This is a genomic window from Mycobacterium sp. (assembly GCF_008709575.1).
In the GTDB taxonomy this organism is placed as follows: domain Bacteria; phylum Actinomycetota; class Actinomycetes; order Mycobacteriales; family Mycobacteriaceae; genus Mycobacterium.
The window spans coordinates 1-84634 of record NZ_VYIK01000004.1; the positions used below are offsets into that span (position 1 = coordinate 1).

At 67.5% G+C, this 84634-nt stretch carries 66 protein-coding genes and 2 pseudogenes; 37 read left to right on the forward strand and 31 right to left on the reverse strand.

Annotated elements, in window-relative coordinates:
* The first annotated feature begins 340 nt into the window (after positions 1–340).
* Positions 341–1222, forward strand: a complete 882-nt coding sequence (locus tag F6Q13_RS01550; protein WP_293051255.1) for a hypothetical protein — start codon at positions 341–343, stop codon at positions 1220–1222.
* Between the two features lie 14 nt (positions 1223–1236).
* On the opposite strand, the gene F6Q13_RS01555 is transcribed toward F6Q13_RS01550, so the two are convergent.
* From F6Q13_RS01555 to F6Q13_RS01580, 6 genes are all read right to left on the reverse strand, one after another.
* Complete coding sequence (locus tag F6Q13_RS01555) at positions 1237–1707, reverse strand: universal stress protein (protein ID WP_293051258.1); 471 nt, start codon at positions 1705–1707, stop codon at positions 1237–1239.
* A gap of 6 nt (positions 1708–1713) precedes the next feature.
* Positions 1714–2973 carry an SLC13 family permease gene (locus tag F6Q13_RS01560; protein ID WP_293051261.1) on the reverse strand — a complete coding sequence of 420 codons (1260 nt, stop codon included), beginning with the start codon at positions 2971–2973 and terminating at the stop codon, positions 1714–1716.
* A 13-nt stretch (positions 2974–2986) separates the two neighbouring features.
* The gene (locus F6Q13_RS01565) at positions 2987–4201 is read right to left on the reverse strand and encodes an MFS transporter (protein ID WP_293051264.1); all 1215 of its coding nucleotides are present in this window, start codon (positions 4199–4201) and stop codon (positions 2987–2989) included.
* 301 nt (positions 4202–4502) lie between these two features.
* Positions 4503–5780: an MFS transporter gene (locus F6Q13_RS01570; protein ID WP_293051266.1), complete on the reverse strand. Its 1278-nt coding sequence runs from the start codon at positions 5778–5780 to the stop codon at positions 4503–4505.
* Positions 5781–5915: 135 nt separating this feature from the next.
* Positions 5916–6197 carry a hypothetical protein gene (locus F6Q13_RS01575; protein ID WP_293051269.1) on the reverse strand — a complete coding sequence of 94 codons (282 nt, stop codon included), beginning with the start codon at positions 6195–6197 and terminating at the stop codon, positions 5916–5918.
* Positions 6198–6265: 68 nt separating this feature from the next.
* On the reverse strand, positions 6266–6688 hold the full coding sequence (locus F6Q13_RS01580; protein ID WP_293051272.1) for a hypothetical protein: 423 nt from the start codon (positions 6686–6688) through the stop codon (positions 6266–6268).
* A 416-nt stretch (positions 6689–7104) separates the two neighbouring features.
* Here F6Q13_RS01580 and F6Q13_RS01585 point away from each other — a divergent pair, with 416 nt between their 5' ends.
* The 3 genes from F6Q13_RS01585 (at position 7105) to F6Q13_RS01595 (ending at position 11020) form a co-directional block, all read left to right on the forward strand.
* The gene (locus F6Q13_RS01585) at positions 7105–7833 is read left to right on the forward strand and encodes a response regulator transcription factor (RefSeq protein ID WP_293051275.1); all 729 of its coding nucleotides are present in this window, start codon (positions 7105–7107) and stop codon (positions 7831–7833) included.
* A gap of 65 nt (positions 7834–7898) precedes the next feature.
* Positions 7899–9419 carry a HAMP domain-containing sensor histidine kinase gene (locus tag F6Q13_RS01590; RefSeq protein ID WP_293051431.1) on the forward strand — a complete coding sequence of 507 codons (1521 nt, stop codon included), beginning with the start codon at positions 7899–7901 and terminating at the stop codon, positions 9417–9419.
* Positions 9420–9583: 164 nt separating this feature from the next.
* Positions 9584–11020 carry an FAD-binding oxidoreductase gene (locus F6Q13_RS01595; protein WP_293051434.1) on the forward strand — a complete coding sequence of 479 codons (1437 nt, stop codon included), beginning with the start codon at positions 9584–9586 and terminating at the stop codon, positions 11018–11020.
* An 88-nt stretch (positions 11021–11108) separates the two neighbouring features.
* On the opposite strand, the gene F6Q13_RS01600 is transcribed toward F6Q13_RS01595, so the two are convergent.
* The gene (locus F6Q13_RS01600) at positions 11109–12320 is read right to left on the reverse strand and encodes a thiolase family protein (protein WP_293051278.1); all 1212 of its coding nucleotides are present in this window, start codon (positions 12318–12320) and stop codon (positions 11109–11111) included.
* A gap of 40 nt (positions 12321–12360) precedes the next feature.
* The gene (locus F6Q13_RS01605) at positions 12361–12759 is read right to left on the reverse strand and encodes an OB-fold domain-containing protein (protein ID WP_293051281.1); all 399 of its coding nucleotides are present in this window, start codon (positions 12757–12759) and stop codon (positions 12361–12363) included.
* Positions 12760–12919: 160 nt separating this feature from the next.
* On the opposite strand from F6Q13_RS01605, the gene F6Q13_RS01610 reads away from it, so the two are divergent.
* The 11 genes from F6Q13_RS01610 (at position 12920) to F6Q13_RS01660 (ending at position 25732) form a co-directional block, all read left to right on the forward strand.
* Positions 12920–13222, forward strand: coding sequence for a PE family protein (locus tag F6Q13_RS01610; protein ID WP_293051284.1), 303 nt, complete (start codon positions 12920–12922; stop codon positions 13220–13222).
* Between the two features lie 10 nt (positions 13223–13232).
* Complete coding sequence (locus F6Q13_RS01615) at positions 13233–14435, forward strand: PPE domain-containing protein (protein ID WP_293051287.1); 1203 nt, start codon at positions 13233–13235, stop codon at positions 14433–14435.
* 175 nt (positions 14436–14610) lie between these two features.
* Positions 14611–14934: a hypothetical protein gene (locus tag F6Q13_RS01620; protein WP_293051290.1), complete on the forward strand. Its 324-nt coding sequence runs from the start codon at positions 14611–14613 to the stop codon at positions 14932–14934.
* Between the two features lie 68 nt (positions 14935–15002).
* A complete protein-coding gene (locus tag F6Q13_RS01625) occupies positions 15003–15287 on the forward strand; it encodes a hypothetical protein (protein ID WP_293051293.1) in 285 nt (94 codons plus the stop codon).
* Positions 15288–15368: 81 nt separating this feature from the next.
* Positions 15369–16205, forward strand: coding sequence for an ESX secretion-associated protein EspG (locus F6Q13_RS01630; protein ID WP_293051297.1), 837 nt, complete (start codon positions 15369–15371; stop codon positions 16203–16205).
* Between the two features lie 35 nt (positions 16206–16240).
* Positions 16241–17266, forward strand: a complete 1026-nt coding sequence (locus tag F6Q13_RS01635) for a MinD/ParA family protein (protein ID WP_293051299.1) — start codon at positions 16241–16243, stop codon at positions 17264–17266.
* Positions 17266–18747 carry a type VII secretion integral membrane protein EccD gene (gene eccD, locus F6Q13_RS01640; RefSeq protein ID WP_293051302.1) on the forward strand — a complete coding sequence of 494 codons (1482 nt, stop codon included), beginning with the start codon at positions 17266–17268 and terminating at the stop codon, positions 18745–18747. Before F6Q13_RS01635 ends, eccD begins: the two co-directional genes overlap by 1 nt.
* Positions 18744–20387 (forward strand): type VII secretion-associated serine protease mycosin, encoded by a 1644-nt coding sequence (gene mycP / locus F6Q13_RS01645; RefSeq protein WP_293051305.1) that lies wholly within the window; start codon positions 18744–18746, stop codon positions 20385–20387. The genes eccD and mycP overlap by 4 nt, the downstream gene beginning before the upstream one ends.
* Entirely contained in the window at positions 20384–21916 is a 1533-nt protein-coding gene (eccE, locus tag F6Q13_RS01650) for a type VII secretion protein EccE (RefSeq protein ID WP_293051307.1), read from the forward strand. The genes mycP and eccE overlap by 4 nt, the downstream gene beginning before the upstream one ends.
* A gap of 36 nt (positions 21917–21952) precedes the next feature.
* Positions 21953–23833: a type VII secretion AAA-ATPase EccA gene (gene eccA, locus F6Q13_RS01655; RefSeq protein WP_293051310.1), complete on the forward strand. Its 1881-nt coding sequence runs from the start codon at positions 21953–21955 to the stop codon at positions 23831–23833.
* A 165-nt stretch (positions 23834–23998) separates the two neighbouring features.
* On the forward strand, positions 23999–25732 hold the full coding sequence (locus tag F6Q13_RS01660) for an IS1634 family transposase (protein WP_293051313.1): 1734 nt from the start codon (positions 23999–24001) through the stop codon (positions 25730–25732).
* Positions 25733–25802: 70 nt separating this feature from the next.
* Here F6Q13_RS01660 and F6Q13_RS01665 read toward each other — a convergent pair whose 3' ends face one another.
* Positions 25803–26906 (reverse strand): MinD/ParA family protein, encoded by a 1104-nt coding sequence (locus F6Q13_RS01665; RefSeq protein ID WP_293051316.1) that lies wholly within the window; start codon positions 26904–26906, stop codon positions 25803–25805.
* A gap of 386 nt (positions 26907–27292) precedes the next feature.
* Here F6Q13_RS01665 and gltB point away from each other — a divergent pair, with 386 nt between their 5' ends.
* Positions 27293–31897: a glutamate synthase large subunit gene (gltB, locus tag F6Q13_RS01670; protein ID WP_293051319.1), complete on the forward strand. Its 4605-nt coding sequence runs from the start codon at positions 27293–27295 to the stop codon at positions 31895–31897.
* On the forward strand, positions 31890–33350 hold the full coding sequence (locus tag F6Q13_RS01675; protein WP_293051322.1) for a glutamate synthase subunit beta: 1461 nt from the start codon (positions 31890–31892) through the stop codon (positions 33348–33350). The genes gltB and F6Q13_RS01675 overlap by 8 nt, the downstream gene beginning before the upstream one ends.
* Before the next feature lie 382 nt (positions 33351–33732).
* Here the strand turns inward: F6Q13_RS01675 and F6Q13_RS01680 are convergent, their stop codons facing one another.
* Both F6Q13_RS01680 and F6Q13_RS01685 read right to left on the reverse strand, forming a co-directional pair.
* Positions 33733–34608: an LLM class F420-dependent oxidoreductase gene (locus tag F6Q13_RS01680; protein WP_293051325.1), complete on the reverse strand. Its 876-nt coding sequence runs from the start codon at positions 34606–34608 to the stop codon at positions 33733–33735.
* A gap of 10 nt (positions 34609–34618) precedes the next feature.
* Positions 34619–35263, reverse strand: coding sequence for a TetR/AcrR family transcriptional regulator (locus F6Q13_RS01685; protein WP_293051328.1), 645 nt, complete (start codon positions 35261–35263; stop codon positions 34619–34621).
* Positions 35264–35339: 76 nt separating this feature from the next.
* On the opposite strand from F6Q13_RS01685, the gene F6Q13_RS01690 reads away from it, so the two are divergent.
* A complete protein-coding gene (locus F6Q13_RS01690) occupies positions 35340–36809 on the forward strand; it encodes an NAD(P)/FAD-dependent oxidoreductase (RefSeq protein WP_293051331.1) in 1470 nt (489 codons plus the stop codon).
* A gap of 10 nt (positions 36810–36819) precedes the next feature.
* On the opposite strand, the gene rraA is transcribed toward F6Q13_RS01690, so the two are convergent.
* The 9 genes from rraA to F6Q13_RS01735 all read right to left on the reverse strand — a co-directional run bounded on the left by rraA (position 36820) and on the right by F6Q13_RS01735 (position 42621).
* The gene (rraA, locus tag F6Q13_RS01695) at positions 36820–37293 is read right to left on the reverse strand and encodes a ribonuclease E activity regulator RraA (RefSeq protein WP_293051334.1); all 474 of its coding nucleotides are present in this window, start codon (positions 37291–37293) and stop codon (positions 36820–36822) included.
* 13 nt (positions 37294–37306) lie between these two features.
* Positions 37307–37789, reverse strand: coding sequence for a nucleoid-structuring protein H-NS (locus tag F6Q13_RS01700; RefSeq protein WP_293051337.1), 483 nt, complete (start codon positions 37787–37789; stop codon positions 37307–37309).
* 129 nt (positions 37790–37918) lie between these two features.
* Entirely contained in the window at positions 37919–38395 is a 477-nt protein-coding gene (locus tag F6Q13_RS01705; RefSeq protein ID WP_293051437.1) for a copper resistance CopC family protein, read from the reverse strand.
* 94 nt (positions 38396–38489) lie between these two features.
* Positions 38490–39146: a DUF6474 family protein gene (locus F6Q13_RS01710; protein ID WP_293051340.1), complete on the reverse strand. Its 657-nt coding sequence runs from the start codon at positions 39144–39146 to the stop codon at positions 38490–38492.
* A 94-nt stretch (positions 39147–39240) separates the two neighbouring features.
* Positions 39241–39639: a transcriptional regulator gene (locus F6Q13_RS01715; protein ID WP_293051343.1), complete on the reverse strand. Its 399-nt coding sequence runs from the start codon at positions 39637–39639 to the stop codon at positions 39241–39243.
* Between the two features lie 365 nt (positions 39640–40004).
* Positions 40005–40700, reverse strand: coding sequence for a TMEM165/GDT1 family protein (locus F6Q13_RS01720; RefSeq protein WP_293051346.1), 696 nt, complete (start codon positions 40698–40700; stop codon positions 40005–40007).
* Between the two features lie 278 nt (positions 40701–40978).
* A complete protein-coding gene (locus F6Q13_RS01725; RefSeq protein ID WP_293051349.1) occupies positions 40979–41512 on the reverse strand; it encodes a peptidase in 534 nt (177 codons plus the stop codon).
* Positions 41513–41678: 166 nt separating this feature from the next.
* On the reverse strand, positions 41679–42302 hold the full coding sequence (locus F6Q13_RS01730) for a superoxide dismutase (protein WP_293051352.1): 624 nt from the start codon (positions 42300–42302) through the stop codon (positions 41679–41681).
* A gap of 160 nt (positions 42303–42462) precedes the next feature.
* The gene (locus F6Q13_RS01735) at positions 42463–42621 is read right to left on the reverse strand and encodes a hypothetical protein (RefSeq protein ID WP_293051355.1); all 159 of its coding nucleotides are present in this window, start codon (positions 42619–42621) and stop codon (positions 42463–42465) included.
* Positions 42622–43278: 657 nt separating this feature from the next.
* On the opposite strand from F6Q13_RS01735, the gene F6Q13_RS01740 reads away from it, so the two are divergent.
* Together F6Q13_RS01740 and F6Q13_RS01745 are read left to right on the forward strand one after the other, a co-directional pair.
* Positions 43279–44211, forward strand: coding sequence for a DUF4328 domain-containing protein (locus F6Q13_RS01740; protein WP_293051358.1), 933 nt, complete (start codon positions 43279–43281; stop codon positions 44209–44211).
* Between the two features lie 5 nt (positions 44212–44216).
* On the forward strand, positions 44217–45047 hold the full coding sequence (locus tag F6Q13_RS01745) for a glycerophosphodiester phosphodiesterase (RefSeq protein WP_293051361.1): 831 nt from the start codon (positions 44217–44219) through the stop codon (positions 45045–45047).
* Between the two features lie 56 nt (positions 45048–45103).
* Here the strand turns inward: F6Q13_RS01745 and F6Q13_RS01750 are convergent, their stop codons facing one another.
* Entirely contained in the window at positions 45104–45868 is a 765-nt protein-coding gene (locus F6Q13_RS01750; protein WP_293051364.1) for a type II CAAX endopeptidase family protein, read from the reverse strand.
* Positions 45869–46074: 206 nt separating this feature from the next.
* Between F6Q13_RS01750 and pheA the strand changes: the two genes are divergently transcribed.
* Together pheA and F6Q13_RS01760 are read left to right on the forward strand one after the other, a co-directional pair.
* Positions 46075–47016: a prephenate dehydratase gene (pheA, locus tag F6Q13_RS01755; protein WP_293051367.1), complete on the forward strand. Its 942-nt coding sequence runs from the start codon at positions 46075–46077 to the stop codon at positions 47014–47016.
* A pseudogene (locus F6Q13_RS01760) lies at positions 47013–47666 on the forward strand (histidine phosphatase family protein); the annotation flags it as partial. The gene pheA and the pseudogene F6Q13_RS01760, both read left to right, overlap by 4 nt.
* Positions 47667–47683: 17 nt before the next feature.
* On the opposite strand, the gene F6Q13_RS01765 reads toward F6Q13_RS01760, so the two are convergent.
* The 3 genes and pseudogenes from F6Q13_RS01765 to F6Q13_RS01775 all read right to left on the reverse strand — a co-directional run bounded on the left by F6Q13_RS01765 (position 47684) and on the right by F6Q13_RS01775 (position 49647).
* Positions 47684–47875, reverse strand: coding sequence for a hypothetical protein (locus tag F6Q13_RS01765; protein WP_293051370.1), 192 nt, complete (start codon positions 47873–47875; stop codon positions 47684–47686).
* A pseudogene (locus F6Q13_RS01770) lies at positions 47872–48298 on the reverse strand (metallopeptidase family protein). The gene F6Q13_RS01765 and the pseudogene F6Q13_RS01770 overlap by 4 nt, the downstream one beginning before the upstream one ends.
* Before the next feature lie 5 nt (positions 48299–48303).
* Entirely contained in the window at positions 48304–49647 is a 1344-nt protein-coding gene (locus tag F6Q13_RS01775) for a septum formation family protein (RefSeq protein ID WP_293051373.1), read from the reverse strand.
* A 115-nt stretch (positions 49648–49762) separates the two neighbouring features.
* On the opposite strand from F6Q13_RS01775, the gene serS reads away from it, so the two are divergent.
* Positions 49763–51022 carry a serine--tRNA ligase gene (serS, locus tag F6Q13_RS01780; RefSeq protein ID WP_293051376.1) on the forward strand — a complete coding sequence of 420 codons (1260 nt, stop codon included), beginning with the start codon at positions 49763–49765 and terminating at the stop codon, positions 51020–51022.
* A gap of 9 nt (positions 51023–51031) precedes the next feature.
* Here serS and F6Q13_RS01785 read toward each other — a convergent pair whose 3' ends face one another.
* Together F6Q13_RS01785 and F6Q13_RS01790 are read right to left on the reverse strand one after the other, a co-directional pair.
* The gene (locus F6Q13_RS01785) at positions 51032–51364 is read right to left on the reverse strand and encodes a hypothetical protein (RefSeq protein WP_293051379.1); all 333 of its coding nucleotides are present in this window, start codon (positions 51362–51364) and stop codon (positions 51032–51034) included.
* A complete protein-coding gene (locus F6Q13_RS01790; RefSeq protein WP_293051382.1) occupies positions 51361–52911 on the reverse strand; it encodes an MBL fold metallo-hydrolase in 1551 nt (516 codons plus the stop codon). The genes F6Q13_RS01785 and F6Q13_RS01790 overlap by 4 nt, the downstream gene beginning before the upstream one ends.
* A 161-nt stretch (positions 52912–53072) precedes the next feature.
* Between F6Q13_RS01790 and F6Q13_RS01795 the strand changes: the two genes are divergently transcribed.
* The 3 genes from F6Q13_RS01795 to F6Q13_RS01805 all read left to right on the forward strand — a co-directional run bounded on the left by F6Q13_RS01795 (position 53073) and on the right by F6Q13_RS01805 (position 55496).
* The gene (locus tag F6Q13_RS01795) at positions 53073–53861 is read left to right on the forward strand and encodes a 1-acyl-sn-glycerol-3-phosphate acyltransferase (protein ID WP_293051385.1); all 789 of its coding nucleotides are present in this window, start codon (positions 53073–53075) and stop codon (positions 53859–53861) included.
* Positions 53858–54601 carry a 1-acyl-sn-glycerol-3-phosphate acyltransferase gene (locus tag F6Q13_RS01800; RefSeq protein ID WP_293051440.1) on the forward strand — a complete coding sequence of 248 codons (744 nt, stop codon included), beginning with the start codon at positions 53858–53860 and terminating at the stop codon, positions 54599–54601. The genes F6Q13_RS01795 and F6Q13_RS01800 overlap by 4 nt, the downstream gene beginning before the upstream one ends.
* 76 nt (positions 54602–54677) lie before the next feature.
* Positions 54678–55496 (forward strand): HAD family hydrolase, encoded by an 819-nt coding sequence (locus F6Q13_RS01805; protein ID WP_293051388.1) that lies wholly within the window; start codon positions 54678–54680, stop codon positions 55494–55496.
* On the opposite strand, the gene F6Q13_RS01810 is transcribed toward F6Q13_RS01805, so the two are convergent.
* Both F6Q13_RS01810 and F6Q13_RS01815 read right to left on the reverse strand, forming a co-directional pair.
* Positions 55493–57097, reverse strand: coding sequence for an N-acetylmuramoyl-L-alanine amidase (locus F6Q13_RS01810; RefSeq protein WP_293051392.1), 1605 nt, complete (start codon positions 57095–57097; stop codon positions 55493–55495). The genes F6Q13_RS01805 and F6Q13_RS01810 overlap by 4 nt on opposite strands.
* Before the next feature lie 187 nt (positions 57098–57284).
* Positions 57285–58160 (reverse strand): hypothetical protein, encoded by an 876-nt coding sequence (locus F6Q13_RS01815; RefSeq protein ID WP_293051396.1) that lies wholly within the window; start codon positions 58158–58160, stop codon positions 57285–57287.
* Between the two features lie 241 nt (positions 58161–58401).
* Between F6Q13_RS01815 and glf the strand changes: the two genes are divergently transcribed.
* From glf to F6Q13_RS01870, 11 genes are all read left to right on the forward strand, one after another.
* Positions 58402–59598 carry a UDP-galactopyranose mutase gene (gene glf, locus F6Q13_RS01820; RefSeq protein WP_293051399.1) on the forward strand — a complete coding sequence of 399 codons (1197 nt, stop codon included), beginning with the start codon at positions 58402–58404 and terminating at the stop codon, positions 59596–59598.
* Positions 59591–61492: a glycosyltransferase gene (locus F6Q13_RS01825; RefSeq protein ID WP_293051402.1), complete on the forward strand. Its 1902-nt coding sequence runs from the start codon at positions 59591–59593 to the stop codon at positions 61490–61492. The genes glf and F6Q13_RS01825 overlap by 8 nt, the downstream gene beginning before the upstream one ends.
* A gap of 4 nt (positions 61493–61496) precedes the next feature.
* The gene (locus F6Q13_RS01830) at positions 61497–62033 is read left to right on the forward strand and encodes a phosphatase PAP2 family protein (RefSeq protein ID WP_293051405.1); all 537 of its coding nucleotides are present in this window, start codon (positions 61497–61499) and stop codon (positions 62031–62033) included.
* Complete coding sequence (locus F6Q13_RS01835) at positions 62030–62944, forward strand: decaprenyl-phosphate phosphoribosyltransferase (RefSeq protein ID WP_293051408.1); 915 nt, start codon at positions 62030–62032, stop codon at positions 62942–62944. Before F6Q13_RS01830 ends, F6Q13_RS01835 begins: the two co-directional genes overlap by 4 nt.
* Before the next feature lie 4 nt (positions 62945–62948).
* Complete coding sequence (zomB, locus tag F6Q13_RS01840) at positions 62949–64907, forward strand: flagellar motor control protein ZomB (protein ID WP_293051411.1); 1959 nt, start codon at positions 62949–62951, stop codon at positions 64905–64907.
* Positions 64908–65263: 356 nt separating this feature from the next.
* Complete coding sequence (locus F6Q13_RS01845) at positions 65264–66292, forward strand: alpha/beta hydrolase family protein (protein ID WP_293051414.1); 1029 nt, start codon at positions 65264–65266, stop codon at positions 66290–66292.
* Positions 66293–66438: 146 nt separating this feature from the next.
* Positions 66439–67332 carry an alpha/beta hydrolase family protein gene (locus F6Q13_RS01850; protein WP_293051417.1) on the forward strand — a complete coding sequence of 298 codons (894 nt, stop codon included), beginning with the start codon at positions 66439–66441 and terminating at the stop codon, positions 67330–67332.
* 144 nt (positions 67333–67476) lie between these two features.
* Positions 67477–68481, forward strand: coding sequence for a cutinase family protein (locus tag F6Q13_RS01855; RefSeq protein ID WP_293051420.1), 1005 nt, complete (start codon positions 67477–67479; stop codon positions 68479–68481).
* Between the two features lie 273 nt (positions 68482–68754).
* Positions 68755–70650, forward strand: coding sequence for a long-chain-fatty-acid--AMP ligase FadD32 (fadD32, locus tag F6Q13_RS01860; RefSeq protein WP_293051423.1), 1896 nt, complete (start codon positions 68755–68757; stop codon positions 70648–70650).
* A 56-nt stretch (positions 70651–70706) separates the two neighbouring features.
* On the forward strand, positions 70707–75983 hold the full coding sequence (pks13, locus tag F6Q13_RS01865; RefSeq protein ID WP_293051443.1) for a polyketide synthase Pks13: 5277 nt from the start codon (positions 70707–70709) through the stop codon (positions 75981–75983).
* Between the two features lie 8 nt (positions 75984–75991).
* A complete protein-coding gene (locus F6Q13_RS01870) occupies positions 75992–77557 on the forward strand; it encodes an acyl-CoA carboxylase subunit beta (protein ID WP_293051446.1) in 1566 nt (521 codons plus the stop codon).
* Here F6Q13_RS01870 and F6Q13_RS01875 read toward each other — a convergent pair.
* The 3 genes from F6Q13_RS01875 to F6Q13_RS01885 all read right to left on the reverse strand — a co-directional run.
* A complete protein-coding gene (locus F6Q13_RS01875; protein ID WP_293051425.1) occupies positions 77554–78750 on the reverse strand; it encodes a PecA family PE domain-processing aspartic protease in 1197 nt (398 codons plus the stop codon). The two genes, F6Q13_RS01870 and F6Q13_RS01875, sit on opposite strands and share 4 nt — an antisense overlap.
* 91 nt (positions 78751–78841) lie before the next feature.
* Positions 78842–82066 (reverse strand): arabinosyltransferase domain-containing protein, encoded by a 3225-nt coding sequence (locus F6Q13_RS01880; protein ID WP_293051427.1) that lies wholly within the window; start codon positions 82064–82066, stop codon positions 78842–78844.
* Positions 82063–84634, reverse strand: a 2572-nt coding sequence (locus F6Q13_RS01885) for an arabinosyltransferase (protein ID WP_293051429.1), incomplete at its 5' end; no start/stop codon positions are given. The genes F6Q13_RS01885 and F6Q13_RS01880, both read right to left, overlap by 4 nt.

Consider the following 84634-nt stretch of genomic DNA (forward strand, 5'->3'; position numbering starts at 1 on the left):
CGGCCGCTACCGGTAGCGAGTCTGCCCGATGACTGACCCGCTAGTTCTCATTAGGCACGTCGAGGTGCCGAACCCCGAACGGCTCAAGGGGTATAGTCGTAGCATTGGCCGATCCGTCGGGATCCCGAGTGCCCCTGGCCGTGAGGAGGTGAGAGCGAGATGAGTCCTGATGACAGTTGTTATCCGAGGGCAGCGACCATTTCGTTTCGACCCGGCCCGGGCACCGTGTCCGGTTTCTGAATCAGCTTTACTAGCTTCATTTTTCACCGGTATGCCCTGGGCGTCCGTGTACGTGCTCTGAAGTCGCCGACTTCGTTCTGCATGACTTAAGGAGAAGCCGATGTCGTTTACTGAGCAGAATGCGGCTGCAGTCGGTGCCGCGCAGGGATCGTCGGTTGTCCGGGACGTGATAGTGGGCGCCGCTGTCGCGGTGGTTTCGGTGGCTCTGACCCTCGCGGTCGTGTCGGCAAGCCACCATAACGAGACGGCAGCAACAGTTTCCGCACCACCACCACGCCCTGCCAGCACTTCAAGCACCCACACCGACGAGTGTCCGGGATCCGACAGTGCATTAATGCGCGCACCAGGGCCACCCGATGATCCCTACCAGGTCGTCGGACCCAATTGGCCCCAGGGAGACAGCTGCCAACTCCTCGAGGAGATGCTGGCTGTTGACAACGCCGAGGCCGGCTTCCCGACCTGGCAACTGCCGGCCGCATTGAAGAACGCGCGCTGGGCTGCCGATGAATTGGTCCGGCACGCGGGCGGGCTTCTGGGGGTCACGATCCCCGACGACATGGGTGTCTCGACCGAGACGGTAGAACGGGCCCTCATAGAGGCCTCGCGGGCAATTCGAGATGCCAAGGAACGCATCACCGGGATAGTCGCGACAGTCAACGCGACCATGCATCCAGGTGATGCCAACTCCTCGACTGCGAGCCTGCTGCTCGGCGGGCACCGCGAGCGCATCGCGGCAGAGCGAAAGCAATTGGACGCCAAACTGCGCAAGATCGGCAGCGCGGTGCGAGACCATCTCATTCCCGGCGGTGAGCCCGCGCAGCAGACCTACTTGGTGTGGAACGAGCAGGGCGTCACGAACGTCGTCGATCGTCAGGGCTACGCGCTTGATTCGGACACCAACGCCCGCATGTCCGACGTCCCCTTCGTGACCCTGCCCCCCGTCGAACCCGTAAAGCAGCCCTCACCTCAGGGACGAACCTGAACCGTCGGGCCTGGCTACCGAGGAGCGGCCCCGCTCTGGACAGATCCCGGCCAGGCTACCAGGACAGGGCATAGAGCATGGTCGATGAGGTATCTGGTGGTCGGACCGATGCTTTCGGGGCCGGGCCGGTCGAGTTCGCCGTCGCGCGCCAGGACCAGGAGTTCGGCGTTCTCGGCGGCGGCGAGGACCTCGGTCTCGGCTTGTCCGGTGCACGCACGGGTGATGCAGGGGCGCTCCAGCCGGGCAGCAGCGGCGGCGAGCAGTTCGTGCGCGGCAGCGTTGGCGAGAGCTGCGACCCGGGTGCCTGGGTCGCGGTGGGGATGGCCGCGGCCGAGTAGCCCGGCGTAGGCGCTGTGAGCGAGCCCGGCGGCATCGGGGTCGGTGACGTGAACCAGGACGATCTCCGCGCCGGCCGGAGTATAGGTACGGGTGGCATCGACACAGGCGGGCCAGGTGGTTTCGACGATCCAGGCGATCACCGTCATGGCGCATCAGCCTCCGAGCAGGTGCAGCGATGCCCATAATGCCACCAGCGCCGTAACGATCGCCGCCGGCGTGGTCAGGGCGCCGAGCGTGGTGAATTCGGTCAGGCTGGTGGCGTGGTCGTGTTGGCGCAGGATGCGTCGCCACAGCATCGTGGCGAGCGAGCCGGTGTAGGTGAGGTTCGGGCCGATGTTGACCCCGATGAGCACCGCGAGCACTGTCGCGGGACCGCCGGCCGCAGTCAGGGGAAGCAACACCAGCACCGCGGGCAAGTTGTTGATCAGGTTCGCGGCCAGTGCGGCCACTGCGGCGATGCCGAGCAACCCGGTCAGTCCGGTGGCGTTGGGCAACCAGCCGCCGAGTGCGCTTCCGAGGCCGTTGTCGATCACCGCGCGTACCGCGACCGCCAAAGCGAGCACGAACACCAAAAACGCCGGGTCGGCGGCGCTGACGATGGTGGTGAGGGATAGCCGCCGACGCCGGGCACCGGCTGCGGTCAGGACCAGCGCTCCTAAGGCCGCCGCCCACGCCGGGTTGACACCGACTGCCGAGGTGACGGCAAACCCGGTCAAGGTGGCGGCCAGGGTAGCGACGGCAAACCACGGCGGAGCGCTGGGCGGGTGAGGCTCCGGCGGAGTCGTCGTCGTGGCGGCGAGATCGCTGCGGAAGAAGGACCGAAACACCGCAAATTCGGTGACGATGGCCACCAGCCAGGGCAGCGCCATCAAACCCGCGAACCGCAGGAAACTTAAACCGCTGGCGTGAAAGGCCAACAGGTTGGTCAGGTTCGACACCGGCAACAGCAGCGATCCGGTGTTGGACAGATGGGTGCAGGCGTAGATGTGAGGACGGGCGCGGGCTGCCAGGCGCGCGGTGGTGGCGAACACAACCGGTGTGAGCAGCACGACGGTGGCGTCGAGACTGAACACCGCGGTGACCAGCGAGGCCACCACGAACACCGAAGCGAGCAGTCGATTCGGCCGACCCCGCGCCAGGTGCGCCATCGCCCTTCCGCACCAGGTGAAAAGGCCCTCATGAGCGCACAGCTGAGCCAGCATCAGGACCGCAGCCAAAAATCCGACGACCGGCGCCAGCTCGATCAGCTCACGGCGCGCGTCAGTCAACGAGATCGCCCCGACCCCAACCAAAATCGAGGCAACAGGCACGGCAACGACGGCCTCAGGCCACCCGAAAGGGCGAATCGCCGCCCACGCCAACACCGCCACCAATCCGGCAACGGACCACGTCTCGGCCTCGACTGCGTCCACGACAGCGCCGCTGCTACTCGATGGGTGAGGGCGCCAGGCCCGTTTCCCGGTCCGTGCCGGTCACACCGTGGCCGCAGGCCTTGTCGGCGGGTTGCAGCATCGAGCGATGTGTAACCCAGATGATCAGCGCTGCCGCCGACAGTGCACCGAGCACCGCGAACGCTGTCCGGTAGCCGAATTCTTGGGCGAGGTATCCCCCCAACACCGGGCTTATCGCGGCCCCGATGCCCTGGGCGGTCAACACTGCCCCCTGACCGACGTTGATGTGGCCGGTGCCGTCGAGCATCCGGGCCACCAGGCCGGGGACGGCCACCGAGAGGATGCCGGCCCCGATGCCGTCGAGAATCTGCACGGGCACGATTCCCCAGGTGGTGACGACCCCGGCGGCGACGAGCCCGCGGATGGGCAGTGCGGTGAAAGCGACGGCGATAGCCAGCCAGTAGCCGCGGGTTTCGGCGATGCGCATGGCGCTCAGCGCGGCACCGATCATCACGGCTTGGGCAATGACCACGGTGCCGGCCACGGTGACAAACGGGTTGGCGTGGGTGGCGACTACGGCCAGACCGTACAACGGCAGCATCGCGGCGTTGCCGAGGTGAAACAGGGTGACAGCGCCGGCTAGCGCCAGCAGTGGCGGTGAGGCAACCAGCAGCCGCAGTCCTTTGCCGCGACCCTGGTGGTCGGTGGCGCCGCGGGCCGCTTCGTGGTCGATGCGGCGGGCCGGGATCATGAGCACCGAAATAACGGTGATCACCGCGAATACGGCGGCCAGCCAGAACACTGCCGCGAATCCGAAGCGCCAGCCCAGCAGGCCGGACAGGGCGGACCCGGCCATGTTGCCGGCATGGTTGTAGGCCTGGTTGCGGCCGTTTTGTGCGGTGAACCCGGCTTGGCGGACCACACCCAGGGTGATGCCGATCACCGCGGGGCCGAGCGCCGCGCCGGCGACGGCGCTGGCCGCCTGTGCGGCGGCGACGACCCAGAATTGTCGTGACAGCAGGATCAGACCGGAAGCGGCGACGGCCAGCGCGCCGGCCACGACGACGGTGGCCCGCTTACGGGTGGTCGCATCGATCCACGCACCCGCCGGAGTGGTCGCTATCAGTGCGGCGATGGCACCGAGGGCGGTGACGGTGCCGATCGCCCCGGTGGCCCAGCCGCGGCCGGCGAGCAGCACCCCCAAAAACGGGCCGAAGCCGGCGTGCACGTCGGCCATGAAAAAATTCACCGCGAGCAGTGCGGCGCGATCACGGGCCCGCGGCGTTGGACACTCTCGGGTAAGCACGTGGCTGCTCTTTTCTCGCCTGCTCTGGTGGTCGACGCGGCGGTGCACTCATCGCGGTCAATTCGAAAAGTTTTTGATTGCAGCGACTTTCAGTGCCACGATGAGATCTTCCGGATTTCGTGCGCAAGTGGGCGCTGGGGTTCGCTCACGGTCGTCGCTCGCTTCCACGCAGGACTATCGTTGACGCTCTTGCGATAGTGAACGATATATCTACTAGTATCGTGATGCAAGCGGTGAGGGGACGTTATCGGTGCAGCGTGTCCGGGTGCTGACGACGATCGAGGTCAGCGGCGGCTGGTGGCTTGGTGATCCCACCCGTTTCCGGCATGGCGATCAGGTAGAGAACAAAGCCCGCGCCCGCGATCGCACCCAGTGACATGAACGCCGCGTGATAACCAAAGGCGACCACGATCGCGCCCGCGACCACGTTCGACAGTGAGGCGCCAAGACCCCATGCGGTGATGATGGCGCCGAGGCTGACGTTGTAGCGGCCGGTTCCGTGCGTGAGGTCGGAGACGACCAGCGGAAACAAGGCCCCGAAAATGCCGGCTCCCACGCCGTCGAGGAGTTGCACGCCGACCAGCCAAAAGGTGTTGTCCGACACGGGGTACAGAAACCCCCGGCAGGTCAGGATCGCGAAGGCTGTCAGGAAGATGGGTTTGCGTCCCCAGATGTCGGCCCTGGCGCCGGTGACATAGGCTACCGGCACCATCACGGTCTGCCCGGCGACGATGCATATCGCCATCAGCGTGGTCCCGGCCTGTTTGTTCAACAACCCCAACTCCTGGCCAACCAAGGGCAACATGGCGGCGTTGGCGAAGTGAAACACCACGATCGCCGCCGCGAAGACCATCAACCTTCGATCCTGCAGGAGCACCGCGAAACGAGACGGCTGCCGGTGCTGGCCTGCGGATGCCCGATGCAGGCCGCGCGCCACGTCGTGGTCGATCGCGCTGGGCGGGATTCGCAGCGTGGCGATGATGCTGAGCGCGGACACCCCGGCTAAGAGCCAAAACACCACCACCGGTCCGAGGAAGTAGGCCAAAGCGCCGGCCACCGCGGCCGACGACGCGTTGCCGGCATGGTTGAACGACTCGTTGCGCCCGATACGTCGAGCGAAACACCGGAGGCCGACAACGCCCAGTGTGATCGCCGCCAGTGTGGGAGTGAAAATAGCACAGGCGATCCCGACAACCGCCTGCAGCAATGAAGTCGTATAGATGTCGGGAAACAGCGGCATTGCCGCGGCCGCGAGAGTGATCGCTGCCGCGCCGGTGATCACGAGTGCTCGTTTCGCCGTGGTTCTATCGACCAGTGCACCGATCGGGGTTTGCGCGAGCACGCCCACAGCGGTGAACACCATCAACACGAACCCGATTGAGGCCTGATCCCAATGATGTTTCAGCAGAAGGTAAATCGACAGGTATGGTCCTAATCCTTCGCGAACGCCGCCCAACGAAAAGTTCAGCAGATCCAGTGCGTGCGCCGTGCGGCGTGGAAGACCCTCAGTGGGCTGTGACATGGGAAATCACGCCATCACCGGGTACCAGACCCTGTGGTGACCGCATAGGAACTGGTCGGCTCGTGTGCTGATCCCGATCAAGGCTGCGTTGACCGTCCTTTCCCGGTGAAGTTACAGCGTCGGCGCCTCGCGGCCCTAAGGCCCGAACGGCCCGCCAGGGCCCGCGAAAAACCCAGGTCCGGTGATCAGGCCGACGAGCAAGGCCGGTGCACCGACGAGCATGCCCAGCAGCACAATGAGCCCCACGATTGCCGCGGTGGTCAGCAGCCAGGGACTCGCCCCGGTGGAGCCAGGCACACCAGCGGGACCGCTGACTCCGCCACCGCGACCGGCACCAGGCCGGTGCCCGGTTGTGCTATGCACGCCGGCCCAATACCCCAGCGCGGCAACCGCGATCAACAGCAACAAAGTCACCATGATCAGTCCTCCCATCGGCAATCGGGACGGTCTCGGCGATAGCTCCTGAATGACTGGGATGCAACACCTCAGGGTGGTGGGGGTGGGCCCCAGCCCGGTGGTGGTGGTGGTGGTGGGGGTGGGCCCCAGCCCGGTGGTGGTGGGGGTGGGCCCCAGCCCGGCGGTGGCGCGAGGACTTGCCCGGGCGCCGGCGGCGGAGCCTGCGGATCAGCGTGCGCGACTGCGACCCCGACCAGCGTCAACCCGACACCGGTTGCGATCGCCGCGCGGGCCAGTATCTGCATGACCAACATGAGGAATACGTCCTTTGCACGACGGGTTAGGGTCCGTGGGTCGGGCTCGGCGGCGCGGCGGGCCGGGGCCAACCGGGGGCGGGTGTCACCGGTTGCGGCGCGAGCGCTGGTCCACTCGGAGGCGGCCCCCACGCCCACGGCGGCGGCGGAGGATGGCACCGCGGCGGTGGTGGCGGCGGTGGTGGCGGCTGAACCCATCCCGGCGGTGGCGCGTTGGACCACACGCCCGGTAGAGCCGGCGCGATACCCCAGCCGCCCGGCGGCGGAGGGGCGAATAAACGGACCAGGCCGCCGGCAGCGATGACGCCGATCAGCAGCCCGATGGCGCCGGCGCCCACGGTGGCGGCGACCGGATGGCGAGCAACGACCGACGGTGCCCGGGCGCCCATGCTCGTTATCGGCTCGACAACCGGGCGTCGAGGTTCACCGCTGGGCGGATCGGAAGCGCTCCGAACCGATAGGTCGTCGGCCATGATTCCTTCGCGATAGGAGACCTGGGCTATGGCTGCAACGCTAGGAACGGACTGTGAAATCAACCTGAAGACCGGGCACAGCGGGGCGCTATCTTCAGGTTGGTTTCAGAAACCTGACCGGTCGGCGCCGACAATGAAACCATGACCGATCGGCCGCAGAATCCGCCCCGGGGCCCGCGCGAGCGGGCAAGGCAGCCCAGCGCTGCGCGGGTTCTCGTGGTCGAGGATTCCCAGACGATCCGTGAGATGGTCAGCGAAGCGTTGGCCAACGCCGGGTATGTCACCGCGACACGTCCTAGCGGGGCCGGCCTGGAAGATGTCCTCGAGGGATTTCGGCCCGACCTGGTGGTGCTCGATGTCATGATGCCCGGACGTGACGGCTTCATGTTGATCGACGTGGTTCGCGACTGGGGCGAGGCCGGGATAGTCTTGCTCACCGCCCGAGACGGGCTGCCCGACCGGTTACGCGGGCTCGACAGCGGCGCAGACGACTACGTGGTCAAACCGTTCGAATTGGCTGAGCTGGTCTCCCGCGTCGGGGCGGTGTTGCGCCGCCGCGGTCGGCTCCCGGCGATTCTGCAGTATGGCGATGTGACCTTGGATCTGGACGCCGGAGTCGCCAGCCGGGCCGGATGCCGACTGGACCTGACTGCCACCGAATTGAGGTTGCTCAGCTTTCTGGCCGAGCAGCGCGGCCGAATCGTCAGCACCAGCCAGATTCTGGTCACCGTGTGGGGATACGACGCATACGACGCCAATTTGGTGCATGTCTATGTCAGCGCGTTGCGCCGCAAACTGGAAGCGCACGGCCCGCGCATCCTGCACACGGTGCGCGGTATCGGCTACCGCCTGCAACCCCTCCGGTCGTGACCACCGACCGCGGCGTCGCGCGTCCGACAACTCCTGCACCGTCGCTGCGCCGGCGGGTGACCCTGATGGCGCTGGCCGCGTTGGCCGTGTTGTTGCTGCTGCTCGGCGTCAGCATCGACACGCTGCTGGGCGTGCAAACCCGCCGCAACGTGCACGACCGACTCATGGCGACCGCATCTCGCGCTGACGCACTCGCCGCCGTCAACACTCCACCCGATCAACTCGTCGCTCAGTTGGGTGGCGGCGGCATCCGGGCTCTGCTCGTCGCCCCGGACGGCAGCACCTTCGGTGATCGCGCCATCCGCGCGGACGCGGTAACCGGGCCAACCGTTCCCCCACCCCCACCGCCGCCAGTCCCGCCGCCTGCCCCGCCGCCGTGGAACCAAGCATCCCCGGGTTGGTGGCCGCCTGCGCCGGGCTGGGGGCCGCCGCCGCCCCCGCCGGGCTGGGGGCCGCCGCCGCCGGGCTGGGGGCCGCCACCTCCTCCACCGCCTCCGAAGAGGCCGCCGCCAGACGCCACCGCGTCGGTGATCGTGCACCCGTTGCGAACCGGCGGGCGGGTGATCCTGGTGGCGGACACCACGGCGACCGCGGCGCTGATCCGGCGGCTACGGGAAACCATGATTGCCGCCGGGCTGATCACCCTCGCCGCGGCAGGTGTGTTGTTGAGCCTGGTCACCCGCGCAGCGCTGCATCCCCTCGATCGGCTGACCGCGCTGGCCCGAACCATCACCGGCGGTGACCGCGGTCAACGCCTGCACCCCGACCGCACTGACACCGAACTCGGCCGCGCTGCCGCGGCTTTCGATGGCATGCTCGATGCTCTGGAAACCTCCGAGCGACGTGCCCAGCACTCCGCCGAGACCGCCCGCCGCGCCGAGGCCACCACCCGGCAATTCCTCGCCGACGTCGCCCACGAATTACGCACACCGATCGCCGGTATCCGGGCTGCCGCCGAACAACTGCACACCGCCGCCGCCCAACACGGCGATGACCCGCGGGCGGCCGGCCAATACCGCCGCGCAGAGTTGTTATTGGCCGAGTCGCGCCGCGCCAGCCGACTCGTCGCCGACATGCTCGACCTGACGCGCATCGACGCCGGCGTGACACTCGACGTTGCCGAGACAGACCTGGCCGCGCTTGCCGACGCCGAATGCGAGCGTGCGGCAATGCTGTCCCCGGACCTGACGGTGATCCGCACCGGCGAACCCGCTATGACTGTCCGCGCCGACCCCAACCGGATCGCCCAAATCCTGTCCAATCTGGTCGACAACGCCCGTCGGCACACTCCCCCAGCCGGGAGAATCGTCATCGACGTGGGCCGTACCGACCACGATCAGTCTGCCGATCGCGCCACCGTGACTGTAACCGACTCAGGCCCCGGCATCCCGGAAACCGAGCGGGAACGCATCTTTGACCGCCTGGTGCGCCTCGATGCCGCCCGCGACGCGGATCATGGCGGGGCCGGGCTCGGGCTGTCCATCGCGCGGGCGCTGGCTCGAGCCCACGACGGCGACCTGGTCTGCCTTCCGCACCGCGACGGCGCCTGCTTCCAGCTCACTCTGCCGTTGTCGACGAAGGCCTGAGCCCGGATATTCAGATCGGGACAATTTCGCGCAACAGGTTCTGCCGGATCCGGTAAAGGTTGGGACACATTTTCGGCTGTCTCGCGACACGTCAAGCGCAACAGCGGGTTATGTGCCCGCGTGGTTAACAATGCGGGACATGACTGAATTGCGGAAGCTCGATGGTGGCGCATGAGATCTCACGCCAGACGTTTTTGCGTGCCGCCGGAGCATTAGCCGCCGGAGCGGTTTTCGGATCAGGTCGGGCCGGCGCCGATCCGGGCAGCTCCGGTTGGGAAGGCCTTTCCGGTGCGATCGGCGGGCAAGTGCTACGGCCCGACGACGGTCCCCAATTTGCCAGCGCGAAACAGGTTTTCAACACCAACTACAACGGATCGACGCCGGCGGCGGTCGTCACACCGACGTCGCTGGCGGACGTGCAAAAGGCGATGGCCTTCGCGGCTGCTCACAACCTGAAGGTAGCGCCGCGCGGCGGCGGGCATTCCTATGTAGGGGCGTCCACGGCAGACGGCACCATGGTGCTTGATCTGCGGCAGCTGCCGGGAGGAATCAGTTACCACGCCCCCACCGGTCAGGTGACGGTGGCGCCCGCGACCGGGTTGTATGCGATCCACGATGCGCTGGCCGCGGCCGGGCGGGGTGTGCCGACAGGTACCTGCCCCTCGGTGGGCGTGGCGGGGCATGCGTTGGGAGGTGGGCTGGGCGCCGATTCACGGCACGCCGGTCTGCTCTGTGATCAATTGACGTCGGCGTCGGTGGTGCTGCCCGGTGGCCAGGCGGTCACCGCCTCGGCCACCAGCAACCCCGACCTGTTCTGGGGATTGCGGGGTGGTGGCGGCGGCAACTTCGGGGTGACCACCGCGCTGACTTTTGCGACGTTTCCGGTCGGGGACGTCGACGTCGTCAATCTGAATTTTCCGCCGCAGTCGTTCGCTGCGGTCTTGCTCGGTTGGCAAAATTGGCTGCGCACCGCCGACCGCAGCAGCTGGGCACTCGCGGACGCCACCGTTGACGCGATGGGTACCCATTGCCGGATTCTGGCGACGTGCCCGGTCGGGTCGGGCGGCAACGCCCAGCGCGCCATCGTGTCGGCCGTGGGGATGGCGCCCACCGGGACCGAGAACTACACGTTCAACCGGATGGAACTGGTGAAGTATCTGGCCGTCGGTAATCTGAACCCGGCACCTTTGGGATACGTCGGCGGGTCCGATGTCCTCCCTGTTATCAACGACGGCGCCGCTAACGGGATTGCGGCGGCGGTCGATGCCTTCCCGCGCGGGGCGGGCCGCATGTTGGCGATCATGCACGCACTCGACGGCGCCCTCGCCAGTGTGGCACCGGGGGCGACGGCCTTTCCGTGGCGCCGGCAGTCCGCGCTGGTGCAGTGGTACGTCGAGACATCGGGCGACCCGTCGGCAGCGACCGGCTGGCTCACCGCGGCACACCAAGCGGTGCGGCCGTACTCGGTCGGCGGCTATGTGAACTATGTCGAGGCAGCTCAGCCGCCGGCGCGCTACTTCGGCCCGAATCTACCGCGGCTCAGTGCCACTCGGCAGAAGTACGATCCCGGCCGGGTCATGTTCTCCGGGCTGAATTTCTAGCTTGCCGCCGCGTCGGAACGCTCCACTGAGCGATGTCCTTCGCTCGCCCCGGTGTGTCGCGCACAGGCGGTGGCAATGCCGGTGGAAGCTAGGCCGCCGACTTCTCCAGGATGTGCACGCCGCAGGCGGAGCCCAGGCCGATCACGTGGGCCAGCCCCACCTTGGCGTTGTCGATCTGGCGGTCGCCGGCTTCGCCGCGCAGATGATGGCAGATCTCCCAGATGTTGGCGATGCCGGTGGCCGCAATCGGGTGGCCCTTGGACTGCAGCCCGCCCGATACGTTGACCGGGGTGGAGCCGTCGCGCCAGGTTGCGCCGGAGTTGAAGAAATCGGCGGCACCGCCCTCCTCGCACAGCATCAGGTTGTCGTAGTGCACCAGTTCGGCGGTGGCGAAGCAATCGTGCAGCTCAACCAGATCGAGGTCGCCCGGGCCGACGCCGGCTTGCTCGTAGGCAGTTGCGGCGGCGTTACGGGTCAACGTGTTGACGTTGGGCAGCACCTGACAGCCCTCTTCGTAGGGGTCGGTGGTCAACACCGACGCCGACACCTTCACCGCACGACGGCGCTGCCCAGCCGACAGCGACTTCAGTGTCTGGCCGTTGCACACGATCGCCGCGGCTGCGCCGTCGCAGTTGGCCGAACACATCGGCCGAGTGTTGGGATAGGCGATCATGACGTCGCTCATGATCTGCTCCAACGTGAAGCGCTTCTGGTAGGCGGCCAGCGGGTTCAGCGTCGAGTGGGCGTGGTTTTTCTCGCTGATCCGGGCGAACAGCTCGAAGCTGGTGCCGCCGTATTTGTGGCCGTACTCGGTGCCGATCTGGGCGAACACGCCGGGCATGGTTTCGGTGCCGATGCGCCCGTCAATCGGGGCGACCGCGCCGTAGCGGCCCGCCGGGGTCCACACGTCGGCGTCGGGCTTCTTCTGGCCACCGCCGCCGAGCAGCCCGGCGCCGGACAACTTCTCCACGCCGACGGCCATGCCGTAGTCGACCTCGCCGGCTTTTACGGCCATGATCGCGGTGCGCAAAGCGGTCGCCCCGGTCGCGCAGGCGTTGGCCACGTTGTAGACCGGGATACCGGTCTGGCCGATCTGTTTCTGCAGCTGCTGACCAAGGCCCGCATTGGCGTTCATCAGGTTGCCGGCCGCCAACACCCCGATATCGGCCATCGTCAGACCGGCGTCGGCGAGCGCCCCCGTCGCCGCCTCGGCCGCCAGGTCGACGGTGTCACGGTCGGGGTGCTTACCGAACTTGGTCATCGTGATACCCAGGATCCAAATCTCGTCGCTGGCACTCATCGTCTCTGCTCCTTGTGCGTGCGGAAAGGTTGGCGGTGGGTCATTCGGCGGGCTCGAAGCCGAAACCGATCGCTTCGGTACCCGCGGAGTCGGTGCCGATCGGGTAGGTGGCCAGCCGCACCTTCATCCCGTCGTGCACGTGCTCGGGGTCGGGCTCGACATTGATGAGGTTGGCGCGGACCTGGGTGCCATCGCAGTCGACCACGCCGGCAACGAACGGGGTGGGGATTCCCGGTGCGGCGACGGTGACGATCGTAAACGCCCGCACCGTGCCCTCGGTAGCGATCGGAACGGTCCTGAACTCGGTGGCGAAGCACCGCGCGCACCCGTTGCGACGGCCGAAGAACCGGGCTCCGCAGTGGGTGCATTCCTGTGCGACCAGGTGCGGTTCGCCGTCGTCGAGCACCAGATAGTCGACCAGGGGGATCTGTCCGGCCATGAAAACCTCCATCGTCTGGGTATCGACATTAGCGAGCGCGGCCCGGCGGCGACAGAGCCCGCCCGCGCCGTGGCGCAGAGTGTCGACGGGCAGCCCGGCGGCACCGTAGACTCAGGGAACTTCGCAGGGCGATGCTGCGGACCAGACCTGGGGAGGCGACGTGTCGATACTCGATGTCAGTCCGGCGGCCGTCAACGTTTCGGCGTTGACGGAAGCGGTGATCAGTGGGGAAATGGCGGCGACCACGGCGGCGGGGGCGGCCGCCCTCACCGGGGTGGTACCGATGGCGGCATCTGCCGACGACGAGGCGTTCGCGACGGCGATGGCCGCGGCTGGCGCCGCCTACCTGGGCGTGGCCGCCGAACACGTCGGGCAGCGGTTCGGATACGCCGGCGGACAAAATCTGGCGGCGGTCAGTTACGTGCTCAACGAGCTGCTCAGCGCCGCCAAATTCACCTTCTGACCACCCGGGCATGGTTCTCGACCCACGGTGGATCGCCGCGCCGCCGGAGATCGTTGCGCTGATCTTCGAGGGCGGCCCGGGCCCGGGGTCGGTCGTCGCCTATGCCGGCGTGATGGCCACCGAGGCGGCCGGCCACCAGATGTCGGCGTCGGCATCGGCCGCCAACATCGCGGCCACCAGTGCGCAGTGGATGGGGCTCGCCGGTGCCGCCAACGCCGCCAAGGGGGCTGCTCTGAACCTCGGTGGATTGGAGCCGCTGGCGGCCCACTGCGCAAAACACGTGCTGCTTGCGCAAGCCGCCGCCGACGCCTATACGATGGCGGCGCCGTCGGTCATCCCCTCGGTGGCCTGCGAGGCGAACCGGGCTTTGTGGGGGCTCTTGAACGCCACCAACTGGTTCGGCCAGAACACCCCGGGCATCATTGCGCAAGACCTCCAGTACTTCGGCGAGTACTGGCCCCAGAACTCCAGCGTCGGCGTGCTGTACGCCTCCACCCTGGGCTCGATAGCCGCCGCGGCGAGCGTGCCGCCGCCGCCCACAGTCGTCGGCGCGTCGCCGGTGGCTCCGGCGGCCGCCGCCGGGAGCGTCGCACAATCGGCGGCGAACGCCGGCGCGACCGACGCCGTCCAGGCACCGGCAGCGGGGGTCCAGGCGGCGTCGTCGGCGCCGGCCGACGTGACCGGCCAGCTTGGTTCCCTGCTGCAGCAGGGGCCGCAGCTGGTCTCGGGCCTGAGCGAGCCGCTCAAGGGCGCCGCCAATGTCCCAGCGCAGGGGCTTTCGAGTGTGGCCGGCCCGGCGCAAACCCTGATGGGCATGTTCCTGCAGTCGCAGGCGCCGGCGGCAGCCGGGATGGAGTCTGTTGCCGCACCGCTGGGCACCGGCGGCGCGGCCACCGGCGCCCTCAACGCCGCCGCCACCGGTGCCGGCGCCCCGGGCCTCGGCTACAGCGGCGCGGGGCTGACCAGCTTCACCCAGCCGACCAGCACCTTTGCCGCGGAGCCGGGTGGCCGGCCGGCCGGTCGCGCCGGGGTACTCAACGCGGCGGAGCTGCGCGGTCCGACGACCCGAACAGTCGGCGGGGCGCCCATGCCGGTCGCGCCGGCGGGGATGCTGGCCAAAGCGAACGCCGATCCCGGCAAGGAGGACGACGTCCCGCACGCGCGCATCGTTGTCGACACCGGTGAGCGCGATCCTGAGCCGACGGACTCCTAACAGCGACCCCCAAAACGGCGACGATCAGGGCAGCCTGAGGCAGCCGAGGCCATTGGGACAGCTGGTAATCCTGCCGCTGAATACTCTCAGCAAAGGCGAAGTGACAGCCACCGGATAACGCCTACACTCTCGGTCATGCCCCGCCACGGGGGAGGCGCAATGTAAGGAGAAGTACATGGCCGAGCCGTCAGCAGCGTTTCCACGTATCCCGCAGGAATTGGCGCTCCAGGTGAAGGCGCAAATCGAGTCGCTCATGGAGCACGCAACGGTCGCTGCCAACCAAGGTCTGGCGGCGGTCGAGGAGGTCGTCATGTCGGGAGCCCACAGCGGCGCGGCCGCCGTTGTGTCACAACAAAAAGCCGTCGAAATCAACACAGACCTCATGAAGGTCATCAACGGTTGCACCAACCTGGCGCACAAGCTGGGTGTTTCGGTGGCGCAGTTTGCGCAGCACGACGCCGACGCAACGAGCCAACTTCAGTCGATCAGCCCGCTCTGATCACGCGCGGGCTCGCGCAGTACCCACCATCAGCTCGACAAGACTTGACGAGATAGGAAATCACAGTCATGGATCCATCGATCATCACCTACATGCCCGGCGCGATCGAGAGCGCGACCGGCACTCTCGGCTCGGCCTCGGCGGCGCTGGCCCAGTGCCAGGCCGACCTGGTGAACATCAATGCGCTTCTGGCCAGTCATATGGGCGGCAAGTACCACGCGTCATACCAAGAAGCGATGCTGCGGATCGAGCAGCCGTTGCAACATCTGGCCGAGACCGTCGGTGTGCACGGCAATGTCTTGAACTCGATCACCCACGACGCGCTGGCGTTAGACGCTTCGCTTGCCACCTAACAACCTGTCCGGCCACGCTGGGGCGCACAAAGCCAGTGTGCCCCAGCGGCTTTCAGGCGAAATGCGGTAGAAGAGCGCGCTGTGCTAACCACCAGCGTCGACGGCCTGTGGGTGCTTCAGGTGCTCACCGGCATCGAAGTGCTCGCCCCGGAGTTGGGCTTGCGATCGGTGTTGCCCAGCGTCGAGACTCCGCACATGGCGCTGGCCCACCCGGTCGCGGCCGAGTTGCGCTCGGCCGGCGTTCTCGACGAGTCGGACACGGTGAACACCACGATCGTCGAGTGGCTGACCGTGCTCGCGCGCCGAGACGTCGGGTTGGTGATCCACGTGCTCACCCCCGATCACGGGCACACACCTACCCGGGCGCTGCTGGCGCGATTCGCCCAGTGGTGGGTCGTCATGGAACGCTCGGAAGACCTGGTCCGCATCAGCGGCGCCGGAACGTCGAGCGCGGAGGGTGCGGCCAATGCCGTGATCGGCGCCCAGATCGAGCGATTGTGCGGTTCCAACACCCCCGCCCCGCTGCGGCCGGTCACGGTGGACGCCGATGCGCTCGCGGCTGTGGGCGCAAGTCAGGAGGCGCTGCACAGTTTCCTGGCAAGTCAGCGACTCGACCCCGATCAACGGCAGGTGCTGGCAATGGCCGCGGATTCCGCCCGTTCGGCCCGGGCGTCCATCGTGGCGACCCAGTCCGGAGTCGCTACCGCCGGGCCCACCCGGACGCACGTCGAGCAGACCGCGGTAACGATCATCGACACCCCCGGTGGGCGGTTGGTGGCCGAGCACGTGTCCACCGCAGGCAAGCGATGGCTGATCCTCGCGCCCGGCACCACAACCAATATCGCCTCGGCGATCAACCAGATGATGCGGCGCCTGCCGGCGGAAAAAGAATGGTATTCATACCGAAAGGTGGTGTGAGTTGAGGTCCTCTCACAAGTGTTAGCAGCGGCATTGTGACAAATCCGTGGCAGGCGGAACCGAATTCGGCGGAACTGGGTAGGCCACCCCGGGGGGAACCGGCCGTTTCGCGGCAGCAACAAGAGTCCGTATCGGAAACACTGCGCATTTCCGACCTGGTAGCGCCCCGCAAAATCCCGCCGGGTTCGGGCTGGCGGAAGTTCGTCTACAGTCTGTCGTTGCGCACCATAAACCTGGGCGAGTCGCCGGCCGAACGGCACTACCGCGAATTGCAGGGCCGAATTCGTCGCCACATCCGCAAGCAGTACGTCATCGGGGTGGTCTCCGGCAAGGGCGGGGTCGGTAAGACCACCATGACCGCTTGCATCGGCGCGGTGTTTCGGGAGTGCCGACCCGACAACGTGGTGGCCATCGACGCGGCCCCCGGTTTCGGAACGCTGGCCGGGCGAATCGACGAGACCCCGCCCGGCGACTATTCCGCAGTCCTCAACGACACCGACGTCCAGGGCTACGCCGACATCAGGGAGCACCTGGGCCAAAACACTTTAGGATTAGACGTTTTAGCCGGCAACCGGGCGTCGGATCAGCCGAGGCCGCTGGTGCCGTCGATGTTCACCGGAGTGCTGTCGCGGCTGCGACGAACGCACACCGTCATTGTGGTGGACACCTCCGACGACCTGGAACACCCGGTGATGAAGCCGGTTTTGGATGCCTGCGACACGTTGGTTTTCGTATCCGGCCTGACGGCGGACACGTCGCTGCCGGTGACCCGCGCGATCGATCTGCTCCGATCGATGGGCTACCACGAACTGGTGTCGCGCAGCATGGTGATTCTCAACGACAGCCGCAACCAATACGACTCGGAGGCGCGGTCTTATCTCACCGAGCGCTTCGCGCAGTCGGGCGCCACGGTGGGTTTCATGCCCTATGACCGCCACCTGGCCCAGGGCGGGATTATCGACACCCAGCATGAACTCAGCAAGAAAACGCGGCTGCGCCTATTCGAAATCGCCGCGGTATTGGCCGACAAGTACATTCCGGAAGCAGACAGGCCACGGTGATGGCGAAGGTCTCTTTCCCGGCGCGCTGCGCGGTCGCGGTAGTCTGCGGGGAACACCTCGTCTCCCAGGTCTATCCGGCGTCGGTGCCGGTCGAGATGTTCATCGACAACGTCATCGAGCTGCTGGGCGACGAACTCAGGCGCCGGGGACTGAGCGGTCTCGAACCGGGTGTCGGCTATGAGTTGCACAAAGCCAACGGTGTTCGGCTCGACGTCACCAAAACTCTCGACGAGCTCGCTGTCGAAGACGGCGCCACGCTGGTTCTGGTTCCTGCGGTGGAGGGCGATTCCTTCGAGCCGCAGTACGAGTCGCTGTCAACCGGACTGGCCCGAATCGGCAAAAAGCTGTTCGCACCTGTCACCGCCGAGACGGCAGCTCACACCGCGCTCGCCATCGCGGCGACGGCCTCGGCCGTGGTGCTGGGACTGGCTGTGCGCAACCGCATCGCCACCGATGCGCTGATGCCCAGCGTCGTCACCGGCGCAACCGGTGTGCTGGCCGCGGGCGCGGCCGGGGTGGTGTGGCGATGGTGGCCGCACCGGGCGGACATGCTGGCCGCATTCGCCTGGCTCGCCATGCCGCTGCTGGCGGTCAGCATCGCGGCGGCTGCGCCGGGGCGCCTGGGTTCACCGCATCTGTTCATCGGCGCGCTCGCGGTGGTGACGTTAACCTACGGGATCGCGGTGGTGACCCGACGACACCTCAACGCGGCGGCAACGGTCGTGACACTGTGCGGACTCGGGGGAGCGATTGCCGCCGCGCGGATGTGGCGGCCGATTCCCGCGCAATGGCTTGGCATGTGCACTCTGGTCGCCCTGCTGGTGCTGCTGACGACGGCGCCGACGATCGCGCTGTGGGTGGCGCGGATCCGCCCGCCCTATTTCGGGTCGGTTACCGGACGGGACCTGTTCCGCCGCAGCAGTGGGCTCCCGGTCGACGCGGTGGCGCCGGTGGAGACCGAGGACGAGGAAGAGGCCAACCGCGACACCACACCTCGAGGCCGGCAGATCGCTGCCGCGGCACGACGTGCCAATCATGTGCTGACCGGAATCTGCGTCGGCGCCGCACTGATATTTCCCGCAGCGGTCTGGGCCACGCTGATGCCGGGTCACGATCGCAGCGGGTCCGCGGCCGTGCTGGTCGGGCTGTTCGTGGTGATCTTCATCAGTCGCGGGCGCGCATTCGCCGACAAGAAACAAGCGATCGCCCTGGTGGGGGGAGCCGCCGCGGCGACCTGCGCCGGCGTGGTCAAATACGCGCTGTCGCAGCCGCCGGCGTCAAGCGACGCGGTGCTGTGGAGTGCTGTCGTGCTGGGAGGTTTCAGCCTGGCCGGTTTGACCGCGGCGCTGTTGGTGCCCAGCACCAGGTTCACCCCCCTGGTGAGGATGAGCGTCGAGTGGCTGGAACTTGTCGCGATCATCGCCGCATTGCCCTTGGCCGCCTGGATCGGTGGGCTGTTCACCTGGGTGCGGATGCGATGAGAGCGATTACACGGAGGCTGGCGGCGGTGGCACTGGCTGGTCTGCTCGTCGGGTTTTCTACGGACCTCCCGGCAGCTCAGTCGCTCCCGCCACCCACCGTCGACCCCTCCCGGGTCCCGCCCAACGGCAAGCCCGGGCCCGATCAGCCGATGCGCCAAAGCGCCGTTTGTGCCCGACCGATCACCGTGGCCGACCCCAACGTGGCCGTCACCGCGCCGGGATTCACCATGCTCAACGTCGCCAAGGCGTGGCAGTACTCGACAGGCAACGGGGTAGCGGTGGCCGTGATCGACACCGGAGTCAATCCCAACCCGCGGTTGCCGGTGGTCGCCGGCGGTGACTACATCATGGGCGGGGACGGGTTGATGGACTGCGACGCCCACGGCACCGTCGTGGCGTCGGTGATCGCCGCGGCTCCGCAGGGCGCCCCGATGCCTGCCCCGATGCCGGCCGCACCGGCCGGTGCGCCGCCGGCCGGGCCGCCGCCGGTGTACTCGGCGCCGCCGCCGCCCGCCGGTCAACCGCCGCCACCCGCACCACCACCGCCGCCCTCGCCGGTGACCATCACCGAGACCAGGCCGCTGCCGCCGCCACCTCCGCCCCCGCCGGCCGACGAGCCCGCTAACGCACCCGGAGATCCCGGTCCGGAGCAGGCGGAGGATCCCGCAGTGCCGCCCCCGCCGCCGGGCGCGCCCGACGGCGTGGCCGGGGTGGCGCCGCACGCCGTGGTGATCTCGATCCGGCAGTCCTCACGCGCCTACGAACCGGTCACCCCCACGCCCGGTGACGCACAAGCCCGTCGGAAAGCGGGTACCGTCGCGACGCTGGGCAGCGCCATCGTGCATGCGGCGGACATGGGGGCCAAGGTGATCAACGTCAGCGTCACGTCGTGTATGTCGGCCGCAGATCCGCTCGATCAGGGCGCCCTCGGCGCCGCAGTGTGGTATGCCGCCACCGTCAAGGACGCGGTGATCGTCGCCGCGGCCGGCAACGAAGGCGAGGACGAGTGCGCGCAGAATCCGGTCTTCGACCCGTTGGATCCCTCCGATCCGCGGGACTGGCATCAAGTCAAGACCATCTCGTCACCGTCCTGGTTCTCCGATTACGTGCTCTCGGTGGGTGCCGTCGACAACACCGGCGCGCCGATCAGCAAAAGCCTTGCCGGGCCGTGGGTCGCCGCCGCCGCGCCCGGGGTCGCGATCATGGGCTTGTCCTCGCAGACCGGCGGACCCGTCAACGCCTACCCGCCGGCGCGGCCGGGCCAGAAGAACATGCCGTTTTGGGGTACCAGCTTTTCGGCGGCCTACGTCAGCGGGGTGGCCGCATTGGTGCGCGCCAAGTATCCCGATCTTTCCGCTCATCAGGTCGTCAACCGGATCTTGCAGACCGCTCACAATCCGCCCCGCGGGGTCGACAACCAAGTCGGCTACGGCGTCGTGGACCCGGTCGCCGCGTTGACCTTCAATGTGCCTGCTGGACAACGACTTCCACCGGGAGCACAGAGCCGGGTCGTCGTTCCGGCGCCGCCGCCTGCGCCACCGGATCGCCGGGCCCGCACCATGGCGTTGGTTTTCGCCGGTGTCGTTGTGGGGGCCGTCGCGGTGGCGGGGCTAATCTCACGGGCCCGGCGGGCGCGATGACAGCCATCACACAGCTGACGACTGTCGTCGGTGTTCTGGCCGCCGGACTGATCGGGTGGACCGTCGCCGGATACCCCGGCGCGGCGGCGGGCCTGGTGATCGGGCTCATGGTCGGGGTCATTCCGTGGTGGCGTCAGCCCGCGTGGTCGTGGCTGTTGCTGTGGCTGCGGCGCCGACGGCCCATCGTTCTCCATGATCCGATCACGGTGGCCAACGACCGCTCCGGCGGCGGCATCCGGTATCAGGACGGGGTGGCAGTGGCCGCCGTGCAGTTGTTGGGAAAGGCGCACACGCCGACGTTGTTCACCGGTTCCACGTCGACCTCCACCGACAACACCGTCGACATCGCCGACCTGTTGCCGCTGCTGCATCAGAGCCTGGGCCTGACCATCGAGTCGCTGAGCGTGGTCTGCACAGGCGCCCGGCGACGCGGCACCGGAGACTACCCACGGGTGTACGACACGCTCATCGGCACACCACCGTATGCGGGGCGGCGCGAAACCTGGCTGGTTGTACGGGTTGCGGCCCTCGACAACGCCGAGGCCCTGCAATGGCGTAGATCCGTCGGCACCGCGACGCTGGCGGCGGCCCAGCGGATCAGTGCCGCGCTGCGCCAGCGGGGTATCCGGGCCAAAGTGGCGACGGCCACCGACATCGCCGAGGTGGAGCGCCGACTCGGGCGCTCTGCGCTGGGCAGCCACCACCGGCGATGGCGCTCGGCGCGCAGCGACGCGGGCTGGCTGACGACCTACTGGTACCGGCCGGAGGACATCACCGCGGAGAAACTGGCCCACGCATGGTCGCTGCGCGCCGACGGGATCACCCAGAACATCACGTTGTTGCCCGACAACACGATCACGGCCACGGTGACCGTACGCAGTGCGCAGCCGCCCACGGCGCCGCCCAGCGTGATGTGGCGAACCTTGCCGGGCGAGCAGGCGCAGGCAATCGCAGCCGGCCTGTGCCTGCCCCGGCCGCCGCTGCGAGGTCTGCGCCGCGGCACCCTGACCGGCCCACTGGTTCTCCCGATCGGGCCCTCCGGCGTGTTGCTGGGCAAGGTGGACGCCGGGAACCGGCTGATGGTGCCCCTCGATGACCCTGGAGAATTCAGCCGCGTGCACATCGCGGCGCAGGACTGGTTGACCAAGCGGATTATCGTCAGGATGGCCGCGGCCGGCGAGCGAATCACGGTGCACACTCGAGATACCCAGCGGTGGAGCAGTGTTCGCATGCCGGACATCGCGGTGAGCACCGGTGTTAGGCCCATCTCGGGCACCACCGTGAGCGTGGTCGACGGCTCGGTGACACCGGCGCCGCGACCGAACACCCTGATCGTGCTCGGTGAGCCCGGCGCGCCGCATCCGGGGTCCGCCGACGTGGTGATCACCCAGACCGGACCGGCCACGGTGGAGGTCCGCGCCGCCGGCCGGATGCACACCGTGGAGGTCGAGTTGTTCCGTGCTGAGAACCGTTACGTTTCCGCGGAGCCGACCACGACCAAAATCTTTGCGCTGGAACCCACGAACTAGACATGAACTAGACATGGACTAGACCTGGACTAGACGATGACCGGCAGCACCGCGACAGTCGCCGCCCGCAAGCGATTCGATCAGGGTATGGCATTGGTCGACACCGACGCTGCGGCGGCGCAGGCGCGGTTTCGGGAGGCCACCGAGATCGATCCGTCGATGGCCGACGCGTGGCTCGGCCGGGTCGCGACCGGAGACGCGGCGCTGTCCAGCCTGCAGGAGCTCTACGCCTACGGCGCGCGGCTGCACCGTGAGACTAACCGGCTCGGCGTGCACCTTTCCGCGCCGATCAAAGCCGGACCGTATCTGTCCATCTCGGTCACGGAGGCTTCGCATGCCGGGCTGGCGCTGGCGAGCGCTCTCATCGACGATGGGCAGTACGAGAAAGCCGAAGGGCTGCTGAACGATTCAGCCTTGCTGGACACCTGGGAGAATCACCAGTGGCAGCAATATGTGCGGACGTACTTGATGTTCGCCACCCAACGCTGGCCCGACGTCATCTCGATCGCGGCGACTATCCTGCCGCCGCAAGCCATCATCATGTCGGCCGTCACCGCGGCGACCAACGCGCTGGCCGCGCACGCGGCGGCTCACCTCGGACAGGCCCGGGTGGCGTTGGACTGGGCGGACCGGGTCGAGCTGCGTGCCGGGCGCGGGCTCGTCAGTGAGTCGCGTCGTCATGAGTTGGCCGACACCGCGGTCACCGCGATCGATCCCAACGATTTTCCCCTGATCGCGGCCGACCTGGCGTATGTGCGGGGGATGGCGCACCGCCAGCTCGGCGAGGAGGACAAGGCACAGATCTGGCTGTCGCGGGCCACGATCAACGGCGCGCTCATCGAGCCGGCGAAGCAGGCGCTGGCCGAACCTGCGCTGCAACTGGTGATCACCGACGAGGAAACCATCAACACCCGCACCGACAAGTGGGACGTGTCCACCGAGGTTTCCGAAGAGCGTCGCCGAGAAGAGGAAAACGAGGAACGCCGGGCGCAACTGCTCGCCGACGGGCGTGCGCTGCTCGAACGGCAAGTCGGGTTGGCCGAGGTCAAACGCGCTGTTGCGGAGCTCGAGGATCAGATCGAGGTTCGTGCCCTGCGGCTCGCCGCGGGACTGCCGATCAGCAACCACACCAACCACATGCTGCTCGTCGGGCCGCCGGGCACCGGTAAGACCACCACCGCCGAGGCGCTGGGAAAGATCTATGCCGGCCTGGGCATTGTGCGTCACCCCGAGATCATCGAAGTCAAGCGCGCCGATTTTTGCGGCGAGCACATCGGCGCCTCGGGACCGAAGACCAACGAGCTGATCAACCGCTCGCTGGGCCGCATCCTGTTCATGGACGAGTTCTACTCGCTGGTGGAGCGCCATCACGACGGCCGCCCGGACATGATCGGCATGGAAGCGGTCAACCAGTTGTTGGTCGCTCTGGAGGTGCACCGGTTCGACTTCTGCTTCATCGGCGCGGGCTACGAGCAGGAAGTCGACGAATTCCTCACGGTGAATCCGGGTTTGGCGGGGCGGTTCAACCGCAAGCTGCGATTCGAGTCCTACACCGCTGAGGAGCTGGTGGAAATCGCGGTCCGGTACGGCGAGCCCCGGGCCACCGTTCTCGAACCTGCCGCCAGAGAAGCTCTGCGGAGGGCGTGCCAGAGGTTGCGGGACTACACGGCGCCCGACGGCAGGCACGGTGTCGACGTCATGCAGAACGGGCGGTTTGCCCGTAACGTCGTCGAGCGCGCCGAACGGCTGCGGGACTCGAGGGTCGCCGCTGCGCATCGCAGCAAAAAGGGCTCGGTGACCGTCGAGGACCTGCAGACCCTGCTGACCCAGGACATCACCGCCGCGGTACTCGACGCCTGCGCGGAAAAGCATGTGCCGATGAGCGAACCCGGCCAGACCGCGGAGCGAAATCCTTAGCCCGTAGTTCCCCCCGCTAGACGGGTCTGGTTCTTGTTTTCCGTTGGTGAGCAGACGCTTTGCATCCGCAGCCGAATCTGAGTGTAGACATGTATCCTCAATCTGATGCGGCGTGTCATATAGTGGTAAATTACATTGGCTGGTTATATGTGATATAAAGTAGACATGTATGTGGCGCGGGTGCCGAATCGCGGGTCACCGCCGGCGATTCTGCTGCGGGAGTCCTACCGCCAGGACGGCAAGGTGAAAAACCGCACCCTGGCCAACCTGTCGCGCTGGCCAGCGCCCAAGGTCGAAGCGTTGACGCGGGTGCTCAAAGGCTTGCCGACGGTGGGCGATCTATCCGAGGCGTTCGAGATCACCCGCAGCCTGCCGCATGGGCATGTGGCCGCGGTGCTGGGCACCGCCCGCGGCCTGGGCGTCGAAGAACTCATCGACCCCACACCGTCACGTCGGCGCAATCTGGTGATGGCGATGCTGGTGGCCCAGGTCATCGCCCCGGCATCCAAGCTGGCCACCGCCCGCGGACTGCGCGCCCAGACCGCGACCAGCTCGCTCGGTGAGGTGCTGGGGGTCGACGGGGCCGACGAGGACGACCTGTATGCGGCGATGGACTGGGCGCTGGCCCGCAAAGATAGCATCGAAGACCAGCTGGCCGCACGGCATCTAGCTGATGGCACCGTGGTGCTCTACGACGTGTCCTCGGCGGCCTTTGAGGGCCGCACCTGCCCACTGGGCAAGATCGGGCACGCCCGCGACGGGGTCAAAGGACGCCTGCAGATCGTCTACGGACTACTATGCACCTCCACCGGGATACCGGTGGCCATCGAAGTGTTCGACGGCGACACCGCCGACCCGAAAACCCCGTCCGCCCAGATCGAAAAGCTCAAAGACCGGTTCGGGCTGGCCCGGGTGGCTCTGGTAGGTGATCGCGGCATGATCACCAGCGCGCGCATCACCGCCGAACTTCACCCCGCCGGGCTGGACTGGATCACCGCGCTGCGCGCCCCCCAGATCAAGGCCCTCGTCGACGCCGACGCCTTGCAGCTGAGCTTGTTCGACACCCAAGACCTCGCCGAGATCGTCTCCCCGGACTACCCCGGTGAACGCCTGATCGCCTGCCACAACCCCGACCTGGCCCAACGGCGCACCCGCAAGCGTCAAGAGTTGTTGGCGGCCACCGAAAAACAACTGGCCGCCATCGCGGCAGCCACCACCCGAACACGGCGCCCGTTGCGCGGCAAAGACAAGATCGCCCTGCGGGTCGGCAAGGTGATCAACCGCTACAAGATGGCCAAACACTTCCACCTGACCATCACCGACACCACGTTCAGCTTCACCCGCAACGAAGAGGCCATCGCCGCCGAAGCCGCCCTCGATGGCATCTACGTGCTGCGCACCAACCTGCCCACCACCGCGTTGGACCGCGACGACGTCGTGTTGCGCTACAAGGGACTCGAAGACGTCGAACGGTTCTTCCGCACCCTCAAGAGCGAGCTTGACGTGCGGCCCATCCACCACCGCCTGGCTGACCGGGTCCGCGCCCACATGTTCCTACGGATGCTGTCCTACTACATCAGCTGGCACATGAAGCAAGCCCTGGCCCCGCTGCTGTTTCGTGACCACGACAAAGCTGCCGGCGCCGCTAAACGCGTCAATCCCGTTGTCGCCGCTCAACGCTCCGATGCCGCCCTAGCCAAAGCCGCCCGCAAACGCACCGACGACGACACCCCGGTACACAGCTTCACCAGCCTGCTCGCCGACCTGGCCACCCTCTGCGCCAACCGCATCCAACCCACCGCCGACATGGCAGCATTCACCATGTTCACCACCCCCACCGCACTGCAGCACCGTGCCTTCGAACTACTCGGCACCACTCACCGCCTCGGCTACATGTAGTCAGTAGACAACACAAAACCGCAGGCCACAGCGGATTCATCACCAGACCAGGGGGAACTACGGCTTAGCCTTAGCGCACCCGACGATCTCGTGTGATTTCCGGACGCGAGGCGAAAAGGTCGGCGATCGTCGCAGCGATCTCGAGGAATTTGCGTCGGGTCGCCGGCGCCATCTCATGCCGGATGTCGATGACTCCACCGGGTCGAAGGTGGGGATCGAAGGGCACTTCGACCACCCGCTGTCCGCGGTCGAGGAACTGGCGTGCCAGCGCCGCGCGGGTGCGCTTGTCGGCGTGCCCGTCGGAATCGTTGAGTACCACGACGCTGCGGCGCAACAGGTCCGCACGGCCGTGCGCAGACAGCCACTCCAAGGTCTGCGCCGCCGCCGCGGCCCCGTCGGCCCACGGTGAGGACACCACGATCAGCGCGTCCAGATCGCTCAGCGCCTCTTGGGTGACCGGTGCGTCCATCGTCGAACCGCAGTCGATGATCGAGATGGTGAAGTGGCGGTCCAATCGCAGCGCGGCCTCCCGGTAGATCGCCGGGTCAAGCACGCGCCGCGGACCGACAGCCGGGTTGGCGGCCAGCACGTACAGCCCGGCCGAGTTGCTGCCCACCCGGGTCGTGAGGTCGGCGAACGACTCAAGATTCTTGTCGCCCGCGAGTTCCCAGTACGAGCCGCTGGTCCGCGGGTCGATCCTGCTGCTGAGCCGGCCGAAGGCGGTATCGGCGTCGACCGCCACTACCCGGTCCTGGCGGCGCAACTCGGCGAAGATCGAGCCGACACTGGCGGCGACCGTGGTTTTCCCGACTCCGCCCTTGCCCAGGACCCCAACTTTGTAGCTGCCGTGCAGGATCGACCTGACGACGGCCTCGTACTGGGCCTCCTGGCGTTCGTGGGCCGACGGGCCCAGGTTGATCAGGCCGAAGGTGGCCAAGCGAACGGTGCGACGCCAACCGCGGGTGGCCTGCGGGCGTCGTCGCCGACCCGCCGGCGGCGGCTCGATGTCGCGGTATGCCCAGGGCGACGGGCGCGACCGGACAGCAGACCCGGGCGGCGGCATCGGCGCGGCAGGCCGGAAGTGCCCGGTCGGCTGGTGCGGTGGGCGTCTCGGCGGGACACTGGGCGGCTCAGGCCACGCACGGTGCCGCGGGAAGTCGTCGCGCTCGTTCATGGGCTCCTCAGAGGGGTATCGGCATGAGACTAGTATCGGTCAGCCGGCGACCTCGTCGGCAACGGTCCACGCCGGCCACCTGCTCGATCACCGGGCCGGCGACGGGCCCGACGGAGTCGCGGCACGGGTGCGGGGGCCCGGTGGACCGGCTAGTATCGGCTTGGTTGGCATGTCGGGCGTGTTTTGTCATATCGTTTTACCGCTTGTCGAGACCGGGTAAAACAGGGCCACCGTTCAGCGTTGCACGGACGCATCGCTGACGGGATCACCGCCGTGTGGCGAACCAATATCGACAAGACCTGCGGGGCCTCGCCCACACATCCGGGGCGCCGCGCCGATGTAACCGTAGCGTACGCCGCGCTGAAGTTCTGGAAGGTCAGGTGGTGATGGCGCCCAACCGTGTCGGGCTGTACAACCCCGCATTCGAGCACGACTCGTGCGGGGTGGCCATGGTCGTCGATATGCACGGCCGCCGCAGCCGCGACATCGTGGACAAGGCGATCACCGCGCTGCTCAACCTCGAGCACCGCGGCGCCCAGGGAGCCGAACCGCACAGCGGTGACGGCGCGGGCATCCTGATTCAGGTTCCCGACGATTTCCTGCGCTCGGTCGTCGACTTCGAACTGCCGCCGGCCGGCAGCTACGCCACCGGCATCGCGTTTTTGCCGCAATCGTCGAAGGAAGCGGCCGCGGCGTGCGCGGCGGTGGAGAAGATCGCCGAGTCTGAGGGCCTGCGGGTGCTCGGTTGGCGCGACGTGCCGACAGACGACTCGTCGCTGGGCGCGCTGGCCCGCGACGCCATGCCGACCTTCCGCCAACTTTTCGTCGCCGGCGCCTCGGGAATGACTCTGGAACGTCGCACCTATGTGGTCCGCAAGCGCGCCGAGCACGAGCTGGGCAACAAAGGTCCCGGCCAAGACGGTCCTGGACGCGAAACTGTCTACTTCCCAAGCTTTTCCGGCCAGACCTTCGTCTACAAGGGCATGCTGACCACGCCGCAGCTCAAGGCGTTTTATCTGGACCTGCAAGACGACCGGCTGACCAGTGCGCTGGGGATTGTGCATTCGCGGTTTTCGACCAACACCTTCCCGTCCTGGCCGTTGGCGCACCCGTATCGGCGGATCGCCCACAACGGCGAGATCAACACTGTCACCGGCAACGAGAATTGGATGCGCGCCCGGGAGGCGCTGATCCGCACCGACGTCTTCGGGTCGCCCGGCATCCCGGAAAACCCCGAGAAACTGTTCCCGATCTGCACTCCCGGCGGGTCGGACACCGCCCGCTTCGACGAGGTGCTCGAACTGTTGCACCTGGGCGGGCGCAGCCTGGCGCACGCGGTATTGATGATGATCCCCGAGGCCTGGGAGCGCCACGAGGCGATGGACCCGGCCCGACGGGCGTTTTATCAGTACCACTCGACGCTGATGGAGCCGTGGGACGGTCCGGCGTCGATGACGTTCACTGACGGCACGGTGGTGGGAGCCGTGCTGGACCGCAACGGCCTGCGTCCGTCGCGGATCTGGGTCACCGACGACGGTCTGGTAGTGATGGCGTCGGAGGCCGGTGTGCTCGGCAGTGACCCGGCTTTTCATCCTTCCAAGGTGGTGCGCAGGCTGCGCCTGCAGCCGGGCCGGATGTTTCTGGTCGACACCGCCCAGGGGCGTATCGTCTCCGACGAGGAAATCAAGGCCGAACTGGCCGCCGCGCACCCCTACCGCCAGTGGCTCGATGACGGGCTCATCCCACTGGACGACTTGCCGCAGGGCGACTACACGCGGATGCCGCACCACCGGGTCGTGTTGCGGCAGTTGGTTTTCGGCTATACCTATGAGGAGCTCAACCTGCTGGTGGCTCCGATGGCACGCACCGGCGCCGAACCGATCGGGTCGATGGGCACCGACACCCCGATCGCGGTGTTGTCGGGGCGTCCGCGGATGCTGTTCGACTACTTCCAGCAGATGTTCGCCCAGGTGACCAATCCGCCGCTGGACGCCATCCGTGAAGAGGTGGTGACCAGCCTGCAACATACCGTCGGGCCGGAGGGCGACCTGCTGAACCCGGATGCGAATTCGTGCCGCCAAATCGTGCTGCCACAGCCGATTCTGCGCAATCACGAATTGGCGAAACTGATCAACCTGAATCCCGATGTCGAGGTCAGCGGTCGTTGGCATGGTTTGCGGGCCAAAGTTATCCGTTGTCTGTATCCGGTTGCCGAGGGTGGCGCCGGTTTGAAGGCGGCGCTCGACGAGGTGCGGCGACAAACCTCGGCAGCCATCGCCGAGGGCGCGCGGATCATCATCCTGTCCGACCGTGAGTCCGACGAGCGGGCGGCACCGATCCCGTCTTTGCTGGCGGTCTCGGCGGTGCACCATCACCTGGTGCGCGAACGTACTCGCACCCAGGTCGGGCTGGTGGTGGAAAGCGGCGATGCCCGCGAGGTCCACCACATGGCCATGCTGCTCGGTTTCGGGGCGGCGGCAATCAACCCGTACATGGTCTTCGAGTCGATCTCGGACATGCTCGACAGAGGCCTGCTGGAGGGACTCGACCGCGAGACAGCGATCGGCAACTACATCAAGGCCGCCGGCAAAGGTGTGCTGAAAGTCATGTCCAAAATGGGTATCTCGACGCTGGCGTCGTACACCGGCGCGCAGCTTTTCCAGGCCGTCGGTGTGAGCCAGGACCTGCTCGACGAATACTTCACCGGCCTGAGCTGCCCCATCGGGGGCATCACTCTCGATGACATCGCGGCCGACGTCGCGGCCCGTCACACGTTGGCGTTCCTGGACCGGCCGGGCGAGCGCGCCCACCGCGAATTGGAGGTGGGCGGGGAATACCAGTGGCGACGTGAGGGCGAGTACCACCTGTTCAACCCCGACACCGTGTTCAAGTTGCAACACTCCACCCGCACCGGGCAATACCAGATTTTCAAGGAGTACACCCGCTTGGTCGATGACCAGAGTGAGCGGATGGCGTCGCTGCGCGGTCTGTTGAAATTCCGGGAGGGTGTGCGTCCTCCGGTGCCGCTCGACGAGGTGGAGCCGGCCAGCGAGATCGTCAAACGCTTTGCGACCGGTGCGATGAGCTACGGATCCATCTCCGCCGAAGCGCACGAAACGCTGGCCATCGCGATGAACCGGCTCGGCGGCCGATCGAACTGCGGTGAGGGCGGCGAGCACATGAGCCGCTACGAGCGCGATCCCAGCGGCGACTGGCGCCGCAGCGCGATCAAGCAGGTCGCCTCGGCCCGGTTCGGTGTCACCTCGCACTATTTGACCAACTGCACCGACATCCAGATCAAGATGGCCCAGGGTGCCAAACCCGGTGAGGGCGGCCAACTTCCCGGCAGCAAGGTCTATCCCTGGATCGCCGAGGTCCGCCATTCCACGCCCGGTGTCGGGTTGATCTCGCCGCCACCGCATCACGACATCTATTCCATCGAGGATCTCGCGCAGCTGATCCATGACCTGAAGAACGCCAACCCGGCCGCCCGGATCCACGTCAAGCTGGTGTCGGAAAACGGTGTCGGCACGGTCGCGGCCGGCGTGTCCAAGGCCCACGCCGACGTGGTGCTGATTTCCGGGCACGACGGCGGCACCGGCGCCACTCCGCTGACCTCGATGAAACACGCTGGAGCGCCCTGGGAGCTGGGTCTGGCCGAAACTCAGCAGACATTGCTGCTCAACGGATTGCGGGACCGGATCGTGGTCCAGGTCGACGGTCAGCTCAAGACCGGCCGTGATGTGATGATCGCTGCGCTGCTGGGCGCGGAGGAATTCGGCTTTGCCACCGCCCCGCTGGTGGTATCGGGCTGCGTGATGATGCGGGTCTGTCATCTGGACACCTGCCCGGTGGGAGTGGCCACCCAGAACCCGGTACTGCGCCAGCGGTTCAGCGGGAAACCTGAATTCGTCGAGAATTTCTTCTTATTCATCGCCGAAGAGGTCCGCGAATACATGGCGCAGTTGGGTTTTCGCACCCTCAACGAGGCGATCGGCCAGGTGAACGCGCTGGACACCACGTTGGCGCGAGCTCACTTCAAGGCTCACAAGCTCGACCTCACCCCAGTGTTGTACGAGCCGGAATCTGCCTTCATGAACCAGGACCTCTACTGCAGCTCCAGCCAGGACCACGGCCTGGACAAGGCGCTCGACCAGCAGTTGATCGTGATGAGCCGAGAGGCGCTGGACTCCGGGACACCGGTGCGATTCTCCACCACGATCAGCAACGTCAACCGCACGGTCGGGACCATGCTCGGCCACGAAGTGACCAAAGCCTACGGCAGCGAAGGATTACCGGACGGAACAATCGACATCACTTTCGAGGGGTCGGCCGGTAACAGCTTCGGTGCCTTCGTCCCGAAAGGCATTACGCTGCGGGTTTACGGCGACGCCAACGACTACGTCGGCAAAGGGTTGTCGGGAGGTCGGATCGTGGTGCGACCCTCCGACAGCGTTCCCGAGGACTATGCAGCCGAAGAGAACATCATCGGTGGCAACGTGATCCTGTTCGGAGCCACCAGCGGTGAGGCGTTCTTACGGGGTGTTGTCGGCGAGCGTTTTGCCGTGCGCAACTCCGGCGCCCACGCGGTGGTCGAGGGCGTCGGTGATCACGGCTGTGAGTACATGACCGGTGGCAAGGTGGTCATTCTGGGTCCGACCGGGCGCAACTTCGCGGCCGGCATGTCCGGCGGCGTCGCCTACGTCTACGACCCCGGCGACGTTTTCGACACTCAGGTCAACACCGAGATGGTGGAACTCGAACCGCTCGACGACGGGGACCGGGAATCGCTGTACGGCCTGATCCAGGCCCATGTCGACGCGACCGATTCCGCGGTCGGCCGGCGGATTCTGGCGGACTGGGCAAGCGAACAGCGGTGCTTCGTCAAGGTCATGCCGCGTGACTTCAAGCGGGTCTTGAAAGCGATCGCCGAGGCCGAGGACAGCGGCGCCGACGTCGACGAGGCGATAATGGCGGCCGCACATGGCTGATCCCAAGGGCTTTCTGAAATACCCCCGTCGCGAGCTACCCAAACGCCGCCCGGTGGCCGAGCGGGTGCACGACTGGAACGAGGTCTACGAGGACTTTCCGCACGAGACGCTTCAGCAGCAGGCAACGCGTTGCATGGACTGTGGGATCCCGTTCTGCCACAACGGGTGCCCGCTCGGCAACTTGATCCCGGAATGGAATGACCTGGTCCGCACCGGTCGCTGGCGTGACGCGATCGAACGGCTGCATGCCACCAACAATTTCCCGGACTTCACCGGCCGACTGTGCCCGGCACCGTGCGAATCGTCGTGTGTGCTGGGGATCAACCAGGATCCGGTGACGATCAAGCAGATCGAGCTCGACATCATCGACAACGCCTTCGACGAAGGCTGGGTGGTTCCGTTGCCGCCGCAACGGCTGACCGGCAAGACGGTCGCGGTGGTGGGTTCCGGCCCGGCCGGGCTGGCCGCAGCCCAGCAACTGACCCGGGCCGGGCACGCCGTGACCGTCTTCGAGCGCGCCGACCGGATCGGCGGGCTGCTGCGCTACGGCATCCCCGAGTTCAAGATGGAAAAGCGCCATCTGGATCGTCGGCTGGACCAGATGAGAGCCGAGGGCACCGTGTTCCGGCCCAACGTCGATGTCGGGGTGGACATCACTGCCGAGCAGTTGCGTGCGGAGTTCGACGCGGTGGTGTTGGCCGGCGGTGCCACCGCCTGGCGTGACCTGGCGATTCCGGGCCGCGAACTCGACGGCATCCACCAGGCCATGGAGTTTCTGCCGTGGGCCAACCGGATGCAAGAGGGTGATCTGGGGCCCGACGGCGAGCCGCCGATCACCGCCAGGGGCAAGAAAGTCGTCATCATCGGCGGCGGTGACACCGGCGCCGACTGCCTGGGCACCGTGCACCGCCAGGGTGCGGTCAGCGTGCACCAGTTCGAGATCATGCCGCGGCCGCCCGCCGAGCGGGCCGCATCGACACCGTGGCCGACCTATCCGCTCATGTACCGGGTGTCCTCGGCGCATGAGGAGGGCGGTGAACGGTTGTTCTCGGTCAACACCGAGGAGTTCATCGGCCGTGACGGGCACGTCACCGCACTGAAGGTCCACCAAGTGGAGATGCGGGACGGAAAGTTCGTCAAGATCGAGGGGACCGATTTCCAGCTCGAGGCCGATCTGGTGTTGTTGGCCATGGGTTTTGTCGGACCGGAAAAGTCGGCCCTGCTGAGCGACCTCGGCGTGCAGTTCACCGACCGGGGTAACGTCGCTCGCGGCAACGATTTTCAGACGTCAGTGCCGGGCGTGTTCGTGGCCGGGGATATGGGGCGAGGCCAATCGTTGATCGTCTGGGCGATCGCCGAGGGCCGGGCGGCTGCGGCCGGTGTGGATCGGTACCTCACCGGGATGAGTGTGCTGCCGGCGCCGATTGCCCCCACCACCGTGCCGCAACGTTAGTCACTTTGGACTCAGCAGCAACATTTGATAGACTTTCGGTGAGTCGCGAGGAGTTTGCCAGACCCTGAGTATGTAATAATGCGATAGGGGCGTCCGCGGTGGCGTGGTGCCCGGTTTCGTGGACCGACATGGACTGACCTTGACCGACCGCAGGAGTGAACACCGTGCATATCAACCCGGTTCTCCGGTCACGAGTGGGCCGAATTGCCTGGTCATGGATTCGGCACCCGATGAGAAGCCGCGAGTTCCCTGCTAAGCACGAACGCTTGGCGACCGCCGAAGACCTGCTGCGCTACGGCGTGTAACGAGCGGCGGGCGAGCAGCGCCGACAGCCCGAGGTCTTTGCTCACCGGGCCTGGTCCGGTATCGGGCGCACCCAAGCTCACCCGGCTCGGGGCGTGGTGCTGAGCAAACCCGAGTCCCGGATCGCCTCGGCCAGCGGCTCCAGCACGGCGGGGTCGTGCGGCGGGGCGATATAGACGATACCCAGATCGAGGCCCTCGGCACCCAGCGCCGCGGCGTCGTCGATGACCTGCCGGTAATTGCGGTCGTCACCCAGACGCAGATGGGCCGACAACGTGATCTCGGTGGGATCTCGTCCGACGTCGGCGCAGTGCGCGGCCAGCACGTCGCGCTTGCGGGCGAATTCCGCCGGCGGACCGCCGACGAAGTTCCAGTGCTGGGCGTAGCGGGCCGTGATGCGCAGGGTGCGTTTCTCACCGCTGCCGCCGATGCAGATCGGCGGGTGCGGACGCTGCGGCCCCTTCGGCTCGTTACGCGCGGCTTTGAGCCGGTAGTAGCGGCCTTGGAAATCGAAGCCGCCGGTGGTCTGGTGGCTGAGCAGGCCGATCAGCACTTGGCACGCCTCCTCGAAGCGGTCGAGGCGTTCTCTGATACTGCCCAGCTCGATACCGTAGGCGCCGGACTCCTCCTCGTTCCACCCGGCGCCGATGCCCAGTTCGAGTCGGCCGCCCGAGATGATGTCCAGCGCGGCGGCCATGTTGGCCAGCACCGCGGGATGGCGGTAGTGGATGCCGGTCACCAGCGTGCCCAGCCGGAGGCGACTGGTGGCTTGCGCCAGCGCGGTCAGCGTCGTCCAGCCCTCCAGGCAGGGACCGGTGCTGTCGGAGAAGATCGGGTAGAAGTGGTCGAAAGTCCACCCGGATTCGAACACGTCGATGCCGTCGGCGGCTTTCCACACCGCCAGCATGTCGGGCCAGGTGGTGTTTTGGGGCGAGGTCTTGAACGCGAAGCGCATCGGCGTGAGCCTACCCGGCCGGCGGTTCGCTGTAGATGCTGGTCACCCAGATGTGCACCAGGGTGTCGAGCAGCTGCTCGCGGGAGACCGACGGGCGGTCGTCGGCGAACGAGGCCAGGATCGCTTTCTCGTTGAGCAGGTTCAGCGCCGCCGACAGGTCGTGCGCGGCTTGGGTCACCGGTGCCGCGCCGCGGGCGCGTTCGGCGTCGATCACCGAGGCGGTGTGAGCGACCCATTTCTGCATGAACCGCGACCACAGGTCGCGGAGGTCTTTGTTGGTTCGCGCGGCCTCGGCGGCCAGTGACACGGCGCGATGCGAACCGAACGTCTCGATGAAGACGTTGATACCGCAGCGCCACAGCGCTTTCACGTCGGCGGGCGGGTGAGCGACCATGTCTTCCAGCGCGGAGTCCGCCTCGACGATCACCCGCTCGAACAGGGTGAGCAGCACCGCGTCTTTGGACGGGAAATAGAAGTAGAACGCCGGGCGGGACAGGCCGGCACCCTTGGCGAGGTCGTCGACCGAGATGTCGGCGAGCGGCCGTTGCTCCAACAGGTGCTCGGCGGTCGCGAGGATCGCCAGTTCGCGGTCGTCGCCGGACGGGCGCGTGGAACGCCGACTCCGGGAGCCACGGGCAGAGCTGGCGGTGGTCACGGCCGCAAGTTTACACAGCGTCGATATAGTCAACGTAGCGTTGACATAGTCGACACAGTGTTGATAACCTGGCCCCATGACTGAGCATCTCGACGTCGTCGTGGTGGGGGCCGGGATCTCCGGGATCAGCGCGGCCTGGCACCTGCAGGACCGTTGCCCGGCCAAGAGCTACGCGATCCTCGAGCGCCGCGACGACCTCGGCGGCACCTGGGACTTATTCCGCTACCCGGGCATCCGGTCCGACTCAGACATGTTCACCCTGGGCTTCCGGTTCAAGCCGTGGCGATCGGCCAAGTCGATCGCCGACGGCCCGTCGATCAAGGCCTACATCAAGGAGGCCGCGCGCGAGAACGGCATCGACCGCCACATCCGGCTGCGGCACCGGGTCGTGGCCGCCGATTGGTCCGACGCCGACAACCGCTGGACGCTCACCGTGGAATGCGACGGTCAAACCAGCGAGATCACCTGCGCATTCTTGTTCGCCTGCAGCGGCTACTACAACTACGACGAGGGTTATGCGCCGACGTTCAACGGTGCCGAGGACTTCGAGGGCAGGATCGTCCATCCGCAACATTGGCCGCAGGATCTGGACTACGCCGGCAAGAAGATCGTCGTGATCGGGTCGGGCGCGACCGCGGTAACCCTGATTCCGGCGCTGGCGAACTCCGGCGCCGGACACGTGACGATGCTGCAGCGTTCGCCCACCTACATCGGTGCACTGCCCGAGGTCGACCCGCTCGCCGAGCGGGCGAACCGGCTGCTTCCGGCCAAGGTCGCACACGGGGTGAACCGGTGGAAGGCGATCCTGTTCAGCACCGCTCAGTATCAGCTTTCCCGGCGCTTCCCCAACTACATGCGTAAGACCCTGATGACGATGGCCCGGCGCCGGCTGCCCGCGGGGTACGACGTCGAAAAGCACTTCGGTCCGCGGTACAAGGTGTGGGACCAGCGGCTGTGTCTGGCGCCCAATGGGGACCTGTTCCGCGCCATCCGGCACGGCAACGCCGATGTCGTCACCGACACCATCGACCGGATCACCAGGACGGGGATCAAGCTGAGCTCGGGCGACGAGCTGCAAGCCGACATCATCATCACCGCCACGGGGTTGAACCTGCAACTGTTCGGTGGTGCCGCGATCCGGCGTAACGGCGTGCCGGTCGCGCTTCACGAGACCATGGCCTACAAGGGAATGATGCTGACCGGCATGCCGAATATGGCGTTCACGATCGGCTACACCAACGCTTCGTGGACACTCAAGGCCGACCTCGTCTCGGAGTTCGTCTGCCGGGTGCTCAACTACATGGATGCCAACGGGTTCGACACCGTGGTGCCTCAGCATCCGGGTGACTCGGTCCAGCAGCGGCCGCTGATGGACTTCACCCCGGGATATGTGCTGCGCGCACTGGACTACCTTCCCAAAGCAGGCTCGGTCACCCCGTGGCGGCTCAAACAGAACTACCTGCTGGACCTGCGGCTGATTCGGCGTGGTCGGGTCGACGACGAGGCCTTGCGGTTCACCAGACACCGGGTGCCCGCCGCGGTGTAGCAGTGCCCGCCTACACCACCACCAGGCCGTCGTCGTCGCTGAAGACGACCCGGCCGGGAGCAAACCTCACTCCGCCCAGGTTGACGACGACGTCCCGCTCGCCGGCGCCGGTCTTGCCGCTTTTGCGGGGGTTGGCGCCAAGCGCCTTGATGCCGATGTCGATGCCGCGCAGCACCGCCACATCCCGCACGGCACCGTTGACCACCAGTCCGACCCAGCCGTTGGATCGGGCCAGCTCTGCGATGCGGTCACCGACCAGCGCGGTGTGCAACGAGCCGTCGCCGTCGATGATCAGGACACCACCATCGCTGGGCTCGGACAGCACCGATTTCAGCAAAGCGTTGTCCTGGTAGCAGCGCACGGTGCTGATCCTCCCGGCGAACTGTGTCCGGGCGCCGAACTGACGGAACTGGATGTCACAGCTGTCGACGTCGGGTCCGATCTCATCGACCAGGTCGGCGGTGGGTCGGAAGGCCACGCTCATGGTCGGCGCGGGCTCAGTGGCCGCGCCGACGAAGTCGGCGCATCAGCAGCAACGCCAGCACGCTGACCGAGACTGCCACCGCCACCGGCAGCGACACCGCAAAGCGACCGTCGGAGGGTGTCGAGCCGCTGACCACCGGGTTGTCGGCTGCGGCCACGGTGGACTTCGCCTGCGCCGCCACCTTAGCGGCCCCCTGCTGATCGTCGGTCGCCGCCGCCCGCGGCGACGGTTCGGCTTTTTTGGCGGGCGCTTTTTTGGCGGGCGTTTTTTTGGCCGGTGCTTTCTTAGCGGACGCCTGCGTGGCGGAGGTTTTCTTGGCGGCTTTGGGGGGCGTTTTTTTGGCTGTCTTTTTAGCGGCTTCCCCGGCGGCTTTACCCGGTGGCTGCGTCTGGACGGCGGGCGGGGCCGGCGGTGACGACGGCGTCGCTGCGGCCCCGGCAGGATCTTTCGCTGCAGTGTCGGAGGCGTCGTCCGGTTGGTCCTGCGGGTCTGCCATGAGGCTGCTCCTTTGCCGTTACTCGTTGCCCGTACCAGGGCCTACACCAGGCCTACACCAGGCTCAGGACCGGCGGTCGAATTCCATCATGCCAGCGACGTCCAGTCACCTGTCTTCCCCGGGCGCGGGTCAGGACCGGCGCCGCGCCCACACCGCCGCGGCCCCGACCAGCAGCACCGCTGCGCCCGCGAACAGCCAGATCGGAATGCGGTCGCCGGCCGTTGTCGGGGCGTGCGTGGAAGGCCCGGGTGTGCCGGCGCCGGGTACGGTGAGCCGGAACGACCAGGTACCCGAGACCACGTGACCGTCTGCCGAGGTCACCCGGTAATGCACGGTGTAGCTACCGACCGGTCCCAGCGGTCGCATCCCCACGCTGATCACCGCGCCCTGCACTTGCGGTTCGCCCGCCGACCACACGTTGCCGTCGGGTCCGACGACCGTCATGGCCGCGAACGTGGTTTGCAGCTGCTCGTTGAACGTCGCGCTGACCCGGGTCGGACCGACCGAGAGCTGGGCGTCGGCGGGCGGGTCGGTGGACAGCAGGACGGCGTGCGCGTGCGCGAGCGCAGCGGTCACGACGCCGGTCACGACGCCGGTCACCACCATCGTCAGCAGCAGCAGCCCCAGCGCGGTGGTGCGTGCCGAGCGGGTCATGGCCGCCGGCCTGCCGGGGCGAGGGTGGTGTGCCCGCTCGACACGATCAGGCCACCCCGAGCCGCGCCATCACATCGGCGTCGACCTCGTCCAGCTGCTTGGCGATGGCGGCGTGCGCCGTCCTGCGTCGCGCGGCGGGCATAGTCTCCGCGACGGTGACGGCTGCCGATAAATCGGTGAGCCGATCGGCAATAGCAGCCACGAATTGCCTGGTCTCAGGATCCTTGCCGGTTTTCTCCTGCACCGTCTGCAGCGAGCGTTGTGCGGCCGCGATCCGCGCCGACAGTCGGGCACCGTGGCCGGAGAACCGGCCGAGCTGAGCCAGTGGAACACCGAGGCGGTCAGCGCGGCGTTGGTCGATCAACCCCCGGACCGCCATCGCGGCACGGTAGATCAACGGCACCGCGACGGGCGCAAGCAGCCGCGAGACGGCGAGGGTCCGCCGAACCCGAGTCGGTGACAACAGTGTGCCCTCTTGCGCCGCCTTGAGCTGGGCCTCGGCCACCTTCACCGCAGCACGGTCGCTTTCACGCTGACTTTTCAGCCGGGCTTTGAGGGCCCGAGCCTCGGCGCGCTGCGCAGATTTGAACCGGCGAGCCTCGTTCTTGGCGGCCAACCTGGCCTCGAGTTTGGCGCGGGCCTTGATCGCGCGAGCCTCGGCACGCCGCGTCGTGCGACTCTTCCGCTGATGGAACAGCCCCATTCCCCGGTCGCCTCCCCGGTATCTCGTATGCGGGCTCGTTGCGCAACCTTAACCGGTGCAGAAATGTGCCGCGCCGCCAGGCCGCTGCCGGGGATCAGGTGTCGAGGTGCTCTTTGCGGCGCAGCTCCTCGACCCGCTGCACGATGTCCTGTTGCGCCTCCGGTGACAAACCGTTGGCCCGTATCGCAATGCGGCGGACTCCCTCGTCGCGCATGATCGCCAGCCAGGACAACTCCTTGTCGAGCTTCTCGTAGTACTCGTCGTCGGTGAAGTAGGCCGGTTTGATCCGGAAGAAGTTCGCTAGTGCGGCCATGGTCGCGGTAGACGGATTCGTGCGGTTGCCGGAGCGCAGTTGGGACAGATACGGAGCCGACATCGTGATCCCTTCTGCCTTGAGCGCCGCAATGACTTCGGCGGACGTATGGGGTCCGCGCCCTGGCGGATACACCGTTTCGAACAACCGATTCAGCCGGGCGGCGAACGTCGTGCTCATCTCGCTATGACCTCCACCGGGGGACGAATGAACAAAGTCGCATATTTGCTGATTATCGTAGCGAGTGTAATCGCCACAACCAAGTGCAAACCTTCGGGGAATCCTCGCCGACGTCTGCGGCGATCACCGGTGAGACCGCCGCAACGTCAGCGCGGCGTTCTGCAGCGTATATGCTTGAGGCGCCAGGCGAATCGTACGGCTTAGTGTTGTGCCAGTTCCGTGCCCGCATCGACCTATCCCCCGCAGCGCCTCGACATGGCTCAGCTGCGTTGTGCCCGGCAATCTGCAGACTACGACGAGCAAGCGACGACCAGCTTTGCTGTCGGGGCCGCATGCCGACGGTGACCACCTGCACGTCCCCGCCGTCAGGAGGCTCCCCGCGATGATTCCAGGATGGCAGGTTGGGGGGTCGGCCGCCGGGTCCACCCTGCTGCGGCGACAGCGGCCGTGGTGAGTGTGGTCGCCGCGATCGCCCCGATGGCCATCGGGCGCCAGCCCAGTGCGCCGTCGAACAACATCCAGAGACCGCACAGTAGGAACAGCAGGCTGGCCACCACGTGCAGCAGCCGTTGCGGTAGCCGCCGGTGCAGCAAGAGGCCCGCCGCGATCGCCAGCCCGTCGCCGACGACCATCGCGGTCGTGGTGCCGATCCACACCCCGGCCCAATTGTTGTCGCTCGCCAGGGCGATAGTGGCCAGCGTCGTTTTGTCGCCCAGCTCGGCGAGCAGAAACGACGACACGACGGCGAGCAACGCGAACCGTGGTTCTCGAACCGGACGGACGTCCTCGCCGGTGTTGCTGCGCTCACGCCAGGTCAACACCGCGAATGCCAGGAAGGCGACCGCAGCCGCGAACGCCATGGGGCGGGCGGGCAGCGTCAGGCCCAGAAAATGTCCGACCGCCACTGACGCGCCGTGCGCGATGCCGGCAGCTATACCCACCCCCGTCAACACCACCCACCAGCGGTAGCGCAGCGCATAGGTCATGGCGATGAACTGCGATCGGTCGCCGAGCTCGGCGAGGAAAACCACGCTGAAACTCACGAGTGTGGCGGCAAGCATGCTGGTGACCTTTCGACGCTTCGCCGACCGGGGTTCGCGCGCGGGTCCGCCCGATCCCGGAGGACATCGGGTCGAAGGTCTCGCCCGCCGTCGGCTTCGGACGGCTCGCCAGCCGGGCTATTCGCCAGCATGTCGACTAGACGATTGAGGACTACTCCCCTTCGGTAACGCTTTTCAGGGTAGCGGCCCGCTCGGCACGACACCAGCCTGGCGAGTGAATTCGGGTAGCCGTATTTTTCGATTCGGGTAAGGGGATTACCGCAAGCCCGGTCGACCTGTTATGCGGCAAGCAGCATCGCCAGAATTGCCGTGTCGGGATGGCTGATCGGGTCGACGCCGACCCGGCTCACCATCGAGGTCACGGTGCCGTCGGCCTCGGCTTCCACCCACGCAGCCCGGTGCTCCAGGCCCAGATACGGCAAACCCGGTAGCAGCACACATCCTGAGGCCGCCCCGCTGCATTCCGGCAAGGACGGTGTCGTCTCCGACGGCGGATGCAGCATCATCAGCGCCGGTGGCTGATGCTCGGCGAAATGTCCTGGCTGAACCGCGCGTTCGCCGACAACCGGCCCCTCGGCGAGCACCAGGCCGACGGTGCCCGGCGCGGGAGATTCCGGGAGTTCCTCGCGCGCACCGAATACCGTTGTGGTGGAGAGCAAGCCGGGCAGTGACGCGACCCGCACCGCAACCATCAACAGCTGGGCCCACTCCTTGGTGGAATCGGGCCAACGGCCCGAGATCACAAATCCCTTCAGGACGCCATGCGAATGAAACGGGGCGACCTCGACGGCCCGGCCCGACCCAGTCTCCATTTCAGCCTCCGGTTCGCCGAAACCCGGCAACATGCTGACGGGTGAATTGAGCACAGCATGCGCCTGGATGCGGACCGCCGCAAGCGGACACGGCAACCAAGGGCGATGGACCGGCAAACACCCGGGATGCCACGCAATCGGCGTGACGCCCCGGTCGCTCTGGGAATCAGCCGGCGATCAGACCGGTGGTCTTGGAGGTGGCCGCCGCGTAACGCGCTTGCACGTCGGCCCAGTTGACGACGTTCCAAAACGCCGTGGCGAAGTCGCCCTTGACGTTTTTGTACTGCAGGTAAAAGGCATGTTCCCACATGTCGAGCACCAGCAGCGGAATAGCGCCGAGTGGAAAGTTGGTCTGATGGTCGTACACCTGAAAGATTCGTAGCTTGTTGGCCATGGTGTCAAAGGCCAGCGCCGCCCAACCCGATCCCTGCACCGTGGTGGCAGCGGCTTGGAACTGACCGCGGAACTTGTCGAACGACCCGAACGTGTCGTCGATGGCGGCGGCGAGCTCCCCGGTCGGTTTGTCGCCGCCGTCCGGCGAGAGGTTCTTCCACCACAGGCTGTGGTTGACGTGGGCGGCCAGATTGAACGCCAGGTTCTTCTCGTAGAGCAGGACGGTTGCGAAATCTTCCTTGGCCCGTAGCTCCTCGAGTTTGGCGAGCGCATCGTTGGCGCCCTTGACGTAGCCGGCGTGGTGCTTGGCGTGGTGCAACTCGTTGATCTGACCCGAGATGTATGGCTCCAGCGCACCGTAGTCATAGTCCAAATCGGGCAACGTGTATTCAGCCACGAGGTTCCTTCCTTTGCTCGTCTGCGTCTGCTGCTCCACTCGCAGTGTGGCCGTGCGGCGTCCTGCGCGGCGGTCAACCTCAGCGTAGACAACCTTGCTCCAAGACGGCGCGCGCCGCAACAACGAGTGCTCGGCTCCCGGATACCCTTCTGCCGCGGCTTTAGAACAACACGATGACGGCGAGAACCGCCAACAGCACCACGGCGATCAACGCCGCGCGCACCGCGGCGAGCAGGTAGGAGTTGTCAAACACAGGCGAGCCCGCAAACCACTGCGCCGACGATGCCGTCGAGCGCGGTCCGATCGGTTGCGCCGCCATCAGTTGACCACGACCCACACGTCTGAACCCTTCCCCCAGTGAGATGAATCACAGCGACCTTCGGTGGTCGCGATCATAGCGCCTCGCGGCCCCTTCGGGAAATCGGCCGGGGCAGAGCCCACTGACGTGCGATTTGGTCCGGTCGGTCGGTCCGCACCTGTCGGCCCGCGGATAGTTAGAGCGACGTGAGATTTTGCCCGGGCGCCCGCTGGGTTGTCGATAGACGCCACCTGAGTCCGCGGCGTTGTCCACAGTTGTCCACAGCTGTTGTGTCAAAAGCGCTATGACACAAAGCGACGGGGCACTTTGTACTCTCGAGTAGCCTGGGGATAAACCTGTGGAAATTGTGGATAGCCGAACGTAGCTGGATCTGCATACTCCGGCAGCCCACCACGGCTCCCGAGCACCAGGTCTGATTAGTAAGTCCGACTACTAAGCTCTTGTAAGCTGTTGGCCGTGATCCAAGTGTGCTCCCAATGCGGCACACGCTGGAACGTGCGCGACCGACAGCGCACGTGGTGTCCACGCTGTCGCGGCAGCCTGTTGGCGCCGTCGACCGCGATTCCGCCCGCCGACGGGAGTCGGGGTCAGACTGCGCAGCCGGGCGTCGGTCATCGCGCTGTTCCCCGACTACCGCCGGGATACCGCTGGATTGCTGTGCGGCCGGGCGCCCCGCCGCCCACCCGGTCGCGGCGACCGCCACTGGGACCCACTCCGCGCTATGCGACCATTCCGCGCTGGGGTCTGGTCGACAAGATAGCCCCGGCCGGGGGAGCGCTCGCTGCGCAGCCGCGGACCGGGCCGTCCGCCGCGACGGTACGCACGACGTTGTTCGTCAACACGGTGGTGCTCGGCATCGCCGCGCTGGTCTACGTGGTGCGATATGTATTGCTGATCATCAACCGCAATGCGTTGCTGAACCCGCTGGTGGCGGATGCGGCGGTGTGGCTGGGGGTGCTGGCCGGCGTAGCGGCGGTCCTGGCGGCGATCGTCAGCAGCGTGGTGCTGACATCCTGGTTGGTGACGCGCCGCGCCGCCGCCTTCACCCATCATGGACGCCGTGAGCCGCGACCGGCGTGGGCGCTGTGGGCGGGCTGCCTGCTTCCTCCGTCCGTCGCTGTGGTGGCAGCCGCGACATTTGCCATCGGAGTCCTGCTCGTCGATGGCAGGCCCAGCTGGACGCGGATGGCGATCGCTATGACCGGTTGCTGGCTGCCGCTGGGTGCGCTGGTGTGGGTGCTGGTGTACGTCGTCGAGTTGGCGAAGATCGAGGGTCAGTACCTGCAGCTGCGCGAGCTCATCTGGGGGTGGTGGACGGTGTGGCTGTGCAGCATCGCGATCTCGGTGTTCGCTACCGCCACGAGCTTTGCCAGGGAAGCCCAGGGGATCGGCAACAACACGGTGGCGCTGATCGTTGCCTACCTGTTGGCGTTGCTGGCAGTGCGGTTCACCTGGCGGCTCTTCGAGGCATTCGAGCGCAAACCGGTCGCGCGACCCGCGCACCGCTGGATCGTGATTGCCGGCGACGGAAGCCCTGCCCCCGCATCGGCTCCGGTGAGTGGATCAACCGGCGAGGAACCGGCAGCATAGTGGCTATGACGCGGCCCGACGCGGTGCCGGCCCGGCATCCCTTCGTGGTCGCGCATCGCGGCGCATCGGCCGATCGGCCCGAACATACGCTGGCCGCCTACGAACTGGCGCTCAACGAGGGGGCCGACGCCGTCGAATGCGACGTGCGGCTCACCCGCGACGGTCATCTGATCTGCGTGCACGACCGGCGGCTGGACCGCACCTCGACCGGTGCCGGCCTGGTCAGCACGATGACCCTGGCGCAATTGCGCGAATTGGAGTACGGCGCCTGGCACGGCAGCTGGCGCCCCGACGGCACCCACGGCGATAGTGGTCTGTTAACCCTGGACGCCCTGGTCGGCCTGGTGCTGGGCTGGGACCGTCCGGTGAAGATCTTCATCGAGACCAAGCACCCGGTGCGCTATGGCGCATTGGTGGAAACCAAGTTGCTGGCGCTGCTGCACCGCTTCGGCATCGCAACCCCGGCCTCGGCGGATCGGTCCCGCGCGGTGGTGATGTCGTTCTCGGCGGCCGCACTGTGGCGGATACGGCGGTCGGCGCCGATGCTGCCCACCGTATTGCTCGGCAGAGCGTATCGGTATCTGGTCAGCACAGCGGCCAGCACGGTCGGGGCTACCGCGGTGGGGCCCTCGATCGCGACGCTGCGCGAACATCCAGAGTTGGTGGACCGTGCCGCGGCCCAGGGCCGGGCGCTGTACTGCTGGACCGTCGACCACTACGACGACGTCGCGTTCTGCCGGGACGTCGGCGTGGCGTGGCTGGCCACCAACCACCCCGGCCGGGTCAAGGCCTGGCTGGGGGACGGCCAGGCGGGCCCGGTAGGGCGTACTCCGTGACGCGCCTATGCCGGCCCGGCCGCGGCAGCACGGCGGCCGACAGTGGTGGTCATCGATCATCCGGTCAGCCACCCGAGGTGGCCGGCCAGCAGGGCATAGCCGACGAACGCGACAGTGTCGATCAACCCGTGCGCGATTACCAACGGCCACAGCCGCCCGGTGCGCTGCCAGCGATGGCCGAACACCAGTCCCATCACGGCATTGCCCAGTCCGGCGCCGAAGCCCTGGTAGAGGTGGTAGAAGCCGCGCAGCAAGCTCGACCACACCAGTGCTGTGCCGTCGTGCATTCCCAGCTGACGCAGCCGGATGAGCAGATAGCCCACGACGATGATCTCTTCGGCCCAGCCGTTGGCGAACGCGATCGTCACCAGCATCGGGATCCGCCACCAAGTGTCACCGAGTCCGGACGGAATCACCGCGGCGTTGAGCCCCAGCGTCCGCGCGCCGACGTAGAGCGCCAGCCCGGGCAGCCCGATGAGGGCGGCCAGGGCGGCGCCGCCCAGCAGGTCCGCACCCCAGCGGGGCCGGCCCAAGCCGATCCGGGCGGGAGGCAGCCCGGTGCGCCACAGCAGGTACACGCCGAGTCCTCCCCAGGCGATCAGCTGCACGACCAGCGCCATGTTCAGTCCCAGATCGATCAGGTCGAAGTAGGACCGCTGCGGGTTGAGCGGGATCCGTTGCATGCCCAGGTTGCGCAGCACCGCGTCGGCGAGTTGCAGGACCGAGGTGGCGGCGCTGACGCCGAACGTGACGCCTAGCACGATGACGAGCTCGATGCGCAGGTCGCGTCGCTGCACCAACGTCTCGTCGTCGACACTCACCTCGACACGGTAACCGGGCCGATGCCCGGCCACCGACCCAGTCCGACCGGCGTGCGCGCAGGTCCGTACCCGGCGCGCTCACCAGGCGAACAGAATCGTCAAACACGTTGAGCGACTTGGCGAGCCAACAGGTTCGCAGGGTGCGCCATCGACTCCCGCTGCCGCGATTCTTCCTGGCGCCACCTGTGGCCCGATAGGGTTGCCAGGTGGCACGCATCACGTTTCTCGGCCCGGAAGGGACCTTCACCGAAGCGGCGCTGCTCCAGATGGTCGAGGCCGGCATGGTCCCCCGAGACAACCCGGCGACCGCGCAGCTGCAGCCGGCCGAGAGCACCTCGGCTGCGCTCGACGCCGTCCGGCAGGGCGCAGCCGACTACGCCTGCGTGCCGATCGAGAACTCGATCGACGGCTCGGTGGTGCCGACGTTGGACAGCTTGGCGATGGGCCCGCCGCTGCAGGTGTTCGCGGAGCTGACGCTGGACGTGGCCTTCAACATCGTGGTCAAACCCGGCCGATCGACCGCAGACCTGCGCACCCTGGCAGCTTTCCCGGTCGCGGCGGCCCAGGTGCGTCGGTGGCTGGCCACCCATCTGCCCGGCGTGGAGTTGCGCCCGGCGAACTCCAACGCCGATGCCGCACAGCAAGTCGCCGACGGGCACGTCGACGCAGCGGTCAGCACGCCGCTCGCCGGACGGCACCGCGGGTTGGCCGCGCTGGCCGAGGACATCGTCGACGAACCCAACGCCCGCACCCGGTTTGTCCTGATCGGATCGCCGGGACCGCCGCCGCCCCGCACCGGGGCCGACCGCACATCGGTGGTGTTGCGGATCGCCAACACACCGGGTGCGCTGGTGTCGGTATTGACCGAATTCGGGGTGCGCGATATCGACCTCACCCGGATCGAATCCCGCCCCACCCGAACCGAGTTGGGCAGTTACGTGTTCTTCGTGGACTGCGTGGGCCACATCGACGACGACGCGGTTGCCGAGGCACTCAAGGCGCTGCACCGGCGTTGTGCAGATGTGCGTTATCTGGGTTCCTGGCCGACCGGAAAGGCCGCCGGCGCGACGCCGCCGCGGCTTGACGAGGCAACACAGTGGTTGGCGCGGCTGCGGAGCTCCGGCTCTGGAAACGAGCCGGGGCGATGAGTGGCCGGTTGGTTTTGGTGCGGCACGGCCAGTCCTATGGCAACGTCGAGAGCCGGTTGGACACTCGTCCGCCCGGGACCGAGCTCACCCCGTTGGGCCGGAATCAGGCACGGGCCTTCGCCCGGAACGGGTTTCGACGGCCCGGGCTGCTGCTGCACTCGGTGGCTGTACGGGCGGCGCAGACCGCCGCGGAGATCAGCGCCGAGGTGGGGTTGTCCGCCCGGGAGGTCGACGGCATTCACGAGGTGCAGGTCGGGGAGCTGGAAAACCGCAACGACGACGAGGCCGTCGCCGAATTCAACGCGGTTTACCAGCGCTGGCACCAGGGCGAGCGTGACCTGGCCCTGCCCGGCGGGGAGACGGCCAACGAGGTGCTGGCCCGGTACGTTCCGGTGCTGACCGAATTGCGGATGCGCTACCTTGACAACCACGAATGGAGCCGCGACATCGTCGTCGTCAGTCACGGGGCGGCGATCCGGCTCGCGGCGGCCGTGTTAGCCGGAATCGACGGCGACTTCGTGGTGAACCACCACTTGGGCAACGCCGAAGCGATCGTGCTGGCCCCGATCACCGATGGGCGCTGGAGTTGCGTTCAGTGGGGCGCACTGACGCCGCCGTTCGATCCCGAGGTGGCTGCGACGGCGGCGAGCGAGCGGGAATCCGGCAGTCAGACCGCCACCGCAGACGCGTCGAAGCACCCGCAGTCGATGGCGGCACAGTCGATCACGCAGGCGTGCGGCAGCCACTCGGGGGCCGGGCAGCCGCACTCGGTGCATTCCGAATGACGCAGCGGGTGGCGAATGAGGGTGCCGTGGCAATGCTCCAGGCCAGCCCGGCAGTCACGGCAACCTGTGTTCATGGGCCGTTCTTAACACGACCCGCCGACAAATCCGTGCTGCCGCGCCGACGACGGCCGTCCCCGGCCGCCGGGCTACGCCCAGCCCAATTCGTGCAGCCGGTCGTCGTCGATGCCGAAATGGTGGCCGATCTCGTGGATCACCGTGATCGCGACCTCGTCGACGACCTCCTGCTCGGAGTCGCACATGTCCAGCAGCGCCTCGCGATAGATCGTGATGGTGTCCGGCAGCGCTCCGGCGTAGTGGGTGTCGCGTTCGGTCAGCGCCACGCCCTCGTACAGTCCGAGCAGCTCGTCGTCGTCCGGGTGCCGGTCGGCGACCAGCACCACGACGTTGTCCATGACGGCGGCCAGCTCCGTCGGGATCAGGTCGAGCGCGTCGGAGACCAGCTCGTCGAACCGCCGCGGATCCATCTGCACCGCCATCGCGCTCAGGTCTCCGACCCGGGCTCGGCGGGCGGTGGCGCCGGTCCGAAAAGCGGTGGGGCCAGCGGCTCCTCCGGCGGCGGTGCTTCCGCGGGCTGCGGAGCCTGCGGTGGAGCCCCGGCCGGCGGTGCCGGCGGCACCGGGGGGACTGCCGGCTGTCCCGGCAAGTGCTCGTTGCCCAGCCGTCGACCGCCCGGTCCCGAGGTCCCCGAGGTTCCCGAGGTCCCCGAGGGCGCTGGTGTCGACGGCGAGGCGGGTGCGACCGGGCTGCTCGGCGGGATCGGGATCGGCGGCAGGTTGAGCCGCTCCGGCGGGATGTCCGGTGGCGGGACCGGCGGCTGGCCGTTGATCAGCAACGGACCCTTGGCGCTGTTGACCAGGGTTGCCCAGCCGCCGTTGCCCAGGGTGGCGCCGATGCTGCAGGCGACCTCGCGGCTGCCGGCCGACCAACTCGGCAACGACAGGGCACTGTACCCCAGGGTCAATGTGGTACTGCGCAGCTGGACCGGCGCGAGGTACGCGTCGGTCAACCGGGTGCAGGCGTCCTTGATGAACGTGTCCTGCTCGGCTTCGGGGGGCCAGCCGCCCGGAAACTTCGGCGCCAGGTTGACCGTGCCGGTGATCTCCATGGCATGCGGTGCGGCGCAGCTGACCGGGATGTCGGTGGGCTGATTGGTCGACGGGTCGATACCCAGGCAGGTGCCGTCCGGCCACACCCGCGACTGGTTGAGGTCGGCGACCCGGCCGGTGAAGGCCTGCGGTTCGTTGTTCAGGCCGGGCAGTTCCAGTCCGCACAACATCCGGCGCTCGCCGGCCTGCCGCCACGCAGTGTCACCGGACCACAACATGCTGGGCGTGAACTTGCTGCTGGGGTCGAACCGGTCGCCCAGGTAGCGGCGCACCGCCGACTCGCACTGCTCCCGGCTGATCTGCTCGATGCGGGCCGCGGACGGCGGGGCGGCGTCGGGGCCGTATTCGGACCCCGGGAAGGTGCTCATGTCGACCGGCGCGGCGACCTCGAACCGGTGTTCGTCCTTGCAGTCGACGATGGTCGCCGACTCCGGCAAACCCCGAGGCCACATCAGGCAATCCCCGCGGACGGCCCGGTTGAACGCGTTGTTGCCCTTGACACCGGTACTGGGCACCGGCGCGGTGTAGGCGGCCAGCCCGCCGGGTCGCTCGCCGCGAATCGGCAGGGCGGTGATCAGCCCGGCGACCAGCAGACCGCCCAATGCCGTCAGCAGCAGCGCGCGACGGGTCCCCGCGGCATGCCCCGCACGCAGCCGGCCGAACCGCGCCGGTCGCGGCTGTTCGGCCCGCGGATCGTGCTGCTCAGATGCCTCGGCCATCGGCTCTATTGTGACAGGGCCCGGGACCCATGTGAGAGATGATCCGTATGTCAACCGTCTGTTGGCGGGTGCCCGCGTCGGCGAAAACAGGGTTGGCAAAAGTAGGGTTTTTGCCGTGATCGACCTGAAACTGCTGCGCGAAGACCCCGACCGCGTGCGCCAGTCCCAGATCAGTCGCGGGGAAGACCCCGCGCTGGTGGACGCGCTGCTGGCGGCCGACGCCCGGCGGCGGGCGGCGATCTCGGCCGCTGATTCACTGCGTGCCCAGCAGAAAACGGCCAGCAAGCAGGTCGGCACGGCATCGACCGCCGAGCGGCCGGTGCTGCTGCAGCGCGCCAGGGAATTGGCCGAGGAGGTCAAGGCGGCCGAGGTCGAGCAGGCCGAGGCCGAGGCGGCGTTCACCGCAGCGCACCTGGCGATTTCCAACGTCGTTCTCGAGCACGTGCCCGCCGGCGGGGTCGACGACTACACGGTTCTTGATGTCGTCGGTGAGCCGGCTGACGTGCAAAACCCGAAAGACCACCTCGAACTCGGCGAGTCACTCGGGCTCATCGACACCGAACGCGGCGCTAAGGTGTCGGGGTCGCGGTTTTACTTCCTGACGGGGCGCGGCGCGCTGCTGCAGCTGGGGCTGTTGCAGTTGGCCCTGCGGCTGGCTGTCGAGCATGGATTTATCCCGATGATCCCGCCCGTGCTGGTGCGCCCGGAGGTGATGGCCGGTACCGGATTCCTGGGCGCCCACTCCGACGAGGTGTATCGGGTGGAAGCCGACGATCTCTACCTCGTCGGGACCTCCGAGGTGCCGCTGGCCGGCTACCACGCCGACGAGATCCTGGATCTTTCCCGCGGGCCGCTGCGCTACGCGGGGTGGTCGACGTGTTTCCGCCGCGAGGCGGGCAGTTACGGCAAAGACACCCGGGGCATCATCCGGGTGCACCAGTTCGACAAGGTCGAGGGTTTCGTCTATTGCGCGCCCGCGGATGCCGAGGCCGAGCACGACCGGCTGTTGGGCTGGCAGCGGCAGATGTTGGCCCGCATCGAGGTGCCGTATCGGGTGATCGACGTCGCCGCCGGCGATTTAGGATCGTCGGCCGCGCGCAAGTTCGACTGTGAGGCGTGGGTTCCCAGCCAGGGGGCCTACCGTGAGCTGACGTCGACGTCGAACTGCACTACCTTCCAGGCACGCCGGCTCGCGATCCGCTACCGGGATCCCAGCGGGAAGCCGCAGGTCGCTGCGACCCTGAACGGCACCCTGGCCACCACCCGCTGGCTGGTCGCCATCTTGGAGAACCACCAGCGACCCGACGGCAGCGTGCGAATCCCCGAGGCATTGGTCCCGTTCGTCGGCACCGAGGTGTTGGCCCCCGAGACGTAGGTGGCAGCGTTATCGGCGCTGACCCAACAGCTCGTCCAGCAGTGCGCTGAACTCCTGCGGGCGCTCCGGGGTGAACGCCGGACTGGGACGGGTGCCGGGGACGTCCAACGTGATCAACGTCGACTTGACCGGCCGGCGCAGGTCCAGCGGCAACCAGCGGCGCAAGTCGGAGCTGCCCCACAGCCGGAACCGGTGCAGGAACAGTCCCAGTGGCTCGGCGCGGTAGCCCCGGATGGTGCCGAGCGGGATGACCTTGGCGGTGCCCGAAGGAAAGTGGTAGCGGCGCAGCGTGAGTGCCTCGCGATCCAGCTGAATCGAGCCGTCGTCGTAGCAGTCGGTCATGGTCGTGAGCACCGCAGTTCGTGTCCGCGCGCGGTCAGGCAGCGGCCGTTCTGCAGGTTCCACTGCCAGCCGTGCAGGTTACAGGTCAACGTGGTGCCTTCTACCACACCGAACTTGGACAGGTCTGCTTTAAGGTGCGGGCAACGGCGTTGAATCTCCCAGCCGGCCAAGGTGATCGAGGCGCTATCGTCGTGAGTTTCGGCGAACCAGCCGTCGGCGTAAGCGATCCGCTCGTCGCTCAGGCATTTGAAGAAGGTGTACAGATACTCGTTGTAGCCGCCGACCCGCCACGCCCGAAACCGGGTGGACAGGAAGATGGTGTTGACCCAGTCCGGTTCGCGGTCACGCAGCACAGTGCGGACCAACTCGGCCGGAATCGCGAAACCGTACCGAAACTTCTCGTCGGCGACTGGGTGGCGTACCAGACGTTTGGGAAAATCCAGCACTACTGTCTCGTCGCCGATGACCAGCTCGACGGGATAGCCGACGCCGTCGCAGATCTCGTTGCCGGCCAGCATGATCGGTTCGAAGGCTGCGCGCAGCGGCTCGAGCAGCGAGTCCCCGGCCACCGGCGCCCAGCTGGCCTTCTCGGCGGCCAGCACCGGCGCCATGCGGTTCGCGTAGTCGGCGATGTAGGCGGCCTTGCCGGTGGTGAAGATCGACTCGACTTCATCGGTGGGCAGTGGGTGACGCAGCGAGTTCAATTGTGGCCCAGTGAATTCCGCAATTGAGCCGGGGATCATCAACAGGCCCCGCTCGTGCCCGTGGCTGCGCATCTGCTCCAGGAAAACCATCTGGTCGGGGAAGATGTTGGCCGGATCGGCGTGGTCGTCGTTGAGGTGACGCAGCTCGGGATCGAGGAAGCAGGGCGGCCCCGCCGACGGAATCACCCAGGCGGCGCCGACCTGGGCGATGTATTGGCGGGCCCGGTCCATCTGACGCTGCCGCTTTTGGATGCCGAACGCCTCTTTGACCCGCGCCGGCATGTCGTAGACCATCGGGTACCAGATGGCCCCGGAGTACTGCAGCATGTGCACGTCGATGGCACCGAACGCCGAGTGCAGCACCTCGAGGTCCACCGGCCGCGCGTCGTTCATGTTGAACGCGGTCGTCTCGCCGTCGCAGACCGCCAGCGCCGAGTCGCCGATCGGCCCGTCGGCGGGTGCGCGCAGCGCGACGATCATGATCTCGAGTTCACCCTCGGGCCCGCTGATCCGGTGCTTGACCGAGTCGGCGGTTTCGAAAAACCGGTGAAAGCCCAAGTTGCTGAGCTCATTGCGCAGGTCGGGCACCGGGTAGTCCGGTAGCAGCACCACGGCGTCCTTGTTGACGTGCTCGGCGAGCAGCTTGCGGTCGAAGTGGTCCCGATGCAGGTGGGAGACGTACAGGTAGTCGCAGTCCCCCAGCCGGTCCCAGTCCAGCGCGCTGTTGTCCGGGAAGGGAAACCACGACCCGAAATAGGCTGGGTTGACCCACGGGTCGCACAGTATGCTTCCCGCTCGGGTCTCAATGCGAAAGCCGGCATGACCGACGCTGGTGACCTGCACTAATGCCCCTGACGCCTCGTGCAACGCTGATGTGTCGCCGCCTCGAGCTTAATGGCCCGTCGTCGCCCGCCGGGTTTTGAGCACCCCGACGGCCGGGCGTGATCGCGCCGGACTCGGCTGCGCCGAGGTGGCGATCCCCGGGAGGATTAGTCTGAACGGTTGTGGAACCGGTATACGGGACGGTGATCAGGCTCGCCCGCCTGGCTTGGCGGGTCCAGGGTCTGCGGTTCACCGTCACCGGAGTCGAACACCTGCCGGAGACCGGTGGTGCCGTCGTCGCCATCAACCACACCAGCTACTTCGATTTCACCTTCGCCGGGTTGCCCGCCTACCTGCAGGGGCGTGGCCGCAAGGTGCGCTTCATGGCCAAGCAGGAAGTGTTCGACCACAAAATCTCCGGGCCGATCATGCGGGGTTGTCGGCACATCCCGGTCGACCGGGAGAGCGGGGCCGCCTCCTTCGAGGCCGCCGTGGCGGCGCTCGAGGCCGGGGAACTGGTCGGTGTCTACCCGGAGGCGACGATCAGTCGTAGCTTCGAGATCAAAGAACTCAAGTCCGGCGCTGCCCGGATGGCGATCGCGGCCGATGTGCCGATTGTGCCGCACATAGTGTGGGGTGCCCAACGGATCTGGACCAAAGACCATCCCAAGAAGTTGGTCCGCCCCAAGGTGCCGATCGCGGTGGCGGTCGGTGAGCCGATCCGGCCGACACTGCCGGCGCCGGCCCTGACCACGCTGTTGCATTCCCGCATGCAGCATCTGCTGGAGCACGTGCAGGACTCCTATGGTCCGCATCCGGCCGGTGCGTTCTGGGTGCCGCGCCGGCTGGGGGGCGGGGCTCCCTCGCCGGCCGAGGCCGCTCGGTTGGACGCCGAGGAAGCCAGCCGGCGGGCCGCCGCCCGGGCTGCGCGCCACGGCCGCGATTCGGGGGCCGCGTCGGAGCAGCCCTGATGGAACCGGTATTCCGCGCCCTGGAAATCGCGGCAAAAGCAGTAGTCAAGCTCGTCGGAAGTCCGATAACCTACCAGGGCCTCGAGAACATTCCGCGCACCGGTGGCGCGGTGATCACGATCAACCACACCAGCTACGTCGACTGGCTGCCGGCCGCACTCGCCGTCCATTACCGCGGCCGACGGGTGCGGTACCTGATCAAGGCCGAGATGCAGCGGGTGAAAGTGGTCAACTTTTTGATCAAACACACCAAGACCATCCCGGTGGATCGCAGCGACGGGAGGTCTGCGTACGCGGTTGCCGTCCAGCGGCTCCGCGAGGGCGAGCTGGTCGCGCTGATGCCCGAGGCCACCATCAGCCGCAGCTTCGAGCTCAAGGAATTCAAGACCGGGGCCGTCCGCATGGCGCTGGAAGTGCAGGTACCGATCGTGCCGATGATCGTGTGGGGCGCCCAGCGTATCTGGACCAAGGACCATCCCCGCCACCTGGGCCGCAACAAGATCCCGATCATCGTGGCGGTCGGACCGCCGTTGCATCCGCGTGCGGACCCGGAGCAACTCGAAACTGAGCTTCGCGACCGGATGACGGAGTTGCTGTACCGCGTTCAGCAGGAGTATCCGCATCCGGCCGGGGCATACTGGGTGCCGCGGCGGCTCGGCGGCAGTGCTCCGACGCCGGGTGAGGCCAACCTGCTCGAGCAGGCCGAACGGGCCCAACGCAGCCGCAGACATGCGCAGTAGGACGTAAGGCGGCGGGACGACGGGAGATGCGGATTGGCGCAACATTCTTCTATCGCCGGCGATCGGTGAGCCGGCGGTGACGCTTCCTGCGCTCATCGCTTGCGACGTGGACGGCACCCTGCTCGATCACCGGGAAACCATCACCCCGCGCACCCGCGGCGTGGTGCGCGCCGCAGTGCAGGCCGGCGCACAGTTCATCCTGGCGACCGGGCGTCCACCGCGCTGGGTGCAGCCGGTCGTCGACGCGCTCGGGTTCGCGCCGATGGCCGTGTGCGCCAACGGTGCCGTCATCTACGATCCGGCCGGCGACCGGGTGGTGTCGGCCCGCACCCTGCCGGTCGAGGTCCTGGGCGAACTCGCCGACGTCGTTACCCGGGTGATTCCCGGGGCCGGGCTGGCCGTCGAACGGGTGGGCAACCGCGCGCACGACACCGCCACTCCCCAGTTCGTCAGTTCGCCGGGCTACGAACACGCCTGGCTCAATCCGGACAACACCGACGTCTCCATCGACGACCTGCTCAGCAGCCCGGCGATCAAACTGCTGATCCGCAAGGTGGGCGCGCACAGCGGTGACATGGCCGCCGCCTTGGCCAGACACGTCAGTCCCGCCGCGGGCGAGATCACCTATTCCACCGACAACGGCCTGATCGAAATCGTGCCGTCGGGGGTGACCAAGGCCACCGGTATCGAGGAGCTGGCCCGTCCGCTCGGGATCGCCGATGTCGACACGATCGCCTTCGGGGACATGCCCAATGACGTGCCGATGCTGCGGTGGGCCGGACACGGTGTGGCGATGGGCAATGCGCACCCGGCGGCGATGGCCGCAGCCAACGAGGTCACCGCGCCCAACACCGACGACGGTGTGGCGCGGGTGCTGGAGCGCTGGTGGTTCTAGGTGGCCGGGCCCACCGGTGAAAACCGTTCCAGCTGAACCGGTGGGTCACTCGGCGACGGTGGTGGCAACTCTTGTGCGACACCGTCGAGAACCCGGATGACATGCCCGGTGAGCCGGTCGACGTTCAATGTGCCGTGCTGGAAGTTCTGTGTCACCCACTGCGGCTCCTGAATCTCGCCGCTGGTCGGCAGTCCCAGGACGCCGCGCTCGTAGCCCAGCGCGGCCCACGCCTCGTAGATCGCGCCGGTAACCGGCGCGGCACCGGTCTCCGGAGACCAGTACATGGCGCCCTTCTGGAAAGTGGCATAGCGTGCCGAGCCGGCTGCCGTCGACTCCGGTGACGTCGGGGTCCCCAGCACGCTGTTCATCCCGCCCATCTCCTGCCATCGGGCATAGATCGCGCCGCCCTGCAGTGCCGCGACGAGGTCCTCGGGCGCGGGCGGGTCGTTGAATCGTGCGGCGGTATCGCGAATTTCGTCTAGCAGGGGGTAGGCGGTGCTGCCCGGACAGTCGGTGGCGCCGACGTCGCGGTGGCTGAAGATCGACGGCAGGCTCGCGGGAGCGCCGGCCGGGAAACGGGTGTTAGGACCGCCGGCCGAGGCCAGCAGAACAGTGCCCCGGGGGTTGACGTGGTCGAGGCCGAGTCGCCAGCCCAGCAGCCGTCCGACGGTGCGCAGCTGGATCGGTGTGGGTGGTTCGTCGTCGAAGTTGCCGATCATCGCCACCCCCCAGGTGGCGCGGTTGAATCCACCGGTGTGTGATCCTTCGACGGCTTTGTCGATCCCGCCGGCGCGACCCTCGAACACCTGCCCGTACCTGTCGACCAGGGCGTTGTAGGCGATGTCGCACCAGCCCAGCGTTCTGGTGTGGTAGGCGTAGATGGATCGCACGATGGCCGCCGAGTCTTCCGGCCGGTAATCGTTGCCCTCGGCGGTGTGATGCACCACCGCCGCACGTATCCCGTCGTCGTAGCGCGCGGGGCCGCACCGGATCGACTCGTCGGCGCCCCACTGCGAACGGCTGATGACGTTGGGGGGCTGGCCGGGGGCCAGGACCGCGGTCGGTGGTGTCCACTGCGTGTCGGCCGGTGCCCGCGGTGGCGCGATCAAGATTGCCGAGACGTTTTGTGCTAGCGGTTGTTCGGCAGACGCCGGCCGGTAGCCCAGGCCGGCAGCGGGCGGTGCCGTCGATGCGGGCGGAGTCACCGCAGCGCCCGCCGGCCGGGAGACCGCGATCTGCACGGTCGTCGTCATGCCGACGAACACCGGTTCGGTGCCGCGCGGACCGTGCGCCGACCCGCCGCCGTCCTCCAGCGGCTCGGCGTCATACCAGGGTCCCCACGAGCCATCGGGCCGTTTGGCGCGGATGCGCGCCGAGGTGCCGGTCAGGTCTTCGCTCGTCACCGCGACCATGGAAAACGGGACCGGTTGGCTGACTTCACGGATCGTCACGCCGCCACCGACACCGGCCAGTGGTTGTCGGATGAGCGCGATGTCGCCGGGCTGCGGGGGCTGAGTTCGCGGCGCCGCCGCCCACGGCAGAATGACGACGGTCGCCGCGACGGCGGTGAATACCATCGTCGGCGGGCGGCGAAGCGGCACGAGGCGATGTTACTAATGGGCCTTGTGTTATAGCTGATGCGACACGATACTTTTGTGAATTGACCTGGCAGCGGCGACGGCACCGCAGAGTCGGTGGCTTCTGCGGTGCCGTCGGGTGGCAGGTTCCGGTGCCCTGATGTGGGCCCTGATGTGGGCCCTGATATGTGCGTTTGTATGCCTGACCGGATCAGGGGGTTGGTGCGGGCGCAGCCGGGGCGGCCGCCGCACTGTGGGCAGCGCCCTGAATGGCCTGCGTGATCGAAGGCACCACCAGACCCTTGATCAGATCGATGGCCTGACTGGCGCCGAGCTGGTTGGCGGCGCTCATCACGTCGCTGATGATGCCGCCGCTACCGCCCGACCCGCTACCGCTCGCCGCCGGACTCCCGCCGAGCGTCGGATCGCCCAGGATCGGGTAGGTGCCGTCCGTGCCAGGGTCTAATCCGATCGGTGTGCTGATCGGCGTTTCGCCGGGACTGGTCAGGCCCGGTGTGGAGGCACCCGGGCTGGTCAGGCCCGGGACCGCAGCGGCCGGGTTGCTCAGCGCAGGATTGGTCAGCCCGGGATCGGTCAGCGACGGTGTGGTGGCGCCGGGTGTGGTCAGCCCGGGAGTCAGACTCGGGGAGGTCAGGCCCGGTGTGGTCTGGCCGGGCGTGGTCAGGCCCGGTGTGATTTGACCGGGCGTGGTCAGGCCCGGTGTGGTCTGGCCCGGGGACGTGAGCCCCGGTGACGTGAGCCCCGGAGTCAAACTCGGGGAGGTCAGGCCCGGGCTGGTCAAGCCGGGGCTGGTCAGACCCGGGGAGTACCCGGTGGAATTGCCCGACAGGCTGGGCACCGGCGGCAGGTTGATCCCGAACTGCGACAAGCCCTGGGACAGCGCATTCATCAGTTCGCCCGGCAGGTCGGCCATCACCGCCGCCTGGGTGAACTCGCGGTGCTCGGGTGCGGGCGCGGTGTCGGCAGCCAACTGGCAGCACGCGAGGTAACCAAACGGACTCGCGACCGCCAAGGCGGCGACTGCGCTGACGGCTGTCGAAAGCCTGCGTCGACGTTGGTTCGGCACTGAAGTCTCCTCAATCTGGACTACGTGGTCATGTCGGTTGAGCGACATGGCGCCCGACGGCTAGGGAATCAGGCCCACGTGAACGATGGTACTGGCGTGACTAATGTGACTTGTGTGGCGATATCGAATTGTGAGGCAATCGCGACATTGCCCCCTCGTGCGGCGGCGAACCGGGTCGGGCGCCTGTTGCGGGCGTTGCCGCGCGGGCCGCGGGCATGCGGTCGGATACCCTAGGCAACCGATGACCGCTCGCTTCGACCTTTTTGTCGTCGGCTCCGGATTTTTCGGCCTGACGATTGCCGAGCGCGTGGCCACCCAGCTCGACAAGCGGGTTCTCGTCGTCGAGAAACGTCCGCATCTCGGCGGTAACGCCTATTCCGAACCTGAACCACAGACGGGGATCGAAGTCCACAAATACGGTGCCCACCTGTTTCACACCTCCAACAAGAGGGTGTGGGACTATGTGCGGCAGTTCACCGAGTTCACCGGCTACCAGCACCGGGTGTTCGCTATGCACGACGGGCAGGCCTACCAGTTCCCGATGGGCCTGGGCCTGGTCTCGCAGTTCTTCGGCCGTTACTTCAGCCCCGACGAGGCCCGGGCGCTGATCGCCGAACAGGCCGCCGAAATCGACACTGCAAACGCCCAGAACCTCGAGGAAAAGGCGATCTCGCTCATCGGCCGCCCGCTCTACGAGGCGTTCGTCAAGGGTTACACCGCCAAGCAGTGGCAGACCGATCCCAAAGAGCTGCCGGCCGCCGTCATCAATAGGCTGCCGGTGCGCTACACCTTCGACAACCGCTACTTCAACGACACCTACGAGGGCCTGCCGGTCGACGGCTACACCAGCTGGTTGCAGAAAATGGCCGCTGACGAACGCATCGAGGTCAGGCTGCACACCGACTGGTTCGACGTCCGCGACGGGCTGCGCGCCGCCAGCCCGGCCGCCCCGGTGGTCTATACCGGCCCGCTGGACCGTTACTTCAACTATGTTGAAGGCCGTTTAGGCTGGCGCACACTAGATTTCGAGGTCGAGGTGCTGCCCATCGGTGACTTCCAGGGCACTGCGGTGATGAACTACAGCGATCTGGACGTGCCCTATACCCGCATCCACGAGTTCCGGCATTTCCACCCCGAACGCAACTACCCGACCGACAAGACGGTGATCATGCGGGAGTACTCCCGCTTCGCCGGCGCTGACGACGAACCCTACTATCCGATCAACACCGATTCCGACCGCAGCGTACTGGCCGCCTACCGGACCCGGGCGAAAGCCGAAACCGCCTCCGCCAAGGTACTCTTCGGCGGTAGGTTGGGTACCTACCAATATCTGGACATGCACATGGCGATCGCCAGCGCACTGAACATGTACGACAATATTCTCGCGCCGCACCTGCGCGACGGACAGCCGTTGGAAGGGGCGTCCGCGGATGAGTGAGATCGCGGTGAGCCCGCTGGCCCGGGTCATCGCGCCACGCCCGGGCGAACCGCTTGATGTGCGCAAGCTGTATGTGACCGAGTCGACGACCAACATCCGCCGCGCGCACCCGACGACCCGCACGTCGATGCAGATCGGCGCCGAGTCCGAAGTGTCGTTTGCGACCTACTTCAACGCCTTCCCGGCCAGCTATTGGCGGCGCTGGACCACGCTGCGCTCGGTGGTGTTGCGTGCGGAGCTGATGGGCAGTGGACGTGTCGACCTCTACCGCACCAAGGCCACCGGAGCCCGGATCTTCATCGAAGGCCGCGGATTCGACAGCGGAGCTGACCGACCGGTGGTACTCGAATGCGAAGTCGACCTGGGCCCTTTCGAAGACGGTGGCTGGATCTGGTTCGATATCACCACCGACAGCGACGTCACGCTGTGCAGTGCGGGCTGGTATGCCACTCTGCCGGCGCCGGGCGTGGCCAACATCGCGGTGGGGATCCCGACCTTCAACCGGCCCGCTGACTGCATCAACGCACTGACTGCGCTCACCTCCGATCCGTTGGTGGACCGGGTGATCGGTGCCGTGATCGTGCCCGACCAGGGCACTGTGAAGGTTCGTGACCATCCGGGATTCGCTGCCGTCGCGGCCGCGCTGGGCAACCGGCTCGCCGTCCACGACCAGCCCAATCTGGGCGGTTCCGGCGGATACAGCCGGGTGATGTACGAGGCGCTGAAAAACACCGACTGCCAGCAGATCCTGTTCATGGACGACGATATCCGCATCGAGCCGGACACCATTTTGCGGGTGCTGGCCATGCACCGCTTCGCGAAGTCCCCGATGTTGATCGGCGGACAAATGCTCAATCTTCAGGAGCCGTCGCATCTGCACGTGATGGGCGAGGTCGTGGACCGGTCCGTCTTCATGTGGACGGCCGCTCCGCACGCCGAATACGACCACGACTTCGCCGCATATCCGTTGAGTGACAACAACCCTCGCAGCAACCTCCTGCACCGGCGCATCGACGTCGACTTCAACGGCTGGTGGACGTGCCTGATCCCGCGCCAAGTCGCCGAAGAGCTGGGCCAGCCGCTGCCCCTGTTCATCAAATGGGACGACGCGGATTACGGGTTGCGCGCGGCCGAGCGCGGCTATCCGACCGCCACACTGCCCGGTGCCGGCGTCTGGCACATGGCCTGGAGCGACAAAGACGATGCCATCGACTGGCAGGCCTATTTCCACCTGCGCAATCGACTGGTGGTGGCGGCCATGCATTGGGACCGCAGCGTCATCGGCCTGCTGCGCAGTCACCTGAAAGCGACGTTGAAGCACCTTGCTTGTCTTGAATATTCGACGGTGGCGATCCAGAACAAAGCAATAGACGACTTTCTCGCCGGCCCGGAACACCTCTTCTCGATCCTGGAATCCGCGCTGCCGGAGGTGCGCCGGATACGCAAAGCCTATCCCGACGCGGTCGTGCTGCCGGCGGCCAGCGAGTTGCCGTCACCGTCGCGGAAGAACCCGGCGATGAAACCGCCGGTTCATCCGCTGGCTATCGGCTATCGGTTGGCCCGCGGCATCGCCAACAACCTCAAGCGGGCCGACCCGGTGCACCACCGTCGTCCCCAGCTCAATGTGCCCACCCAGGATGCCCGGTGGTTCCTGTTGTGCACGCTCGACGGCGCCACCGTCACGACGGCCGACGGTCGCGGGGTGGTGTACCGGCAGCGCGATCGGGGCACCATGTTCGCATTGCTGTGGCAGTCGCTGCGGCGCCAGGCTCGACTGGCCCGCCGGTTCGACGAGATGCGCAAGATCTACCGCCAAGCGCTGCCCACGCTGTCCAGCACGCACAAATGGGAGACGGTGCTGTCAACCCAAGACAACTCGCCCGGCGATGGATGATCAGGTGACCGGCGTGCCGCGGGGCGAAGTCGCCGCGCTGGTGGCGATCCAAACGGTGTTGGCGCCCTGGCCGGGGATGCTGGTCGCGGCGCGGGGGTTGTCGTATTTCGGGGAGCACAGCTTCGGGTGGCTGGCGGTTTCGGCGCTCGGCGCGCTGCGCGCGCCGCGGCAGTGGCGGGCGTGGCTGCAGGTCGGGGCGGGAGCAGTCATCGCGCACTTGGCGGCGGTGCTGATCAAGCAGCTGGTGCGGCGCGCCCGACCGGGTCATCCGGCGGTCGCGGTGCACGTCGGCACCCCGAGCCGGTTGAGCTTCCCGTCGGCGCACGCCGCCTCGACCACGGCGGCGGCCATCCTGCTGGCCCGGGTCACCGGGACCGCGTTGCCTGTCCTGCTGGTGCCGCCCATGGCGGTGTCCCGGTTGCTGCTCGGGGTGCACTATCCCAGCGACGTGGCCGTCGGGATGGCCCTCGGCGGCGTCGTCGCGGCCGTCGCTGGTGCCGCCGCGCGGGCCACCGCCGACGAACCCGGAGCAGCCCGATGAGTGAGGACCTCACGTCGGTCACCGGCCCGCCGGCAAACCTGATCGTCGGCGTCGTGAAGGCCATGCGCCCGCGGCAATGGCTGAAAAATGTGCTGGTGCTGGCCGCACCGCTGGCGGCGGCGGGACGCGGCATCCGCTACGACTACGCCGATGTGCTGGGCAAAGTGGGTATCGCCTTCGTGGTGTTCTGCCTGGCCGCGTCGTCGGTGTACCTGGTCAACGACGCCCGCGACGTCGATGCCGACCGTGCGCATCCCACCAAGCGATTCCGCCCGATTGCCGCCGGGGTGGTGCCGCAGTGGCTGGCCTACGCGCTGTCGGCGGCACTCGGGGTGGCCGCGCTGGGGATGGCCTGGTGGCTGACCCCGAATCTGGCGCTGGTCATGGCCGTCTATCTGGCCATGCAGTTGGCCTACTGCTTCGGTCTCAAACACCAGGCGGTAATCGACATCTGCATCGTGTCGTCGGGGTTTTTGCTGCGCGCGATCGCGGGCGGGGCGGCGGCGGATATCTATCTGTCGCAATGGTTTTTGCTGGGGATGGCGTTCGGATCGCTGTTCATGGTGGCCGGCAAGCGCTACGCCGAGCTGCAGTTGGCCGAGCGCACCGGGGCCAAGATCCGCAAGTCGCTGGAAAGCTACACCAGCACCTACCTGCGGTTCGTCTGGACGATGTCGGCCACCGCGCTGGTGGTGTGCTACGGGTTGTGGGCATTCGAACGCGACCGCTATTCGGGCTCCTGGTTCGCGGTGTCGATGGTTCCGTTCACCATCGCGATCCTGCGCTACGCGGTGGACGTCGACGGCGGTCTGGCCGGCGAACCCGAGGATATCGCGCTGCGTGACCGGGTGCTGCAACTGTTGTTCGCCGCCTGGATCGGAACCGTCGGTGTTGCGGTTATCGTCGGCTGACCCGATGACGACCCCCGCTGGGCCGGTGTCGGTGGCGGTGGGCCGCCCGGCGTTCCCGTATGGGCCCGCGGCCCGGGTCAGCCTCTGGGTGGGAGTGGCCTGCGTCGTCGTGTTGTTCGGCTGGGGTGCCTGGCAGCGGCGCTGGATCGCCGACGACGGGCTGATCGTGTTGCGCACGGTGCGCAACCTGCTGGCCGGCAACGGACCGGTGTTCAACAAGGGCGAGAGGGTGGAGGCCAACACGTCGGTGGCCTGGACCTATCTGATGTACCTCGGCAGCTGGCTGGCCGGACCGCTGCGGATGGAGTACGTGGCGCTGGCATTGGCGCTGACCCTGAGCCTGCTGGGGGTAGCGCTACTCATGCTGGGGACGGGCCGGCTGTACGCGCCCGCCCTGCGCGGGCGGCGGGTGGTGCTGCTGCCGGCCGGCGCGCTGGTCTACATCGCGCTACCGCCCGCGCGCGACTTCGCGACCTCGGGCTTGGAGAACGGACTGGTACTGGCCTATCTGGGGCTGCTCTGGTGGATGATGGTCTGCTGGTCGCAGGCGCCGCGGACCCGCCCGTGGGGACGAGGGCCGACCGGCGCGCTGGCCTTCCTCGCGGGCTGCAGCGTCCTGGTGCGCCCCGAGTTGGCGCTGACCGGCGGACTGGCACTGATCATGATGCTGGTCGCGGCGCATGGTTGGCGACGGCGGGTGCTGATCGTGGTGGCGGGCGGGCTGCTTCCGGTGGGTTACGAAATTTTCCGGATGGGCTACTACGGGCTGCTTTTCCCCAGCACCGCGCTGGCCAAAGATGCCGCCGGCGACAAATGGCCGCAGGGCATGCTCTACCTGGCCAACTTCAACCGGCCGTACGCGTTGTGGATCCCGGCGGTGCTGCTGGTGTTGCTCGGGCTGCTGGCGATGTCGATCGGCCGCCGCACGCCGGCCCCGCGCCACGGATACCGGCGGCTGGCCGTGCAAAGCCCGCCGTCGGTGGTGGTGTTCATGGTCGTCAGTGGGCTGCTGCAGGGGCTGTACTGGATCCGCCAGGGCGGTGACTTCATGCACGCCCGGGTGCTGCTGGCCCCCATTTATTGTGTGCTGGCCCCGGTCGCGGTCGTACCCGTCGACGTTGCCGTCGGCGCGAGATTCTCTCGGCAAGCCTCGTGGCTGGCGGGTGCGACGAGCATGCTGTGGCTGGCCGTCGCCGGTTGGTCGCTGTGGGCGGCGAACTCGCCGGGTCTCGGTGATGACGCCACCCGGGTCACCTATTCGGGCATCGTCGACGAGCGCCGGTTCTACGCGCAGGCCACCGGGCACGCGCATCCGTTGACCGCCGCGGACTATCTGGACTACCCGCGGATGCGTGCGGTCCTGGTGACGCTCAACAACACCCCCGAAGGTTCGTTGCTGTTGCCGTCCGGGAACTACTACCAGTGGGATCTGGTACCGCCAATCCCGCCGTCGTCGACGCGGCCGGACGGCACGCTGCGAACGACCACCGATCCACCGCAGAAGGGCCCGCACACGGTGTTTTTCACCAACCTGGGCATGCTGGGCATGAACGTCGGACTGGATGTCAAGGTGCTCGACCAGATCGGGCTGGCGAATCCGATCGCCGCGCACACGGCACGCCTGCAGCACGGCCGGATCGGCCACGACAAGAACCTGTTCCCGGACTGGGTGATCGCCGACGGCCCCTGGGTGAAATGGTATCCCGGCGTCCCGGGATACCTCGATGCGCAGTGGGTCGCGCAGGCCGAGGCGGCGCTGCACTGCCCGGCAACCCAGGCCGTGCTCAACTCGGTGCGCGGCCCGATGACCGCGCACCGGTTCATCTCGAACCTGGTGCACGCCTATCAATTCACCAGGTATCGGATCGACCGGGTTCCGCGCTACGAACTGATCCGGTGCGGCCTCGAGGTCCCCGAGTTCGGCGGCGACCCCGATACCGGAATGCCGGCCGCCGGGCCTTAGGAGGGTGGGTCGCGCGACCGGCTCGGCGCAGCGACAAGATTCACAGATATTTTTCGCCCACCTCTCCCCGACTCCGTCGATCTCGGTCTTGCTGTTGCGACAGCAACACCGTGGGTGGGGTCTTACCAGCGCAGTACCGCGTGCGGGCACAGTCCGGGCAGGGCCCGCCGGACGCCCCGTACCGGGGCGGGCGGAACCTTTGCCGGGGCGCTGCCCCACCCGGTCGGGGAGAGCGAGCTTTCGACGGTGTGATTGACTACGGCAGAGCACTGTGCGACCGCCCGTCGCCTGAGGCGGCGGTTCGACGATGCGGTCGGAGCTACCGAGGTGCCCCAACCAAGAATGAGGACGCAAGAATGACGTTTGTCGACAGGTTCCGTGGCGCGGTGAAAGGCATGCCGCGCCGACTCGTATCCCGACTCGCAGTAGGGGCCGTTGCCGCGGCCCTGATGCCCGGGTTGGTCGGTGTCGCCGGCGGGTCGGCCACCGCGAAAGCCTTCTCCCGGCCGGGTCTGCCCGTCGAATACCTGCAGGTGCCGTCGGCGGCGATGGCCCGCGACATCAAGGTCCAGTTCCAGGGCAGCGGGGCCAATGCGCCCGCGCTCTATTTGCTCGACGGTCTGCGCGCCCAGGACGACTACAACGGCTGGGACATCAACACCGAGGCGTTCGACTGGTACTACCAGTCGGGCATCGCGGTGGTCATGCCGGTGGGCGGGCAGTCCAGCTTCTACACCAACTGGTATGCCCCGGCCTGTGGCAAGGCCGGCTGCCAGACCTACAAGTGGGAGACCTTCCTGACCAGCGAGCTGCCGCAGTATCTGCAGGCCAACAAGCAGGTCAAGCCCACCGGCAGTGCCGCGGTCGGGCTGTCGATGGCCGGATCGTCGGCGCTGACTCTGGCGGCCTATCATCCCGACCAGTTCATCTATGCCGGCTCGATGTCCGGTCTGATGGATCCCTCTCAGGGGATGGGGCCTTCGCTGATCAACCTGGCGATGGGTGATGCGGGTGGCTACAAGGCCGCTGACATGTGGGGTCCCAAGGAAGACCCGGCATGGCAACGCAACGATCCGTTGCTCAACGTCGACAAGATCGTCGCCAACAACACGCGGATCTGGGTCTACTGCGGCAACGGCAAACCGTCGGAGCTTGGTGGTGACAACCTGCCGGCGAAGTTCCTCGAGGGCTTCGTGCGGACCAGCAACATCAAATACCAGGACGCCTACAACGCCGCGGGCGGTCACAACGCGGTGTTCAACTTCCCGGAGACCGGCACGCACAGCTGGGAATACTGGGGTCAGCAATTACAGCAGATGAAGCCTGACCTGCAGAGCCACTTGGGCGCCACACCCCAGACGGCTTCCGCGGCACAGGGCGCTTAAGCCGGGATGAGGCTGACGGCGATGGCCTTTCGAGGTTGTCGCCGTCAGTCATTTCAGGTCTCCTACCGGCTCGGATGTGATTCACTACCTTGCGGGAGATCGCCGACTGCCGGGGCGATTCGAGCGATACGCGAACGAGGTTGCACATGACGGGCCTGTCGATGCTGCTACGGGTTGTTTTCGCCGCCGTGCTGGCCCTTTGCCTGGGAATGACCAGCACGGTCGCTGGCCTTCGGGCGCATGCCGCGGGTTACGAAACGCTGATGGTGCCGTCGGCCGCGATGGGCCGCGACATCCCGGTGGCCTTCCTGGCCGGGGGTCCGCACGCGGTGTACCTGTTGGATCCGTTCGACGCCGGCCCCGACGTCAGCAACTGGGTGACCGCGGGCAACGCGATGACCACGCTGGCCGGCAAGGGCATCTCGGTGGTCGCTCCCGCAGGCGGCGCCTACAGCATGTACACCAACTGGGAACAAGACGGCAGCAAGCAGTGGGAGACCTTCCTGTCCAGTGAATTGCCCGATTGGCTGGCCGCCAACAAGGGGCTGGCTCCCGGCGGGCACGCGGTCGTCGGCGCCTCGCAGGGCGGATACGGCGCCATGGCGCTGGCCACGTTTCACCCGGACCGGTTCGGCTACGCCGGATCGCTGTCGGGTTTCTTGTACCCGTCCAGCACCACCGAGAACGGCTCGATCCTCGCCGGCCTGCAGCAGTTCGGCGGCGTCGACGGCAACGGCATGTGGGGAGCGCCGCAGCTGGGCCGGTGGAAATGGCACGACCCGTATGTGCACGCCGCGTTGCTGGCGCAGAACAACAGCCGCATCTGGGTCTACAGCCCGATGGGTGGGGCCAGCGATCCGGCGGCGATGATCGGTCAGGAAGCCGAAGCGGCGGGCAGCGGCCGGTTCTTCTACCAGCAGTACCGCAATGTCGGCGGGCGCAACGGGCACTTCGACTTCGGTGGCGGCGACAACGGCTGGGGATCGTGGGGGCCGCAACTGAGCGCGATGTCGGGCGACATCGTGGGCGCCATCCGCTAGCAGCGGGTCCGGCGCGGCTCCAACCCCAGCCCGCCGGCCGAGTGCGTCGGCCTGCCTGGCCGACTCCGAAGTCGCGGTACCGTAAGAGGCAGTAGCGGCAAGCGAGCCGACCGTCGGACGAACTCACCGGGCGGGCAGGAGATCATGACAGGCAAGTCCCGACGCCACCGGATTCTGGCGTTGGTCGCCGCAGCGGCGACGGCGCTGGCAGTGGCGCTCGTGCTGCTCTTCGCCGTGCACTACCTGCGCCAGCCGAAATCGCCACCCAGTGCGGTGCCGCCCGGCATCATGCCACCGACCAGTAATCCGGCTCATCCGACGAAGCCGCGTCCCGCCTTTCAATCCGCCAGCTGTCCCGACGTGGAGCTGATCGCCGTCCCGGGCACCTGGGAATCCTCCCCGCAGGAAAATCCGCTCAACCCGGTCGATTTTCCGCAGGCGTTGCTGCTCAACATCACCCGGCCGATCAGCGAGCAGTTTCCCCCCAGTCGGGTCCAGACCTACACCGTTGCCTACCCGGCGCAGTTTCGTAACCCGCTGGGCGGCGACGATCAGATGACCTACAACGACAGCCGGGCCGAGGGCACCCGCGCGACAGCCAAGGCGATGACCGACATGGCCGACAAGTGCCCGCTGACCAGCTACGTGCTGATCGGGTTCTCACAGGGCGCGGTGATCGCCGGCGACATCGCCAGCGATATCGGCAACGGTCGCGGACCCGTCGACGCCGACCTGGTGCTCGGTGTGACCTTGATCGCCGACGGCCGCCGCCAGCAGGGCGTCGGGCAAGAGATCGGCCCCGACCCGCCCGGGCAGGGCGCCGAGATCACGTTGCACGAGGTGCCGGTGCTGTCCGAGCTCGGTTTGACGATGACCGGTGAACGGCCGGGCGGTTTCGGCGCGCTCAACGACCGGACCTATGAGATCTGCGCCCCCGGCGACCTGATCTGCGCCGCACCGCAGCAGGCATTCAGCATTGCCAACCTGCCGCACACGCTGGACACGCTGGCCGGCGGCGCCGGGCAGCCCGTGCACGCCGAGTATGCGACCACCAAGTTCTGGAGTCTCGACGGAGAATCGGCCATCCAGTGGACGTTGAACTGGGCGCGTGGCCTGATCGACAACGCGCCGCATCCTCGACACGGCTGATGCGCCGGCCCGGGCCCGCATCGCGGTCGCGGTGACCGGCGATAGGTCCTGATTTGGTTCGGGACGCACCGCCCAGTAACATTAAGAGAAAATTAAGAGCATTCGCGGCTGGCCTACCGGGTTGATCCAGCGCATTTCTGTACCATCTGAGAGGTTTGGCGGTTGCGCCAAACGCACCGGCGAAATGTGCGGCGTCCTGAGGCCGGTCGCGACGCGGATACCCGTCCGCAGAGCTCACCGGCTCGGTCGAGACGTGCTGCGAGGAGAGAGTGGATGGCGTACCACAACCCGTTCATCAAGGACGGGAAAATCCGGTTCCCGGACAACCAGAACCTGGTGATGCACGTGGAACGGTGGGCCAAGGTGCGCGGCGACCAGTTGGCCTACCGGTTCCTGGATTTCTCCACCGAACGCGACGGCGTGGCGCGCGACATCTCCTGGTCGGACTTCGGCGCCCGCAACCGCGCCGTCGGTGCGCGTCTGCAGCAAGTGACCCAGCCGGGCGACCGGATCGCGATCTTGTGCCCGCAGAACCTGGACTACCTGGTGTCGTTCTTCGGGGTCCTCTACGCCGGACGGATCGCGGTGCCGCTGTTCGACCCGGGCGAGCCGGGGCACGTGGGTCGGCTGCACGCCGTGCTCGATGACTGCACTCCGGCGGCCGTGCTGACCACGAGCACCTCCGCCGAAGCCGTCCGGAAATTCTTCCGCAGCCGCCCCGCCAACCAGCGACCGCGCGTCATCGCGGTCGACGCGGTGCCCAACGAGGTCGCCGTCACCTGGCAGCCGCCGCTGGACACCGCTGTCAACTCGGTGGCCTACCTGCAGTACACCTCCGGCTCCACGCGTACCCCGACCGGGGTCGAGATCACCGGGTTGAACCTGGCCACCAACGTGGTGCAGGTGCACAACGCCTTCCAGGGCAGGGAGGGCGACCGCGGGGTGACCTGGCTGCCGTTCTTCCACGACATGGGCCTGATCGCCATCCTGTTGTCGCCGGTGCTGGGCTACCACTGCACCTTTATGACGCCCGCCGCCGTGGTCCGGCGACCGATCCGCTGGATGCGTGAATTGGCCCGCAAGCCCGACGACACCGGCGAGGTCTACTCGGTGGCGCCGAACTTCGCCTACGAGCACGCGGCACTGCGGGGCGTGCCGCGCGACGACGAGGAGCCGATGGACCTCAGCAACGTCAAGGCCCTGCTCAACGGTAGTGAGCCGATTTCGGTCGCGTCGATGCGTAAGTTCCACGACGCGTTCCGACCGTTCGGCCTGCGCGACACCGTGATGAAACCCTGCTACGGGCTGGCCGAAGCAACGCTTTTCGTGTCGATCACCCCGATGGAGGAGGGTCCCACCGTCATCTACGTCGACCGGGAGGCGCTGAACAACTACCGGTTCGTGGAGGTTGCCCCGGACGCCCCGAACGCGGTAGCCCAGGTCTCCGCAGGCCAGGTCGGTGTCGACGAGTGGGCGGTGATCGTCGACGCCGAGACCGCATCCGAACTGCCCGACGGGCAGATCGGCGAGATCTGGCTGCACGGCAACAACATGGGTGTCGGTTACTGGAATCGGGAACAGGAAACCACCGAGGTCTTCAAGAACATCCTCAAATCCCGGACCAGCCCGTCGCACGCCGACGGCGCCCCCGACGACGGGACCTGGGTACGCACCGGGGACTACGGGACGTACTACAAGGGCAACCTCTACGTCACCGGCCGGGTCAAGGACCTGGTCATCATCGACGGGCGCAACCACTACCCGCAGGACCTGGAGTACTCGGCTCAAGAGGCCAGCCGTGCGTTGCGCGCCGGTTATGTCGCCGCGTTCTCGGTGCCGGCCAACCAATTGCCCGCTGCGGTGTTCGACAACCCGCACGCCGGCCTGAAATATGACCCGGAAGACACCTCCGAGCAACTGGTGATCGTCGCCGAACGGGCTCCCGGTGCGCACAAGCTCGACTACCAGCCGATCGCCGACGATGTCCGGGCGGCGATCGCCGTCCGGCACGGGGTCACGGTCCGGGATCTGCTGCTGGTGCAGGCCGGATCGGTGCCGCGTACCTCCAGCGGCAAGATCGGCCGCCGCGCCTGTCGCGCCGCCTACCTCGACGGCAGCCTGCGCAGCGGCACCTCCTCGCCCAACTCGTTCCCCGACCAAGCCAACTGATCACGATCATGACAGAGACAGGCACCGATCACCGGACCTCTCCCGCCCGCACCGACATGACCGCCGGCGACGATGCAGAGCAACGCGATGCGGAGGAGCGGCGCACCGACAAGACCGCCGGCGACGATGCAGAGCAACGCGATGCGGAGGAGCGGCGCACCGACAAGACCGTCGCCGAGGTGCGCCGATGGCTGCGCGACTGGGTCGCCAACGCCACCGGCCAGTCACCGGACACCATCGACGAGGCCACGCCGATGGTGGAGCTGGGTCTCTCCTCGCGGGACGCGGTCGCGATGGCCGCCGACATCGAAGACCACACCGGGGTCACCGTGTCGATCGCGGCCGCCTTCGAGCATCCGACCATCGAATCGCTGGCCACCTGGATCGTCGAGGGCGACCCCGGCGCAGCCTCCGCGGACACCGCCGGGGACGACACCGACTGGTCACGTCGCGGCCCGGTGGAACGGGTCGACATCGCCGTGGTGGGGTTGGCCACCCGCTTCCCGGGCGACCTGAACACCCCGGAAGAGACCTGGCGGGCGCTGCTGGAGGGGCGCGACACGATCACCGACTTACCCGAGGGCCGCTGGTCGGAGTTCCTGGACGAGCCGCGGCTGGCCGAGCGCATCACGAAGGCCCGCACCCGCGGCGGCTACCTCACCGACATCAAAGGCTTCGACTCCGAGTTCTTCGCGTTGTCCAAAACCGAGGCCGACAACATCGACCCGCAGCAGCGGATGGCGCTGGAGCTGACCTGGGAGGCGCTCGAGCACGCCCGCATCCCCGCCTCCAGCCTGCGCGGTGAAGCCGTCGGCGTCTACATCGGCACCTCGGTCGCCGACTACAGCTTCCTGGCGATGTCCGACCCGACCGTGGCCCATCCCTACGCGATCACCGGCACCGCGAGCTCGATCGTCGCCAACCGGGTCTCCTACTTCTACGACTTTCACGGCCCCTCGGTGGCGGTCGACACCGCCTGCTCGAGCTCGCTGGTCGCCACTCATCAAGCGGTCCAGGCGTTGCGCAGCGGCGAATGCGACGTAGCCCTGGCCGGCGGGGTCAACGCCCTGATCACCCCGGCGGTGACGCTCGGGTTCGACGAGATCGGCCAGGTGCTGGCTCCCGACGGCCGGATCAAGTCGTTCTCCTCCGATGCCGACGGCTACACCCGCTCCGAGGGCGGCGCGATGCTGGTGCTCAAGCGGGTCGAGGATGCCCGCCGCGACGGCGACACCATCTTGGCGGTGATCGCCGGCAGTGCGGTCAACCATGACGGCCGGTCCAACGGCTTGATCGCCCCTAATCCGGACGCTCAGGCCGACGTGCTGCGCCGTGCCTACCAGGACGCCGGGATCAACCCGCGCACCGTGGACTACATCGAGGCGCACGGCACCGGCACCGTGCTCGGTGACCCGATCGAGGCGCAGGCGCTGGGGCGGGTCGTGGGGCGGGGCCGCGCGCCGGACAAGCCGGCCCTGCTGGGCGCGATCAAAACCAACCTGGGACACCTGGAGTCCGCCGCCGGAGCGGCGAGCCTGGTCAAGATGGTGCTGGCACTGCACCACGACAAGCTGCCGCCGTCGATCAACTACGCCGGGCCCAACCCGTTCATCGATTTCGACGCGGCACGTTTGCGGGTCCTCGACACGGTGGCCGACTGGCCCCGCTACGGCGGCTACGCGGTCGCCGGGGTGTCGAGCTTCGGGTTCGGCGGCACCAATGCGCATGTGGTGTTGCGTGAGGTGCTGCCGCGCGACGTCGTCGAGCATGCGGTGGAACCGCAGCCCGAACCGGCGCCGGCCGCCGAGTCCGGGTCGCTGGTGGCCGGGGTGCGGTTCGACGAGTACGGCGAATTCGTCGTCGACGAGGCTGCCGGCGAGGACACCGAACCTCCGGGCATCACCGAAGAAGCGTTGCGGCTCAAGGAGGTTGCGCTGGCGGAGCTTGCCGCCCAGGAAACCCCAGCGCCGCTGGTGCCGCTGGTCGTGTCGGCGTTCCTGACTTCCCGCAAGAAGGCGGCCGCCGCCGAACTGGCCGACTGGATGGAGGGCCCCGAGGGCCGGGCCTCGTCGCTGGAGTCGATCGGTCGGGCGCTGTCGCGGCGCAACCACGGTCGCTCCCGTGCGGTGGTGCTGGCCCGCGACCACGACGAGGCGATCAAGGGGTTGCGCGCAGTCGCCGAGGGCAAGGCGCGGCCGAACGTGTTTTCCGCCGACGGGCCGGTGACCAACGGCCCGGTGTGGGTGCTCGCCGGGTTCGGCGCGCAGCACCGCAAGATGGGCAAGAACCTCTACCTGCGTAACGAGGTGTTCGCCGAGTGGATCGAGAAAGTCGACGCGCTGGTCCAGGACGAGCGCGGCTACTCGATCCTGGAACTGATCCTCGACGACTCGAAGGACTACGGGATCGAGACCACCCAGGTGGTGATCTTCGCGATCCAGGTCGCCCTTGGCGAGCTGTTGAAGCATCACGGCGCGAAGCCCGCGGCGGTGGTGGGCCAGTCGTTGGGCGAAGCCGCCGCGGCGTACTTCGCCGGCGGGCTGTCGCTGCGCGACGCCACCCGGACGATCTGCTCGCGCGCGCATCTGATGGGCGAGGGCGAGGCGATGCTGTTCGGCGAGTACATCCGGCTGATGGCGCTGGTGGAATACTCCGCCGAGGAGATCACGACGGTGTTCTCCGATTTTCCGGACTTGGAAGTGTGCGTCTACGCCGCCCCGAGTCAGACGGTCATCGGCGGCCCGCCCGAACAGGTCGACGCGATCATCGCCCGCTGCGAGGCCGAGGGCAAGTTCGCCCGCAAGTTCGCCACCAAGGGCGCCAGTCACACCTCGCAGATGGACCCGCTCTTGGGCGAGCTGTCCGCCGAGATCCAGGGCATCGCGGCGCAGCCGTTGACGGTCGGCTACTTCTCCACCGTGCACGAGGGCAGCTACATCCGGCCCGGCGGTGAACCGATCCACGACGTCGCCTACTGGCTGAAGGGGCTGCGGCATTCGGTGTATTTCACCCACGGCATCCGCAACGCCGTCGACAACGGATACACCACGTTCGTGGAGCTCGCCCCCAACCCGGTGGCGCTGATGCAGGTCGGATTGACCACGGCCGCTGCAGGATTGCCGGACGCGCAGCTGATTTCGACGTTGGTCCGCAAAACCGACGACGTCGACGCGATGACCACGGCGATGGCGCAGCTCTACGTCTACGGCCACGACCTCGACGTCCGAACGCTGTTCAGCCGGGCGAGCGGGCCGCACGACTACGCCAACATCCCGCCGACCCGGTTCCGCCGCAAGGAGCACTGGCTCGACGCGCACTTCGCCGGCGACGGATCGGTGCTGATGCCGGGCAGCCATGTCGCTACCCCGGACGGCCGCCACGTGTGGGAGTACGCGCCGCGCGGCACGACCGATCTGGCGGCGCTGGTCAAAGCTGCGGCGGCCCAAGTGCTCCCGGACGCGGAGCTCACCGCGGCCGAGCAGCGGGCGGTACCCGCCGAGGGCGCCCGGTTGGTGACGACGCTGACCCGTCACCCCGGCGGCGCGTCGGTGACGGTGCACGCCCGCATCGACGAGTCGTTCACGCTGGTCTATGACGCGCTGGTGAGCCGGGGCGGCCAGGCGCCGGTGCTGCCGACGGCGGTGGGCGCCGCCGTGGCCGTCGCGCCGGCGGCGACAGCGGAGGTGACCCCGGCCCCTGCCCCCCGACAGGATCCCGACGCCGAGACCCTGCACGACAGTCTCACCGCCCGCCAGGTCGGTGGCTTGGCCAAGTGGTCGCCGGATTCCGGCGAGACGGTGCACGATCGGCTGGCCGGCATCGTGTCGATGGCGATGGGCTACGAGCCCGAGGACCTGCCGTGGGAGGTCCCGCTGATCGAGCTCGGTCTGGATTCGATGATGGCGGTGCGGATCAAGAACCGCGTCGAATACGATTTCGACCTGCCGCCGATCCAGTTGCAGGCCGTCCGCGACGCCAGCCTGTACAACGTCGAGAAGCTGATCGAGTACGCCATCGAGCACCGCGACGAGGTCCAGCAGCTGCACGAGCACCAGAAGACGCAGACCGCCGAGGAGATCGCCAGGGAGCAGGCCGCGCTGCTGTCCGGCGCGACGTCGGCAACGGCGCCCCCACCCGCCGAGGTGCCGATCCCGCCGCCACCGACCGACCCGTCGGGCCCTGCGGCGCAGCCCAACCTGGCCGGCGCCGCGCAGGCGCTCAACCAGCGGGCCGTCACCGAGGCGCTGGGTGCCGACGTGCCGCCGCGCGACGCCGCCGAGCGGGTCACGTTCGCTACCTGGGCGATCGTCACCGGTAAGTCGCCGGGCGGCATCTTCACCCCGTTACCCGAGCTCGACCGCGAGGCAGCCGCCAAGATGGCGCAGCGGCTTTCCGAGCGCGCGGACGGGCCGATCAGCGTGGAGGACGTCACTGCCGCCACGACCATCGAGGAGTTGGCGAGCACGGTGCGCGAATACCTGGAGGCCGGTCGGATCGACGGGTTCGTCCGGACGATCCGCGCCCGTCCCGAAGGCTCCGCCAAGATCCCGGTGTTCGTGTTCCACGCCGCCGGCGGCTCGACGGTGGTCTACGAGCCGCTGCTGAACCGGCTGCCGCCGGACACCCCCATGTACGGGTTCGAGCGCGTGGAGGGCACGATCGAGGAGCGCGCCCGCCAGTACGTGCCCAAGCTGCGTGAGATGCAGGGCGACGGCCCGTTCGTTCTGGTCGGTTGGTCGCTGGGCGGGGCGTTGGCCTACGCGTGCGCGATCGGGCTGCGGCAACAGGGTTGTGACGTGCCGTTCGTCGGGCTGATCGACACCGTGCGGGCCGGTGAGGAGATCCCGCAAACCAAAGAGGAAACCCGCAAACGCTGGGAGCGCTACGCGCGGTTCGCCGAGCGTACTTTCAACGTCGAGATTCCCGAAATCCCTTACGAGCAGCTCGAAGAACTCGACGACGAGGGCCAGGTCCGGCTCGTTCTGGAGGCGGTCAAGGCCAGCGGAGTGCAGATCCCGGGCGGGATCATCGAACACCAGCGCACGTCGTACCTGGATCAGCGGGCGATCGACACCGCCCAAATCCAGCCCTATGACGGGCATGTCACCCTGTACATGGCCGATCGCTACCACGACGACGCGATCATGTTCGAGCCGCGGTATGCCACCCGCAAGCCCGATGGCGGCTGGGGGGAGTACGTCTCGGATCTGGAGATCGTGCCGATCGGCGGCGAGCACATCCAGGTGATCGACGAGCCGATCATCGCCAAGGTCGGCGCGCACCTGACGCAGGTGCTCAGCAGGATCGAAGCGCAGGAGAAGGCAGGCAAGTGACCGCAACGGTGCCCACGCCGGGCCAGTTCAAGACCACCGCCCAACAGCTTGAGGAACTGCGCCGCAAGCTCGAGCTGGCCAAGGAACCCGGCGGGGAGCAGGCCGCCGCCAAACGCGACAGAAAAGGCATCCCCAGCGCCCGGGCCCGCATCCTGGGGCTGCTCGACCCGGGCAGCTTTTTGGAGATCGGGGCGCTGGCCCGCACGCCGGGCGACCCCAACGCGCTCTACGGCGACGGCGTCGTGACCGGCCGGGGAACCATCGACGGCCGCCCGGTCGGGGTGTTCAGCCACGACCAGACCGTCTTCGGCGGCAGCGTCGGAGAGATGTTCGGCCGCAAGGTGGCAGCGCTGATGGAGTGGTGCGCGATGGTCGCCTGCCCGATCATCGGCATCAACGACTCCGGCGGCGCGCGGATCCAGGACGCGGTCACTTCGCTGGCGTGGTACGCGGAACTGGGCCGCCGCCATGAAATGCTGTCCGGGCTGGTGCCGCAGATCTCGCTGATTTTCGGCAAATGCGCTGGGGGGGCGGTATATTCGCCGATCCAAGACGATCTCCTGGTCGCGGTGCGCGACCAGGGCTACTTCTTCGTCACCGGACCGGACGTGATCGCCGAAGTCACCGGTGAGGAGGTTTCTCTCGACGAACTCGGCGGCGCCGACGCTCAGGCCCGTTACGGCAACATCCACCAGGTCGTCGAATCCGAAGCCGCCGCATTTCAATACGTGCGGGATTTCTTGTCTTTTCTGCCGTCGAACTGCTTCGACTCGCCGCCGATCGTCAACCCGGGGCTGGAGCCGGAGGTGACCGCGCACGACTTGGAACTCGACTCGATCGTGCCCGACTCCGACAACGCCGCCTACGACATGCACGAGATCTTGCTGCGGATCTTCGACGACGGCGATTTCCTCGACGTCGCCGCCCAGGCCGGGCCGGCGATCATCACCGGGTTCGCCCGGGTCGACGGGCACCCGGTCGGCGTGGTCGCCAACCAGCCGATGGTGCTGTCGGGGGCGATCGACAATGCGGCCTCCGACAAGGCGGCCCGGTTTATCCGGTTCTGCGACGCGTTCAACCTCCCGCTGGTATTCGTCGTGGACACGCCGGGTTTTCTGCCCGGGGTGGAGCAGGAGAAGAACGGCATCATCAAGCGCGGCGGACGTTTCCTGTACTCCGTCGTGGAAGCCGACGTGCCGAAAGTGACGATCACGGTCCGCAAGTCCTATGGCGGGGCGTATGCGGTGATGGGATCCAAGCAGCTGAGCGCCGATTTGAACTTCGCCTGGCCCACCGCCCGGATCGCGGTGATCGGCGCCGAGGGTGCGGCGCAGTTGCTGATGAAACGGTTCCCCGACCCGCATGCGCCCGAGGCGCAAGAGATCAAGAAGAGCTTCATCGAGAACTACAACCTCAACCTGGCGATCCCGTGGATCGCCGCCGAACGCGGCTTCATCGACGCGGTTATCGAGCCGCACGATACCCGGCTGCTGCTGCGCAAGTCGCTGCACCTGTTGCGGGACAAGCAGTTGTGGGCGCGGGTCAACCGCAAACACGGCCTGATCCCGATTTAACCTCCGGGTGGGATCTGGGTCGACCCGTAGACGGTCGGCCCGTAGAAGGTCATCGTTCCGCCGTCGGCGTTGGATATGTAGACCGGATCCTCCAGGAAGGCCGCGTTGCCGGTGTTGACCAGGGGATAGTCGATTCCCAGCAGTCTGAGCAGCCAGCCCGGCACGATGATCATCGCACCCGAACCGCCGGAGGTGGGGTAGGAGTACAGCAACTCCCCGTCGGGGGTGTAGACCGAGATCGGTGTTTTGTCCGGGACATTGCCGAAGCCGAGCAGACCTCTGGGGTATCCGTCGGCCAGGCTCGGCGGCAGCCAGCCGCCCTTGCCGCCGCTGTCGAAAACCACCGCAACATCGTGCTTGGCCTCGGAGCCGATCTGGACTTGCAGGTCTTGCGGATGGAACGGGCTGCCGGCGAACGGCGCCCCGTCCAGGGTGGCGATGGGACTCAGCCCGTCGACGGTGTCGGGCTCGGGGCCGAACACCAGTTGTTTGGCCGGTTCGTCGATCAGCACGCCGTCGCTGAGATCACCGGGCAGGTCGGTGGTCACCAGGTGGCTGCCGCCGGCGTTGGGGCCGATACCCAAGATGCCGTCGACGGGTGCGCCGGCCAGCCGCTGGGCGCCGATGACCGAAAACGGGAAACTGAAAAAGACCGCGTCGACCAGCGCGTGATCGGCGACGATCCCATCGCCGAAACCGACCGTGGTGGGAATCTCAAGGCCGATATTGATCCCCGCCGGAAACAGGTTGACGTGCAGATCGTCCACGCTGAAGTGGCGCAGCGCATGCATAACGTCTTGGGACGGCACGTCACCGATCGAGACTTCCAGGCCTTTGGACCCGGTGTCGAGCGCGACGGGAATGGGCTGCCCGCCACTGAGGGAGACGTCGACGACCGGCTGGCCGGCACCCACGCCCTCGACGGTCAACGGGACCGACGCCGTGGCATCCGACAGGGTTGCCGCGGGATCGGCGGTGCTGCCGGCGCCCAGGGTGCTGGCGATGGCCTCGGCCGCGCCGGGTGCGTCGAGGTCGGGCCCGGCGCCGGGGGGAACCAGGGCGCCCCAGTCGGCGACGTCGAGCACGCTGAGGATCAGGTCTTCGACGTCGGCGTGCGCAGCAGGACCGGCAAGCAGCGGGGTCAGCCCGAGGCTCAACAACGCGCCCACCACTATTGCGTTAGTCCGAGCCATCCGGCGCACGCCCCCAGACCGATATCGTCCACCCCGGCGATGGACGGCGCTCCGCATCTGGCACCCTACTCTCACCGGGCTGGAGCCGAGCTTAGGGCTTGATCCGGATCTGTCCGGGTGACCACCACCCGGTTCGGGTGGCGGTGCCCAGGTCGAGCTGCGCGGGCTCGGCGTCGACGATCGTGTCGAACTTGCGCAGCGATCCCCAGTCGCGACCCCAGTCGCGAGAGAGGTAGGTCGCCATCACATGCGCCCGCAACAGCACGTCGGTGATGCCCAACAGGCCGCCGTTGACGCCGTCCTCCCAGGTGTCGGTGTCCTGCTTTTTGGCCAGGTAGTCCGGGGTGATGCGGAACTTCGGGATCTCGGTGACACCGTATGCGTGCAGCATCGGGTGCTGGCAGGGGAACGCCAGCCCGACCGCCCAGTCCATCAGCACCGGCGCTGACGAGCCGACGTACTCCTGCAGCGAACGCAGCTCCGGCACCCGCGGCGGGGTCACCGCGACCCAGTCCTGCGGGGTCAGCGAGAGGTCCTCGACCACCAACCGGACCGCGGTGGCATCGGCGGGGATCTTGGCCCGTGCGAAGCGCAGGTTGCGCCACGCCTTCGGCTGCTCACCGTACAAGTCGTAGGGGATCAGTCGCCCGCCCGGCAGCACCTCGCCGCCGGGTCCGGGCCGGCCGTACTCGAGCACCACGGTCTGACCGTCGGTGTGCCCGTGCAGCACGCTGGTGCCGGCGATCTTGCCCGCGGCGGTCACCACCACCAGCGGATGCCCGTCGTCGGGGCGCGGTAGTCGATACCACGCCGAGGTGAGCAGGCTCTGCTGCTGCGGGCCGGTGGTGTAGCTGCCGGCCACCGGAACCCGCGCCGGATCAAGACCGTAGGGCAGCGGCACCGTCGACCCGTTGATGCCCGGTGCCGCCAGTGTGGTCGGCGCGTCCCAGTCGTAGTCGGTGCCCGGTTGCGGGGGCGTCATCCGGATCGCCTCGGCGACGGTGTGCTCCGGCACGCCGTTGGGCGTGAACCCGACCGGATGGACCCCGCCGAGGGGACCCAGATCGCCGTAGTCGCCGGGCAACGCTGTCATGAAGCCGGCGTTGGGATCCGGTTCGACGAGCACGTCGTCAGCCAGGCCGCAGCCGCCGGCCAACGCCCGCAGGTTGGCCCAGCCGTTGGAGTAGGTGGGGTACTGACGCACGATCCCGGCCACCATCGATGCGACGAACAGGCACACCATCACACCGGCGGCAATCGGCACCGGTGCGGCCGTCAGCGCGCGGGCCAACCGGCCCTGACCCCGGTCGCGGGGGGCGAAGTGCAACCAGGCCGCATATAGTGCGGTCAGCGCGAAGAACGCGAAAAAGATTGTGCTCAGGGTGACGCCGGCCAGTTTCGGCATGGCGCTGTTGAACGGCACGCCGTAGCTGGACACATACCACCAGCCGTTGGTGGTGGCGAAGCACAACGCCAGCAGGAAGAACACGGCCGCCACGAACGCCATCCGGTTGCGCGCGGCGCGCAGCACCGCCGGCGAGACCAGCACGGTGGTCAGCGCGGCCATCGCCGCGCCCACCGCGGCGAACAGGCCGAAGTGGTGCACCCACTTGGTGGGCGCGAACATCATGAAGAACATGGTGCCGAAGATGACGCCCATCAGCCGCCAGGCCGGTCCGCGGGCCACACCGGGCACCCGCTTGCGGCGCAACATGATGAACATGGCGGTGAACAGGCACAGCGCGGTGATCAAGAAGCCGAACCGGCGCGAGAGCGAGCCGTCGACGGTGGGCAGGATCAGGTAGTAGTAGCGCAGGTTCTCGGTGTACCAGGCCTGGCTGGGCCCGATCGCGGCGCGAATCCGGGTGGCTTCGGCCACGGTTGCCAGCGTTTGGTCGGCGAACACCACGGTCAGCACCACAAAACCGGCGGCCAGCAGCGGCGCCACCAGCGGCCAGGTGCCGACCAGGCGGTGCCGACGCGCCAGAATCCGCAGGATCGGCCGGCCACCGGCGACCAGCGCCGCCACCGCGATGAGCCCGGTGGGCTGGATCCCCAGCGTGAACGCCGCCGCGACGATCGCCAGCGCCGCCGGCGTCATTCGCCCGGAGTTCATGGCCCGCTCGATCAGCACATAAGTGATCAACGAGCCGAGCGCGATGATCCCCTCGGGCCGCAGCCCGTTGTCGAACGGCATCCACGCTGCCAGCAACACCAGGGCCGCCGCCCACACCGCCGCTCTGCTGGACACCACCGCGGGCCCCAACCGCGGCAGCACCTCGCGCGACAACAGCAGCCAGCACAGCAGCCCGGCGAACAGATCGGGCAGCCGCATCCAGATGCTGGCGTCGCTGACATGGGTCATCAGCGCCAACAGGTTGTAGTACCAGCCGAACGGGTCCTCGGGGCTGCCGAACCAGCGGAAATAGTTGGACATGTAGCCGGCGTGGTCGGCCACCCGGGCCATGCCCAGCACGTAGCCGTCGTCCGACGAGTTCGCCCCGATCACATGCCACAGCAGGAACGCGCCGACCACGGTGGCGTCGACCGGGGTGAAGCCGTGCCAGCGGCCGGGGATGAGGCGGTGCATCCGGCGGCCGTCCATCCGGTCCAGCCGCCACAGCGCGAGCAGCGCGCCGACGGTGGCGGCGATGGCCAGCACCATCGCGGTCAGTTTGAGCGCCGTCGGCCTGGTCGAGAAGCGGGTGTCGATGGTCGCCGAGAGTTTCAGGTCGGGTGGTGCCGGGCCGGTCAGGTCGGTGAACACCCCGACGACCTGCGGGCGCAGGTTGGGGTCGGGGAAGCCGCTGCGCAGGGGGCGCCCGGCCGGATCGGTCAGTCCGACGAAGGTGGCGTAGGTGCCGGCGTGGGTGGAGCTGATCGCGATGCGCTCGCACTGCGCCCCGTCCACCCGGGCGCGCGGCACGCTGATGATCACCACGTTGCGGTCGGTGACGTCGACCCGCTGGCCGGTGACGTTGACGAACAGGCCGTTGAGCGCGGCCTCCTTGCCCTGTTTGGGTGCGGTGCCCAGGACCAGCCCGCCGGTCGGCGGCATGGCCCGGATCAGCCGGCACGGCACCTCGACCGTCATCGCGACCGGAGTGAGCGAGATCAGCGGCGCCGTGACGCTGGTGAAGCGGCCCTGCTGCGGCCAGGTGAGCGTCGCGGTGGTCTGGACGACCGGCAGCAACGGCGTGGCGATCGACAGCGCGAAGCCGAGGAGCCCGGCGATGGTCGCCACCCAGCGCGCCGCCCGGACGTCGACGGCGGCGGCGCGGGCGGCGGCGGGTTGGGCCGCTTGGGTGAGGGTCATGGCAGTGCTCGAATCGGTCCTGGCCGGTGCCATCCGTAGACGACGGCGGCACCCTGCTCGACGGCGGCGTCGGGTGCCTGCTCGGGCGGTACCAGCCGGTGGTAGCGCTCCAGCGATCCCCAGTCCCGGTACCAGTCGTCGCGCAGATAGGTCGGGATCGTGGAGGTCCACAGCAGCGCCCGGGTGAACAGGAACGGCCCGCCGTCCTCGCTGGACTGCCATAGGTTCGACGACGCCGCGGTCTGTTTGTGGTCGGGCAGAATGCGATAAGCCGGAAGTTCGGCGACACCGAGATGCTGGGTGGCCGGGCGCTGGCACGGGAAGTTCGCGGCGGTGGCGATGTCCATCAGCACCGGGGTGTGCGAGCCGATCAGTTGCTGCAGTGTCTGGGTGACCGGAACGCGCGGCGGGGTGAACGCGAACCACTGCTGCAAGCTCAGGTTGGGGTCGTAGGCGACGATGCGCGCCGCGTTGGCTTCCGGCGGGGCCCAGCTCAGCGGGAACCGCAGGTTGCGCCACGCCGGTTGGGGCCCGAGGTCGATGGGGTAGACCTGCCCGAGGGGCGTGGTGCTGCCGTCGGGCCGGGTGACGCCCCACTCGAGTTTGAGCTGCTGACCGTAGTCGAAGTCGCCGTTCTCCTTGTACGACCAGATCGCGCCGGCGGCCGAGATCACCACCAGCGGCCGGTCGGGGCTGCGCGGCGGCAGCCGGTACCAGGCCGACGTGGCCGTGGCGGCCATACCGTTTTCACCGTAGCTGCCCATCACCGGGGTGCGGGCCGGGTCCAGGCCGAACGGCAGCGCGACCCGCGAGCCGTTGACTCCGGGCGGAGCTCCCGCAGGAAGCCGGCCGCCGGCGGTGCCGGCCGAGTCGCTGACCGCGGCGTTGGGCTTGTTGGGGGAGGCGTCGGAGTTGACCAGGCCGGGCTTGGAGATCACCGGGTCCGACGACAGATCCTCGCCGACACCGTTGGGGGTGAAACCGATCGGGTTGACTCCGCCCAGCGGACCGTCGGGCCCGAAGGTTTGTCCGGCAACCGGTTGCAACAAGCCGGCGTTGGTGTCCGGCTCGACCAGCACGTCGTCGGCCATCGCACACCTGGTGTCGGAGAGCCCCGATGTCAGCGCCGCCAGGTTGGCCTTCGCGATGGTGTAGCGCGGGTAGCGCACGACGGCGGCTTTGGCCATCGAGCCGACCTCGACCAGCACCATGATCGTCGCGACGGCCAGCAGCGGGGTGGACGCCAGGAGGCGGTTGCGCCGGTTGTCGGCGACCTCGGTGTGCCCGGCGTAGTCCAGCCGGAAGTGCTGCCAGGCGGCCAGCAACCCGGTCGCGATCGAGGCGGTTAAAAACATCGAGGTCACCGGATGGCTGGCGATCACCGGCTGCAGGTCGTACCACGGGACCCCGTAGTTGCCGACGTAGAACCAGCCGTTGATGCCCGAGGTCGCCCAGGCCAGGACGAACAGCAGCGCCGTGACGTACAACGACAGGTTGCGGCGGCTGTGCAGGCCGACGCGGGCGACGGCGAACGCGGTGACCGCGCCCAGCGCGCCGGCCAGCCCCGCGAACGCGCCGAACTGCACGGCCCACTTCGTCGGCGTGAACGTCAGCAGCAGCAGCCCCACCGCGGTGGTGCCGATCAGCCGCCAGGCCGCTCCGCGGGCCAGCCCCGGCACCCGGCCGCGCCGCAGCAGCACCGCGATCATTCCGAACAGGCACAACAACAGCACGAGCACGGCAAAACGGCGGGTCATCGACGCGTCGACGTTCTCCTCCACGGTCAGGAAGTAGTAGCGCAGGAAGTCTTGGTACCAGGCGATCGTGGGCCCGATCACGTACTTGATCCGCGCCGACTCGGCGACGGTGGCCAGCGTCTGCGACCGGAACACCACGACGGTGATCAGCGACACCGCGGCCGCCAACACCGTCAGCGGCGCCCACAGTCCGTCGGCCGGCCGGCGCCGGCGGATGATCTCGGCGATCGGCCGCGAGCCGGTCAGCAGCGGGGCGATGGCGATCAGCCCCTGCGGCGCCAGCGTCGCGGCCAGGGTGGCCGTGACGATGCCCGCCGCCGCCGGGGCCAGCCGCCGGGTGGCGATCGCGGTCTCGACGAGCACCCAGGTCGCCACGGTGCCGAGCGCGATCAGCGGCTCGGGCCGCAGACCGTTGTTGAACGGCAGCCAGGCGGCGAGGAACACCGCCCCGGCGGTCCACACCGCCACCGGGTTGGCGGCCAGGCCGCCTTTGCCGGGGCCCAGCCGCCGCAGCATGTACCGGCTGACGATCAGCCAGCAGCCGATCCCGGCCAGCGTGGCCGGCAGGCGCATCCACACCCCGGCGGTGCTCACCGACGCCATCTTGGACAGCACCGCGAGATACCAGTCGAACGGTGCCTCGGTGGTGCCGAAATAGCGGTAGTAGTTGGCCAGGTAGCCGGCGCTGGGCGCCACCCGGGCGATGGTCAGGTTGTAGCCGTCGTCCGACGAGGTGGCGCCGATGACGTGCCAGATCAGCAGCACCGCGATCACGCCGACATCGGCGAGCCGGGTGGCCGCCCCGGCCCGC

Coding starts and splice junctions, on each gene's coding strand:
- F6Q13_RS01855 (WP_293051420.1), top strand. CDS start 67,477: ATGACAGGCAAGTCCCGACGCCACCGGATTCTGGCGTTGGTCGCCGCA.
- F6Q13_RS01575 (WP_293051269.1), bottom strand. CDS start 6,197: ATGGTGACTTTGTTGCTGTTGATCGCGGTTGCCGCGCTGGGGTATTGG.
- F6Q13_RS01850 (WP_293051417.1), top strand. CDS start 66,439: ATGACGGGCCTGTCGATGCTGCTACGGGTTGTTTTCGCCGCCGTGCTG.
- F6Q13_RS01665 (WP_293051316.1), bottom strand. CDS start 26,906: ATGAACGAGCGCGACGACTTCCCGCGGCACCGTGCGTGGCCTGAGCCG.
- F6Q13_RS01700 (WP_293051337.1), bottom strand. CDS start 37,789: ATGGCAGACCCGCAGGACCAACCGGACGACGCCTCCGACACTGCAGCG.
- F6Q13_RS01765 (WP_293051370.1), bottom strand. CDS start 47,875: ATGAACACAGGTTGCCGTGACTGCCGGGCTGGCCTGGAGCATTGCCAC.
- eccA (WP_293051310.1), top strand. CDS start 21,953: ATGACCGGCAGCACCGCGACAGTCGCCGCCCGCAAGCGATTCGATCAG.
- F6Q13_RS01620 (WP_293051290.1), top strand. CDS start 14,611: ATGGCCGAGCCGTCAGCAGCGTTTCCACGTATCCCGCAGGAATTGGCG.
- F6Q13_RS01825 (WP_293051402.1), top strand. CDS start 59,591: ATGAGTGAGATCGCGGTGAGCCCGCTGGCCCGGGTCATCGCGCCACGC.
- F6Q13_RS01725 (WP_293051349.1), bottom strand. CDS start 41,512: ATGGAGACTGGGTCGGGCCGGGCCGTCGAGGTCGCCCCGTTTCATTCG.
- eccE (WP_293051307.1), top strand. CDS start 20,384: ATGACAGCCATCACACAGCTGACGACTGTCGTCGGTGTTCTGGCCGCC.
- F6Q13_RS01875 (WP_293051425.1), bottom strand. CDS start 78,750: ATGGCTCGGACTAACGCAATAGTGGTGGGCGCGTTGTTGAGCCTCGGG.
- fadD32 (WP_293051423.1), top strand. CDS start 68,755: ATGGCGTACCACAACCCGTTCATCAAGGACGGGAAAATCCGGTTCCCG.
- F6Q13_RS01605 (WP_293051281.1), bottom strand. CDS start 12,759: ATGGCCGGACAGATCCCCCTGGTCGACTATCTGGTGCTCGACGACGGC.
- F6Q13_RS01715 (WP_293051343.1), bottom strand. CDS start 39,639: ATGAGCACGACGTTCGCCGCCCGGCTGAATCGGTTGTTCGAAACGGTG.
- pks13 (WP_293051443.1), top strand. CDS start 70,707: ATGACCGCCGGCGACGATGCAGAGCAACGCGATGCGGAGGAGCGGCGC.
- F6Q13_RS01660 (WP_293051313.1), top strand. CDS start 23,999: ATGTATGTGGCGCGGGTGCCGAATCGCGGGTCACCGCCGGCGATTCTG.
- rraA (WP_293051334.1), bottom strand. CDS start 37,293: ATGAGCGTGGCCTTCCGACCCACCGCCGACCTGGTCGATGAGATCGGA.
- F6Q13_RS01775 (WP_293051373.1), bottom strand. CDS start 49,647: ATGGCCGAGGCATCTGAGCAGCACGATCCGCGGGCCGAACAGCCGCGA.
- glf (WP_293051399.1), top strand. CDS start 58,402: ATGACCGCTCGCTTCGACCTTTTTGTCGTCGGCTCCGGATTTTTCGGC.
- F6Q13_RS01675 (WP_293051322.1), top strand. CDS start 31,890: ATGGCTGATCCCAAGGGCTTTCTGAAATACCCCCGTCGCGAGCTACCC.
- eccD (WP_293051302.1), top strand. CDS start 17,266: ATGGCGAAGGTCTCTTTCCCGGCGCGCTGCGCGGTCGCGGTAGTCTGC.
- F6Q13_RS01710 (WP_293051340.1), bottom strand. CDS start 39,146: ATGGGGCTGTTCCATCAGCGGAAGAGTCGCACGACGCGGCGTGCCGAG.
- F6Q13_RS01625 (WP_293051293.1), top strand. CDS start 15,003: ATGGATCCATCGATCATCACCTACATGCCCGGCGCGATCGAGAGCGCG.
- F6Q13_RS01555 (WP_293051258.1), bottom strand. CDS start 1,707: ATGACGGTGATCGCCTGGATCGTCGAAACCACCTGGCCCGCCTGTGTC.
- F6Q13_RS01585 (WP_293051275.1), top strand. CDS start 7,105: ATGACCGATCGGCCGCAGAATCCGCCCCGGGGCCCGCGCGAGCGGGCA.
- F6Q13_RS01550 (WP_293051255.1), top strand. CDS start 341: ATGTCGTTTACTGAGCAGAATGCGGCTGCAGTCGGTGCCGCGCAGGGA.
- F6Q13_RS01735 (WP_293051355.1), bottom strand. CDS start 42,621: ATGGCGGCGCAACCGATCGGACCGCGCTCGACGGCATCGTCGGCGCAG.
- F6Q13_RS01705 (WP_293051437.1), bottom strand. CDS start 38,395: ATGGTGGTGACCGGCGTCGTGACCGGCGTCGTGACCGCTGCGCTCGCG.
- F6Q13_RS01615 (WP_293051287.1), top strand. CDS start 13,233: ATGGTTCTCGACCCACGGTGGATCGCCGCGCCGCCGGAGATCGTTGCG.
- F6Q13_RS01745 (WP_293051361.1), top strand. CDS start 44,217: ATGACGCGGCCCGACGCGGTGCCGGCCCGGCATCCCTTCGTGGTCGCG.
- F6Q13_RS01785 (WP_293051379.1), bottom strand. CDS start 51,364: ATGACCGACTGCTACGACGACGGCTCGATTCAGCTGGATCGCGAGGCA.
- F6Q13_RS01880 (WP_293051427.1), bottom strand. CDS start 82,066: ATGACCCTCACCCAAGCGGCCCAACCCGCCGCCGCCCGCGCCGCCGCC.
- F6Q13_RS01720 (WP_293051346.1), bottom strand. CDS start 40,700: ATGCTTGCCGCCACACTCGTGAGTTTCAGCGTGGTTTTCCTCGCCGAG.
- F6Q13_RS01580 (WP_293051272.1), bottom strand. CDS start 6,688: ATGGGTTCAGCCGCCACCACCGCCGCCACCACCGCCGCGGTGCCATCC.
- mycP (WP_293051305.1), top strand. CDS start 18,744: ATGAGAGCGATTACACGGAGGCTGGCGGCGGTGGCACTGGCTGGTCTG.
- gltB (WP_293051319.1), top strand. CDS start 27,293: ATGGCGCCCAACCGTGTCGGGCTGTACAACCCCGCATTCGAGCACGAC.
- F6Q13_RS01835 (WP_293051408.1), top strand. CDS start 62,030: ATGAGTGAGGACCTCACGTCGGTCACCGGCCCGCCGGCAAACCTGATC.
- F6Q13_RS01590 (WP_293051431.1), top strand. CDS start 7,899: ATGGCGCTGGCCGCGTTGGCCGTGTTGTTGCTGCTGCTCGGCGTCAGC.
- F6Q13_RS01845 (WP_293051414.1), top strand. CDS start 65,264: ATGACGTTTGTCGACAGGTTCCGTGGCGCGGTGAAAGGCATGCCGCGC.
- F6Q13_RS01570 (WP_293051266.1), bottom strand. CDS start 5,780: ATGTCACAGCCCACTGAGGGTCTTCCACGCCGCACGGCGCACGCACTG.
- F6Q13_RS01690 (WP_293051331.1), top strand. CDS start 35,340: ATGACTGAGCATCTCGACGTCGTCGTGGTGGGGGCCGGGATCTCCGGG.
- F6Q13_RS01680 (WP_293051325.1), bottom strand. CDS start 34,608: ATGCGCTTCGCGTTCAAGACCTCGCCCCAAAACACCACCTGGCCCGAC.
- F6Q13_RS01600 (WP_293051278.1), bottom strand. CDS start 12,320: ATGAGTGCCAGCGACGAGATTTGGATCCTGGGTATCACGATGACCAAG.
- zomB (WP_293051411.1), top strand. CDS start 62,949: ATGACGACCCCCGCTGGGCCGGTGTCGGTGGCGGTGGGCCGCCCGGCG.